This is a genomic window from Arthrobacter sp. PL16, assembly GCF_035985055.1.
Classification (GTDB): domain Bacteria; phylum Actinomycetota; class Actinomycetes; order Actinomycetales; family Micrococcaceae; genus Arthrobacter_D; species Arthrobacter_D cheniae.
Genome location: NZ_JAXCIC010000009.1, coordinates 1 through 84205 on the forward strand (window position 1 = coordinate 1; position 84205 = coordinate 84205).

Consider the following 84205-nt stretch of genomic DNA (forward strand, 5'->3'; position numbering starts at 1 on the left):
CGTCCCCGGATGCCCATTCCCCACCTTCTCCACCGCATCCGCGGCCAGAACACGAACCGTATCAACCGCCCTCTGATCAAGCTCGGTCCAGGTCAATTCCTGCTGTTGCGTCTGTGGCACGTTTCCGGGCCCCTCTCTGTCCGGAACGGCCATCTAGCTGTTGACGGGAAATGCCTCCAGGCACGCCGTCAGGCTGGCCGTTCACCATTGAATCCTGCAAAGTTCGGCTCCGACCGGAGACAGCACTGAGCCCGGGTGACTCATTCCGGGCATGCTTCCACAGCGGGCTTTCAAACCAGACTATCCCTTCGGGCCTGCGTTGGGCCGTGGGAGTCGAAGAATGTCGTTCCTCACACCAGGACATTGCGCGCGGGACGCGTAACGGCTCCCATTGTCGGTTCAGTGCCTTCCATCGCTACCGCCGCCATAGGGCGACGGTAGCGAACGGTAGCGATGGCGGGAACGTCGGCGCGGGCGATCACGACGGCGACGGCGGCGGAAGCGGAAAGGGCTCCGATTTCTACACGGCGTAAAAGGGTATGATGGGCACTGTCTTTTACTCCGGAAGAAACGAAAGTGTTGCCTTGTGAAGACCCAGCAGGTTCCTGCTCCGGCGCGTTCCCCGCAGGCCCGTCAGGGTTTCGGACGCAAAGCGAAGGCATACCTCGCTCTGACGAAGCCCCGCGTGATCGAGCTTCTCCTGGTGACCACTCTTCCCACCATGATCTTCGCCCAGGGCGGGTTCCCTCCGCTCGGCCTGATTCTCGCGACGATGGTCGGCGGAGCGCTTGCCGCCGGTAGCGCAGGAGCCTTCAACTGCTACATCGACCGTGACATCGACAAGCTGATGCACCGGACCGAGAACCGGCCGCTCGTCACGGGTGAGGTCACGCCACGTGAAGCCCTCGTCTTCTCCTGGATCCTCGGCATCGTCGCGATCGCGGTGCTCTGGTTCGGAGCGAACCCGCTGGCGGGCATGCTCGGGATCGCCGCCATCTTCCTGTACGTCGTGGTGTACACCGTGGTGCTCAAGCGCCGCACCTCCCAGAACATAGTCTGGGGCGGGGCCGCAGGGTGCATGCCCGTCCTCATCGCCTGGGCCTCGGTCACGAACTCGGTGGACTGGCCCGCCGTCGTGCTGTTCCTCATCATCTTCCTGTGGACACCGCCGCACTACTGGCCGCTTTCCATGAAGTACAGCGACGATTACAACGCGGCCAACGTACCGATGCTCGGCGCCATCGCCGGCGCGCGCGTCGTCTCGGTCCAGGTGGTCCTCTACGCGTGGGCGATGGCAGCATGCTCACTCCTGCTGATCCCCGCCGGGGCCGGCTGGGTCTACTCCGTTGCCGCCGTCATCGGTGGTGCGTGGTTCATCCGCGAGTCCCATCGCCTGTACTCCCTCGCGCAGCAGGGCGAGCTGACCAACAAGGCAGCCATGAAGGTCTTCCACGGGTCCATCAGTTACCTGACGGTCCTCTTCCTGGCCCTCGCCGTCGACCCGTTCGTCGGATCGGCAGTTCTGCCCTGATCCGGACGGCCGGGGCGGGTCCGACAGCGAGCGAGCGCCGGGGCACCGCTGTTCCCCTAGGCTGGCAGTCATGGACTTCACCGGCCTGATCGCCTACCCCGTCACACCCTTCCAGGAGGACGGTTCCGTTTCGCACGGGGACCTCCGCAACCACATCGAGGGTCTCGCGGCTGCGGACGTCGATGCGATCACGGTCCTCGGATCCTCGGGCAGCTTCGCCTACCTCGACCGGGGGGAACGCGCGGAGGTCGCGAGGACCGCGATCGACGCCGTCGCCGGCCGGGTGCCGGTTGCTGTGGGTATCAGCTCCGTCGGCACCCGTGAGGTACTCGAGGCGGCCGTCGACGCCGAAGCGGCGGGTGCTGCGGGACTCGTCCTCTCTCCTGTCTCCTACGTACCCCTCACGGATGACGAGGTGCTGGCCCAGGTGCGCGCGGTCTGCGCAGCGACGGACCTTCCGATCTGCCTGTACAACAATCCGGGTACCACCCAGTTCGACTATTCCCTGCAGGTGGTCGCCGAACTCGCCGCCATCCCACAGGTGGTCGCCTTCAAGGACACGGCGGCAGACGCGCGGACCTTCAACGCACGGCACCGCGAATTGGAGGCCCTCGTTCCCGGCCCCTTCAGCCACGGGGTAAGTGGTGACGTCCTCATGCTGACGGGCGAGGTGCCGGCTGATGCATGGCACAGCGGCCCGGCCGCGATCCTCCCGAAGTACTACGCGCGCCTGCGCCTTGCCGTCGTCGCCGGGGACCAGCGCGAGGTGGACCGCGTGCGGCACGTCCTCGGTCCGCTGGTGGACCACGTCACGGGCCTGAGGAAGATCAGCGGTCTCCATCTGCTGGCGCGGGCCTGCGGGATCGCTGCCGGTGATCCGAGGCCTCCGCTGCTGCCGAGCCCGGGGTCCGAGTTGCGCGAGCTGGGCCGCCTCCTCGATGTGCTCGAGACCGAGTTCGACGACGACTGAGCGGTTCGATTCGTCACCACCGGCCCTGCTGGCGCGAGTGGCGTGGGCGCCAAGAGCCTAGGCGACGGCCTGCGGGAGCCTTGACGGCGCGGTACTGCCGGGAAGGGTCCTCCGCGTGGTCCCCGTGTAGTGCGCGTGGATCGCCGCCGACATGAGCAGAGACGCCCCGAGCATGTGCAGCGCCACGAGGACGACCGGCAGGTGCAGGAAGTGCTGGGTATAGCCGATGGCTCCCTGGGCGAGCACGACGGCGGCCAGCAGGAGGAGCGCCCTGCGCAGCTTCCCCTCGACCTGGGCGCGGTAGGCGACGACGACGGCGAGCGCCACCGTGGCCACGAGCAGGTAGACCGGTAGCGCGTGGAGCCGTGTCATGAGGTCGGAGTCGAGCCCGTTCCGGGCGGCGCCCTGGTCTCCTGCGTGGGGCCCGGATCCCGTCACGATCACGCCGAGGACGACGGCGACCGACGTCAGCACGGTCGAGGTGACGAGGAGCTGCCGCAGCAGGGGAGGGGCGGCAGGTGCGCGGTGGAGCCGGTACTGCTCCGTGGAGAGGCGGGCGCGATCGACGAGGACGGTCGCGAGCGCCACGAGGATCATCGAGACGATGAAGTGGAGTCCCACGACCCACGGGTTCAGGCCGGTCCACACGGTGATGCCGCCGATGACGGCCTGCGCCGGGATGCCGAGGAAGAGTCCGACGGACAGGCGGAACAGGTCCTTGCGCTCCCGCCGGAGGCCCAGCACGGACACGATCATGGCGACCGCGATGATGACGAGCACGAAGGTCAGGAGCCGGTTGCCGAACTCGATCACGCCGTGGAAGCCCATCTCGGGCGTGGTCACGATCGACTCCGGCGTGCAGCGCGGCCATTCCGGGCACCCGAGCCCCGAGGCCGTGAGCCGGACCGCACCGCCGGTCACGACGATGGCGATCTGCGAGACCAGGGACGCTATGGCCAGGCGGCGCACGAGTGGCGTGGTTGTCCGGGGTAGAGCGTCCGTGAATCGGGAGAGCGCGGGAAGAGTCATGTCATCAGCTCCATTTGAACCAGCGGATGGCCGCCAGGCTAGCGAGGGAGGCCCAGGCGAGAAGCACCAGGCACGCGATGGGATCGAGGACGCCGTCCAGCAGGGCGCTCCGCAGTCCGTCACCGAGAGCAGCGGATGGCAGGACGGAGACGAGCGGCTCGACGGCGGTGGGAAGGCCGGATGCCGGGATGATGATTCCTCCGGCGGCGGCGAGGAGTATCCACACCAGGTTGGTGACGGCGAGTGTGGCCTCCGGCCGGAGGGTGCCGGCCACCAGAAGACCCAGGGCGGTGAAGGCAGCGGATCCGACGAGCAGCAGGAGTGCCGCCGGCAGAATACCCTCGGGCCGGGGGGACCATCCCAGCAGCACGGCCGCACCACCGATCACCACGAGCTGGACGGCCAGGACCGCGACGACGGCTACCGCCTTGCCGAGGATCAGTCCGGATCGGCCGAGTGGTGTCGTGGACAGGAAGCGGAGGACGCCGTATCGCCGGTCGAAGCCCGTGGCGATACCCTGGCCGGTGAAGGCCGTCGACATGGTGCACAGGGCGAGGACGCCGGGCGCCGCGATGTCGATGCGGCTCGGTCCATGAGCGTCCAGCAGCGGAGTAATCACCAGGGCGGCCAGTGCCAGGAGCGGCAGGACGATCGCGAGCACCAGTTGCTCCCCGTTGCGGAGCATCGCCAGGGATTCGTACGCGCCTTGGCGCAGGATGCGCGCAGGCAGGCCGGCAGCAGATCCACTCGTCGCCCTCGACGGCGACGTGGCCGCTGCGCCCTGCGTACCGGACGTCGCCCTCATCGGATGCTCCGTCCGGAGATGTCGAGGAAGACGTCCTCGAGGGAGCGGGGGGCCAGGGAGATGGTCGTGGGCATGACTCCGCATGCGGCCCACCACTGGGCGAGGTGTGCTACGTCGGAAGCGGTGAGTTCTCCGCGGAGGACGTACTGCCCGGGCTCCGATTCGAGTTGGCGCAGGTGGGGGAGGAGCTCGGGCGGGAGCGTGAGCCCGGGCACCGTGTCGAACCGCAGCTCGCGCACGCCGTCGGAGTCCTTGTCCGCCGTGAGCTCGGCGACCGTACCCTCCGCGACGGTCCGGCCACCCTCGACGATGTACACGTAGTCGGCAAGTCTCTGCGCGTCGTCGAGCAGGTGCGTCGTGAGGATCACAGCGAGTCCGTCGGCTCGGAGCTCACGGATGAGGTCGAACACGATGGTGCGGGACTGCGGGTCGAGTCCAGCGCTCGGCTCGTCGAGGAACACGACCTCCGGCCGACCCACGAGGGCGCAGGCGAGGGCCAGCCGCTGTTTCTGCCCGCCGGAGAGCCGCCGGATGGAGACGGCGCCGAATTCGTCGAGGCCGAGCCGTTCGGCGAGGGCGTCGACGGGCAGGGGGGCGCTGTACATGGACGCGACATGGCGGAGAAGTGCGAGAGGTCGCACCGACGGCGGGAGTCCGCCGTCCTGCAGCATGACTCCGACGCGCGCCCGGAGGGCCGGCGATGCCCGGTAAGGGTCCTCGCCGAGAAGGCGCACGAGCCCGCCGTTGGCACGCTGCAGGCCCTGTGCGCACTCGAGGGTCGTCGTCTTACCTGCTCCGTTCGCGCCCAGCAGCACGGTGACCGCTCCGTGCAGGGCGCGGAGGTTCACGCCGTCGAGCACACGTACCATCCGGCCGTCGAGGGCGCCGACAGGGCCGAAATCCTTGATCAGGCCATCGATCTCGAGGGCAGGGGCGGTAGTCGGCACGCCATGATTCTACGTCAGGTAGTAGTCCGTCGAAGGGTGCCTGATGGGTAGCCTCGCCTAAGTGGTGTGACGGAATACATTACGTCATGCTTATGTTGTGTATTTTGTCGCCAACGGAAGGATCGGACTGTGACCGCAACACCGCGTGCCGCCGTTGCGCCCTCCGGTGACGTCCTGGCCCACAGCGCGCCGGAACCTGAACTGACAGCGCAGATCGTCTCCCCCGATCCCGACGAGCGCACGCGTGACCGCGTGCTGTCGGCGGTCCTCGAGCGCGGTCCGGTGAGTGCTGCCGAGCTCGGCGACCGCCTCGGATTCACACCGGCCGCCATGCGCCGCCACCTGGATGCGTTGTCCCATGACGGGCTCATCGAGGTCAAGCGGGTCCGGAGTTCCGCGACCGGCGCCGGTCGCCCGGCCCGTCGCTACGTCCTCAGCCGACGCGGACAGACCAAAATGGGAAACGACTACCTCGATATCGCCATAGCCGCCCTGAGCCAGCTCGGCGAAGCTGCAGGTCCCGAGGCCATCGAGGAATTTGCCCGCATTCGCTTCTCCGGAATGGAGGAGCGCTACCGTCCCCTCGTCGAGGCCGCAGGCCCGGATGTGGAGGCGCGTGCACGTGCCCTTGCAGGGGCGCTGAGCACGGACGGCTTCGTCGGATCCACCAAGACCGTCGGGCTTCCCCAGGGACGCGGAGCCCGCACCGCCCCACATGCCATCCGATCCGCGATGCCCAGCGTGCAGCTCTGCCAGGGACACTGCCCCATCCAGGGACTGGCCTCCGCCTTCCCTGCGTTCTGCGAGCAGGAGACCGGCGTGTTCGCCCGCCTGCTCGGCGTCGACGTCCGCCGCCTCTCCACCTTGGCCGGTGGCGGCCACGTCTGCACGACCCACATACCCCTGGGACGGACGACGGCGGCTCATGCCGCACCGGCCAGCCCGGACGCTCCCGGGAACGCCGCTCAACCGGCCGCCCCTGAAGCCGCGCCGCCCAGCACACCAGCAACGTTATCCATCCATCAGCAAGGAAGGCCATGATGACGGATCAAGTAGACCGCAAGCCAGCCGCGTCGGCAGTGCCGGAGTCGGTGATCAGCGACATTCTGGAGAAGAACCCGGAGCTCGAGGGCATCGGCACCTACCAGTACGGCTGGGCTGATAAGAACGAGGTCAGCGACAACGCGCGCCGTGGCCTGAGCGAGGACGTCGTCCGCGACATCTCCGCGAAGAAGAACGAGCCCCAGTGGATGCTCGATCTCCGGCTCAAGGGCCTCAAGTACTTCGACCGCAAGCCCATGCCCGCCTGGGGTGCAGACCTCTCCGGCATCGACTTCGACAACATCAAGTACTTCGTGCGCTCCACGGAGAAGCAGGCCAACACGTGGGAGGACCTCCCCGAGGACATCCGCAACACGTACGAGAAGCTCGGCATCCCCGAGGCGGAGCGTGCGCGCCTCGTCTCAGGCGTCGCGGCGCAGTACGAGTCCGAGGTCGTGTATCACCAGCTCCGCGAGGACCTCGAGCGCCAGGGCGTCATCTTCCTCGACACGGATACCGCACTGCGTGAGCACCCGGAGATCTTCAAGGAGTACTTCGGCTCGATCATCCCCGTCGGCGACAACAAGTTCGCGTCGCTGAACACGGCCGTCTGGTCCGGCGGATCCTTCGTCTACGTCCCCAAGGGCGTCCACGTCGAGATCCCCCTGCAGGCCTACTTCCGCATCAACACCGAGAACATGGGCCAGTTCGAGCGCACGCTGATCATCGCGGACGAGGACTCCTACGTGCACTACATCGAGGGCTGCACCGCCCCGATCTACACGTCGGACTCCCTGCACTCGGCCGTCGTCGAGATCGTGGTCAAGAAGGGCGCCCGCGTCCGGTACACCACCATCCAGAACTGGTCGAACAACGTGTACAACCTCGTTACCAAGCGTGCGATCGCACACGAGGGCGCGACGATGGAGTGGATCGACGGCAACATCGGTTCGAAGGTCACCATGAAGTACCCGGCCGTCTACCTCGTGGGGGAGCACGCCAAGGGCGAAACCCTGTCCATCGCCTTCGCAGGCGAGGGACAGCACCAGGACACCGGATCGAAGATGGTGCACATCGCACCCAACACCAAGTCCTCGATCGTCTCGAAGTCTGTCGCTCGCGGCGGCGGTCGGGCCGCCTACCGCGGACTCGTCCAGATACGCGAGGGTGCGAAACACTCCGCGAACACGGTCCGTTGCGACGCGCTCCTGGTGGATACGATCTCGCGGTCGGACACGTACCCGTACGTGGACATCCGTGAGGACGACGTCACCATGGGCCATGAGGCCACCGTCTCGCGCGTCAGCGAGGAGCAGCTGTTCTACCTCATGTCCCGCGGGCTTCCCGAGGACGAAGCCATGGCCATGATCGTGCGCGGCTTCATCGAGCCGATCGCACGTGAACTGCCCATGGAGTACGCGCTCGAGCTGAACCGGCTGATCGAACTGCAGATGGAAGGGGCCGTAGGCTAGCGATGGCTGAAACCACCCACACGGAATTCACGCCCAACACCGCACCCGAGGGCGAGGTCACCGATCTCGGTGACCTCGACGAGAAGGCCCGCCTCGGTGCACCGTCAGGTGCCATCGACAGGTCGGCTGCGATCGACGGCTTCACGGAGCAGGGCGAAAGTCTCTCCGCGCAGAACGCCGGCAGCGAGCAGCTCGGCCTGAAGAAGCACAGCCACGGCAACGCGCCCGTAGTTCCCGAGGCGTCCCGGGGAGAGCGTCGCAGGTCCTTCGACCTCGCCGACTTCCCGACGCTCACGGGGCTCGAGGAGGACTGGCGTTTCACGCCGCTCAAGCGTCTCCGCGGCCTGCACACCGAGGAACTGAACGGCTCAGCCCCGTCGATCGAGGTCACGGGTGCGGGCAATGTCACCGTCGAGACCGTCGGTCGTGGTGACGCCCGCCTTGGAGCGTCGGCGACCCCCGAGGATCGCGTGTCCGCAGCAGCATGGCACACGTTCACCGAAGCCACGGTCATCACCGTTCCGAAGGAGACGGTGGCCGACGGCGAGGTCATGGTCAGCGTCACGGGCACGCACGCCGAGGCAGCTGCCCAGCACATCCTGATCACGGCCGAGGCATTCTCCAAGGCCGTGGTGGTCATCGACCACCACGGGTCTGCCACACTCGCGCAGAACGTCGAGATCGTCGTCGGTGACGGCGCGGATCTCACGGTCGTCAGCGTCCAGGAGTGGGACGACGACGCCGTACACGTCTCCTCGCAGCAGGCGAAGATCGGCCGCGACGCGCGCTACAAGCACGTCGTCGTCAGCCTCGGCGGTGATCTCGTGCGCCTCACGCCGTCGTCGATCTTCACCGCTCCCGGCGCCGAGGTCGAGATGTACGGACTGTATTTCGCCGACGCCGGCCAGCACCTCGAACAGCGCCTCCTGGTGGATCACGCCGTACCGAACTGCAAGTCCCGCGTGACCTATAAGGGAGCGTTGCAGGGTGCGGGTGCGCACACTGTCTGGGTGGGTGACGTCCTCATCCGCAAAGCGGCCGAAGGCACGGACACCTACGAGACCAACCGCAACCTCATCCTGACGGACGGCGCGCGCGCGGACTCCGTCCCGAACCTCGAGATCGAGACGGGTCTCATCGAAGGTGCGGGCCACGCCAGTGCCACCGGCCGGTTCGACGACGAGCACCTCTTCTACCTGATGGCCCGCGGCATCCCCGAGGTGACCGCACGGCGGCTCGTGGTGCGCGGGTTCCTCAACGAGGTCATCCAGCAGATCAAGGTGCCCTCCCTCGAGGAGCGGCTGTCCGAATCGGTGGAGCGCGAGCTCGCCGCAGGCAACCTCTGATGGCCGTGGAACCCCGCGGCGAGCTGATCTGCAACGTCGACGACATCGAGGTCAAGCAGGCTCTGCGCGTCCTCATCGACGACTATCCCGTTGTCGTCGTCCGCGACTCCGACGGGCAGATCCACGCGCTGGGAGACACCTGTTCCCACGCGGACATCTCGCTCTCGGAGGGCGACGTCGAGGGCTGTGCGATCGAATGCTGGGGCCATGGTTCCCAGTTCGACCTCCGCAGCGGTGCGCCGCTGCAGCTCCCGGCGTACGAGCCGGTCCCGGTATTCGCCCTAGAGATCCATGACGGCAACGTCTACGTCGATGTCTCGAATGTCACCAACGGAGCGCCGGCACCGCAGTTCGGCTGACCGCCGCCGCACACGCACTTCCTGCACACTTCCTGCACAGCAGGCGAAGGAGAAAGAACACGATGTCCACACTTGAAATCAAGGACCTGCACGTCAGCATCGACACCGAGCAGGGCAATGTCCCTATCCTCAAGGGCGTCACGCTGACGATCAACACCGGTGAGACGCACGCGATCATGGGCCCCAACGGCTCCGGCAAGTCGACCCTCGCCTCGACCATCGCCGGCCACCCCCGCTACAAGGTCGACGGCGGAACCATCACCCTCGACGGTGAGGACGTCCTGTCGATGAGCGTCGACGAGCGCGCACGGGCAGGCCTGTTCCTGGCCATGCAGTACCCCGTCGAGGTGCCCGGCGTGACCATGACGAACTTCCTCCGTACGGCCAAGACCGCGCTCGACGGCGAGGCGCCAAGCCTGCGTCACTGGACCAAGGACGTGAAGACGGCAATGGCGCAGCTGCGTATCGACGCCGACTTCGCCCAGCGCAACGTCAACGAGGGCTTCTCGGGCGGCGAGAAGAAGCGCGTCGAGATCCTGCAGCTGGAACTCTTCCGACCGCGCTTCGCCATTCTCGACGAGACCGACTCCGGGCTCGACGTCGACGCACTCAAGGTCGTCTCCGAGGGCGTCAACCGCGAGCACTCGAAGGGCGAGATGGGCACGCTGCTCATCACGCACTACACGCGTATCCTCCGCTACATCAAGCCTGACTTCGTCCACGTGTTCGTCGCCGGGCGGATCGCCGAGCAGGGCGGGCCCGAACTCGCAGACCAGCTCGAGGCAGAGGGCTACGATCGGTTCACGGCGCAGACTCCGGTCGAAGCCTAGGACCACTCCGATTTCCCGGTCTTCGCTGCCGGGACGCTCGAAAGGAACAGTTCGATGAGTGATGTGCAGCAGGCGCAAACCGCGCTTGACGACGTCGAGGAAGCGCTGCGGGACGTGATCGACCCGGAACTCGGCGTCAACATCGTCGACCTCGGCCTTCTGTACGGCCTGAAGTACGCCGACGACGGCGCCCTCCTGATCGACATGACGCTCACGACGGCAGCGTGCCCGCTGACCGACGTGATCGAGGAGCAGGTCGGTCAGGCTCTGGACGGCGTCGTCGATGAATGGCGTCTGAACTGGGTATGGATGCCGCCCTGGGGTCCCGAAAAGATCACCGAAGACGGCCGCGATCAGATGCGGGCCCTGGGCTTCAACATCTGAGCAGCATCACAGGCACCCCGCCTGTCGAGGGGCGGTTCCAGCGAAGGCTGGGGCCGCCTTTCGTCGTTTCCGAGGGAAGTGGCTGCCCGGGCCGGTGCCGTCAGGCGCCCGGGTCGTGGGGATCCATGCCCCTGTCCCGGTCGCCGTCGTGCTCGCCCAGACCCCGCGCGGCAAGGGCCTCACCTGTCCGGTGCGCGTACGCGACGGCGCCGATTACCAGGGGAGTGACGGCGACACGTGCATTCCTCTCGAGGCCGCGCGCCCGAGCCGCCTCGCGCACGTCCATGAACAGCCCGGCGAGGTAGGGGATGCTCCGAAGCATGATGGACAGGGCGAGGGCGAAGCGCTCCGGGTCGGCGCCGACCACGCGGAACGGCCGGACGAGCCTGACCACTCCGTCGAGCAGGGACTGCATCGGGGTGGTGAGCGTCACCGCTCGGGCCGCCAGGAGGCAGGCGGTGATGCCCCCGACCACGGTGAAGGCCCGGAGCCAGCCCTGTGCCAGGCCCTGGTACAGGGCCAGGATCGCCAGAACCGGCGCCGCCGGAGCGAGCATCCGCAGGATGCGCAGGGGCGAGAGATGCGCGCCGATCAGGAGTGCACACAGTGTCACCGTCAGGGTGATCGCCGTCGTCGACGGCGATCTCCAGGTGACGACGGCGACGGCGCAGGCGAGTGAGGCGACGGCCTTCAGGGACAGGGGCGTGCGGTAGAGGAACCCCTGACCGTGCTGGTAGAGGCCCAGCGTGCTGCCGTACCCCCTCATGGCCCGTTCGTCCGGTCCAGGCCCGGCGCGTCAGCGGATCGTCCTGCCAGTGCGCGATAGCGGGCGACGGCGTCCGGGGGCGGACCGTCGAACACGATTTGCCCGTCGTCGATGACGAGGGTCCTCTCGCTCTCGAGCGCGAAATCGAGATTGTGGGTCGTGAAGACGACCTGCTGATCGAGCCCTGCGATCAGCGCACGGACGAGGGCGTCGTTCCGCAGGTCCAGCAGCGTGGTCGGCTCGTCGGCCACGAGGACACGGGGTTCCACGGCGAGGACCACCGCGAGTGCGAGGATCTGCCGCTCGCCACCCGAGAGGTCGTAGATGCTGCGGTCGGCGAGGTGGTGTACACCGAAGCGCCCTAGGACCTCTTCGCCGCGGCGCCGGCGCTCGGCCGTCGGCAGCTTGCGGACCCTGAGCGAGAGCTCGACGTCCTCGCGTCCCGTGGGCATGACGAGTTGGGACAGGGGATCCGTGAAGACGAAGCCGACCGACTGCCGCACGGCGCGGGAGTCGGTCCGGGTATCCCTGCCGAAGACAGCGACGGATCCCGCCGAGGGTGTTCGGAGTCCGTTGATGAGACGCAGCAGGGTCGACTTGCCCGAGCCGTTGGCGCCGATGATCGATACGCGCCGCTCGGACAGCGTGAGCGTGAGCGGCTGCAGCAGCATCCGCTGGTCGTCGTCGGACCGGACCTCTGCGGCCCGGAACTCAATCACGCCTCGACCAGGATCTACTCACGGGCTGCTTCCACTACGCGCGCCGCGAGAGGAGGCGCGGGAATGCCCGGTGGACCGATACCGCGAGCAGGGCGGCGAGGATGTTCTTGAGGACGTCGCCAGGAAGATAGGCGGCATCGATGAGGATGGCGTCACGGAGGGGCAACCCGGCATTGACCATGAGTCCGGCCACGCCCAGGGGATGGATGGTCAGCAGGCTCGCTGCGAGGCACGCCAGGAACAGCAGTGCTGCCCGGAAGCGCGTGGCCCTGCGGATGATGACAACGGCGAGGAGCCCGGCGACGAGGGCCGCAAGAGGGAAGGCCACCAGGTATCCCGCCGAGGGTCCCGCGAGCACGCCGAACCCGCCACTGAAGCCGCTGAAGACCGGTAGGCCGATGAGTCCCGCGACGAGATAGAGCAGGACGGCGGCGGTCCCGCGGGCCGGACCGAGTACGACGCCGGCCAGCATCACCCCGAGTGTTTGCAGGGTGATGGGCACGCCGAGCGGACCCACCGGGATACCGGGTACGATTGCAAGGGCGGCGATGAGGGCGGCGAAGACCGCGACCAGCGAGAGATCGGTGGTGTCCCACCGCTTGCGGGATGACGATCGGCTGCTGCCGGCCGGTCCGGCGACGGTCTTCTCGGTCGGCTGCATGGCTCACGCTCCTTCAGCGGGCCGGAGTCGCACCGGTTGCTCCGGTGATATGTCGACTTCCTCCAGCCGTAACTGCTTCTGTACCGAGACTAGCGCCGGTCACCAGGGAATCCTTTGTGGGATTCCTACAACAAACGCCGTCTCTGGCACCATCGAAAGGCCTCATCGTGATCAACGTGTCGAACCTGGAGCTGCGGGCTGGCGCCCGCCTGCTCATGGACGAGGTGTCCTTCCGCGTGGACAAGGGTGACAAGATTGGACTCGTCGGCCGCAACGGCGCCGGCAAGACCACCCTCACCAAGGTGCTGGCCGGAGAGGCGCTGCCGGCCGGAGGCACGGTGACGCGTTCAGGTGAGATCGGCTACCTGCCCCAGGACCCGCGCACACCGAACATGGAGCAGCTCGCCCGGGACAGGATCCTCTCGGCGCGGAACCTCGACGCCGTCGTCACCGAACTCCGTCAGGCGCAGGAGGACATGGCCAGCGACAAGAACTCAGTGCGCAACAAGGCCATGGCACGCTACGACCGCATCGAGGCCGCCTTCCTCGCCGGTGGCGGTTACTCCGCGGAAGCAGAGGCAGCGGCGATCTCCTCGAACCTCTCACTGCCCGAGCGCATCCTGAACCAGCCCCTCAAGACGCTCTCCGGCGGTCAGCGCAGGCGTGTCGAACTGGCGCGCATCCTCTTCTCGGGTGCCGAGACCATGCTCCTCGACGAGCCCACCAACCACCTGGACGCCGACTCCATCACCTGGCTGCGGGACTTCCTGAAGAACCACCAGGGCGGCCTGATCGTGATCAGCCACGATGTCGAACTGCTCGAGGCGACCGTCAACAAGGTGTTCCAGCTGGACGCCAACAGGGGGACGATCGACATCTACAACATGGGGTGGAAGCGCTACCAGCTCCAGCGCGAGACGGATGAGCGAGCCCGGAAGCGCGAGCGCGCGAATGCTGAGAAGAAGGCGCAGGTCCTCATGGATCAGGCCAACAGGATGCGCGCCAAGGCCTCGAAGGCCGTAGCCGCGCAGAACATGGCGAAGCGTGCCGAACGCCTGCTCGGCGGGCTCGATGCGGTCCGCACCTCGGACCGCGTGGCAGCACTCCGGTTCCCCGAGCCCTCTCCCTGTGGCAAGACCCCCATGACGGCGGAGGGACTCAGCAAGTCGTACGGCTCACTGGAGATATTCACCGACGTCGACCTGGCGATCGATCGCGGATCGAAGGTCGTCATCCTCGGACTCAACGGCGCCGGCAAGACCACGCTGCTGCGGATGCTGGCCGGCGTAGACAAGCCCGACACCGGACAGGTCATCGCGGGCCATGGACTGAAGGTCGGGTACTACGCACAGGAGCACGAGACGCTGGACACGCAGCGCTCGGTCCTCGAGAACATGAAATCCTCCGCGCCCGACATGCAGGACGCCGAGGTGCGGGGCATCCTTGGATCGTTCCTCTTCTCGGGCGACGACGTCGACAAGCCCGCAGGCGTCCTCTCCGGTGGCGAGAAGACGCGCCTGGCTCTGGCCACGATCGTGGCGTCCTCGGCCAATGTCCTGCTGCTCGACGAGCCCACCAACAACCTCGACCCCGCGAGCCGCGCGGAGATCCTCGGTGCGCTGAAGAACTACAGCGGAGCCGTGGTGATGGTCAGCCATGATGAAGGCGCCGTGGATGCGCTCGATCCCGAGCGCGTGGTCCTGCTGCCCGACGGCATCGAGGACCTCTGGAACCAGGACTACCTGGAGCTCGTCACCCTCGCCTGACGGACCTGACGGACCTGACGGACCTGACGGACCTGACGGACCCGACGGACCCGACGGACCTGACGGACCCGACGGACCTGACGGGCCTCCGGAACGCGCCGGGGGGCCAGCGGGCCGAGCGCGCGTCCCGCGCTAGCGGATCCCCTGGGCATCGAGGATGGCGTCCTCGTCCTCCTCCGAGGAGGGACGACGGCGCCGTCGGACCGGTCGGTGGGTGGCTGTTCCGTCCTGTTCGGCGTTCGTCCTGCGCTGCAGCCGTGCGGCATAGCCCAGTCCCACGAACGCGAGGACGCCGAATGCGAACCATTGCAGGGAGTACGAGAGGTGTGGGCCCTCGTCGATCGAGGGTTTCGGAGCCGCGACCGGTGTCTGCGCGGCTCCCGGCCGCTCGAGTGCGAGGAGGCCGTAGGCGGCATCCTGGAGTGGATAGTCCAGCCGCTCGGACAGGGCGGCGAGGTCGATGGACGCCACCTGCCCCTCCGGTGCGCCGCGGTTGACCGAGGGCTCGCCCGGCTTCATCCTGGCGGTGACCTCGACCTGACCGGCCGGCGGTTCCGGTACCTCATCCGGGCGTCCTGCCTCGGCATTGCCGATCGGCAGCCATCCCCGGTCGATGATCACGGCCGTGCCGTCGTCGAGCTTCAGCGGCGTGAGCACCTCGTACCCCGGCTGCCCGTTGAGAGGGCGGTTGCGCGCGATGACCTGGTTGGCGACGTCATAGGTCCCGGTGAAGGTGATGGGGGTCCATTCCCGCGACGGTTGATACCGGTCGAACCCGTTCTCGCCCGGCACGTACCGCTCCGGGGTTGCGTCGTAGTTCGCCTCGATGCGCTGGATGTTCTCGACGACGGCCTCGCGCCGGTCAAGCTGCCAGCGACCCAGGCCGACGCAGCCCGCAGCGAGCACCATCACCATGACGAGCCACCCGAACCAGCGCACGGAGAAGAGGAAGCGGTACACCTAGCGGATCTCCGGCGGATGGTTGGCGGTCAGGGGGAGGGTCTCCTTCCACAGACCGCGCTCCCGGAGGTACTCCTCGAACCACTCCACATGGGTCGGGCAGGACGCCCAGGCCTTCCGGCGGTCGGGGGTGTGGATGCGCGGGTTGTTCCACAGGAGCTGCCAGGAGGCGTCGTCGCGGCACCCCTTGCGCGAGCAGACCGGGCTCGCTCCGGCCGCACGCTGGGGAGCCGCGAACAGACCGAGGCCCGCGGTCGAGGCGACTGCGGGTCCTTGTACCGGTGGCACCTCAGGCATCTGTACCCGGTTTGCCGTAGCCGGCGGAATGCGAACCGTGCTGCGCGGGGTGAGCCGCGTCGTCGATGATCTCCCCGCTCAGCACGTCATCATCACCGTCGTCGGGACCGGCGTCGACGACCCTGGCCTCGATCTCGCGGACCGGCGCACGATCGATCAGCGCATCGCTGTGCCTGATGTTGCTGGTGTCACCGCCGCCATTGGCGACGATGACGGCGAAATAGGGCAGGAAGACCGCACCGGCGATCATGACCCATTGCAGCCAGACGTAGGGAACCACGAAAACGAGGATGAAGCAGATGAGGCGGATGCTCATCGATATGGTGTAGCGGATCATTCGTGTTCGCATCTCATCGCTGTGCGATTCACGTGCGTCTGAAATGCTGTGGACGTCTGTGTTGTGCTTCGTTTGCTTACTCATCACACTCCAAAAAGACTGCCTCTATTATCTCACTTCGGGCCTGGTTCCCGAAGTCGAGGGATGCGCCGCTAGGATCGTCGGGATAGTTTGACGCGTCGCCGCAGGCAAGACCCGTGGAAGCTCGGAAGCTCCGCCGGCTCGTGCGCGCGATCGCCGATATGGACAACGTGGACCCCTTCCGGCCCGCAGACAGAGGAGTTCTCCCCGTGGCACCTGGTGCAGACAACACGACGACGGCCACCGGCCGCAGCGTCCTCATTACCGGAGGAAACCGCGGGATCGGTTTGGCTATCGCCAAGGTATTCGTAGCCAACGGCGACAAGGTTGCCATCACCTACCGAAGTGGTGACGTTCCTGAAGGGATGCTCGGCGTCAGGGCCGATGTCACCAGCGAGCAGCAGATCGATGCCGCTTTCACCCAGGTCGAGGCGGAGCATGGTCCGGTGGAGGTCCTCGTCGCCAACGCCGGAATCACGCGGGACACGCTGCTCATGCGCATGACCGAGAGCGACTTCACCGACGTCATCGACACCAACCTCACCGGTGCCTTCCGCGTGGTGAAGCGGGCGTCACGCGGAATGATCCGCCTCAGGCGCGGCCGCGTGATCCTCATCTCCAGCGTGACCGGACTGTACGGAGCGCCCGGCCAGATCAACTATTCCGCGTCGAAGGCCGGGCTGGTGGGCATGGCCCGGTCCCTCACCCGGGAACTCGGCTCGCGGGGTATCACGGCCAACGTCGTCGCGCCCGGATTCATCGACACCGACATGACGGCCGAGTTGCCCGAAGCCACGCGGAAGAGCTATCTCGCCACCATTCCCGCCGGACGCTTCGCCTCACCGGAGGAGGTCGCGGGCGTCGTGTCCTGGCTGGCCGGCGACGCCGCCGGCTACATCTCGGGTGCGGTCATCCCGGTCGACGGCGGCCTCGGCATGGGTCACTGAGGCACCGCCTCGCCATCCCGCGCGATCTTCTCCCAACACTGCAGCTCTCCACACCAACCCCCACCCCAAGGAGCACCATGGCCACCCTCGAGGGAACCACAGCAATCGTCACCGGATCATCCAGGGGCATCGGCGCCGATGTCGCGCAGCTGCTCGCAGCGCAGGGCGCCGCGGTCGTCGTCAACTACCGCCAGAAGGCGCCCCGCGCCAACAAGGTCGTAGCGGGCATCGAGGCTGCGGGTGGCAAGGCCGTCGCGGTCGGCGCGGACCTGACCACGCCGGAGGGTCCGGCCGCGCTTGTCGATGCGGCCGTCTCGACCTTCGGGGGGCTGAACCTGCTGGTGCTCAACGCCTCGGGCGGCATGGAGACGTCGATGGGCGAGGACTACGCCCTTCGCCTCAACCGCGACGCACAGGTCGCCATGCTCACGGCTGCCGCCGATGTCATGCCGTCCGGCTCACGCGTCGTGTTCATCACGAGCCACCAGGCGCACTTCATCGAGAAGGTCGAGACGATGGAGGCCTACGAGCCGGTCGCCCGCAGCAAGCGGGCCGGTGAGGACGCACTGCGGGACCTGATCCCCCGACTCGACGAGAAGGGCATCTCCCTCGTCGTCGTCTCCGGCGACATGATCGAGGGCACGGTCACGGCGACCCTGCTCGATCGCGCCACCCCCGGAGCCATCGAGGCCCGCCGCCAGGAGGCGGGGCGCCTCTACTCGGTGGCGGAATTCGCCACCGAGATCGTGAGGATGGCGACGGCCGACGTCCCGACCGGCCACACCGAGTACGTGGGCGGTGCCGAGGACTTCATCGCCAAGAGTTGATTCGGGCCGGAGACGCTGCGCTTCCCGCAGTCCTGCCTCGCGAACGGTCCAGGGCGGGACGATCCAGGGCGGGACGATCCGAGGCAGGAGGGCCTGCGCGACAGGTCAGAGACCGGCGAAATGGCGGACGACGTCGAGGTCCGGCAGGTCGAGCGCGGCGTCCGAGGCTGCCCGGACAGCGGGTTTGGCGTTGAAGGCCACGCCGAGCCCCGCCGCCGCCAGCATGTCGAGGTCGTTCGCGCCGTCGCCCACGGCGATCGTCGAGGACAGGTCCACACCGGCGCGATCAGCCTCGGCCCGGAGCACCCGCTCCTTCTCGCGGCGGTCGACGACGGCACCGGACACGCGACCGGTGAGGACGCCGTCCTCGATCTCGAGATCGTTCGCGCGTGCGAAGGACAGACGGAGCCGCGCCGCCAGCGGTCCCAGTACCTGCGAGAAACCGCCGGATACGACGCCGACGGTGTGCCCGGCATCAAGATAGGCCGCGACGAGCAGTTCCGCACCGTCGCTCAGCTCGATCCGGCCGACCACCTCGTCGATCACGGACGCCGGCAGGCCTTCGAGAGCGCGTACCCGGTGGTGCAGGGATTGGGTGAAGTCGAGTTCGCCGCGCATGGCCGCCTCCGTCACTGCGGCCACCTCCGCCTCCCGCCCGGCATGCGCGGCGAGCAGTTCGATGACCTCCTGCTTGATGAGCGTCGAGTCCACGTCCATGATCAGCAGCTTGGGGCCGGGCAGGTAGACCGGTGCCGGTACGACGGCAGCGTTGATCCCGCTGGAGGAACTCCAGGCCGTCAGGACCGAGCGCAGGACGTCGGGCCCGGTGGAGAGGCGCAGGTCCAGGGTCAGGGTGTCGTAGGTCGGCGATCGCTGAAAAGCCTCGTTCCTGATGGCGGCGCCGAACTCGTTCAGGGCGGTCACCAGCTGGTTCCGGTGGCCATCGTCGAGCTGCGGCGCGAATGCGACCACCCTCGTGTCTACCGACATGCGTATGCTCCCTGTCTGCGCCGCTGTCGGCGTCGTCTGCTGTGGTGATCGACGTAGAACGGTTCGTGACGTCGACGATGCCAACGCCCCTCGTCCGACACCCGCTGCTTCGGATCAACCCGGCGGGGGCGATCAACGGCATGGAAGACCGGCCTCGCAGGTTCGGCGGTTTCGCCACGGAGCCGCTCCTTAGCCTAGTGTCTAGAACCATGTGGAACGTTCTGGAACTGGCGGGCGTGAGCCTCATCAGGGGCGGCAAGACCCTTCTCGACGAGATCGACTGGCAGGTCGGCGCGGGGGAGCGCTGGGTGGTCATGGGACCCAACGGAGCGGGCAAGACCACCCTGCTCCAGCTCGCGGGTGCACGCCTGCATCCCACTCGCGGCGTCGTCGGAATCCTCGACGAGGTCATGGGCGCCGTGGACGTCTTCGAACTCCGCCCACGCATCGGGCTGGCCTCGGCGGCGCTCGCGTCGCAGGTACCGGACCACGAAACCGTCCTGAACGTCGTCGTCACCGCCTCCTACGGTGTCACCGGCCGATGGCGCGAGCAGTACGAGCGTCTCGACGAGCGCCGCGCCTTCCGGCTGCTGGACACGTGGGGCATGTCCCGGTTCATGAATCGCCCCTTCGGCTCGCTGAGCGAGGGTGAGCGCAAGCGCGTGCAGATCGCCCGGGCCCTCATGGCCGATCCGGAACTTCTTCTCCTGGATGAGCCCGCAGCCGGGCTCGACCTCGCGGGGCGGGAGGACCTCGTGAAGCGGCTGACGGAACTCGCCCGCGACGAGGATGCGCCCGCAATGGTGCTGGTTACCCATCACCTCGAGGAAGTGCCGCCCGGATTCACCCACGCCCTGCTGCTGCGTGACGGGAAGATGGTGTCCGCCGGTCCGATCGGCGTCGTCCTCACCGAAGAGAACCTGAGCGCTGCCTTCGACGTCGCCCTCAAGGTCACCGAGGAGAACGGTCGCTACAGCGCGGTCGCCCGGGCGTGATCTCCGCCCCTGACGGCCGCTCGGCAGCGGCAGGGGCGGCCTGATGCCGCTCGTACACCTCGACTCGGCCGATGATCCCCGCCTGTCGGACTACCGAAACCTGACGGACGTCCAGCTGCGGCTGGCCAAGGAGCCCGCCGAGGGGCTCTACATCGCAGAGAGTCCCAAAGTGCTGCGGCGTGCGATCGACGCCGGGCACGCGCCGCGATCCTTCCTGCTGGCGCCGAAATGGCTGCCCGACCTCGAGGACGTCATTGCACGGTTCCCTTCCGTCCCGGCCTTCGTGGCGCCGGAGGCCACCCTCGAAGTGATCACCGGCTTCCGCCTCCACCGTGGCGCTCTCGCCGCCATGCAGCGGCCGGGATCTCGCCCCCTGACGGAGGTCCTCGCCGGCGCACGCCGTGTTGCCGTGATCGAGGACATGGTGGACCACACCAACCTCGGAGCCGTCTTCCGCTCGGCGGCTGCGCTCGGTATCGACGCCGTCCTGGTCAGCCCGCGCAGTGCCGATCCGCTGTACCGACGGGCCGTCCGTGTCAGCATGGGCAGCGTCTTCCAGGTGCCCTGGGTGAGGCTCACGTCCTGGCCCGGCGAGCTCGCCACGGTCCGGGCAGCGGGCTTCACCCTTGCCGCCCTTGCGCTCGTCCCCGGAGCAGTTCCACTCGGAGCATTCCCCGCGCAACGGCACGAGCGGCTCGCCCTGCTGCTCGGCACCGAGGGCAACGGTCTCAGCTCCGGCGCCCTTGCCGAGGTGGACGTAGCCCTGACCATTCCCATGCACGGCGGCGTCGACTCGCTGAATGTCGCGGCAGCAGCCGCGGTCGCGTTCTGGGAGTGCCGGTACGACGCCGGCGCAGCTGCTATTTCGTGACGCAGGTGCGGCTGCGCTAGTATTGACAGCTGGCACAATTGCCAACCTTTCGTACCCCCCGTGCCTGGCAAAATCCAGGCAACCAGAGAAGGTAGTCCCGTGAAGTCTGATATCCACCCCAAGTACCAGCCCGTCGTGTTTCGCGACCTGGCCTCCGACCAGGCGTTCCTGACCAAGTCGACGGTCGGCTCAGCCAAGACCATCGAGTGGGAAGACGGAAACACCTACCCCCTCATCGAGGTCGAAATCTCCTCGGAGTCGCACCCGTTCTACACGGGCAAGCAGCGCATCATGGACTCCGCCGGGCGCGTCGAGCGCTTCAACGCCCGCTTCAAGGGCTTCGGCGGCAAGAAGTAGTCCCGTTCTTTCACACCACAGGACACACGGGCGCACGCGCTCCATCCTTCAGGAAAAGCCACGCCGCTCCGGCGTGGCTTTTCCCGCTTAACGCACCGAACACGCGCACAAGGCCGCAACCCGCAGCGGGTCAGCACCAAGGAGGTCCGCAGCATGGAACAGGAATCGGACACGGATCGCCTGCATGGCGAGTTCAAGACGCCCGGCGGGAAGCTCACTGCCGTGGACCTCTCCATACGGGACGGGCGCATGGTCGATGTCTCCGTCAACGGGGACTTCTTCCTCGAGCCGGACGAGGCCCTGCTCGACATCAATGACGCACTCGAGGGGCTGCCCGCCGATACTGCGCCGGGCGAGATCGCGGCTGCCGTCACGGCCCGCCTCGATCCCTCGGTCGTCCTGTTCGGCTTCTCCGCGGGAGCCATCGCGACGGCCGTCCGGCGGGCGCTCGGCAGGGCTACGGGCTTCGCGGACCACGAGTGGGAGATCATCCCTCCGACGCCGCTGTCCACTCCCATGCATGTCGCCATGGACGAGGTCCTCACGCACGACGTCGGAGCGGGTGCACGCAACCCGACGATCAGGTTCTGGGAGTGGCAGTCACCGTCCGTGGTGATCGGCAGCTTCCAGTCCGTGCGGAACGAGGTGGACCAGGGAGGCGTGGAGCGGCACGGCGTGACAGTCGTGCGGCGGATCAGCGGGGGAGGAGCCATGTTCATGGAGCACGGCAACGCCATCACCTACTCCATCTACGTCCCGCAGTCCCTCGTGGACGGCTTGAGCTTCGCCGAGTCCTACCCCTTCCTCGATGCCTGGGTCATGGAAGCGCTGGAGCGGCTCGGCATCAGGGCCTGGTACCAGCCACTCAACGACATCGCGACGGAGGTCGGGAAGATCGGCGGAGCCGCGCAGAAACGCCTCGCCAACGGCGGCATGCTGCACCACGTCACCATGAGCTACGACATCGACGCGGACAAGATGCTCGAGGTACTGCGGATCGGCAAGGAGAAGATGTCGGACAAGGGCACCAGGAGCGCCAAGAAGCGCGTGGACCCCCTGCGACGGCAGACCGGCAGGACGCGCGAGGAGATCATCGAGGTGATGATCTCGACCTTCCGGCAACGCTTCGGCGCCGTCGACGCCACCTTGTCGGAGGATGAGCTCCGCCGCGCCGAACATCTGGTGGAGCGGAAGTTCGGCACGGACGAGTGGCTCTACCGCGTGCCCTGAGCCTGAGCGGTCAGGGCTCGCACGAGGTGGTCCCGCTCCTCGAGGATGATGCGGCGGAGTGCGGCCGGGGCATCGGCGTTGGCGTGCAGCCAGTCATCCGTCCGCACGACGACGGGGTGGTCCGCGGGTTCTCCGTCGAGGTCCTGGCGACCCGGGTACAGGCCCCGGACGATCCTGCCGGCCATCTCTATGCCGCGGGTCGCCCATACGCCGCGGATCGCCCGGAAGTAGGGTTCCTCGTACTGGCCGATGAGGTTCCGCGAACCCAGCATGAAGCCCTCGATCGCAGCACTGAGGAGTTCGTTCGACAGGCGCGTACCGTGGACGGCCTCCTCCCAGGTGGCTTTCTTGATCCAGGCATCCGGTATCGCCGCGGACGCCAGCGTGAAACCGACCCTGCCGGACGCCGTAGCGTCCGCGGTCCTCTCCGCCTCGAGTTCACCCGGAAGTACACGCTGCTGGGCTGCGAGCCCCTGCAGGAAGAACCAGCGGAGTTCGGCGTCGAGCCGCAGCCCGCTGACGTTATCGTCGCCGTCGAGCAGAGCGCGCAGGTGGTCCGCGGGGCGCGGTGCGGTGCGCGCTGCGGCCGCCAGCGCCCTGGCCCAGGCGAGCTGGTGGTCGGACCCTTCGTCGGCGCCGCGGAGTCCGTCCCACAGGAAGTTCCCCACCCGCTCGCGCAGGGCGGCGCGTTCCACCGCAGGGGCGAAGCTCTCGACCGCGGTCCGCGCATTCGCCAGCAGGACCTGAAGGACGCCGACGCCCGTCTCCGCGGGTGCGGCGAGCATCACGGCATCGAGGTAGGCATGGACCGGCAGGGCGGCATCCCTGGTGCTCGACCACAGGGCGGTGAGGCAGGTGGCGCGAGCAAGCGGATCCTTCAGACGGTGGATAGAGGTCAGAAGCGTCGAGAGGGACCGGTCGTCGAAGGAGAGCTTGGCGTAGGTGAGATCGTCGTCATTGACGAGGAGCAGATCGGGCTGCCTCCTGCCCGTCAGCGCCGGTACGAGCGTGCGTCCGCCCGTGACGGTCACGGCCTCCGATGCGGATCGGACCAGCCAACCGTCGGCGTCGAACGTGTAGAGCCCGACACGGATCCGGTGGGGGCGGGGCTCGTCGAGGCCTGTCACCGGGTCGACAGCGTCCTGCACGAGTGCCACGCCACCGTACGCGCTCCCGTCGACCGTGACCTCTGCCCTCAGGGACGGCACGCCGGAGGTCTGCAGCCAGGACTGCGACCAGGCCGTGAGGTCCTGCCCTGTCGCGTCGGTCAGCACGTCGAGCAGGTCCATGAGGGTCGTATTGCCGTATTCGTGCTTTCGGAAGTACTGGCGTGCGGCAGCGGTGAAGGCATCACGGCCGACGAACGCCACGAGCTGCTTCAGCACCGAGGCGCCCTTGGCGTAGGTGATGCCGTCGAAGTTCTGCTTTGCCGCTTCGAGGTCCGGGATGTTCGCGACGATCGGGTGCGTCGTCGGAAGCTGGTCCTGCACGTAGGCCCATGCTTTCCGTCGATTGGCGAAGCTGACCCACGAGGTGCGCCAGCGGGTGGCTTCGGCGAGGGCGAGGGCGCCCATGTAGTCCGCGAAGGACTCCTTCAGCCAGAGGTCGTCCCACCACGTCATCGTCACGAGGTCGCCGAACCACATGTGCGCCATCTCGTGGAGGATCGTGTTCGCCCGGCCCTCGCGCTGGGCGTCCGTGGCGGCGGACTGGAACACGTAGTTCTCCGTAAAGGTCACGAGCCCCGGATTCTCCATGGCGCCGAGGTTGTACTCCGGCACGAAGGCCTGGTCGTACTTGCCGAAGGGGTAGGGGTAGTCGAAGACGCCATGGAAGAATTCGAGGCCGCGCTTCGTGGTGTCGAAGATCTCCGGTGCGTCGAAGGACGGGGCGAGTGAACGGCGGCAGTAGAGGGCCAGGGGCACCTCGAGGCCTTCGCCCGCGGTCCCGGCCCCGCCCGTCCAGGTGTCGGTCTCCCGGTGGTACGGCCCGGCGAGCACAGTGGTGATGTAGGTCGAGATCCGGCGCGTCGGTGCGAAGACCCACCGCGACGTGCGGGCACCCGGCTTTCCGACCGGTTCCACGCTGGTCTCGATCCCGTTCGAGGCAACAGTCCAGTCGCTGGGGGCGAGGACGCTGAAGGAGAACGAGGCCTTCAGGTCCGGCTGCTCGAAGTTCGCGAAGACACGGCGGGCATCGGCCGGCTCGTACTGCGTGTACAGGTAGGTCTCGTCGTCCGCGGGATCGACGAACCGGTGTAGCCCCTCCCCGCTGGAACTGTAGAGGGCCTGACCCGTCACCACCACGGTGTTCTCTGCGGCGAGGTCGTGCAGGTGGATCCGGGCGCCGTCGCTGACGGCGGAAGGGTCGAGGGTCCTGCCATTCAGCTCCACAGCGGTGACGTCACCGATGAAGTCGAGGAAGGTCCCACCGCCGGGCTGCCGGCAGGTGAAGACCACTGTGCTGGTGGTCCGGTAGCTGCGCGCACGGGCATCACGCGCCTGGGAAAGATCCAGTTCGACGGTGTAGCTCTCGGTCTCCAACAGCGCCGAACGGGCGGCCGCCTCGTCGCGGCGCAGGTTCTCGTTCTCCATCGGGCCATTCAACCACGCCCCCGGCAGCCGCCGATCCGGGTACCCGTCGCTTTGTTTCAGGCACGTCGACGCGACCTGTGTCCGCGTGACCGTCCATGTATCGGCAGGTTCTGCACGGGGCAGCACGTGCCGTCCTCGACTGGCTGAGGACGCAGATGGACTACGTGCAGGGCGCTACAGGAGTGTAGACCGACGCGCGCGACGGCGAGTGGCGCGGCTAGGATCCGACCAACAGCGGACCCGTCGGCGATTTCCATGTCTCGGTGGCCCACGGGCGCGACTACCGCGACGTGTCGCCCCTGAAAGGCATCCTGTCCGGCGGCGGAGGGTTGACGCTCAACGTCACGGTGGCCATCACCCGCCTGGCCCGAGTCGCTCGTGACGACAAAGGCCCCGGCACGTGCCGGGGCCTTTGTCGTGGATCGGATGCCGCCTCAGCCGGGCTCGATGACCTGGCCCTTGCTGATGATGGTCAGGCCTGACTCCGTGACGGCGAAGCCCCGCCGGCGGTCGAGCTCGGCGTCCACCCCGATGCGCGCCCCGGGCGGGATCCGGACGTTCTTGTCGACGATGGCCCGCCGGACCACGGCGCCCGCGCCGACGTTCACCTTGTCGAGCAGGACGGACCCGGTGACCTCGGCCGATTCCGCGATGAACACGTCCGTCGCCAGCACGGAGCTCTGGACGGCTCCACCGGACACGACTACACCGGCGGAGACGATCGAGTCGTGGGCCTCGCCCGACTTCCCGGAGGAGCTGCGCACGAACTTGGCCGGCGGCGAGACGCTCTGGCGCGTGTAGATGGGCCACTGCAGGTTGTACAGGTTGAACAGCGGCAGCGGCGAGATGAGGTCCATGTTCGCGTCGTAGTACGAGTCCATGGTGCCGACGTCGCGCCAGTACTGGCGGTCCCGGTCCGTGGCGCCAGGGATGTCGTTCTGCGTGAAGTCGTACACCGCCGCGTCGTTGCGCTCCACGAAGTAGGGGATGATGTCCCCGCCCATGTCGTGCTTCGTGTCCAGGCGCGCGGCGTCGTCCTCGAGGGCCTTCACGAGCGCGTCCGTCGTGAAGACGTAGTTGCCCATCGAGGCCAGGAAGCTGTTCGGGTCGTCGGGCAGGCCGGGCGTGGAGTCCGGCTTCTCGACGAACGCGGCGATGCGTCCCGGATCGCTCTGATCCACCTCGATCACGCCGAACTGGTCCACGAGGTTCATGGGCTGGCGGACGGCCGCGACGCTCACGGACGCACCGCTCTTCACGTGGGCGTCGACCATCTGCGCGAAGTCCATGCGGTACACGTGGTCGGCGCCGATCACGACGACGATGTCGGGCTGCGCGTCGTGAATGAGGTTCAGGGACTGGTAGATGGCGTTCGCGCTGCCGAGGAACCAGCTCTTGCCGCGGCGCTGCTGGGCCGGGACGGACGCGATGTAGTTGCGCAGCTGGGTTGACATGCGCCAGGTCTCGGAGATGTGCCGGTCGAGGCTGTGGGACTTGTACTGCGTCAGTACCACGATCTGAAGGTAGCCGGAGTTCACGAGGTTGGATAACGCGAAATCTATGAGCCGATAGCTCCCCGCGAAGGGTACGGCCGGTTTGGCCCTGTCCGCGGTCAGAGGCATGAGCCGCTTACCTTCTCCGCCTGCCAACACCACGGCAAGTACTTTCTTCGGTGCCACTTCTGACCCCCCGCTCTTCTTTGAGTGTTCTGCGTCCACGACCGGTGGTCGATCAAGCGTAGGTCTACCCGTCCCGGAACCCTTCCGGTCACTTCACACTAGAGGACTCCGACGCACTGCACTACGTTGGGTGAGTGCGAGTAGACATTGTGACCAAGGAGTTCCCGCCCGAGATCTATGGTGGCGCGGGGGTGCATGTAGCGGAGCTCAGCAGGGTCCTCGCGCCACAGGTGGACCTCCGGGTCCATGCGTTCGGCAAGCCCCGTCCGGAGGACTACCACGGCGCCTCGGTGCTCTCGTACGGAGTTCCCGAGGGCCTATCCGTAGCCAACGCCGCCGTGCAGACACTCGGGACCGACCTGCAGATGCTGTCGGCCATCGGGGGCGCCGACCTCGTGCACTCCCACACCTGGTATGCCAACATGGCCGGCCACCTCGCATCGCTCCTGCACGGCATCCCGCACGTACTGAGCGCCCACAGCCTGGAGCCCCTCCGCCCGTGGAAGGCCGAGCAGCTCGGCGGCGGATATGCGGTGTCCTCCTGGGTGGAGAAGACGTCCTACGAGGCCGCGGCCGCCGTCATCGCGGTGTCTGCCGGCATGCGGGCGGACATCCTCCGCAGCTACCCCGACGTCGACCCCGGCAGGGTGCACGTGGTGCACAACGGCATCGACGTCGCCCAGTGGTCCCGTGATGCGGGGGACGACGCCCTCCTCGCCCACGGGATCGACCCCGACCGGCCGAGCGTGGTGTTCGTCGGTCGCAATACCCGGCAGAAGGGCGTCCCCTACCTCCTGCGTGCAGCGGCCCACCTTCCGGCCGACGTGCAGCTCGTCCTCTGCCTCGGCGCCGCCGATACCCCGGAGCTGGCAGCTGAGACCGAGGTGCTCATCGCGAACCTGCGGGAGCGGCGCGGCTCCGTCATCCTCATCGAGAAGATGCTGCCCCGGCGTGAGGTCATCCAGATCCTGAGCCACGCGACCGTCTTCGCCTGCCCCTCCATCTACGAACCCCTCGGCATCGTCAACCTCGAAGCCATGGCGTGCGGGGCCGCCGTCGTCGCCTCGGCGACCGGCGGGATCCCGGAGGTCATCGACGACGGCGTGACCGGCACCCTCGTACCCCTCGAGCAGGTGCAGGACGGCACCGGGACTCCGCTCGACCCGGAGACGTTCGTCGCCGACTTCGCGGCCGCACTGAACGTGCTGCTCGGCGACCCCCAGCGGGCCGCGGCCATGGGTGCCGCCGGCCGCGAGCGGGCAGAGCGCCACTTCGACTGGGGATCCATCGCGGAGACGACCCTCGACGTGTATCGCAGCGTCCTCTGACGACCCTGCCGCTCCGACTACCCTGCCGCTCGGAACACCTCGACGCTTCGGCATCCTGTCCAGGCACTCCACCGGCTGCCGGTGTCAGCGCCTGGCACGGGCGGCTTTGTTCGCTTTCTTCTCCTTGGCGACGCGGGCCAGGAGTGTCTTCTCGTCGATGGGTGCGTCTCCACTGGCACGACGGCGGCGCATGTACTCGGCCGCTTCCTGCTGGCGCTGGTCCTCGACCCCGGTGGCAATTGTCGACCGCAAGTGCTCCTGGCCGTAGCCGAAGGCCTCCACGAGATCCAGGGCGTGGGGGCGGATCTTTGCGAGCAGCCGGTTGATGTAACCGTCGAGCGTCCGTGCGCGCTGCGAGGACAGGCGGCCGTTCATGAGGAACCAGGCCAGGTCCTTCTCGATCAGGCACAGGCCGAACAGGTCGCGGAGTCGCGTGACGACCTCACGTGTCCCCAGATCCTCGATCTTCTTCAGGCCGCGCGTGAATGCCTCCCACTGGAGGAGCTCAGCGTGGGCGTGCGCCACCTCGATGAGCTCGTTCTGGTGCTCATTGAAGAGCGCCGCTGACTTTTCCTGGGACTTGCCCCTGGCCCCGCGCAGCACGCCCGCGAGTTCGGCCACGCGCGTCTGCACCCGGTCGGTGAGCAGTTCGTGCTGGGTATCCTCGTCGCGCAGGGCGATCGCCGACTTCTTGCCGGATCCGGTGTCCGCGACGGTCTGGGCGACCCGCCGGAGTCCGGAGCGGTGCAGGGTCCTCCCCGCAGCCTGCGAGACGGCGTAGCGGGCGAGGACTCCGAAATCGACGCCCTTGAACTCCTTGGCGTAGTCGGTCAGGAGGCGCTTCGCCACGAGTTGCAGCAGGACGTTGTTGTCGCCCTCGAAGGTCACGTACACGTCGAGGTCGGCGCGCAGCGACGCGAAGCGGTTCTCGATGAGGAAGCCCTGGCCGCCGGTGGCCTCCCTGCACTCCTGCAGCGTGTCGAGCGCCAGCCAGGTGCTCAGTGGCTTGAGTGCCGCGGCAAGGGTCTCGAGGTCCTGGCGGTCCTCGTCGGTGTCGTGTCCGCCGGAGAACACGTCGTCGAACTTCTCGAGGAGTTCCTCGTGCGCGAAGGAGGCGGCGTAGGTCGCCGCGAGGCGGGGCAGGAGCCGGCGCTGGTGCCGCTGGTAGTCCATCAGCACCTCTTCCCTCAGATCCGAGGAGGCATTGAACTGGCGCCGCTGGGTCGAGTAGGTGATAGCCGCGGTCAGCGCGAGCTTGCTCGCGGCCACGGCGGCACCGTCGAGCGAGACGCGGCCCTGCACCAGGGTTCCGAGCATCGTGAAGAACCGGCGGCCGGGGGAGGCGATGGACGAGGTGTAGGTGCCGTCCTCGGCGACGTCGCCGTAGCGGTTGAGTAGGTTCGTCCGGGGGACCCGGACGTCCGTGAAATGCAGCCGACCGTTGTCGATGCCGTTGAGGCCACCCTTGATGCCGTCATCCTCGCCCCCCACGCCCGGAGTGAAGGAGCCGTCCTCGTTGCGGAGCTGGACATAGATCCCGTGCACGCCGTGGTTCACGCCGTTGGTGATCAGCTGCGCGAAGACGACGGCCGCGCGCCCGTCGATGGCTCCGTTGCCGATGTAGTCCTTCCACGCTGCGCGGAACGGCGTATTGATGACGAACTCGTCCGTAGCGGCGTCGTAGGTGGCGGTCGTGGCGATGCTCGCGACGTCGCTGCCATGACCGGTCTCGGTCATCGCGAAGCACCCGGGGATTTCCATGTTCATGATTCCGGGCAGCCATGCCTCGTGGTGCTTCTCGGTGCCGAGGTGCATGACGGCGGAGCCGAAGAGGCCCCACTGCACGCCTGCCTTGATCTGCAGCGAGGGATCGGCGACGACGAGCTCCTCGAAGCCTGCGACGTTGCCGCCGTGGTCGTCGTTGCCGCCGAAGGCCTTGGGGAAGGCTCGGTGCACGGCTTGCTGCTCCACGAGGTAGTGGAGCTGGTCCAGGCAGCGGAGGCGGTGATCGTGGTGCGTGAGGCCCTCGATCTTGTGGACCTCCGGGCGGCCGGCGAGCTCACGGGCGACACGGCGCACGTGCGCCCATCTGCCCAGGAGCAACTCGCCGAGTTCCGCGGTGTCGACCGTGGCCTGCTCGTCGTCCCTGATGTCTGCAGTGGCGGGGATCTGCTGCGGTCTGGAGATGATCTGGGTCATGGCGTGTCCTTCGCTGGTGGGCGGGTGTCGAGGGAGGAAGCGGGAGTGGAAGCCGGGACGACGGGTGGGTTTGCGGTGTCCAGCGGCACGAACGCCTCGTAGCTGCTGACGCCGTCGAAGAGCCAGCCCGTGATGTGGCGGGCCATCTGACCCTCGGTGGGTTTGTCGGGTCCATCGGCCGTCGAGAGCCAGTGCTCACCTGCTGCCCTCACCATGCCGATGGCTGCGGCAGGCCAGTACTCGGGAGCGGCGTCGTCGGGACCGCTCGGCCGATCGGGGGAGAGGAGGTAGGCGCGCATGGGTCGGGACACCATCTCGGTGACCGCGGCGAGGAAGTGGGCGAGGGTGTCCTGGCCACCGTCATCGTTCGTGGTCGACTCCGCGATGCCGACCCGGGTCACGAAGGCGTAGACGTTCGGTGAGGTCCGTGCCATCTGCAGGTAGGCGAGGACCATGGAGCACAGGCCCTCCCGAGGCGTGGTGGCTGCCCTCGCAGCTTCGAGGACCTTTTGCTGCATCTGGCTGATGACCACCTCGGCCACCGCGCGCTGCAGGCCCGTCTTGTCGCCGAAGTAGCGGTAGTAGACCGATTTCGACGTGTCGGCGGCTGCAGCGATGTCTTCCATCGACGCCCCGGGGCCGAGTGCGTCGATCGCCCTTCTCGCGGCCTTGATCAGCTCGCGGCGTCTCTGCGCGCGATGCTCCTCCCAGCGGCTGAACCGGCCGTCCGGAGCCGATGAAACGGCGTCGGACGCCTTGGCTGAGGCGCTCTTGAGAGCGGAGGCAAGCTTCATGATACCAACCGTATCAGGTACGCTAGGTATCGGTAATCCACCCACTCGCATCAGGAGCTTTTCCATGGCAGATCAGGCCGGGGCGCAGAACGCTGCCCAGTCATCCCGCACGGCAGTCGTCATCGGCGGTAACCGCATCCCCTTCGCCCGCGCCGGCGGTGCGTACGCCTACTCCTCCAACAAGGACATGCTCATCGCGGCGCTCGATGGGCTCGTGGCCCGGTTCGGTCTGCAGGGCGAGCGCATCGGGGAGGTTGCCGCAGGTGCCGTCCTGAAGCACTCCCGCGACTTCAACCTGACGCGCGAGGCCGTCCTCGGTTCGGCGCTCTCGCCGCAGACGCCCGCCTACGACCTGCAGCAGGCCTGCGCCACCGGACTCGAGACCGTGGTGGGACTGTCCAACAAGATCAAGCTCGGGCAGATCGAGTCCGGCATCGCCGGGGGTGTCGACTCCGCCTCCGACGCACCCATCGCCGTCAGCGAGGGCCTGCGCCGCGTGCTGCTCGACCTCTCGCGCGCGAAGACCACGCCACAGAAGCTCCGGATCCTCAGCACGCTCCGCCCGAAGGATCTCTCGCCGAACGCGCCAGGCACCGGTGAACCGCGGACCGGCCTCTCGATGGGTGAGCACCAGGCCATCACCACCGCGGCCTGGAAGATCACCCGTGAGGCCCAGGACGAACTCGCCTACCGCAGCCACCACAACCTCGCTGCTGCGTACGAGCGCGGTTTCTTCTCCGACCTCATGACTCCATACCGCGGCCTGACCAGGGATGCGAACCTCCGCGCGGACACCTCGCTGGAAAAGCTGGCAACGCTCAAGCCCGTCTTCGGCAAGGGACTCGACACCCCGGCGACGATGACCGCCGGCAACTCGACCCCCCTGACCGACGGCGCCGCCCTCGTCCTGCTCGGCAGTGAGGAATACGCGACGGCCAACAACCTGCCGATGCTTGCGAATATCGTCGACGCCGAAGCGGCGGCGGTGGACTTCGTCCATGGCGAGGAGGGACTGCTCATGGGAGGCGTGCACGCCGTGCCCCGCCTGCTGGAGCGCAACGGGCTCACCTTCGACGACTTCGACTTCTTCGAGATCCACGAGGCCTTCGCCGGGACGGTCCTCAGCGCCCTGGCCGCGTGGGAGGACGAGGACTACTGCAAGCGCGTCCTCGGACTCGACGGCGCGCTCGGCAGCATCGACCGCTCCAGGCTCAACGTCCACGGTTCCTCGCTCGCGGCCGGGCACCCCTTCGCCGCGACCGGCGGCCGCATCGTCGCGTCGCTCGCCAAGACACTCTCGGAGCAGGGCGGACGAGGCCTCATCTCCATCTGCGCCGCAGGCGGCCAGGGCGTCGTCGCGATCCTCGAGGCGAGGAACTGATGGCCGACACGTACCTGGATCTCGTCAACACACCCCTGCCGGCGAGGATCGCCAAGGCCCTCGGCCTGCCGCGTCCGTCGGTGCTGCGCAGGTACACCCCCGGCGAGGTGCTCGCCTCGAAGCCCGTGCTGGTAGCCGGCTCCGGCCCGGGAGCGGATGCGCTTGCCGAGGAGTTGCTGGGCTGGGACATCGAGGTCCGGCGCCACGTCCTGCCCGGTGAGAAGCTGAGCGCCGCCGTCGTCGTGCTCGATGGTGCCACCCGGCCGACCGACCTCGCGGCTCCCATGCTCGAACTCGGGCAGGCGGTACGGATGCTCGTGGCGGGAGGGCGGGTCGTCGGAGTCTTCCGCTCGTCCGCGGATGCGCCCGGTCCCACCGAGGCGGCCGCCCGACAGGGCATCGACGGCGCCATCCGATCCGTCGCACACGAGCTCCGAGGTGGTGCGACCGCGAATGGCATCATCCTTCGCGGAGACACGACGACAACCGATCCCACGACGCTCGGGGCCCTGCGCTTCCTCCTCTCCGGCAAGAGCGCCTACGTCGACGGCCAGTTCATCGAGGTGCGCTCCGCCCCGGCCGAGAGCATCGCCGATCTGGCGGCCTCGACGACGGCGGTCGGCGAAGGGGTGCCCGACCAGCCCCTGGCAGGGAAGACGGCGGTGGTCACCGGAGCCGCCCGCGGCATCGGCGCGAAGATCGCGGAGGTGCTGGCCCGGGACGGCGCACGCATCATCGCCGTCGACGTGCCGGCCGCCGGTGAGCAGCTCGTGGAGGTGGCGAATCGCGTCGGCGGAACCGCTCTCCAGCTCGACATCACCGAGCCCGATGCAGGAGCGCGCATCCTCGACCACGTGGGCCGGCGCTTCGGCCGCCTGGACATCCTGGTGCACAACGCCGGTATCACGCGTGACAAACTGCTCGCCAACATGGATGCGTCCCGCTGGGACTCCGTGATTGCGGTCAACATCGCCTCACAGCTGCGGATGAACGAGCAGGTGCTCGCTTCCCCGGTCTTCTCGGACACGGGGCGCATCGTCAGCCTGGCCTCGACGAGCGGCATCGCGGGAAACCGCGGCCAGAGCAACTACGCCGCATCCAAGGCAGGTGTGATCGGTATGGTCCGCGCGCAGGCAGCGGTGTTCGACGGTACCGGCCGCACGATCAACGCAGTGGCACCCGGGTTCATCGAAACCGATATGACAGCGAAGATCCCGGCGCTCACCCGTCAGGTGGCACGCCGCCTCAGCAGCCTGCAGCAGGGCGGCCTTCCCGTGGACGTCGCCGAGACGATCGCGTTCCTCGCCTCCGATGCGGCGGCGGGAGTCAACGGGCAGGTGGTCCGGGTGTGCGGACAGAACCTGGTGGGCGCGTGAACGGGGCGCTGCCCGCCCAGGTCGAGCTGACCACGGTCCCCGGCCTCGCGGGCCTCTACAGGCAGGCACTCGCGCTCGCGGTGCGGAGGAGGGTGAGGCTTTCACCGACGCCGTCCGTCCTCCCCGCCGTGAGGCACAGGGTCGGGGGCGTGGCGGTGGACCTCGGCGGACTGACGCGCTTCCAGCACCTGCTCGGCTCCGCAGCGCGAGATGTGCTGCCCTCCGCCTACCTCCACACGCTCGCGTTCCCGGTAGCCATGAGCGTCCTCACCCGGGCGGATTTCCCGCTGCCACTCCTGGGTATGGTGCACCTGAGCAATGAGGTGCACCAGGAGCGCCAGATCAGCGCCTTCGAGAAGCTCGACGTCGTGTCGTGGAGCGAGGACCTGCGCCCGCATCCGGCAGGACTGCAGGTGGACCTCGTGACGGAGATCGGCGTCGACGGCATCCGCGTCTGGTCGGGCCGCTCGGTCTACCTCGCCCGCGGCATGCGGCTCGAGACCCCGGATCCGGGTGAGCGGGGTCCGAAGGACCGGCCCGCCTTCAGCACGCCCGCGACGACGGGCCTCTGGCGGCTCGACGCCGACACGGGCAGGCGGTACGCCGCAGTATCGGGAGACTGGAATCCCATCCACCTCAGCGGCCTCACAGCGAGGGCGCTCGGTATGAAGACGGCGATCGCCCACGGCATGTACCTGGCGGCGCGGATGGTGGACGAGGCCGTGCCCGCACCCGCCGGCCCCCTGGCCTGGCGGATCGACTTCGCGAGCCCCGTTCTTCTTCCGGGTACCGTGACGACGTCGTTCCTCCACAGGGGCACACGGGACGACGAGCGCATCGACGTCGTCGGCTGGTCGGCCGCCCGGCAGCGATCGCACTTCACGGGATGGGTTCGCGCGGAATAGTTTCATGCCGGGACCACCCTGTCCAGACAAGCGATGATTTTTGGAGGAGAATCTTCCGAAGTCGTACTTTTCGCTGGGCGCGGCCTCCGTCGTCCGGGCAGACTCCAGACACCAGCCCACGAAGGCAGGCCCCACTGCATGGAAAGAGGAGTTCGTGAACTCTAAGAGCCTCAAAGCCGGCATGATCGCCGCTTCGGCCCTGATGGCATCAGCGTTGATGGCCGCAGGTCCGGTTCAGGCGGCACCTACGGCGCCCTCCGCAGGCACCGTGTCGCACACCCAGAACGAGAGCCAGGTATCCCTGGACGCCTACTGGACGACCGACAGGATGAAGAACGCGAAGCCGGCCAACACCATCAACTCCGGATGGGCTGCGGAGGGCCGGTCGATCATGCCCAAGGCAGGGCAGGAATCAGTGGCGAAGGCCCCGAAGGAGACCGTCGTCGAAGCCCGCGCCACCGCCCAGACGGCGGTTCCCCACATCGGCAAGGTCTTCTTCAGCCAGGGCGGCCAGAACTACGTCTGCTCGGGCAACTCCGTCCAGAGCGGGAACCAGAGCACCGTGGCGACGGCAGGCCACTGCACGTACGACCTCTCCACCGGCTTCGTCACGAACTTCGTCTTCGTCCCCGCGTACAACAACGGCGCGGCACCCTACGGCAAGTTCACGGCACGCTCTCTGCATGCAGCCAATGAATGGGTGTCCCGCAACGACATCAACTACGACGGCGCCTTCGCCGTCATGAACACCCTGAACGGCAGGACGCTCTCGGCCACCGTCGGCGCGTCGAGCATCGGCTTCAACATGGCGCGTAACTTCGGCTACACCGCGTACGGATACCCAGCCGCCTCGCCCTTCAACGGCGAGCGACTCTACAGCTGCTCCGGCACGGCCTCGGCCGACCGCGTCGGCGGTACCCAGTCGCAGGGCATCCCCTGCGACATGACCGGCGGATCCTCGGGCGGCCCGTGGTTCGTCGGATCGGGCGCGGGCGGCACCCAGAACTCCGTCAACAGCTTCGGCTACAACACGCAGAAGAACGTCATGTACGGGCCCTACTTCGGTAGCTCCATCCTGGCGGCCTACACAACGGCGGCCAGCCGGTAGCCCAGCGCCACCAGCGCAAACATCGGCATGAGCAGGGCGGTTCCCCTCGGGGAGCCGCCCTGACGCCTTCCCTCGACCCTGCGAGGACTCCGTATTCGCCACCCTAGACTGGAGCCATGACCGGCATCACCATCGCTGACAGGGCGGCCGAGCTCGACGCCGCCGACCCCCTCGCACACCACCGCGATCTCTTCATCGGTACTCAGGACGACGCCGTACGGGCCTATCTCGACGGCAACTCGCTGGGACGTCCGCTGGCGGTGACGGTGGACAACCTCACCTCGTTCATCAGGCAGCAGTGGGCCGGGCGCCTCATCCGGGGATGGGACGAAGGCTGGCTGGGGGTGCCCCAGCAAATCGGCGACCAGCTGGGCCGGGTGACCCTCGGCGCGGCCGCCGGCCAATCCATCGTCGCGGACTCGACGAGCGTCCTGCTGTACAAGCTTGCTCGGGCCGCGGTGGCTGCCCGCCCGGACCGCAGCGAGATCGTCATCGACCGCGACAACTTTCCCACCGACCGCTTCATCGTGGAGGGTATCGCCCGCGAGCGGAACCTCACCGTGCGGTGGATTGATGTCGCGTACGACGGCGGGGCGACAGCCGGGGACGTCGCCGCGGCCGTCGGGCCGCAGACTGCGCTGGTCCTGCTCAGCCACGTGGCGTACCGGTCCGGGCACATCGCCGACGTGCCGGGCATCACGAAGATCGCCCACGACGCCGGGGCCCTCGTCCTCTGGGACCTCAGCCACTCCGTCGGATCCGTGCCCGCCGAACTGGATGCGTGGGATGTCGATTTCGCGGCCGGCTGCAGCTACAAGTACCTCAACGGAGGACCGGGCGCTCCGGCATGGGCCTACGTGGCGCAACGGCACCTGCCGACACTCGACCAACCGATTCCCGGGTGGCTGGGCAGCGCCGATCCCTTCGCGATGGGCGCCGCGTACCAGCCGGCAGACGGCATCCGGAAGCTCGTCTCCGGTACACCTCCCATCTTCGGCATGCTCGCCATGCGCGACATGCTGAACCTCCTCGAGCAGGTCGGCATGCCCTCGGTCCGGAGGAAGTCCGAACTCCTGACGGCCTTCGCCATCGAGGCGGTTGAGGAGCTGCTCACCAAGCACGGGGTGGTCCTCGCCTCACCGCGGGCGGCGTCGGAACGCGGCGGACACATCACGATCGACCATCCGGCCTTCGCCACGATGGTGCCCGGGCTGTGGGAGGACGGGATCATTCCCGACTACCGCAACCCTGACGGCATCCGGCTGGGACTGTCGCCCCTGTCGACCTCGTTCCGTGAGGTCGCAGTGGCGATCGAGGCGATCGCCGGGCGCCTGGAGAGCTCTACCGGCGCGGCTGCCGTTGAGTAGCGGACCGGCGAGCGGCTCCCTCGTGGGTCCTGCCCCCGTGCTTCTGTGGGAACGCATTACCGACGGCTTCACCCAGGGTGCTCCGCCCGAGCTCGGCCTCGCCGCGATCATCGCCATCGTGCTCGCGGCCGCAGTCCTGTCGCTGCCTCGGCGGTCATGGCGCTACTTCGGCCTCTTCGTCACCGTCGTGCATGAGCTAGGGCACGCGACGGCCGCGCTGCTGACACTGCAGCGAGTCACCGGAATCATCCTTCGCCTCGACCACTCCGGCACGACCACGAGCATGGGACGCCGCGGCTGGCGCGCCGCCTTCACCACCTTCTGGGGCTATCCGGTACCCGCCATGGTCGGCGCCGCGCTCGTCTGGAGTGCCGCCCACGGCTGGGCCGGTGCCGCGCTGTCGGCCGGGGCGCTGGTGCTGGTCGCTGCGCTCGTCCTGATCAGGAACGGTCAGGGCGTTCTCATCCTGGGCGGCAGTGCGGCAGTAGCGCTGGCGCTCGTCTGGTTCGGGGGCGGGGCCTCCGCGGGCTATGCCTGCCTGGTCCTCGGTATCGCGCTGCTGGTCGGTTCCTGCCGCGACTGGGTGAAGGTGATGCGCGTGCATGCACGACGACGGGATCTCTCGTCGTCGGACGCCTACCTCTTGCGGGGGACCACTGGCGTGCCGTCGCCGCTGTGGCTCGGCCTGTTCGCGCTGGTCATCGGTGCCGCGCTGGTCCTGGCCCTCGGACCGATCGCGCTGATCGCCGGGAGCGCCGGCAGTAGTGGTGCTGGAGCCTGATCAATCAGTTGCCGCAGTTGCGAGCGCGTCCCGAACTATAGGGAGCACCTCGTTGCCGGCACAGGTCGTCGAAGAGTTCATTGACGGCCTGGGAGATGCAGTCCCGTTCGTGGTCGGGTAGGTCGATGAGGCCGTGGAGGTATGCATTGACCTCGTACTCGTCGACGCCTCCGCCCATGCTGAAGTAGTGGAGCCAGAGCTCACCCGTGGAGATGTTGGCGCGTTGCATCGCGTCATAGGTCAGGGCGAACTGCTCCTGGTCGGGATTCGTCTCGTTCACGTCATCCATTCCATGCACTCGGGCCGCCACGGGCACCACAGGCTCAGGCCAGTGGTGAGGACAGCATACGCAATCGGGGTGATCCTGCGCACGGTCCCGAAGCCGTTGCCGCCCCCCGACCGCGGGTGTACAGCGTTGCAGGTCCTCGATCGACGGCCGTACGACGTGCATCGGGTCCATGGCTGGGGGAGCCCCCGATTCAACTCCTGGGGCGAAGTCGTGTTAGAGTCTTTCTCGTTGCTTTCGCCGGTTTCGACCGCGAAAAAACCACCCGCGCGGGTGGCGGAATGGCAGACGCGCTAGCTTGAGGTGCTAGTCCTCTTCTGAGGGTGGGGGTTCAAGTCCCCCTCCGCGCACAAAGAAAACCCCGGTTCGCCGGGGTTTTTTTGTGCCCTCGACCACGTGGAGCGCCATGTCGACCACGCGTGTGCCGAAATCCGTCACTCGTGGGAGCACGACTCGCATAGTTCTTTGCATGGCGAACATAGAGGAGAGGCCCCGCAAGAACGGCCAGACGGCTTACATACTGCGATGGGCGGACAAGCGAACCCATGAGCGGAAGTCTCACCGGTTCGCTGACGAGCACGATGCACGGCGGATGCGCTTGGTTTTGGAGGCCCATGACCATGACACGGAGCGGGCCTTGGAGAATGTGCGAAAGCACTACCAGTCGGTTTATATCGTGAGCGACATGGTAAGTGACCACATCGAAATGCGAACCTGGGCAAACGGCTACACTGTGCGGCGGTACAAGGGCATACTTCGCAGGCACATAGATCCCATTTTGGGTAGCGTTGCTGCTACTGATGTCGACTATCGCGATGTTGTTCGCTGGATCAAAAGCCTGCAGGGAAACGGTCTCGCACCCAAATCAATCTCGAATGCTCATGGTCTTCTGTCAGCTTCTTTCAAGTCCGCTGTTCGGGAGAAAAAGAGGCCCGATAATCCATGCCAGGGCGTCGCTGTGCCCCGAGACAGAAGAACCGAAGAGCCCGTTTCCTTCCTCACATAGTTGGAGTGGAGGCTACTGCAGTGCCACATCGAAGATTACCTACCCCTGTTCGTTTTCTTAGCGGCAACGGGAACGAGATTCGGTGAAGCCACTGCCCTCTACGCTCGAGACTTCTCAGTCTCTTCGGAGGGGCACACGTTGATCACAATCACGTGCGCTTGGACCCGAGACGAACAGAACCGGCCCGTCATGGGACCGCCGAAGACGTCCAAGTCGAAGAGGACTATCAACCTCGAAACTGGTATCGCCCAGGGCTTCTCACAACTGCTATTAGAATCCGCACAAACAGGGCGTCACCTTTTCGCCAGCGCTAGCGGCGGTCCGATCGACCACAGGCGGGCGTGGGAGGTTTGGGATCGGGCTGTGAAAGCCGCACGACTAAGCGGTCTCACCAAGCAGCCGCGAATCCACGACCTGCGCCACTCGAATGCGTCTTGGCTTCTGCAAGCAGGTTTAGACATCTATAAGCTTCAGATCCATCTGGGCCATGAGTCGATCACAACTACTCTCGATAGATATTCCCATCTTCTCCCGGAAGGGACGGTCGAAACCGCTGTTGCTATGCAGCGCGCTTTCGGTGCTTGCGAGGATGGCCTGCTCGATACCGTCGATCTCGTCATCGTTGAGCTCGGGGATGACGCGGTAGAGCGACTCGTCGATCATCCACCAGAGGTCGTTGTCATTGGTTGCGCTGCTGAAGCAGGTCGCAGTCCACGCGTCGTGGTCAATTCTCCTGGCGAATCCGGGCTCACGGTGGTGGTTGAAGGAGATGCGCGTTCGGATGGGAAGGTCGCGGAACGCGTCCCCGGTCTGGGTGCGTGGATCTTGCGAGAAGCTCATGAGGGTTCCTCCTGGTTGGGGTTTCTGCCCATGTGTGCGGACTGGCGGTGGCATCTCACCGTGCCCGGACGGTTAGACTCTGCGGCGTGTACTCATCGGCCGATGGTGAAGCTGTCGACGAGCCGGCCCGACGGGTCGATCGCCCTGCCGACGAGGTGGTCCTCGTAGACCAGCAGATCGACGTAGTGCAGCGTCGAGCTGCTTACCGCGGTGAAGTCCCGGCGACCGGTCGAACGCAGTTTCGCACCCGCTCCCGAAACGACATAGGTCACGCCGTCCTGCGGAGTCGAGCGCTGGTAGTCGTGGTCATGCCCGGCCAGCACGAGCGGGACGCCCGCTGCCGCGAACAGGGGACTCCACGCGTCGCGAACCGCCTGGTCGGAGCCGTGATGGCCGGCGGAGTACGCCGGGTGGTGCATCGCGACCACTGTCCAGGCCCCCGGTGGTTGCGGTTCCGCCAGTGCCGTTCGCAGCCATCTCGTCTGTTCCTCGTCCTCCACACGTACGGAATCCATCACGAGTACCCGTACCGGACCCACCTGTTCCGTGTACCAGGGGCTCTGGCGGCCGAGGTGTTCGAGGATCTGTCGTTGTTCACCGCTGTCGTAGTCATGGTTTCCCAGCACCGGCAGCAGTTCGGCACCGCGGTCGATGATCGGGGCGAACGGCTCGGAGACGAAGCGCTCGGTCAGCTCGGCCTCTCCGTCCTCGTAGATCAGGTCACCGAGCAGGATCAGCGCATCGTAGGGATCCTCCCGGCTCTCAGCGCGCATGCGATCGGCCGTAGCGTATTCGGCGGCGTCTCCGGTCCCGGTGTCGCCGGCAATCGCCAGGCGTACGATCGGTGGCTCGGCGACCGGCGGCACCGGGCCGCCGGCGCTGGCCGCGGGCCGGTCCCGGGAGAAGAATGGCGTCGCAAAGGCCGGCGGGTACAGCACGACGAGAACGAGAGCAGCACACGCCAGCACCAGTCCCAAGATGAGTGCGGCTCGCCGGTGCGCCATGGACCCAGTGTGCGCGGTGGACGGGAGTACCGCCACGCCGGTTTGCCCCTCAGAGGATGGCAGCCGCACGGACCAGCGCGGCGGAAGGACCCCTGCCCGGTCTTCCGTGACCGTCACGGCTGGGACGGAGAACACGAGGTCGCCGTCGCGGGAGACCAGGACTACATGTGGACGATGCTCGAGCTCATCGAGGCTCCATGTCGGGGCCACCCGTCATTCAAGACAGAGTGGATGCAGTCCTAGTGGCGGGGTGACTTGTCTCGACTGCTAAACCGGGGGAGGACGGAGTTCACGACGTAGCCGCCAATGAAGACGAAGGGCATCAGGGCGAACGGGCTGATGCGCAGGCCGAGTCCGGTGAAGCCCAGGGATGCGAGCAACGTCACCAGGAAGCTTGTGACGTTCACGATATGGCGCAGACGGCGGTCCGTCATGCGCTCAACCTCGCCCTGAGTGCGCGACGTCATCCGCCACCACATCTACGGAATCACCGGCATCGAGTCCGGGACCCGCGCCCGCTACCGCCGACTGCACGAGAACCACATCGAGGCCCCGCTCGGCTCCACCCCCGTCGACAAGCTCTCCCTCGGGCAGGTGCTCACTTGGTTCGAGGGGATGGGCGTCGCGGACAAAACCAGAAGAACATTCACGCGCTGCTCTCGGCCGCGCTCGAGACTGCAGTCCGCCAGCGCCACCTCACCGAGAACGTGGCCAAGGGGATCCGCGCGCCCCGCTCGAGCGTGAGGACGCGCGAGGGCGTGGTCCTGACGAAGGCCGACGTCGAGCACATTGCCGAGACGATCGACTCCCAGTACGCCACCCTCGTCCGGATCTTCGCCGCGACAGGGTTGCGCTTTAGTGAGGCGCCGGCGCGACATTCGCAAGGACGCCTCCGGCCGGTACACCGTGCATGTCACGAGGGCGTGGAAGCTCAGTGACAGCGGCTGGGCGATCGGCGGACCCAAGGCCCCCAAAAGCCGGCGGCAGGTGTCAATGCAGCTATCCCTCACCGAAATGATCGACCAGCAGCTGGCACCGCTGCGCAACGACGAGCTGGTCTTCACCAACGCCAGCGGGGGAGCGCTGCGCAACACCCAGTTCTACCGCTTGTTCGGGGCCCGACCATCGCCGAACTCACCGACCCCGCCGCGTCGCCTCGACTTGACCAGGCACCCACGCCGCACGACCTCCGACACACACGCGCCAGCTGGGTCATCGTCAAGGGCGTGCCCCTGCCCGTCATCCAGGCGAGGCGCGGCCATGAGACGATCCAAAACACGGTCGACACATACGGCCACCTCGCCAACGACGCCGATAGCAACGCCGCGGATTTCCTCGACTAGGACGGACGGTCCTAAGGGACTTGAAAACTCTGCTCGGCTTACTCTGCGACCTAACTCAGAGGGCTGAGGCGCTTGATGTAGCGAACTCGGACACTCCCGGTTACATGCCCGGATTGCGTGCATGTTGACACTGTCAACGCGTCAGCCGGGGCAGCCCGGCGGGGTGCCGTGCCGACCCGGCCTCGGTGTTCCTCCCATACCGGACACGGCAACGCCTGCCTACGACCTCCACCAGGACAGGGTAGGACAGTGAGGCCAGAACGATGAAGTACGGGGCATACAGATACAGGAACCTTGCCCTGGCCTCGAACAGCATCAGAAAGACGATGAGTCCCAGCAGGGCAATGCGGATTGCTGACACTTCGGGCCGCATCAAACTACGGGTGCGCAGGAGAAGCGGCGCAGCGACAAGGGCGAGTACGACGAACCATGTTCCCTGCCAGATCGACATCATCCACTGGTGGTTGGGGCGCTTGTTCCCGAAGAGGTCTTGGATGGCTTGGTCGCTCGGCTGCTGGGAGATGAAGTTGTCCGAAGTGACTCTTCCTTCGCCCCAGGTGAAGAAGGATCCGTCGCCCATGACCCACGCGAGCTTGTTGTTGAGGAACGCGGTGTAACCGAGTGGCCCCATGTCGGAGACCCGGTCGGCGTAGACGGCGAGGCCGGCGCGGAGTTTCGCTTCCGATCCTTTGACCGTAACTGTGTCGAGGTAGTCGCGTTGGTTGTAGGCTCCGTAGAAACGCCCGTACGGGCCTTGCGTGGACTGCGATCCGACTTTGAGGAAGTGCCCAGGGTTCATGGCGACCGGGTTGGACTGCAGGTCGAAGTTCACCGCAGAGTTGTTCCGCTCCATGTGAGCGATGAGTTTGTGCCCTCCATAAAAGCTTCCGCCGACGATCATGATGCCTAGCAGGAGGGACGCGGCGCTCTTCCTCGCGGGCAGTAGGCAGAGCGCCGTGATGGCAGCCGCGACCAGGCAGATGATGACGGTGGGTTTGATCCCGTATCCGACTGCGGCCGCGAACCCGGCAAGGACCCACAACGGTATCCGGACCGTTGCTTTGTTCGTCCTCCGCGCCCTTACTAGGAGGCAAAGGATCAGGGATGTGAACAGGACGCTGGTCGTGTCCGAGTAGAAGGTAGTCGCCCAGGGAGAGAGCACGAGGAGCGCGGTGCATGGGATCAGAGAGAAGGCTGCTGCTTTCCTGCCGCCGAGCATCCGCGTCGCATAGTAGGTCAGGATCGTGCCGGCGAACAGGATGATCCCGTTGAGGAACGCTGTGGCCATACTGAGGTCAGAGAAGCCGAGCGAGAGAACGTACTCGAAGTAGCTTGTCAGCAGCAGGGTTAGGAGTAGGTTGTTCGGGTTGATCTGGAAGTACGGGCTGACATGCTCTATAGCACCGGTGGCAAGCCCCGAGGCGTCCCAGAAGATGGCGTAAGAATCCCAGTCAGGTGGGATCCGCACCGCGTAGGAGACTCTCATCTGCACGGCGAGAAGCACGGACCAAACTGCCACCCATGCGAGTATGGTCAGCCACCGGTTCCGCGTGGCCAGAGGCGCGACCTTTGACACGGCCGAGAAGGCGCCCCCCATGATCGCGAGCACTGCCGCGCTGGCAGCGAGGGCCCATCCGGTGTTGTACGTCGACGCACCATAGTGTGGTGCCACCAGGTTCACGATGAGTGACCACAGCACGATCGCGCAGAAGGCGAGTCCCGCGAGAGTTGGAAGCCTGGCCGCCCACTGGCCGCCCACCCTGTGCGACAAGTGGCGCGCCGGCGCCATCGCCGGGTATCCATCGGATGAACGTGACAGAGAGCTGCGTTCAGTTATGCTCATCGTTTCCCCTTGAGACCCCAGACGTCGCCCTCAAGCATACGCAGGTCCCGCGAGCATCCCGATAACGACGAAAGTGCCCCACCCTCACGGAGAGGGTGAGGCGCTGTTGCTCGCACTCGCCAATGAGCTCGGTGGCCTGTACCCGGCTGCGGAGTCCGCGACCGAGCTCGAAGCCTTCGCGGGCGGCGTCGACTACTACGGCGGACAGCAGATCTACGACGTCCTCGCCGAGGCATCCGTCAACGTGAACCCCGACTTCACCTGGGGTCCCACGATGACGCAGACCTACACCGACGTGTCGGACGGGTTCGGCACTGCCATCGGCGGTTCCGGCACCCCATGGATGCCCTCGAGAACGGACAGCAGAAGACCATCGACGCCCTGAAGTCGCAATCCAGTCGTGGCCTGTTCATGCAAAGGCCGTCATCCTGCTAATTCCTGCACCAGCGCGACGTCGGTGATCACGGGCCACTTGCCCTCTCCGGGCTGATCCGGTGGCGGCAGTCGGCGGGCCCAGGTGGTTCCATGCGCACCGCGCTGTGGACCGGTATGAAATAGCGGAGGCGGCTCAGGCTCAGATCTCCCAGCAGGTTCCAGGCTCGGAGTGCCTCGTGGTGCCACTGCACGTGGCCTGCGGCCGCCGATACGAATGATGAGGACATGACTCGGCCCAAGAGCACGGCAGATGTTGTTCTTCACTCCGTCTGAAGCGTTACGGATTAGGAGACAGGGTCGCAGGACAGCAGTGGAGCGCCAGTGCGGGGGAGTAGCGATGTCTCGTCCTGGTGTGCTGGAACCTAGAGATCCATAGACGAAACCAAGCCGCACTTCTTCTATACGTACCTTCTCTATGGGAATTTCGGCGCCCGAGTACGTGGAGGTGGGAGTGCCGTCCTGACTGAGGCTTAGGTGCAGTTCATCGCCTGACGATCGCCGTTCTCGTGGTCATGCCACCCCGCCGGCGAGTGCAGCGAGCGGCCGCGGCGCAGCGCTCGGAGGAGATGATTCAATCGCCGTGATCGTGAAGATGCTGTGATCGTTCACGATCGACCTGGCGCTCGAGCGCTTCCTGGTGGCCGGTCGCAAGCTGGCGGAGCGCCAGGGAGATCAGGTCCCGCTGTGGCGTGGGGAGCTGGCACTCTCCGGCTGCGTACAGCCTGAAGTCCTTCTCGTTCGCGCTACCCGAGATGCGAAAGTACCCCAGCCACACAAGGGATAGATCAAGGTTCTCCTCGAGCACGATCTGCGCGAGTTGCTTCCTCTGCTCGTCGGCGTTCATCACATCCCCGTTCCATTGCTCTTAGCCTCCGTCCCTTGATGATTTCAGCACGAGCGGGGGAGCGGTGAGCCAACTTGTAGTTGACGCCGGCTGCTCGAGCGCGTTGTGTCCGAAGCTTCGGGCAGAAGAAGCAGGACAAGGCCCGCATTGGCACCTACTCGAGGCCTACTCCGTCGCCGACTCGACCTTGCAACGAGCCTGATGGAAACCCACCGGTCATATTCCTCGATCCACCGACGATTCGGCTCGATCCCAGGCGCGCCCGGAGGTGTGGCACACCGTCGAACAACCGGCAAGCCGAGGCACCACGGTCCTGCTCACCGCGCGGTACCTCGACGGGGCCGAACACCTCGACGACCGCATCGCGATCCTGCTCGTTACGATCGCCTCAGGCATCGCCTACGCCGAATGCCGGCTGTTCCTCGACATGCCGCGCGAAATCTTCGAGCGTTCCGATCCATGCCCATCGCGACGTCCAGGGTGCTCTGGGCGCACGCGCTCACCCCACTGGCAGCAACCTCGTTTCGGTCGTGGTCGTCGTCGCAGTCGCGCTGATTCAGGTATCCCACATCCGAGCATCCGTGATTGCCGGGTCGCGAAATGAGCTGACGTTAGGTCCCGTGTGCGGAATCGCTGCGTACCACACGGTTCCGCCCTGTTCTGCCCTGACTGGTTGTCAGTACACTGAGGCACATGACCGGGCAGGACCCATCCCCGCCTCGGGCCGCTGCGTCTCCACTCATCGGTAGCGATCGTCCTGAGGATGAAGTTCCGAGCTCCACTGCCGACAGGGACAGCGGGGTTTCTCGACCGGTCGACGGCGAGACGGTCGACATGGTCCTGCGCACCCCGGCGGAGCGGTCCCGAACGTTCACCGGCATCCTGGTGAACACAGGTCTTGCCAATATAACGACCAGCTTCCTGTGGTTCGCCCTGACGTTCTGGGTATACCTGGAGACGCGCAACGTGATCGCTACCGGGGTGGTCGGCGGTGCGTACATGATGTTGATCGCACTTTCCAGCATCAGCTTCGGCACGTACGTCGATCGATACCGCAAGCTGGCAGTCATGCGTTTCGCAGGCGGCTTCACCCTGGTGATGTTCGTGCTTGCCGGAGCGATGTTCCTGCTGACACCCACCAACTGGTTGCTGGACCTGACGCAGCCCTGGTTCTGGGTGTTCACCCTGGTCATCCTGATCGGCGCAGTCGTCGAGAACATGCGTAATATCGCTCTTTCCACGACGGTGACCATCCTGATCGAACCGGACCGACGCGCTAATGCCAATGGGCTGGTGGGCATGGTGCAGGGGCTGATGTTCATCATCACCTCGGTGCTCTCCGGACTCTCTGTGGGCCTGTTGGGCATGGGCTGGACGGTCCTCATCGCCGTAGCGCTCACAGCGTTGGCTCTTGCCCACCTGCTCACACTGCGCATGCCCGAGGAGGTGCGCCCGGCAGCGACCGATGCACACGGAGGATTCGACCTTCGTGGCTCGCTTGCCGCAGTGCTGGCCATCGCCGGCCTGTTCGCGCTGATCCTGTTCTCCACCTTCAACAATTTCGTTGGTGGCGTGTATATGGCGCTGATGGACCCGTACGGATTGGAACTGTTTCCGGTCGAGCTATGGGGGATCTTCTTCGCGCTCGGTGCGACGGGTTTCATCGTGGGAGGGGCACTGATCGGCAAGTTCGGTCTCGGTTCCAATCCGCTGCGGACCATGCTCGTCGCCGTGATCGCGATGGGCGTCCTTGGAGCGCTTTTCACGGTGAGGGAGTGGGCGTGGTTGTACGTCGCCGGAATCTGGCTGTACCTCGCCCTGGTGCCCTTCGTGGAAGCTGCCGAACAGACGGTGATTCAGCGGACCGTACCCCTCGAGCGGCAGGGGCGGGTCTTCGGATTCGCCATGGCCTTCGAGTCGGCCGCGGCCCCGGTCACCGCGTTCCTCGTCGCACCGATCGCCCAGTTCTGGATCATTCCGTACGCACGATCCGCTGAAGGCTCAGTGCGCCTGGCACCACTTCTGGGGGAGGGTGTCTCCCGCGGGATCGCCCTGGTGTTCTTCATCGCTGGAATCATCATGATCCTGGCTGCTCTTCTGGCTTTCCTCAGCCCCGCCTACCGGCGTGTATCGAAGTCCTACTCACGCACAGTTGAGAACCCGTCAGAACAGTCACCTCCGACATCCGCGATCGGTGAGGACGTCGAACAACGTCAGATTTGAGGCTGCAAGCAACCGGGTGTTACTGCGGTCCCCGTGAGGATGACGGCGTCGGGTCCGAAGCGCGAAGGGCGTGGGCTGCGGGTCCACTCCAAGCCGGATGATGTACGACCATCGACCATGGGACGGAAACACCGGGTGCCGTCGGCTGCTCGCCGCGGAAGCCATGGCCGCCCCTGCAAGGCCGCGACGAAGGAGATCCTGCCGGCCCGCACTCTCGGTAAGCTGGGAGAGCAACCGCTACCCAGGAGGACCACGTGGGCATTACCCCCGAAGATGAAGTCGTCAGGATCTGTCAGGAACTGATCCGCTTCGATACCTCGAACTTCGGCGACAACGCAGGGCCGGGCGAGCGGCAGGCCGCCGAGTACACAGCGGCCCTCATCGAGGAGGTGGGCCTGTCCACGCAGCTGTTCGATGCAGCGCCCGGACGTACCTCCGTCGTCGCACGCATGGAGGGCTCCGATTCGTCGCTGCCCGCGCTCGTGGTCCATGGCCACCTCGACGTCGTCCCGGCGCAGAAGGAGGATTGGACGGTCGATCCCTTCGGCGGCGAGGAGAAGGACGGGCTGATCTGGGGCCGCGGCGCCGTCGACATGAAGGACATGGACGCCATGATCCTGTCCGTCCTCCGCTCTATGCAGCGCGACGGGATCAAGCCGCAGCGGGACCTGATCTTCGGGTTCTTCGCCGACGAGGAGGCCGGCGGCGCCTACGGCGCCTCCTGGCTGGTCGACAACAAGCCCGAGGTATTCGAGGGTGCCTCCGAGGCCATCTCCGAGGTCGGGGGGTTCTCCGCGACCATCGGCGGCCAGCGGACCTACCTGCTCCAGACGGCCGAGAAGGGCATTTCCTGGCTACGGCTGGTGGCGCACGGTCGGGCCGGTCATGGTTCACAGATCAACACCGATAACGCCGTGACCGCCCTCGCCCGAGCAGTCACGCGTATCGGCGACTACTCCTGGCCCATCGAGCTGACCCCCACCACGCGGCAGTTCCTCGACGGCGTCACCGAGCTCACGGGTGTGGAGTTCGACCCCGACAACCCTGACATCCTGCTTCGGGAGCTGGGAACGGTGGCACGCTTCGTCGGAGCGACCCTGCAGAACACCGCGAACCCGACGGTCCTCAAGAGCGGTTACAAGCACAACGTCATTCCGGGCACGGCCGAGGCGCTCATCGACGTACGGACGCTCCCGGGGCAGCAGGACCAGGTACTCGAGATCATCCGCGGGCTCGCAGGTGAAGGCGTCGACGTCACCTATGAGCACAAGGACACCTCCCTCGAGGTGCCGTTCGCCGGGAACCTGGTGGACTCGATGATCGACGCGCTGCATGCCGAGGACCCGGGAGCCAAGGTGCTGCCCTACACACTCTCCGGTGGCACGGACAACAAGTCGTTGAGCCGCCTCGGCATCACCGGCTACGGCTTCGCGCCCCTGCAGCTGCCCGACGAACTCGACTTCACGGGGATGTTCCACGGCGTGGACGAACGAGTACCCGCGGACTCGCTACGTTTCGGCTCCAGGGTGCTCGCCCGCCTGCTCACCACCTACTGATCGGGCGGGACGGGAAAAGACCGGCATGACGACGTACCCAGGTGCAGCGGCGCAGCTCTTGACGGAGGACCTGCTCGATCGTTTCCGGGGGAGGGCCGGCGCCTACGATGCAGCGAACACCTTTTTCACCGAGGACTTCGACGAGCTCACGGCCGCCGGGTACCTGCGCATGCTCGTGGATGTCCGGCCGGGTAGTGCGGGCGGGATGGCGCGGGTTGCGGAGGCTCAGCGCACCCTTGCGTCCGCAGCGCCGGCAACGGCCCTCGGCGTCAACATGCACCTGGTGTGGACGGCAGTGGCCGGTCTGCTCGCCGACCGCGGGGACGACTCGCTGGAATTCATCCTCGAGGAGGCCGCACGGGGAGAGGTGTTCGCCTTCGGAGTTTCCGAGCCCGGCAACGACGCCGTCCTGTTCGACTCGGTGACCCGCGTCGAGCGCCTGGCCGACGGCGATTTCAGCTATACCGGGACAAAGGTCTTCACGAGCCTCTCGCCCGTCTGGACCCGTCTCGGCATCTTCGGGAAGCTCGCGGGAGAGGACGGCGCGGACGACGCAATCCTCCACGCCTTCATCCCCAGGGACATTCCCGGCGTCGACACCCTGGCGGACTGGAACCCGCTCGGGATGCGCGCCACGCAGTCGAACACGACGCGCTTGACCGACGTACGCGTGCCGCCCGGAGCCGTGTTCCGGCGGCTGCCCGTCGGACCGAACGCCGATCTGCTGGTGTTCGGGATCTTCGCCGCGTTCGAGAGCCTCATCGCGTCGGTGTACCTCGGCATCGCCGACCGTGCACTGGAGCTGGCGACCGAGGCGCTCCTGAGTCGCAGGAGCCACGTCGCGGACCGCCCACTGTCCGACGACCCGGTGCTCCGCAACCTCCTCGCCGGCGCGGGGATGCGAAGGACGGGAGTGGAGGCGGAGCTCATCGGCGTCGTTCGTGATCTCGACGCGCAGTCCGACGTCGGCTCATCATGGTTCCCGCGCCTCGTCACGCTGAAGACGCATGCGGTCGAGGCGGCGGTGGAGGCAACGACGGTCGCCCTGCACGTAGGAGGAGGTTCAGGATTCTCGGCCGCGTCCGAGGTGGTCCGCCTGCATCGCGACGCGCTGGCGGGTCAGTTCCATCCTTCGACCGAGGAGTCGGCGCGGGCGACGGTTGCGACGTCGCTGCTTGGCCCGCCCTCCGCCTGAGCCTGCCCTGGCCCGCCACGTCGGGCGGCCGGAGCCTGGTTGCGAGCCCTACGAACCCTAGGCCGTGCGTTCGACGCGCAGGACCTTCCGCCTCAACCAGTACCGACGGCTGCCGCCCATGAAGATGCAGCTGCGCTCCAACTCCCACTTGCCGTACTCGGCGTGTTCGGTCACGAGTTTCCGGGCTGCAGGCAGCGATTCACCGGCGTGGACGGTGAGTACCAGATACTCGTACTGCCGTCCGTAGTCCCGCTCCCGGACAGCCGTCGCGTTCAGAAAATGTTCTCGCATATCCCTCCAATTCCGCTCACTTTACCGATAACGTCTAGGCCATGAGCATAGATCCGCGTGTCGCGCTCCAGTCCCTCGTGACAGCCCTCGAAGAGCATCTTGCAGCCTCGGCTTCGCGACGGCGGGAGGATGACCCCGCAGTGGAAGCGGCCTATCTCGGTATAGCCGATGCCTTCGAAGTCTATGAAGAAGCGCTCTACGACTCCTTCGGCGAAGTGACGCCGCTCGAAATCTACGAGGAGTCGGACGACGAGGGCGAGGACGACGATAATGAGGACGCCGACTACGCGCCGGACCTCGTCGATGCCGAGGTGGAGCCCTAGGTCCCGAGTGCCGAGTCCTGAGCCGACGAGGGGATCGGTCAGGACATCGAGATGTCCGGTGCTGACAGTTGCGGGGGAAGGCGTCAGGCCATGAGCGCCGAGACCTCGTCGAGTACCTGCGAGATCGGCTCGGCCACGGGCGCGCTGCTGGTCTGCAGGATCTCCTTGAGCTGCTGCGGGGTCCGCGCGCCGATGATGGCCGAGGCCACACCGGGCCGGTGTAGCAGCCACCGGAGCGCCAGTTCGTGGGGCTGCAGGTCGAGCCCACGGGAGGCGGTGCACAGCGCCTCCGTGATGCGCTGCGGTTTTCCAGCGAGGTAGGGCTCCACGTAGGGCGCCCAGACGTCCGACGCGCCACGGGACTCGGAAGGGATCCGGCCCCGGTACTTTCCGGTCAGGACGCCCCGGCCGAGTGGGCCCCAGGCGAGGATCGCGGCACCGAACGCCGTTGCTGCGGGAAGGACGTCCCGTTCGATGCCGCGATTGACGAGGGAATACTCCACGTCGTTGACGAGGAGCGGGAACGACGCCGTCGCCGCGGCCCGCGCGAACTCCCACCCCGCGTAGTTGGAGACACCCACGTAGCGGGCGCGGCCCGACGCGTAGGCGGTCTCCAGGGCGCTGAGCGTCTCGTGCAGCGGAACGGCGGGGTCGGGGGAGGGGGCGAGCCACAGGTCGGCGTGGTCGGTGCCGAGGAGGGAGAGGGAGGCATCGAGCGAATCGAGCATCCCCCGACGGGACGCATCGAGGCGTCGACTGCCGGATCGGGTGGTACCGCCCTGCACCACGAGGACGAGCTCCGAGCGGGCGACCGTGTCATTGATGAACCCGCCGAGCATCGCCTCGGCCTGGCCCTCGCCATAGCGGGCGGCGGTTTCCACGAGGGTGCCGCCGGCGTCGGCGAAGAGGCGGAGCTGCTCGCGGGCGCCCTCCTCGCTGACTTCCTGGCCCCAGTTCATGGTCCCGAGTCCCAGAGCCGAGACGGTCAGGCCGCTCGCTCCCACGTTTCGCCGTTGCATGCAGCCAAGCCTAGGGCCTGTGCCCGGCCTCATGGCTTAGGGTCGAAACCGTGCATTGGATAGAAGCGGTCATCCTGGGGTTCGTCCAGGGCCTTACGGAGTTCCTGCCCATCTCGTCGAGCGCCCACCTGCGGATCGTGGGTGAGCTCCTTCCCAACGCCCAGGACCCGGGGGCGGCGTTCACCGCCATCACGCAGCTCGGGACGGAGGCCGCCGTCGTCGTGTTCTTCTGGCGGGACATCGTGCGGATAGTGAAGGCCTGGTTCGGTGCACTGCGGGGCAGGGTGCCGCGGAATGACCCGGATGTCCGCATGGGCTGGCTCGTCATCCTCGGCAGCGTGCCCATCGTGCTGCTGGGCCTCCTGTTCCAGGACCAGATCGAGGGGTCGTTCCGCAGCATGTGGATCGTCGCGACGATGCTGATCGTCTTCGGCCTCATCCTGGCCGTGGCCGACCGCGTGGGACGCCAGACGCGGGACCTGCAAAGCCTCACCTACAAGCACGGCATCCTGTACGGGTTGGCGCAGGCACTGGCCCTCGTCCCGGGCGTGTCGCGCTCTGGCGGAACCATCACCGCCGGCCTGCTCATGGGGTACACCCGAGAGTCCGCCGCCCGCTACTCCTTCCTTCTTGCCATTCCGGCAGTCTTCGGCAGCGGAGTCTTCCAGCTCATCAAGAGCTACGACGAGGCCGGGCCGTATGCCCTGCCCGAGACGGCGCTGGCCACCGTGGTGGCGTTCGTCGTCGGGTTCGCGATCATCGGCTGGTTCCTGAAGTTCGTCACAACGCGCGGCTACGGGCTGTTCGTCTGGTACCGCATCCTGCTCGGTCTGGCCCTGTACGTCCTCCTCGGGTTCGGCGTCATCAGCGCCTGATGGCGGGCCGTAAGGTAGAACGTGTGATTGCGTGGAAATCGACTCCTGTCCCAGAACTCGACGGAACCCAGTCGGGCATCAGCCTGTTCGACACGGCGACGCAGGAACGGACTCCGCTGGAGGTGCATCCGGACCGCAGCCTGTATGTCTGCGGCATCACCCCCTACGACGCAACCCACATGGGCCATGCGTCCACTTACGTCGCCTTCGACCTCCTGAACCGCACCTGGCGTGACGCCGGCTCTGTCGTTTCCTACGTCCAGAACGTCACGGACGTCGACGATCCCCTGCTGGAGAGGGCCACCGCGACCGGCGTCGATTGGCAGGACCTCGCAGCGGATCAGATAGCCCTGTTCCGTGAGGACATGGAGGCGCTGAACGTCCTGCCGCCCGATCACTACATCGGTGCAGTCGAGGCGATCGACTGGATTATCCCCGCCGTCGAGGGACTCGTTGCCCGCGGCCTCGCCTATGCCGTCCCTGGCGTGGGCGGCGAACCCGACGGCGACATCTACTTCTCCCTGGACGCTGCCGCCGTCCTCGACGAGGACGACGCCGACCGCTGGTTCCTCGGTCAGGTCTCGCACCTCGACGTCGAAACGATGGTGGCACTGTCCGCGGAACGCGGAGGCGACCCGACGCGCCCCCACAAGCGCCATCCGCTCGATCCGCTCCTCTGGCGCACGGCCCGGACGGGGGAGCCGCAGTGGCCCGGCGCCACACTCGGAGACGGCAGGCCCGGATGGCACATCGAGTGCGCCGTGATCGCCCAACGGTTCCTTCCGGCGCCCTTCACGGTGCAGGGCGGCGGTTCGGACCTCGTGTTCCCGCACCATGAGATGAGCGCATCGCATGCGTGGGCGGCGGCCGGCACTCCGCTGGCGCAGCACTACTCCCACGCAGGCATGGTCGGCTACGACGGCGGGAAGATGAGCAAGTCGCGTGGCAACCTCGTGCTGGTCTCGAAGCTGCGGCGGTCCGGCGTCGACCCGGCGGCCATCCGCCTCGCCATCCTCGCCCACCACTACCGCTCGGACTGGTCATGGACGGATCGCGTCCTCGACGACGCCGTCGCCCGCCTCGGGACCTGGCGGGACGCCGCGCACCTCGCGTCCCCGTCCGACGTCGCCATGCTGCTCGACGGGGTCCGCGGTCACCTGGCCGACGATCTCGATGCGCCCTCCGCGCTCTCGGCCGTCGACGCCTGGGCTGTCACCGCCCTCGCAAGCTCCGGAGGCGGCTCAGGAAAGGGCTCCGGCCGGCAGGGGTTGGCCGACGTGCTGGACGCCCTGCTCGGGGTGCGCCTCTAGGAACAGGTCCTGCGAGGGGAACACGCATGGCGAGCAGTGGCCGAAGGGCTACTGCTCGCGGCGCCGCTTCTTGAGGTACCGCTCGAACTCGCGGGCGATCGACTCCCCGCTCGCTTCCGGCAGGTCGACGGTATCCTTGGCCTCCTCGAGCTGTCGCACGTAGGCGGCAACCTCGGGATCCTCGGTGGCGAGCTCGTCGACCCCGCGTTCCCAGGCCTCCGATTCCTCCGTCAGCAGGTGGGTGTCCACCGTGATCTGGAGGATCTCCTCGAGCTTGTTGAGCAGCGAGAGCTGGGCCTTGGGTGACGGCGACTGACCGACGTAGTGGGGTACGGCGGCCCAGAGGGACATGGTGGGGATGTCCGCGAGGAGCCCCATCTCGGCGAGGACGCCCACGATGCCGATGGGCCCCTCGTAGGTCGACGGCTCGACCTCGAGGCTTTCCCGGACGAGGTCGTCATCGGAGGTGACCGTCACGGGGATGGGACGGGAATGGGGCACATCGGCCAGGAGCGCGCCCACGAGGACGATGCAGTCGACGCTGAGCTCCTTGGCCAGCGCGACGAGCTCCGCGGTGTACGCCCGCCACTTGTAGGACGGCTCGACGCCGTTGACGAGGATGAGGTCGACGGCGGAGTCCGGGACGATGGCCTTGCTGATCCGTGTGTTGGGCCACTTGATGCGCCGCTGGCCCGAGGAGTTCCGCTTGATCATGGGGCGGGTGAACTGGAAGTCGTAGAACTCGTCGGCGTCGATGGTGGAGATCCGCTCGCTGCCGAAGAACCTGCCCATGTACTTCAGGGCATCGCTGGCCGCCTCGCCGGCGTCATTCCAGCCTTCGAAGGCCGCGAGCATGATGGTGATGCGCCGCTCGGGTTCGCCGGCATCCTGGAAGAGGTCCTGTACGCCGGTCGGCTGGTTTTCTTCGAAGCTGTCCACGTTCACACCCTAAGCCCCGGCGTGCAGCGATGTCAGGCGACGCTGGACGGCTACGCGGAGAGCTGACGCACGGGCCTGTCAAGGGGTCGCCGTAGACTTGGATACATGGCAAACCACCCCACCGGCAGCGTCCACACCCTTGCCCGCATCGAGCTCGACCCGGACGGGACCGGCTCGGTTAGGAACTTCCGCGGCCTGCAGGGCGTACTGTGGGACATGGACGGGACGATCGTCGACACCGAGCCCTACTGGATCCGCGCAGAGAGGGACCTGGTCGAATCCTACGGCGGAACGTGGACCATGGACCAGGCCACGGCTCTCGTGGGCCAGGCGCTGACGTTCTCGGCAGGCCAGCTCCAGCAGGCGGGCGTGGACCTCGGGATCCGGGCCATCATCGATCTCCTGACCGACCGTGTCGCCGACGATGTCCGGACCGAGGTCCCCTGGCGCCCTGGCGCACGGGAGCTGCTGGAAGCTCTCCGCCATGAAGGTATCCCTTGCGCGATGGTCACCATGTCCGAATCCCTCCTGGCGAACGCCGTCGCATCACGGTTGCCGGAGGGCACTTTTTCCCATCTCGTCACGGGTGACCGGGTGAGCGCGGGGAAGCCCGACCCGGAGGCCTACCAACTGGGCTTCGACCTCCTCGCCGCTGACCATCCCGGACTCACCAAGGATCGGGTCGTCGCCATCGAGGACTCACTGCCCGGAGTGACATCGGCCCTCGCTGCCGGCCTCGTCACCCTGGCCGTGCCCCATTTCGTGCCGCTGCCGCCCGACGACCGACGGACCGACTGGGACAGCCTCGAAGGACGCACGCCGGCCGACCTCGCGGGACTGCTCGTTCCCAACCCGGACACGGCCGCCCTGGGGGCGGAAGCATGACCAGCAGCCCCCCACCCGCGAAGGCGGAAGCGAGCCCGGGGCTGTCCCTCGGACGCATCGCGGGGATCCCGGTCGTGCTTGCGTGGTCATGGTTCGTCATCACGGCGTTCATCGTCCTCGTCTTCGGTCCGCGCGTCGCGAACGCCTTCCCCGGCATCGGCGCCGGAGCCTACGCCGTCGCCCTCGGGTATGCGCTGCTCCTCGCCGCGTCCGTCCTGCTCCACGAACTAGCCCACGCACTCACTGCCCGGGCCTTCGGCTGGCCCACGACGCGGATCGTGCTGAACCTCTGGGGCGGTCACACGCAGTTCGCCAGCTTCAACGCGTCGCCCGGGCGGTCCCTGCTCGTGGCACTGGCGGGTCCTGCGGCGAACTTCGTCCTCGCGGCTCTCGGCTGGGGCATCCTCCAGGCCATGACTCCCGGCTCGGTCGCCTATTTGCTGACGACCATCCTGATCTGGGCCAATCTCCTCGTGGCGGTGTTCAACGTGCTGCCCGGCCTGCCGCTGGACGGTGGACGCCTTGTCGAGAGCGCGGTCTGGAAGGCCACCGGCAGCCAGGAGAAGGGCACTGTCGCAGCGGGCTGGGGTGGCCGCATCCTCGTGGTGCTCCTGCTCGGCGTCGTCGTGGGGCTGCCGCTGCTGCAGGGCCGCTGGCCGGACCTCACCGTCATCATCATCGCCGTGGTGATGGGCGCCTTCCTATGGATGGGTGCCACCGCCGCCATCGAGAACGCTCGGATGCGACTGAGGCTGCCTGCGATCAGTGCAGGCAGGCTGCAGCAGCGCGCCCTGGGCCTTCCCGCCGGGACCACCGTCCTGGCAGCCCGCCGACTCCTGCGTGAGAACCCGGGCGCCGCCGTCGTGCTGACCGGCGCGACGGGGGTGCCGGAGGCGGTGGTCGACGAAGCCGCGCTGCTCGCGGTTCCCGAGGAGGCAGCGGGCACGACGGCGGTCAACGCCGCCGCACGGCGCCTCGCCACGGGCGCCTACGTTCCCGAGTGGGCCGAGGGCCAGGAGCTCGTGCAGTTCCTCGCCCGGCTCGAAGGCAACGAATACGCGGTGCTCGACCGCCAGGGCGCTGTCACCGGCCTGCTCCATCAGCGGACCGTCGTGCAGGCCATTACCGGCAAGGGCACGCCGGGCACCTGATGCGCGGCGCGGACCCTGCCGCTTTCCGGTGCCCTCCGGCCGACCTGATCAGCCGACGAGTCGCTGTTTCCCCGACCATACGTAGTACTGCCTCATCCATGCCGGTCAAGCCGGCACCTGTCGAAGGACCACCATGAACGACACTCCGACCACGAACCCGACCGCTTCGGGCCCACACGGAGCGGCAGTACGCCGCGGCCCGTTCCGTCCCGGCGAGCGCGTGCAGCTGACAGACGAGAAGGGCCGGATGAACACCATCACCCTCACTCCCGGCGGCGCATTCCATACGCACAAGGGGTTCCTCCAGCATGACGCGCTCATCGGCACCGTCGAAGGCACGATCCTCGAGAACACCAGCGGGCAGCTGTACCAGGCGCTCCGCCCGCTCCTGTCCGACTTCGTGCTGTCCATGCCGCGAGGCGCGGCCGTCGTCTACCCCAAGGACGCCGGCCAGATCGTGACGATGGCCGACATCTACCCCGGATCGCGCGTGGTCGAGGCCGGTGTGGGTTCGGGCGCCCTGTCCATCTCGCTCCTGCGTGCAGTCGGAGATTCGGGCTACCTCCACTCCTTCGAACGCCGCGAGGAATTCGCCGACATCGCCCGCGGCAACGTCGAAACCATCTTCGGCGGGCCCCACCCGGCGTGGCAGATCACCCTCGGGGACTTCCAGGAGCAGGTGGTGGAGCATGAGGCGCCCGGCTCCGTGGACCGCGTAGTGCTCGACATGCTCGCACCATGGGAGTGCCTTGAAGCCGTGGCCACCGTCCTCGCCGCAGGCGGCGTCTGGATCAGCTACGTCGCGACCGTCACCCAGCTCTCCCGCACGGCCGAGGCCATCCGCGCCGACGGGCGATTCACCGAGCCCGAGGGCTGGGAGTCCATGGTGCGCGGCTGGCACCTCGAGGGCCTCGCAGTCCGTCCCGACCACCGCATGGTCGCGCACACCGGCTTCCTCCTGACAACGCGCAGGTTGGCCGACGGCGCGGTCGGCTTCACGCCGAAGCGTCGCCCCTCCAAGACGGGGTTCAGCCAGGAGGACCTCAACGCCTGGACACCGCAGGCCGTAGGAGAGCGCGACGTCTCCGACAAGCGCCTCCGCCGGGTGGCCCGGGATGCCGCCTCCACCATCCAGCGCGGCTCCCTGTCCCCGGAGGAGGCGCAGGCACGCCGCGACGCCATCGCCGACGGCGGAACGGTCGAGTAGGCCCGACGACGGCAAACCGGGGTCGGGACGGACGCCGGGGGGAAAGGTTCGCGACCGTGGCCGACGTCGGAAAGCGCGGCAAGAGGCAGCATCACCAGCGCGTCGGCGGCGTCGAAGATACCGCACGGGATCGCAGGGTCGATGCGGGCGTTAACAGTGCACTGCGCGGAGGGGGGTCTGCGCTAAGGTCGAAAGACAGCTGACGGAAAGAACCTAAGGTGGCGAACCGAAATGCCGGAATCCGAAGACAACGCTCCCGCAGCTGATCTCGGGGGAGGGACGCCGCAGGTGGACGCAACCGTGGCGCAGCGCCAGTTGAATATTCTGCGGGACAAACTGCGCCATATCGATCGACAGCTCGCGGCTGCCACCCAGAACAACGGGAAGCTCGTCGGGGCCCTCGAGTCCGCCCGGACGGAGATCGTCAGGCTCAAAGCCGCCCTCGAGAAAGAGGGCGCTGCTCCCTTCAGCTTCGCCACCGTCATGCAGGTCAACCCGAGGCGACCCTCCGAGCCCGGCACCACCACCGAGGCCACGGTGCAGGACACCGCGGACATCCTGCAGTCCGGGCGTAAGCTCCGCGTCACGGTGAGCCCCCTCATCAACGTCCGACAGCTCGCTGCCGGTCAGGAGGTGCTGCTGAACGAGTCGCTCACGATCGTCGCCGCGCTCGGCTTCGAGCGGGCGGGTGAGCTGGTCACGGTCAAGGAGCTCCTGGGCGCGGACCGCGCGCTGGTGGTGGGCCGTACGGACGACGAGCGCGTCATCAAGCTCAGCGGACCCCTGCAGGCGGAGAAGATCCGTGTCGGTGATGCTCTCGCCGTCGATACCAAGTCCGGCTACGGCCTGGAGAAGGTGCCCCGGAGCGAGGTGGAGAATCTCGTCCTGGAGGAAGTACCGGACATCGCCTACGGCGACATCGGTGGCCTCGGCCCGCAGATCGAGCAGATTCGCGACGCCGTCGAACTGCCGTTCCTGCATCCGGACCTCTACCGGGAGCATGGGCTGAAGCCCCCCAAGGGAATCCTGCTCTACGGTCCTCCGGGCTGCGGCAAGACACTGATCGCGAAAGCCGTCGCGAACTCGCTGGCCGCCCGAGCCGCCGAGCGTGCCGGCGTCGAGCAGGTCCGCAGCTACTTCCTCAACATCAAGGGGCCGGAACTACTCGACAAGTACGTCGGCGAGACGGAGCGCCATATCCGGCTCATCTTCGCCCGGGCACGGGAGAAGGCGTCGGACGGAAGTCCGGTCGTCGTGTTCTTCGACGAGATGGAATCGCTCTTCCGCACGCGCGGCACAGGTGTGTCGTCCGACGTCGAGACCACGATCGTCCCGCAACTGCTGAGCGAGATCGACGGCGTGGAGAAGCTCGAGAACGTCATCGTCATCGGTGCATCCAACCGTGAGGACATGATCGATCCCGCGATCCTCCGCCCGGGTCGCCTCGATGTGAAGATCAAGATCCAAAGGCCCGATGCCGAGGGTGCGGCCGAGATCTTCGCGAAGTACATCACCCCCAATCTCCCGCTGCACGCGGACGACCTCGAGGAGAACGGTGGGGATCCTCAGACCACCATCGCCGAGATGATCCGCCGGACCGTCGAGCAGATGTACTCGACGGACAAGTCCAACGAGTACCTCGAGGTGACCTACGCCAACGGCGACACCGAGATGCTGTACTTCAAGGACTTCAACTCGGGCGCGGTCATCCAGAACGTCGTCGACCGCGCGAAGAAATACGCAATCAAGGACCTGCTCCTGGATGGCAGCAAGGGACTGCGCATCGAACACCTGATGCGTGCCGTGATCGACGAGTTCCGCGAACACGAGGACATGCCGAACACCACGAACCCGGACGACTGGGCGCGCATCTCCGGCAAGAAGGGGGAGCGGATCACCTACATCCGCACCATCGTGCAGGGCAAGGCGGGCCAGGAGCCGGGCAAGTCCATCGAGACGACGGCGAATACGGGTCAGTATCTGTGATGGACACGGGTGGACGGCGGGCCCGTTTTCCGGGAGGGCTACCGCCCGTCGGTCAGGGGATCTCGGTCCACCGGGTCATGGGGACAGAGACGGAGTACGGCATCATCGCGCCCGCGCTGCCGTCCGCCAATTCCACCCTGCTGTCCTCCCAGGTGGTCAACGCCTACGCTGCCACGCTGCGTGAGGGGCTCGGCAATCTCGCCGGAACGCGCTGGGACTATACGGACGAGACCCCGCTGACGGACGCGCGCGGCTACCGGATGGACCGCGCACGTGCACACCCCAGCCAGCTGACCGACGAATCGGAGGAGCTGACCGCAGAACAGATCGCCCTCGAGCGGGGCGAACCTGCCGAGGCCGCTGTCCTCATGAATCTCGTGCTCAACAACGGGGCTCGGCTCTACGTCGACCACGCGCACCCCGAGTACTCCTCGCCCGAGGTGACGAATCCGCTCGACGCCGTCCTCTGGGACAGGGCGGGGGACCTCGTCGCCATCACCGCGATGGAACGGATCGCTGCCACACCGGGCTTTTCGCCGGTCATCCTGTACAAGAACAACACGGACAACAAGAGCGTGTCCTACGGCTCCCACGAGAACTACCTCGTCCCGAGGAGCGTGCCCTTCTCGAGGCTGGCGGAGGCGCTGATCCCCTTCTTCGTCTCCCGGCAGGTCATCTGCGGTGCCGGGCGCGTGGGCCTCGGTCCGCTCAACCAGGAGCCGGGCTTCCAGATCAGCCAGCGCGCCGACTTCTTCGAGAACGAGATCGGACTGGAGACCACCGTCCGGCGCCCGATCATCAACACGCGGGACGAACCGCACGCCGTTGCGGAGAAGTACCGGCGCCTGCACGTCATCATCGGTGACGCGAACCTGCATGAGGTGTCGAACTACCTGAAGGTGGGGACGACGGCGTTGGTCCTCGCGCTCATCGAGCAGGGACTGGCGCCGGTTCCCGTCCTCGAGGACCCGGTCGAAGCCCTTCACGCCATCAGCCACGACGCGTCGCTGACGACCACGGTCCGACTGACGGACGGCCGGACGATGACAGGGGTAGAGCTGCAGGAGCTCTACTGCGAGGCGGTCCTCGCCGCCCTTCCCTCGGACGCTGACGAGCAGACGCGCGACGTCGTCGACCGCTGGCAGGCATTGCTCGTCACTCTGCGGCGGGACCCGATGGATGCTGCCCGGCACGTGGACTGGATCGCGAAGCTGAAGGTGCTCGAGGCCTACAGGGCGCGGGACGGGCTCGCCTGGACGGATCCGCGCCTGGCGCTCGTCGACCTGCAGTACGCGGACCTCCGACCCGAGCGGGGCATCTACCAGCGCCTGGCACGGCGCGGCGACGTCGAGCTGCTCGTCGATCCGGCGGACGTAGCCCGGGCCGCCGTGGAGCCGCCCCGGGACACGCGGGCCTACTTCCGGGGCCGCTGCATCGCCGAATATCCGGCGCAGGTCGTCGGTGCGAGCTGGGACTCGCTCATCTTCGAGCTCCCCGGCGAGCGACGGCTGCAGCGCGTGCAGACGAGGGAGCCGCTCCGGGGAAGTGCGGCGCTCACCGAGGAGTTGTTCGATGCTGCAGCCGACGCCGAGGACTTCCTTGCCCGATTGTTGAGCGGCCCTGATCGTCGCGTGTCACCATAGGAACCTGATCACCGAACCGATCACGACCACGACCACGAAAGGTCTGCCATCATGGCTTCACAGGACCGCATCACCACCGGCGGCTCGTCCTCGGAATCGGAGGAGGAGCTCCCCGAGCCCGTGCCCTCTGCTCCCGCCGCGCAGGAGTCCACCCAGACGCAGGGGGTCGACGACCTGCTCGACGAGATCGACGGTGTCCTCGAGTCCAACGCGGAGGAATTCGTGCGCGGATTCGTGCAGAAGGGCGGCCAGTAGCGGATGCTTCCGGATGATGCAGCAGCAGCGGTTCCGCGGGCCGCCTCGGCCTCCTTCGCCGACTACCTCGGAACGCATCATCCCGGGCTGCTGCCGTCCAACCGGACGCTCGGTCCGGGAACCGCTTCCACCGACGCCTCCCACCTCGCTCCGCACGCCACGACGATCGTCTCGCTGACGTTCCCCGGCGGCGTGCTGATGGCCGGTGACCGCCGTGCCACCATGGGCAACGTGATCGCGAGCCGTCATATCGAGAAGGTTTTCGCGGCCGATCGCTATTCCGTCCTCGGTATCGCGGGGAGCGCCGGTATCGGGCTGGACCTGACGCGACTGTTCCAGGTGGAGCTCGAGCACTACGAGAAGATCGAGGCCACCCTGATGAGCCTCGACGGCAAGGCCAACCGCCTCGCGGCCATGGTTCGTCAGAACCTCCCGATGGCGATGCAGGGTCTCGCCGTCGTCCCCCTCTTCGCCGGCTTCGACACCGACCGCCATGTGGGGCGGCTCTTCTCCTTCGACGTCACCGGCGGACGGTACGAGGAGCAGGAGCACCACTCGGTCGGCTCCGGATCGGTGTTCGCGCGGGGATCACTCAAGAAGCTGTGGAGCCCGCGCCTGGACGAGGCATCGGCCGTGCGCGTGGCCGTCGAAGCGCTGTACGACGCCGCCGACGACGACTCAGCGACCGGCGGACCGGACGCCGTGCGCGCACTGTGGCCGGTGGTCTACGTTGTGGACGGAGCCGGGACGCGTCGGATTCCCGACCGTGACCTCGAGACCGTTGCGCACACCATCATCGACGCCCGTTCTTCGGCGGGCCGGGAGGCATAGGTCATGACACAGCAGTTCTACGTCTCGCCCGAGCAGCTGATGAAGGACCGCGCGGACTTCGCGCGGAAGGGCATCGGCCGGGGCCGATCGGTGGTCGTGATGAGCTGCCGGGACGGCATAGCGCTCGTCGCCGAAAATCCTTCTCCCTCGCTGCACAAGCTGGGCGAGATCTACGACCGCATCGCCTTCGCTGCGGTGGGGAAGTACAACGAGTTCGAGAGCCTCAGGCAGGCAGGCGTGCGGTACGCCGACGTCCGGGGATACTCCTACGCGCGCGAGGACGTGACCGCGCGAGGGCTGGCCAGCGTCTACGCCCAGAGCCTCGGAGCCGTCTTCACCGCCGAGAGCAAGCCGTTCGAGGTGGAGCTCGTGGTCGCCGAGGTCGGCCATAGCCAGGACACGGACCACCTGTACCGCCTGACGTTCGACGGTTCCATCGCCGACGAGCCGGGCTTCGTGGTCATGGGCGGAGCCGCCGACTCCGTCGTGGATGCCCTGCGCAACTCCTGGTCCGCCGACCTCTCGCTCCCGGAGGCCGTCCGCGCGGCAGCGCAATCCCTGAGACGCGAAGGCGCGGGTACCGCTGTGCCGGCCGACGCGGAGCACCACGTTCCGCCTGCGCTGGATCCGTCGCTGATCGAGGTCGCCTTCCTCGAACGGGATCCGGACACCCTGCGCGGAAGCCGCCGCGCTTTCCGGCGCATCGGCGGTCCGGAACTCGAGAATCTGCTGCAGCATGGACAGGACACCTGATGGACCGTCGCATCTACGGAGTCGAGACCGAGTTCGGCATCTCCTACTCGGGGCCGACGTCACGGCCGCTCTCACCGGAAGAAGTAGCGCGCTACCTCTTCCGCAAGGTCGTCAGCTGGGGGAGGTCCTCCAACGTCTTCCTGACCAACGGCTCGCGCCTCTATCTCGACGTCGGATCACACCCGGAGTACGCCACAGCCGAGTGTGATGATCTCGCGCAGCTGGTCGCTCACGATCGCGCGGGAGAACTGATCCTCGAGGATCTCGTGGCGGAGGCACAGCGCAAGCTGGCCCATGAGGGGTACGACGGCCAGATCTATCTTTTCAAGAACAACACGGACTCCGCGGGCAACTCCTACGGAAGCCATGAGAACTACCTCATTCCCCGCAAGCTCGAGTTCGCCCGGCTCGCCGACATCCTCATCCCCTTCCTCGTCACGCGGCAGCTCCTGGTCGGCGCCGGCAAGGTTCTGAAGACGCAGACGGGTTCCCTCTACGCCTTCTCGCAGCGGGCTGACCACCTGTGGGAGGGCATTTCCTCGGCCACCACCCGTTCCCGACCGATCATCAATACGAGGGACGAGCCGCACGCGGACGCGGAGCACTACCGCCGGTTGCACGTCATCGCCGGTGATTCGAACATGTCCGAGACCACCACGCTGCTGAAGATCGGTTCCGTGGACCTGCTGCTGCGCATGGTCGAGGCCGGTGAGCTGATGCGGGACTTCCGGCTGGAGAATCCCATCCGCAGCATCCGTGAGATCTCGCACGACCTCACGGGCCGCCAGCTCCTGAAGCTCGCCAACGGCCGGCAGATGACGGCACTCGAGATGCAGCGCGAATACCTGGCGCGAATGACGGCGTTCGTCGGCGAGCACGGTGCGCACAATGACCACGTACCCACCATCCTCGACCTGTGGGAGCGGGTTCTGGATGCGGTCGAGACGGGCAATACCTCAGCGATCGACACGGAGATCGACTGGGCGATCAAGAAGAAACTCATCGACCGGTACCTCGCTCGTTCCGGAGGCGATCTCGACTCGGCCAGGGCAGCACAGCTGGACCTGACGTACCACGACATCTCGCGGTCCCGCGGCCTGTTCTTCCTGCTGCAGGCGCGGGGGGAGGCCGCGCGGGTCGTCGATGACACCGCCGTCAAGGAGGCGGTGGACCACCCGCCGCAGACCACCCGCGCCCGGCTGCGTGGCGAATTCGTCCGCCGGGCCAAGGAGGCGAACCGCGACTACACGGTCGACTGGGTACACCTCAAGCTCAATGACAGGGCACAGCAGACCATCCTCTGCAAGGACCCTTTCACCTCCGTCGACGAGCGGGTGGAGGCACTCCTTCAGCAGTTGTGACGTGTCGCACGGCCGGTATCGGGCACCGCGTGGTCCCGGGAAGCGGGCTGCCAGGGCTTTTCAAGGAGAAACTGCACAGCCGGAGCCGTTAGGCTTGTCAGGGCCCTTTGTTCTGCAGGCAGCCTGAACTGGACATCAATCTGAAAGTAGTTCTGTGCGAAAAGTACTAGCAACCCTCCTTCCGCTGCTGATGGTGGTCACGGCCTGTGGCGGCACGACGACGGGAAATTCGGCGGGCGCCGCCGAGGTCTTCGACACGATCAAGGTGAGCGGCGGGTCGGACGAGGAAGCGCCGAAGGTCGAATTCGAATCACCCCTCGACATCAGCGGCGTAGCGGCGAAGACCGTTACGGAAGGCGATGGCGACGCCGTCGAGGCCGGGGAGCAGATCCGTTACAAGCTGGTCGCACTCAATGCCACGGACGGCGAGATCCTCGGCGAGACCTACAGTCAGGGCGACCCCCAGGTCCTGCCGGTCGACGACACGCTCAAGGAGCAGGACGCCGAACTCTACGAGGTCCTGGTCGGAACGAAGATCGGCGCGCAGGTCGCCTATACCCGCCCTGCGCCTGAGCCCGCCGAGGGGCAGAGCGCGACGCCGGAGCAGCTGATCGTCCTCAAGGTCATCTCCGCCGAGCAGCCTCCGCCCGAGCCCGAGGTCCTCTCGCCCGAGGACGTCAAGAAGCTCGACGACGAGGGCCAACTGCCGACGTTCACCTTCGGAGACGATGGCGCTCCTGCGGTTAAGATCCCCGAGAACGAGCCCGCGGACGATCTGGTCGTCAAGGTGCTCGAGGAGGGCGACGGTGAAGTCCTGACGGACGCCGATACCATCTCCGCGAACTACACCGGCTGGACCTACGCGGACGGCGAGAAGTTCGACTCGAGCTTCGACCGCGGCGAAGCAGCCTCCTTCCCGCTGAACGGTGTCATCACCGGCTGGACGAAGGGCCTGGCCGGACAGAAGGTCGGCTCGAAGGTCATGCTCGTCATCCCTGAGCCCTGGGCCTACCCCAACGCCCAGGAGGGCCAGCCCTCCGGCACGCTCGTGTTCTACGTCGAGATCGTCAGCAAGGAAGCGGCGCAGTAGTCCTGCGCTCTCCGCAACCCACAGCTCCAGGAAAGGAATCCATGTCCTTCGGACAGCGCGACTTCGACCGGCAGAAGCCGGAGATCGACTTCCCCTCCCACGACGTCCCCGCCGACCTCGTGATCGAAGACATCATCGAAGGGAAGGGCGACGAGGCGAAGCCCGGCAACACCGTGTCCACCCACTATGTGGGCGTCGCGTTCTCGACGGGTGAGGAGTTCGACGCCTCGTGGAACCGCGGTGCGCCGCTCGACTTCAAGGTCGGCGTGGGCCAGGTCATCCAGGGTTGGGACCAGGGGCTCCTCGGCATGAAGGTCGGCGGTCGCCGTCGGCTCGAGATCCCGTCCCACCTCGCCTACGGTCCGAGCGGGGCCGGTTCGGCAATCGGTCCCAACGAGGCACTGATCTTCGTCGTGGACCTCCTGGCGGTCCGCTAACACCACGGGCCGGCCGTCCCGGCCCAGTAATACCGCAGCTCCGTCCGGAAGGGACGCAGGTCAACCCAGGTTGGCGTGCGTCCCTTCCGCCGCTTCCCCGAAGGTAGGGTTTCACCGTGTCCGCAAAACGTACCGAACGCCTCCTCACACTTGTGATCATGCTGCTCTCGAGCCGGCGTGGGTTCACGAAGGAGGAATTGTTCCAGGAGATCGATCTCTATCGGGAGGCGACGTCGGTCGCTGCACGCGAGAAACTCTTCGACCGGGACAAGGCCGCACTCCGCGAGCAGGGCATCCCCCTGGAATCATTCAGCGAGGACACCCTCTTCGACAACGACAACACGGTGCAGCGCTACCGCATCAACGCCGAGGACTACCGGCTCGGCGGAGTGACCTTCCTTCCGGAGGAGTACGCCGTCCTCAACCTGGCCGCCGGAGTATGGGACCAGGGATCGCTCGACTCCGCCGCGTCGCGCGCCCTCAGGAAGCTGAGCTCCCGCAGCGTCGACGGCGGTACCGCGCTGACTCCGCTCATCCAGCCGCGCATCACCACCGACGCCCCCTACTGGGACGTCGTCTGGCTGGCCCTGACCTCCCGAGCCCCCATCCGCTTCCCGTACCGGGCTGCAAGCACCGGGCGCGAGGAAGTCCGCACGGTGCACCCCTGGGGCATGGGAGCGAGGTTCGGCCACTGGTATGTGGTGGGCTACGACACCACACGCAGGGCCGAACGCTTCTTCCGCCTGTCCCGCATGACCGGAGAGCCGGTCCTGCTGAAGGGGACGTTCGACGTCCCAGCCTCCTTCGACATGAACCAGACGCTCTCCTCACTATCGCGCAGCGAGCCCGACCGGACAGCCGTCGTCGCCGTCCGGCCCGGATCCTGCCAGGTGCTGCGCGTCCGCAAGGATGCCGAGGTCCTGCAGACCGGGGAGGAGTGGGACATCCTCCGCGTGCCCTACGCGGCATCCAGCCCCATGGCGGCCATCATCGCCGGGCTGGGCGTCAATGCCAGAATCGAGGAACCACAGGAGTTGGCCGTCGAGGTGTCGCGCCTGCTCGGGAGCGCCTACGACGCCGCTCTCGCCGCGCCCGAGGACCTTGAGATGACCGAGGGGGTTCGTCCGGCTCCCAGGCGGAAGTCCTCGTCGCAGGACCACCTGCTTCGCCTCCTCGACCTGGTGCCCTACCTCCTCGCCCACCCGGGGTCCGAGATAGGGGAGACCGCCAGGAGGTTCGACGTCTCCGAGAATCAGCTCACTAAGGACCTCGACCTGCTCTTCGTCAGCGGACCGCGGCACTACCCGGACGGCCTCATGGACGTGAACATCGAGGACGGCAGGATCTACCTCACCAACGCGCGCGACCTCGCGGAACCCGTGAAGCTGAGCATGGACGAAGCATGCTCCCTGATCGTCGGACTGCAGGCACTGCGCGAGCTGCCCGGCATGCGCAACAACGAGGCGATCGTCAGCGCCCAGACCAAACTGACCGCCGCCGCAGGCGACGCCGCCCACATCGGCACGGCTGTCGCCACCAAGCTCACGGAGGACGACATCGATCCGACCCTCGAGGTGCTGCAGGCCGCCCTCCAGTCGGGCGTACGGGTGGAGGTGGACTACTTCGTGCCGACGCGTGACGAGATCACGCACCGCCTGCTCGAGCCCATCCGGATCTTCCTTCACCAGGACACCTGGTACCTCGAAGCGTGGAGCGTGGACTCCGACGGCCTGCGGAACTTCCGCCTCGACCGCATCCAGAGCGCGGCCCTGACCGACCAGCCCGCAACGGCCAGTGTGGACGAGGAGTCCCTCACCCGCGACAGGCGGACCGTGTCCCCCTATCGCTCCGGGGCGGAGGACCACACAGTGACGCTCGTCCTGGAACCCAGGGCCCGCTGGATCGCGACCCAGTACAACGCCGACGCCATCCTGGAGTTGGGTGAGGACCGCCTCGCCGCGCGTCTGAGGGTGGCATCGAGCTCATGGATTCCCGGCCTGGTCGCGGGACTCGGAGGGCTGGCCGCCGTCGTCGCCCCGGAGGAATTGCGCGATGAGACCCTCCGATGGCTGGAAGCAGCCCGCGCCCATCAGGCACTGGCCTAGACTGAAGCCATGCTGTGGTGGATGTGGATCGTGCTGTGGGTTGCGCTGGTGGCCGTCAGCGTGATCTTCCTCGTGGCGGTCGGCTTCCGCGTCTTCCGACGCGGGATGCGAACGCTGGGTGAATTCGGGGAAGCCATGGACCGGCTCGAGATGAACGTACCGCCCGACGACGGCGTCACGACGTCAGCCCTGGGAGTGCCAGGAATCGCCGTACCGGCCGTGTTCTCCGCCCCCAAGGATGTCCGGGCAGCCCGGGAGCAGGCGAAAACGGGTCGGTTGGACGATCGTCGCAGCAGGCGGGTCAGGAAGCGCGTACTGCGCGGACAGCCGCAGCTCCTGCAGGACATGCCCCACCTGTGACCTAAACTGTGGTGGGGATCAACGAGAGGAATTGGGCATGAGGCTCGAAGGCTGGCACATCGTCATCATCATCGTTCTTGCGATCGTTCTGTTCGGAGCGCCGAAACTCCCGGGCCTGGCCCGCAGCGTCGGTCAGTCCCTGCGGATCTTCAAGTCCGAGGTGAAGCAGATGAAGGACGAGAACAACACCGCCGAGTCCGATACGGCTCCCGTCGAGGGCAGGGTGGTCAACAACCCCGCGCCATCGACGTACGACCCCACGTTCCAGACGCCCAGGCAGCACCCCGGACAAGAGCCCCCGCACTACCAGGGCAAGGGGAGCGTCGACGGGCACCCCGATGGGCGCTCAGAGGGGCATACCCAGGCGGGACCGTCCCAGCAGAGCGGCACCTCGAACACCAAGCTGTAGGCGGAGCACTCTCCCGTGACACCCGCGAAGGTCCGTGCGCGCAGGAAGGGTAACCCCGAGGGGCGGATGGCCCTGAAGGAGCACCTGCGCGAGGCGCGGAACCGCCTTTTCAAGTCCGCTATCGCCGTCCTCGCCGCAACCGTGGGCGGCTTCTTCCTCTATGACCCGGTCCTGAAGGCGCTCGGCGCTCCGATCGTCGCGATCAACGACCAGGAGGGCCGGACCGCCTCCCTGAACTTCGACACCGCGGCATCCCCGTTCGACCTGATGATCCAGGTCGCGATCTTCCTGGGCGTGGTGATCTCGAGTCCGGTCTGGCTGTACCAGCTGTGGGCGTTCATCACTCCGGGGCTGAAGACCAAGGAACGCCGCATCGCTCTGGGTTTCATCGCCGTCGCCGTCCCGCTGTTCCTGATGGGCATCTACCTCGCGTGGCTGATCCTGCCGAATGCGGTGAGGGTGCTGACCGACTTCACACCCGACGAATTCTCCAACCTCATCAGTGTTTCCGTGTACTTCGCCTTCGTCCTGCGCCTGATGCTGGCGTTCGGGGTCGCGTTCCTGCTCCCCGTAATTTTGTTCGGGCTCAATGCGGTGGGACTGGTGTCCGGCAGGCAGATCCTGAAGGCATGGCGGATCACCGTGTTCCTCGTGTGCCTGTTCGCGGCGATGGCCGCTCCGGGTGGTGACGCGTTGAGCATGTTCTACCTCGCAGTGCCGCTGCTGCTGCTGTTCTTCGTCGCCATCGGGCTCTGCCTGCTCAACGACAAACGCCGGGCCCGGCGCGCCGCTGCACGCGAGGCGGAGGTCGAAGCGACGGTCGACACCGCAACACCCCTCGACAGCCTCTAGACGCCCTGTCCGAAGACACGGTGGGCACTCCTCCCGCAAGGATGATCCACCGCCGCACGCTCTGCGCGTATACGGGGCGCCCTATCCCACCGAACGTCTAGGGTGGAAAGATGAGCACCCCCGCGGAGAGATACGCAGCTGCAAAAGCCCGCACGGAACACTCACGGACCCAGCTGTCCCACTTCGAGCGAACGCTGGACTTCGAGCTCGATCCATTCCAGCGGGAGGCCTGCACCGCGCTCGAGGCGGGACGGGGCGTACTCGTCGCGGCGCCGACCGGAGCGGGCAAGACCGTCGTCGGCGAGTTCGCCGTCTTCATGGCGTTGCAGCGCGGACTCAAGGCCTTCTACACCACGCCGATCAAAGCCCTCAGCAACCAGAAGTACTCGGAACTCGCGGCCGTGCACGGCAACGACCGCGTGGGGCTGTTGACGGGTGACACGAGCATCAACCCCGACGCGGACGTCATCGTGATGACCACCGAGGTACTGCGGAACATGCTCTACGCCAATTCCGATGCCCTCGACAATCTCGGCTACGTGGTCATGGACGAGGTCCACTACCTCGCTGACCGCTTCCGTGGTGCTGTGTGGGAAGAGGTGATCATCCACCTCCCCACCGAGGTCAAGCTGGTGTCCCTCAGCGCAACGGTGTCCAACGCCGAGGAGTTCGGGGCCTGGCTCGATACCGTCCGCGGAGATACGGACGTCGTCGTGTCCGAACACCGACCGGTGCCGCTCTGGCAGCACGTCATGGTCGGACACAGCCTGATCGACCTGTTCGCGGGTGATATCGCCTTCGACGAAGCCGCGCCGGCCGGATCCGAGGTTGGAGCACGGGATCAGTACGAGGTGAATCCCGAACTGCTCGACCTCGCGAGCAACGAGATCCGGCTCAACCAGCGAGCGAACTGGGGCGACGGCGGGCGGCGCGGGAAGTCACGGAACGGGCGGGGCGGCCCGCCACAGCAGACTGCCGTTCGGAGGGCCACGAGGCCCCAGGTGATCAGCGCGCTGGATCGGGCGGACCTCCTGCCGGCGATCACGTTCATCTTCTCCCGGGCGGGCTGCGAGGCCGCCGTGACTCAGTGCCTGAACGCAGGCCGGTGGCTCACCACGGAGGACGAACGCGACGAGATCAGCGAGACCATCGACTCCGCCACGACGGACATCCCGCGGGACGATCTCGAGATCCTCGGGTTCTGGACCTGGCGCGAAGGGCTCATCCGGGGCTTCACGGCTCATCACGCCGGTATGCTTCCGACCTTCAAGGAGATCGTCGAGCGCCTGTTCGCCGCCGGTCTGGTCAAGGCCGTCTTCGCGACGGAGACCCTCGCGCTCGGCGTGAACATGCCGGCGCGGACCGTCGTGCTCGAGAAGCTCGACAAGTTCAATGGCGAGGCCCACGTGAATGTCACGGCGGGGGAGTACACGCAGCTCACGGGCCGCGCGGGACGTCGAGGGATCGACGTCGAGGGCCATGCCGTCGTGCTGTGGCAGCCCGGAACGGACCCCGGCGCCGTCGCGGGACTTGCTTCGCGCCGCACCTACCCCCTGAACTCGAGCTTCCGTCCCACCTACAACATGAGTATCAACCTCATGGCGCAGTTCGGCCAGGAGCGGTCGCGGGAGATCCTCGAGACGTCCTTCGCCCAGTTCCAGGCCGACCGGTCCGTCGTCGGCCTGGCGAAGCAGGTCCGTAGCCGCGAGGAGTCCCTGAAGGGTTACGAGAAGTCGATGACGTGCCACCTCGGCGACTTCCGCGAGTATGCGAACCTGCGGCGGGAGTTGTCGGAGCTCGAATCGAGCGCCTCACGCGACAGGTCCCGTACCCTGCGGTCTGCTGCTGAGTCATCCCTCGAATCGCTGCGGCCGGGAGACGTCATCGACGTACCCGGCGGCCGTACACAGGGTTTCGCCGTCGTGCTGGACAGCGACACCTCCCGGGAGCCTCGACCGACCGTGCTGACCCTCGAGACGCAGATCCGTCGCGTCGGCGTCCAGGACCTCGACGGACCGGTGGAGGTCCTCTCCCGGATCCGCATCCCGAAGCATTTCAGTGCGTGGAGCCCGAAGGATCGGCGCGACCTGACGTCATCGCTCCGGAACGCGCTCCAGGACAAGAGACCGCCGCGACAGGGGGCGGACCGTGTCGCGGCCGGGCACTCGGCATCGGCCGCAGCGGAGGAGCGAGCCATCACCGAACTCCGTCGTCGCCTGCGGGCCCATCCGTGCCACGGCTGCAGCGAGCGGGAGCAGCACGCCCGCTGGGCTGAACGATGGTGGAAGCTGCGCCGTGAGACGGACAAGCTCGCCGGTCAGATCCGCGGCCGCACCAACACGATCGCGAAGACGTTCGACCGCGTCTCGGAGGTCCTCGGTCACTACGGCTACCTGGAGTACACCGGCGACACCGTCATGGTGAGCGCCACCGGACAGAAGCTCCGGCGTATCTACGGGGAGAAGGATCTGCTGATCGCCCTGTGCATCGAGGCAGGTGCCTTCGACGACCTCGATGCCGCGGAGCTCGCGGCCATCACCACCGTGCTGGTGTATCAGGCCAAGCGGGAGGAGCGAGGGGTGCGTCCGGTGATGCCGAGCGTATCGCTGGAGGGTTCGGCCGAGACCATCATCCGCCAGTGGTCCCAACTGAACGACGTCGAGGAGCAGCACAGGCTGCCCGTCACGAGCGAGCCCGAGCTCTCGCTGGTCTGGCCCATGTTCAAGTGGGCCCAGGGCCGGTCCCTGCAGGCCGCCCTGAGCGGGACGGAGCTCGCGGCCGGTGACTTCGTGCGGTGGTCGAAACAGGTCATCGACCTGCTCGACCAGGTGGCGAAGGTACCGGACCTTCCCGGCGGACTGCAGCCGACCTGCGTGCGGGCCATCAGGCTGGTTCGTCGGGGCGTGGTGGCATACTCGAACATCAGTGAATAGGTACCTCTCCCGGTCAGGTCCGCCGACGTCCTGACCTCCTCCACAGAAAGTCTTCCAGCATAGCCATGCCCATGTCCCAGCGCCCCCTCCCCGTCCTCTACCGCAACGGCTCCGTCTACAGCCCCGCCGATCCCTTCGCCACGGCGATGCTCGTCGACGGCGGGACGGTGGCGTGGGTGGGAACGGAGCACGCAGCCGCGAACCTGACCGGGCCTGACGTCCGTACCGTCGATCTCGACGGTGCGCTGATCACCCCGGGGTTCGTCGATGCGCACACCCATACGACGGAGACGGGCATCGCGCTCGGATCGCTCGACCTCACCTCCTGCCGCTCGCTGCAGGAGCTCCTCCAGGCGGTGTCCACCGCCTCGGCAGCCGGGGCCTCGACGATCCTCGGGTTCGGCTGGGACGAGTCGCAGTGGCCCGAGAAGCGCGTGCCGACCGCCGCCGAGCTGGACCGGGCGGGCGACGGCGCGCTCGTCTACCTCGTGCGGGCAGACATCCATTCGGCCGTGGTATCAGGCACCCTGGCAGCCGGACTGGGCCTCTCGGCCGTCGACGGCTGGAGTGACGGGTTCGTGGTGCGTGCGGCCCACGAGGCGGCTCGGCAGGCTACCCGCAGCCTGACCGTGGACCAGCGCCGCAGCTACCAGCAGGCTGCACTCCTCCATGCGGCGTCCCGCGGGTATGTCGCGTTGACGGAGATGGCGGCCCCTCACATCGCCCCGCGAGAGGATCTCGAGACGCTGCTGTCCATCGACGGGCCGGACCACGAGCTACCGTTGCCGGAAGTGATCCCGTACTGGGCCGAGCTGACCCCCTCCCGCGCCGGCGTGCGCGACCTGATGCGGGGGTTCGGCGGAAGGCTTGCGGGCTTGGCCGGCGATCTCAACGCCGACGGATCGATCGGGTCGCGGACCGCAGCCCTGCGGGAGCCCTACAGCGACGATCCAGGCTCACAGGGGAGGCTCTACCTCAGTGCCGACGAGGTCGCGGCGCACCTGCTCGCGACAACCGAAGAGGGGGTCCAGGCAGGCTTCCACGTCATCGGCGATGCCGGGCTCGACCTCGTCCTCCGCGGTCTCGAGCGGACCGCCCAGCAACTCGGCGTGGAGGAGGTCCGACGGGCGCGTCACCGCCTCGAGCACGTCGAGCTGGCCGATGACGCCGCGATCGCCTCACTTGTCCACTTCGGCGTCGCGGTGAGCGGCCAGCCCGTCTTCGATGCCCTGTGGGGCGTGGACGGGGGCCTGTACCACCAGCGCCTGGGGGAGCGTAGCGGTGGAATGAATCGCTTCGCCTCGTTCCTGTCCGCGGGCGTCCTGGTGGCGCTCGGGTCGGACAGCCCTGTGACGCCCCTCGACCCCTGGGCCTCGGTCCGTGCCTGCCTCCGGCACAGCACTGCATCGGAGAATATCTCGGCCAGGGCTGCCTTCATCGCACACACCAGGGCCAGTTGGCGGCTGTCCGGCCGCAGTCCGATGATGGGTCAGCTCGCCCCGGGCACTCCGGCGTCGTTCGCCGTCTGGAAGGTCGACGAACTCATGGTCCAGACGCCGGACAACCGGGTCCAGTCCTGGAGCACGGATCCGCGTGCAGGTACGCCGCTGCTTCCCGCCCTGGACACGGAGAACGCACCCCTGTGCCTGGAGACCGTTCATGACGGGAAGCGATTGTACGCGGCGGACGGCTTTCAGAACGAGTAGCAGAAAGCACCCTGCACGAGGTTTTTTCGGCGGGCGAGCGACCATGGTCTGACCTGCAACGAAGCACGTTTTCGCAGGTCAGGGCTTCGTTGACACGTACTCCACAGCACGTAAGCTTTTGCCCTACGGGTTAGAAGAACTTCTGCGGAAGGGAACCTGGCCGGTCTCTACGAGCGCAACGCATCGGCCTTCTTCAATGGCGCGTGTTGCCACTCGGATGGAGCCGGCACTCACAGGGGCGGGTCCACGCATCATAGAGAACAGTGCCGTCATCAGGGTCGGTACCGGTACGAAGATGTGTGGATCTGCCCTGGACCCGGTTCGGTGGATCCTTCCGGCGCGATCATGGCAGTCGCCTATACTTACGAACTGGCTCCGCCTGCGGAGCAGTCCGTGCGCGATGCGCATCATCGATGGAAAGGCCCACCTGCGTGCGAGTCGTCACGATCATCCCCACCTTCAACGAGATCGAGTCACTCCCGCTGACCCTCGCGCGTCTGCGTGCCGCAGTACCGGCGTCGGACGTCCTCATCGTCGATGACAACAGCCCCGATGGAACCGGCGAGCTCGCCGATCGGGCTGCCGCAGCCGACGATCAGGTCCATGTACTGCACCGTCTCGGCAAGGCGGGCCTGGGCGCCGCCTACATCGCGGGGTTCCGCTGGGCACTCGAGCGCGATTACGACGTCCTGGTCGAGATGGACGCCGATGGTTCCCACAGGCCGGAGCAACTGCAGAGCCTCCTCGACGCCGTGGACCGCGCGGACCTGGTGATCGGGAGCCGGTGGGTGAGCGGCGGCAGCGTCGTGAACTGGCCCGCGCACAGGAAGCTCCTGTCCCGCGCAGGCAGCACGTATTCGCGCCTCCTGCTGGGACTGCCTGTCCGCGACGTCACCGCGGGCTTCCGGGCTTTCCGCCGCTCGACCCTCGAGGCGCTCGACCTTTCCGCCGTCGCGTCGGTCGGATACGGTTTCCAGGTCGACATGACCTTCCGGGTAGCCAGACTCGGCCTCACCATCGTCGAAGTGCCCATCACCTTCGTGGAGCGTGAACTGGGGGCGTCCAAGATGAGCGGCAACATCGTATTCGAAGCGATCGCCAACGTCACCCGCTGGGGTCTGGCAGCCCGCTGGAACAAGCTGATCGGGCGTCCCTGACCGTTCCCGAACCACGAAAAAGGCACCCGCTACCAGCGAGTGCCTTTTCCATGTCAGCTCATAATGCTAGGCGGAGCGGCGCTCTCCGCGGCGCTCGCGCAGGATCGTCAGGCGATCCTGCAGGATCTGCTCGAGTTCCTCGACCGAGCGACGCTCGAGGAGCATGTCCCAGTGTGTCCGGACGGGCTTGTCATTGGAGGTGTCGGGCTTCTCCCCGTCGACGAGGAGCGCTTCCTTGCCGGTCTTGGAGACCCAGGTAGCAGGGATGTCCGCCTCGGACGAGAAGGTTACGAAGACCCGCTCCCCGTCCTCGCAGCGGTATTCGACCCTCTGACGGGGTGCAGGCTCGACGCCGGATTCCGTCTCCATCGACTGCGCTCCGAGGCGCATGCCTCGCAGGCTGCGATCACTCATGTTGTTCTCCTTGTCACCGTGCCCCTCGTGAGGCGAGGAGTCGTTGCCGCTGTTTCTCGACGCCGATGCCGGTCCTTCGTACCTGCCGACATCTGCGATACCTCTCGCGCCCACGGGTGCGAGGGAAGTCCTTTGTATAACACCGCCTGCCCCCGGGATGTTCCTGAGGCCGGGCAAACACCTAAGTGTACAGGTCCGGTGTCGTAGGGCGGAGGTCAGGACCTCCGTGCGAGCACCTGGACGGTGAAGCGCGCCGCGACATCGAGCACGACGGACTCCTCGGTCCCGGGCCGGCCGCCGCCGCCGCCGCCGCCGTCAGCGTCTGCATGCCGCGCCGCCGGCCCCATCACGAGCGCAGAGCGGGCAAGTCCGTACGGCAGGGACATCGAGTAGTCGAGCTCCACCCGGTCCGCCTCGACGAGGCTCCCCTCGAATGAAGCGAGGACGTCGTCGGCCTTCTGTGCCGGCACGGACAGCAGGGGACCCACCGCGTGGAGTCCTGCGAGGTGGCCCGGCCTGGGCGTCACGACGACGACACACCCGCCCGGTGCGAGCACACGCACGAATTCGGCCGGATTCCGCGGTGCGAAGACGTTGAGGACAATATCCACGGTTCCGTCGGCGAGCGGAAGCGGACGCCACACATCCCAGACGATGCTGATCCCCTCGGGGAGCCGCCGGGCGGCGCGGCGAAGCGCGACCTTCGAGACGTCGAGCGCAATGGGAAACACACCGGGAAGAGCGCGTGCCAGCCCCTCGAGGTAGTAGCCCGTGCCTGCTCCTGCATCGAGGGCGACGGCGGCCGGCGGAGAGCGGCGCAGGACGGCCTCCACCACCGCATCACGCAGCGGGAGGTAATGGCCCGATCCGAGGAAGTCCTCCCTCGCGTCGACCATCTCTGCCGAGTCACCCTCGAACGGTGATCCCCGGCCGGTCAGCAGGTTCACATAGCCCTGACGGGCTGTGTCGAACCGATGCCCGCGTGCACAAGCGAGGGTACGGCCGTCCTGCTGGAGGTACTCGGAGCACACGGGGCAGGTGAGGATGCGGTGGGGCAGGGCGGGCATCGTCCCATCCTAGGGAGAATCGATCGGTCCTTCCTGCCCTGCACCGTTGACTCAGGCCACTATTTCGGGTCTGATCAGGAGGGTGAAACCAGACCAGATCGAACTCCTGACCACCACGGGCGCGCCAACCCTTCATCCGGACGGTTCCCGCCTGGTCGTCGCCGCCACCCGTCCCGATTTCCGCGCCGACGAATATGTCGGCCAGCTGTGGGAGATCACACTCGACGGCGGCCGACGCCGGCTGACCCGCGGCTTCCTCGACACCTCGCCCGAGTACTCGCCCGACGGCGAACTGCTCGTGTTCCTGCGCGCCGAACCGGGAGGCAAGCCCCAGCTCTTCGCGGTACGCTCTGCGGGCGGCGAGCCGGTTCAGCTGACGGACCAACCACTCGGCGTCGGCCGGTTCCACATCTCTCCGGATTCCACCACCGTCGTCTTCACGGCACGCGTTCCCGAGCACGGTCGCTACGGAACAGTCGACGGCGTGAGCGCCGGCCTCGAGGACCCACGCCTCGTCACGCAGTACAAGTACCGGATGAATGGCCTCGGTTACACGACGGACAAGCGATCGCAGCTCTTCACCGTAGCGATCCCCGACCCCGACGCCGAGCCCTACATCACGGCCGTCGGCAGGCTCGGCAAGAAGCCCGTCGACGGGCCCGGCGCGCTCGAGCAGCAGGGGGCGGTGCCATCCGCCACCCAGCTGACCACAGCGGATGCCGACCACCTCGACCCGGCCTTCTCGGCCGACGGCCGGCAGATCTTCTTCACCGCAGCACTCGCGGAGGACGCGGATTCGACGCTCGTGTCGGACATCCACTCGATCGGCCTCGACGGAGGTACCCCCCGGCAGCTGACCAACCTGGGTGGGGCTACCCTGCTCGGCTGCGGTACCGCGCGTCCCAGTGCCGACGGCACGTCGGTGTTCTTCCTGGCCTCGGACCTCTCGGCGTCAGGACTCGATTTCGTCGCGCGCAACACGGCCCTGTACGTCCTGCCGACGAACGACCCGGAAGCCTTCCGGCGCCTGACCGACCCGGAGACGGTCGACTTCGGCGATGTGCAGGAACTCATCGCGGGCGGTCCCGACTCGGTGCTCGCGTTCAACCGCACCAGGGGTATGGGTGAGCTGCTGCGGATCTCGTCAGTGGGCGAGATCGAGATCCTGGTCTCCGGTCCCACCGTCGTGACGGGCGCCGCCACTGCGGGCAACACCGTCATCGTGTCCATCACCGACCCCTCGACGTCGGGTGACGTCGCCGTCGTCGAAGGCGGTTCGGTCCGTACGCTGTCCGATTTCTCCGCCGCCCTGCGCACGGAGACGCGCATCGGGGAACTGCAGGAGCGCACCTATACCGCGCCGGACGGAACGCCCGTGCACGGCTGGGTCGTCATGCCGGAGGGTGAGGGACCGCACCCCGTCCTGCTCGTCATCCACGGCGGTCCCTTTGCCCAGTACGGGTGGGGCTACTTCGACGAGGCCCAGGTCTACGCCGCCGCAGGCTACGCGGTGCTATTGTGCAACCCGCGCGGCGCGGCCGGCTACGGCCAGGAGCACGGCAGGGTCATCAAGGAAGCGATGGGCACGGTGGACCTCGACGACGTCCTCGCGTACCTCGATGGCGCGCTCGCCGAGTTCGACGCGATGGACGACGAGCGACTGGGAGTGATGGGCGGGTCCTACGGCGGCTACCTGACGGCCTGGACGATCGCGCACGACCACCGCTTCCAGGCGGCGATCGTCGAGCGCGGATACCTTGATCCGCCGTCGTTCGTGGGATCGTCCGACATCGGCTGGTTCTTCTCGGAGCAGTACACCGGGACGGATCCGACGCACGTCGAGAGCCAGAATCCGTTCGCGAAGATCGGCAACGTGCGGACGCCGGCGTTCGTGATCCACTCCGAGGAGGACCTGCGCTGCCCCATCGAGCAGGCTCAGCGCTACTACACGGCCCTCAAGAAGCAGGGGGTGGAAACCGAGATGCTGGTGTTCCCGGGTGAGACCCACGAGCTCTCGCGGTCCGGTTCGCCCTGGCATCGCAGGCAGCGGTTCGACCATATCCTCCGGTGGTGGGCGAAGTACCTCCCGACGGCAGCCAACTCCTCGGATCCCGCGGCCCGATAGGGAGGCAGTAGCGGTGGGGACACCGGTCGATCATCGGCGTAGCGGGTCAGAAGTCCAGGCCCCGCCGTGCCTCGTCGATGGTCGGCTGGGCCCACCGCCCGTGTTCCTCGTTCGCAGTGAGTGAGCGGAGGATCGCCCGATCGAGATAGAGCTGCCCGTTCAGGTGGTCCGTCTCGTGCTGGACGATACGCGCCGGCCAGCCCTCGAAGCCGGCTGTCACCGTGATGCCGTTCGGCTGCAGGTACGTGGCCTTGATGCTGCGGTGGCGTTCGACCACGGCCTGGTAGCCCGGCACGGAGAGGCAGCCCTCGTAGAACGCGTCGACGGCGTCCCCGTCCGCTTCGTAGCGTGGATTGATGATCACCGTGAAGGGCAGGGGCGTGCGCAAGCGGGCCGCCGCAATCGCCTCGTCCTGGACGCCCTGGTCCTCGAGGACGGCGATCCGCAGGGGGATACCGATCTGCGGAGCAGCAAGACCCACGCCCGGGGCAGCGTGCATGACGCGCCGCATCGTGGAGATCAGGCGGCCGAGGAGCTCGTCGTCGAGCTGTCCCGCAAAGTCCTGTGCAGGATGGCGGAGGACCGGATGGCCTGCCGCCACGATCGGCGGGAGCTCTGCGTCGAGGACTGCCTCGACGTGTGCGACGAGCGCCCCGGGCGCGGTGAAGGACGACGTAACAGGCGACGGCGACGGGAACTGGTTGCTTGGAGCATCGGCACTCATGCCTCCAGATAAGCACAATCCCGGACAGGTCCGGGTCCCGGCGCCATTGCCGGTTCGCCGGTGGCGCAGGACAATCAGACGTGCCGGTCCTCGGGGTGAGGCTCGGTCCGGGATACCGGATCCGATGGCCGAGCGGCAGCACGGCGGATGGAGGCAGGATGAGCACGGCAACCGCGGACGACCAGCAGGCAGCGGAGCACACGGCGGACAGCCATGACCTGATCAGGGTGCAGGGCGCGCGGGAAAACAACCTGAAGGATGTCACGATCGACATCCCGAAACGGCGACTGTCGGTGTTCACCGGTGTCTCGGGCTCAGGCAAGAGCTCCCTCGTCTTCAACACCATCGCCGCCGAGTCGCAGCGCATGATCAACGAGACCTACAGTGCCTTCCTGCAGGGCTTCATGCCGACCCTGGCCAGACCCGATGTGGACGTCCTCGAGGGACTGACGACGGCGATCATCGTGGACCAGGAGCGCATGGGCGCAAATCCCAGATCCACCGTCGGTACGGCGACCGACGTCAACGCGATGTTGAGGATCGTGTTCTCGCGCCTAGGACAACCGCACATCGGGTCTCCACAGGCCTTTTCCTTCAACGTCGCCTCGATCAGCGGAGCCGGTGCCGTCACGATCGAGCGCGGCGGCTCCACCATCAAGGAGCGCCGCAGTTTCACCATCACGGGCGGCATGTGCCCGCGGTGCGAGGGTATGGGTTCCGTCACCGACATCGACCTGACGCAGCTCTATGACGAGACGAAGTCGCTGAACGCGGGGGCTATCACCATCCCCGGCTACAGCATGGAGGGCTGGTACGGCAGGATCTTCAGCGGCTGCGGTTTCTTCGACGCCGACAAGCCCGTCCGGCAGTTCACGAAGCGGGAGTTGCAGGACCTCCTCTACAAGGAACCGACGAAGATCAGGATCGACTCGATCAACCTGACCTACGAGGGCCTGGTGCCGAAGATCCAGAAGTCGATGCTGTCCAAGGACCGTGAGTCGATGCAACCGCACATCCGGGCCTTCGTGGACCGGGCGGTGACCTTCACCACCTGCCCCGCCTGTGACGGGACGCGGCTCAGCGAGGCTGCACGGTCATCGAGGATCGACGGTGTCAGCATCGCCGACGCGTGCGTGATGCAGATCAGCGATCTCGCCACCTGGGTGCGGGGGCTGAGCGAACCCTCCGTCGCACCGTTGCTGAAGGCGCTGGGGGAGACCCTCGACTCGTTCGTCGAGATCGGTCTCGGATACCTCAGCCTCGATCGCCCCTCGGGCACCCTGTCCGGCGGCGAATCGCAGCGGACCAAGATGATCCGCCACCTCGGGTCCTCCCTGACAGACATCACCTACGTCTTCGACGAGCCGACCATCGGCCTGCATCCGCACGACATCGAGCGCATGAACGGTCTGCTGTTACGCCTGCGCGACAAGGGCAACACCGTGCTGGTGGTCGAGCACAAACCGGAGATGATCGCCATTGCCGATCACGTCGTCGACCTCGGTCCGGGAGCCGGTACCTCGGGTGGAACGGTGTGTTTCGAGGGCACGGTGGTGGGGCTCCGGGGCAGCGGAACAGTCACCGGACGACACCTCGACGACCGTGCAATGCTCAAGAAGACGGTCCGCCCGCGTCGGGGCGTCCTGGAGGTCAGGGGCGCCACCTCGCACAACGTGCAGGATGTCGACGTCGACATTCCGCTAGGCGTGCTGTGCGTGGTGACGGGCGTAGCGGGTTCCGGGAAGAGTTCGCTCATCCACGGCTCGGTGTCGGGGAGGGACGGCGTGGTCGCGGTCGATCAGACGGCCATCAAGGGTTCGCGCCGCAGCAACCCCGCAACCTACACCGGCATGCTGGAGCCCATCCGCAAAGCCTTCGCCAAGGTCAACGGCGTCAAACCGGCTCTGTTCAGCGCGAACTCCGAGGGCGCATGCCCCACCTGCAACGGAGCCGGAGTCATCTTCACGGACCTCGCCATGATGGCGGGCGTGGCCACCACCTGCGAGGTCTGCGGTGGCAAGCGATTCATGGCCGAGGTGCTCGAGTACAAGCTGGGAGGCAGGGACATCAGCGAGGTCCTGGCGATGCCGGTCACGGAAGCAACCGGGTTCTTCGCGGTGGGCGAAGCGAAGGTACCTGCTGCACATGCCATCCTCAGCAGGCTGTCCGACGTCGGCCTCGGGTACTTGAGCCTCGGGCAACCCCTGACAACGCTGTCCGGCGGTGAGCGCCAGCGTCTCAAGTTGGCCACCCATATGGGCGAGAAGGGGGGCATGCTGGTGCTGGACGAACCGACGGCCGGCCTGCATCTCGCCGATGTCGAGAACCTGCTGGGACTGCTGGACCGGCTGGTCGACGCCGGCAAGTCCGTCATCGTCATCGAGCACCACCAGGCGGTCATGGCGCACGCGGACTGGATCATCGACATCGGTCCGGGCGCCGGCCACGACGGCGGAAAGGTCGTGTTCGAGGGGACACCGGAAGAGCTCGTGGCCGCACGGCCGACGCTCACGGGACGTCATCTGGCAACGTACGTAAGCGCCTGAGCGGACGGGCGCCTGAGCGGACGGTTGCCTTACCGCCGCCCGCCAGGAGGCCACTACGTTTGGCCCAACCGTTGAGGAACCGCGAGGGGTCGACCGTAGTTCCGCGAGGCGTCGACCGTAGTCCATAGCTGGGCACCGACGCAGCCGCCACCCAGGAAGCGGCGCAGGACCTCACCGCGGCCCACTAGCGCAGGCGCCCGCTCTTCGGTCGAGCGGCCGAAGCCGGCCACGGCGGTCATCGTGGATCCGACGGCCGGCTCCTCGCAGTGAGGAAGGTCTACGTAGCGGTCCCCGCCTCGCCCGCCAGCACTTCTCTCACGGTCGCCAGGAAGCGGCGCCGCTTGTAGGTCAGCAAGCCGCCGGCAACCACGAGTGCCCCTGTGGTGAGTGTGAGGAGGCCGGCACCAGGATTGGCGGAGAAGTGCTTCGCCAGGGCGGCCATCGTGATCGTCGCCGGCGGACCGAAGACACGCCCGGCAGGTGCAGCGGCGCTCGCGGGTGCGCGTGGGTCATTCGCGCCTCCTCCTGCTGCCGACGGCACGCCCGCGTCGTGGTGCAGCGTGTCCCGCTCGTCCTCGATGACCGGTGTCACGGGAACGCTCTGCTCGGAGAACAGGGGATCGGTGCCACTGCCGAACGGGGCGACCTGGGTCTGGTAGGTCTCACCGTCCTCCAAGCCGTCCACCACCACGGGTCCGGCACCTCCCACCGTGTCAACAGCCGTACCCTCCGGTGTGGGGTTCACGGGTGCGGGGTTCACGGGTGCGGGGTTCACGGGTGCGGGGTTCACGGGTGCGGGGTTCACGGGTGCGGGGTTCACGGGTGCGGGGTTCACGGGTGCGGGGT

At 66.9% G+C, this 84205-nt stretch carries 79 protein-coding genes, 1 tRNA gene and 2 pseudogenes; 55 read left to right on the top strand and 27 right to left on the bottom strand.

The genetic code is table 11. The annotated features are described in order from the left end of the window. Positions 1 to 153: hypothetical protein (locus RCH21_RS15060; protein ID WP_326965129.1), on the bottom strand; the 153-nt coding region annotated here is incomplete at its 3' end. A gap of 433 nt (positions 154 to 586) precedes the next feature. Between RCH21_RS15060 and RCH21_RS15065 the strand changes: the two genes are divergently transcribed. Continuing rightward, on the top strand, positions 587 to 1531 hold the full coding sequence (locus RCH21_RS15065) for a heme o synthase (protein ID WP_326965074.1): 945 nt from the start codon (positions 587 to 589) through the stop codon (positions 1529 to 1531). 70 nt (positions 1532 to 1601) lie between these two features. Further along, complete coding sequence (locus tag RCH21_RS15070; protein WP_326965075.1) at positions 1602 to 2501, top strand: dihydrodipicolinate synthase family protein; 900 nt, start codon at positions 1602 to 1604, stop codon at positions 2499 to 2501. A 57-nt stretch (positions 2502 to 2558) separates the two neighbouring features. Here RCH21_RS15070 and RCH21_RS15075 read toward each other — a convergent pair whose 3' ends face one another. Genes RCH21_RS15075 through RCH21_RS15085 form a run of 3 tightly spaced genes read right to left on the bottom strand, consistent with a single transcriptional unit; the run spans position 2559 to position 5282 of the window. Beyond that, entirely contained in the window at positions 2559 to 3530 is a 972-nt protein-coding gene (locus RCH21_RS15075; protein ID WP_326965076.1) for a COX15/CtaA family protein, read from the bottom strand. 4 nt (positions 3531 to 3534) lie between these two features. After that, positions 3535 to 4335: an ABC transporter permease gene (locus RCH21_RS15080; protein ID WP_326965077.1), complete on the bottom strand. Its 801-nt coding sequence runs from the start codon at positions 4333 to 4335 to the stop codon at positions 3535 to 3537. Beyond that, positions 4332 to 5282, bottom strand: a complete 951-nt coding sequence (locus tag RCH21_RS15085; protein ID WP_326965078.1) for an ABC transporter ATP-binding protein — start codon at positions 5280 to 5282, stop codon at positions 4332 to 4334. Before RCH21_RS15085 ends, RCH21_RS15080 begins: the two co-directional genes overlap by 4 nt. Before the next feature lie 174 nt (positions 5283 to 5456). Between RCH21_RS15085 and RCH21_RS15090 the strand changes: the two genes are divergently transcribed. The 6 genes from RCH21_RS15090 to RCH21_RS15115 all read left to right on the top strand — a co-directional run bounded on the left by RCH21_RS15090 (position 5457) and on the right by RCH21_RS15115 (position 10714). Further along, entirely contained in the window at positions 5457 to 6323 is an 867-nt protein-coding gene (locus tag RCH21_RS15090; protein ID WP_120150152.1) for a helix-turn-helix transcriptional regulator, read from the top strand. Then, complete coding sequence (gene sufB, locus RCH21_RS15095) at positions 6323 to 7795, top strand: Fe-S cluster assembly protein SufB (RefSeq protein ID WP_120150137.1); 1473 nt, start codon at positions 6323 to 6325, stop codon at positions 7793 to 7795. The genes RCH21_RS15090 and sufB overlap by 1 nt, the downstream gene beginning before the upstream one ends. 2 nt (positions 7796 to 7797) lie before the next feature. Continuing rightward, the gene (gene sufD / locus RCH21_RS15100; protein ID WP_326965079.1) at positions 7798 to 9141 is read left to right on the top strand and encodes a Fe-S cluster assembly protein SufD; all 1344 of its coding nucleotides are present in this window, start codon (positions 7798 to 7800) and stop codon (positions 9139 to 9141) included. Continuing rightward, positions 9141 to 9500 (top strand): non-heme iron oxygenase ferredoxin subunit, encoded by a 360-nt coding sequence (locus RCH21_RS15105; RefSeq protein WP_326965080.1) that lies wholly within the window; start codon positions 9141 to 9143, stop codon positions 9498 to 9500. The genes sufD and RCH21_RS15105 overlap by 1 nt, the downstream gene beginning before the upstream one ends. A 62-nt stretch (positions 9501 to 9562) precedes the next feature. After that, positions 9563 to 10330, top strand: a complete 768-nt coding sequence (gene sufC, locus RCH21_RS15110) for a Fe-S cluster assembly ATPase SufC (RefSeq protein WP_120150134.1) — start codon at positions 9563 to 9565, stop codon at positions 10328 to 10330. Positions 10331 to 10384: 54 nt separating this feature from the next. Beyond that, the gene (locus RCH21_RS15115) at positions 10385 to 10714 is read left to right on the top strand and encodes a metal-sulfur cluster assembly factor (RefSeq protein WP_120150133.1); all 330 of its coding nucleotides are present in this window, start codon (positions 10385 to 10387) and stop codon (positions 10712 to 10714) included. A 100-nt stretch (positions 10715 to 10814) separates the two neighbouring features. On the opposite strand, the gene RCH21_RS15120 is transcribed toward RCH21_RS15115, so the two are convergent. From RCH21_RS15120 to RCH21_RS15130, 3 genes are all read right to left on the bottom strand, one after another. Further along, complete coding sequence (locus RCH21_RS15120) at positions 10815 to 11480, bottom strand: energy-coupling factor transporter transmembrane component T family protein (protein WP_326965081.1); 666 nt, start codon at positions 11478 to 11480, stop codon at positions 10815 to 10817. Then, the gene (locus RCH21_RS15125) at positions 11477 to 12151 is read right to left on the bottom strand and encodes an energy-coupling factor ABC transporter ATP-binding protein (protein WP_326965130.1); all 675 of its coding nucleotides are present in this window, start codon (positions 12149 to 12151) and stop codon (positions 11477 to 11479) included. Before RCH21_RS15125 ends, RCH21_RS15120 begins: the two co-directional genes overlap by 4 nt. 82 nt (positions 12152 to 12233) lie before the next feature. Beyond that, on the bottom strand, positions 12234 to 12860 hold the full coding sequence (locus tag RCH21_RS15130) for a biotin transporter BioY (RefSeq protein ID WP_326965082.1): 627 nt from the start codon (positions 12858 to 12860) through the stop codon (positions 12234 to 12236). A gap of 167 nt (positions 12861 to 13027) precedes the next feature. Between RCH21_RS15130 and RCH21_RS15135 the strand changes: the two genes are divergently transcribed. Beyond that, positions 13028 to 14626, top strand: a complete 1599-nt coding sequence (locus RCH21_RS15135; protein ID WP_120150130.1) for an ABC-F family ATP-binding cassette domain-containing protein — start codon at positions 13028 to 13030, stop codon at positions 14624 to 14626. Positions 14627 to 14758: 132 nt separating this feature from the next. Here RCH21_RS15135 and RCH21_RS15140 read toward each other — a convergent pair whose 3' ends face one another. The 3 genes from RCH21_RS15140 to RCH21_RS15150 are packed head-to-tail and all read right to left on the bottom strand — an operon-like array spanning position 14759 to position 16304. Beyond that, complete coding sequence (locus tag RCH21_RS15140) at positions 14759 to 15586, bottom strand: SURF1 family cytochrome oxidase biogenesis protein (protein WP_326965083.1); 828 nt, start codon at positions 15584 to 15586, stop codon at positions 14759 to 14761. Then, positions 15587 to 15883 (bottom strand): hypothetical protein, encoded by a 297-nt coding sequence (locus RCH21_RS15145; RefSeq protein ID WP_326965084.1) that lies wholly within the window; start codon positions 15881 to 15883, stop codon positions 15587 to 15589. After that, the gene (locus RCH21_RS15150) at positions 15876 to 16304 is read right to left on the bottom strand and encodes a DUF3099 domain-containing protein (protein WP_120150128.1); all 429 of its coding nucleotides are present in this window, start codon (positions 16302 to 16304) and stop codon (positions 15876 to 15878) included. The genes RCH21_RS15145 and RCH21_RS15150 overlap by 8 nt, the downstream gene beginning before the upstream one ends. Before the next feature lie 113 nt (positions 16305 to 16417). On the opposite strand from RCH21_RS15150, the gene RCH21_RS15155 reads away from it, so the two are divergent. Both RCH21_RS15155 and RCH21_RS15160 read left to right on the top strand, forming a co-directional pair. After that, positions 16418 to 17248 carry a beta-ketoacyl-ACP reductase gene (locus RCH21_RS15155; protein WP_326965085.1) on the top strand — a complete coding sequence of 277 codons (831 nt, stop codon included), beginning with the start codon at positions 16418 to 16420 and terminating at the stop codon, positions 17246 to 17248. 77 nt (positions 17249 to 17325) lie between these two features. Then, positions 17326 to 18075, top strand: a complete 750-nt coding sequence (locus RCH21_RS15160) for an SDR family oxidoreductase (RefSeq protein ID WP_326965086.1) — start codon at positions 17326 to 17328, stop codon at positions 18073 to 18075. A gap of 105 nt (positions 18076 to 18180) precedes the next feature. On the opposite strand, the gene serB is transcribed toward RCH21_RS15160, so the two are convergent. Further along, complete coding sequence (gene serB, locus RCH21_RS15165; protein WP_326965087.1) at positions 18181 to 19065, bottom strand: phosphoserine phosphatase SerB; 885 nt, start codon at positions 19063 to 19065, stop codon at positions 18181 to 18183. Positions 19066 to 19274: 209 nt separating this feature from the next. On the opposite strand from serB, the gene RCH21_RS15170 reads away from it, so the two are divergent. The 4 genes from RCH21_RS15170 (at position 19275) to RCH21_RS15185 (ending at position 22518) form a co-directional block, all read left to right on the top strand. After that, positions 19275 to 20060 (top strand): ABC transporter ATP-binding protein, encoded by a 786-nt coding sequence (locus tag RCH21_RS15170; protein ID WP_120150125.1) that lies wholly within the window; start codon positions 19275 to 19277, stop codon positions 20058 to 20060. Positions 20061 to 20103: 43 nt separating this feature from the next. After that, a complete protein-coding gene (locus tag RCH21_RS15175; protein WP_326965088.1) occupies positions 20104 to 20931 on the top strand; it encodes a TrmH family RNA methyltransferase in 828 nt (275 codons plus the stop codon). Positions 20932 to 21030: 99 nt separating this feature from the next. Beyond that, complete coding sequence (locus RCH21_RS15180) at positions 21031 to 21288, top strand: type B 50S ribosomal protein L31 (protein WP_120150123.1); 258 nt, start codon at positions 21031 to 21033, stop codon at positions 21286 to 21288. A gap of 153 nt (positions 21289 to 21441) precedes the next feature. Further along, the gene (locus RCH21_RS15185; RefSeq protein WP_326965089.1) at positions 21442 to 22518 is read left to right on the top strand and encodes a lipoate--protein ligase family protein; all 1077 of its coding nucleotides are present in this window, start codon (positions 21442 to 21444) and stop codon (positions 22516 to 22518) included. Here RCH21_RS15185 and pepN read toward each other — a convergent pair. Next, positions 22503 to 25112: an aminopeptidase N gene (gene pepN / locus RCH21_RS15190; RefSeq protein WP_326965090.1), complete on the bottom strand. Its 2610-nt coding sequence runs from the start codon at positions 25110 to 25112 to the stop codon at positions 22503 to 22505. The genes RCH21_RS15185 and pepN overlap by 16 nt on opposite strands. 200 nt (positions 25113 to 25312) lie before the next feature. Here pepN and RCH21_RS15195 point away from each other — a divergent pair. Next, positions 25313 to 25480 (top strand): annotated as a pseudogene (locus tag RCH21_RS15195) (transglutaminase family protein); the annotation flags it as partial. Between the two features lie 66 nt (positions 25481 to 25546). Here RCH21_RS15195 and glgC read toward each other — a convergent pair. After that, positions 25547 to 26791: a glucose-1-phosphate adenylyltransferase gene (glgC, locus tag RCH21_RS15200; protein ID WP_120150120.1), complete on the bottom strand. Its 1245-nt coding sequence runs from the start codon at positions 26789 to 26791 to the stop codon at positions 25547 to 25549. Between the two features lie 134 nt (positions 26792 to 26925). Between glgC and glgA the strand changes: the two genes are divergently transcribed. Then, positions 26926 to 28119: a glycogen synthase gene (gene glgA / locus RCH21_RS15205; protein ID WP_326965091.1), complete on the top strand. Its 1194-nt coding sequence runs from the start codon at positions 26926 to 26928 to the stop codon at positions 28117 to 28119. Between the two features lie 84 nt (positions 28120 to 28203). On the opposite strand, the gene RCH21_RS15210 is transcribed toward glgA, so the two are convergent. Together RCH21_RS15210 and RCH21_RS15215 are read right to left on the bottom strand one after the other, a co-directional pair. Further along, on the bottom strand, positions 28204 to 30318 hold the full coding sequence (locus RCH21_RS15210) for an acyl-CoA dehydrogenase family protein (RefSeq protein ID WP_326965092.1): 2115 nt from the start codon (positions 30316 to 30318) through the stop codon (positions 28204 to 28206). Then, complete coding sequence (locus RCH21_RS15215) at positions 30315 to 31112, bottom strand: TetR/AcrR family transcriptional regulator (protein WP_326965093.1); 798 nt, start codon at positions 31110 to 31112, stop codon at positions 30315 to 30317. Before RCH21_RS15215 ends, RCH21_RS15210 begins: the two co-directional genes overlap by 4 nt. A gap of 64 nt (positions 31113 to 31176) precedes the next feature. Between RCH21_RS15215 and RCH21_RS15220 the strand changes: the two genes are divergently transcribed. From RCH21_RS15220 to RCH21_RS15245, 6 genes are all read left to right on the top strand, one after another. Then, entirely contained in the window at positions 31177 to 32493 is a 1317-nt protein-coding gene (locus RCH21_RS15220; RefSeq protein WP_326965094.1) for an acetyl-CoA C-acetyltransferase, read from the top strand. Then, entirely contained in the window at positions 32493 to 33869 is a 1377-nt protein-coding gene (locus tag RCH21_RS15225; RefSeq protein ID WP_326965095.1) for a 3-oxoacyl-ACP reductase, read from the top strand. The genes RCH21_RS15220 and RCH21_RS15225 overlap by 1 nt, the downstream gene beginning before the upstream one ends. Further along, positions 33842 to 34774, top strand: a complete 933-nt coding sequence (locus RCH21_RS15230) for a MaoC/PaaZ C-terminal domain-containing protein (RefSeq protein WP_326965096.1) — start codon at positions 33842 to 33844, stop codon at positions 34772 to 34774. The genes RCH21_RS15225 and RCH21_RS15230 overlap by 28 nt, the downstream gene beginning before the upstream one ends. Before the next feature lie 154 nt (positions 34775 to 34928). Continuing rightward, complete coding sequence (locus tag RCH21_RS15235) at positions 34929 to 35882, top strand: trypsin-like serine peptidase (protein WP_326965097.1); 954 nt, start codon at positions 34929 to 34931, stop codon at positions 35880 to 35882. Between the two features lie 116 nt (positions 35883 to 35998). After that, positions 35999 to 37249 carry a kynureninase gene (locus RCH21_RS15240; RefSeq protein ID WP_326965098.1) on the top strand — a complete coding sequence of 417 codons (1251 nt, stop codon included), beginning with the start codon at positions 35999 to 36001 and terminating at the stop codon, positions 37247 to 37249. Then, positions 37242 to 38030 (top strand): M50 family metallopeptidase, encoded by a 789-nt coding sequence (locus tag RCH21_RS15245; protein WP_326965099.1) that lies wholly within the window; start codon positions 37242 to 37244, stop codon positions 38028 to 38030. Before RCH21_RS15240 ends, RCH21_RS15245 begins: the two co-directional genes overlap by 8 nt. Positions 38031 to 38034: 4 nt before the next feature. Here RCH21_RS15245 and RCH21_RS15250 read toward each other — a convergent pair whose 3' ends face one another. After that, positions 38035 to 38310 carry a hypothetical protein gene (locus RCH21_RS15250; protein ID WP_326965100.1) on the bottom strand — a complete coding sequence of 92 codons (276 nt, stop codon included), beginning with the start codon at positions 38308 to 38310 and terminating at the stop codon, positions 38035 to 38037. 273 nt (positions 38311 to 38583) lie between these two features. Here RCH21_RS15250 and RCH21_RS15255 point away from each other — a divergent pair. The 3 genes from RCH21_RS15255 (at position 38584) to RCH21_RS17205 (ending at position 40330) form a co-directional block, all read left to right on the top strand. Beyond that, positions 38584 to 38666: transfer RNA gene (locus RCH21_RS15255), tRNA-Leu, on the top strand. A gap of 119 nt (positions 38667 to 38785) precedes the next feature. Then, complete coding sequence (locus tag RCH21_RS15260; RefSeq protein ID WP_326965101.1) at positions 38786 to 39322, top strand: hypothetical protein; 537 nt, start codon at positions 38786 to 38788, stop codon at positions 39320 to 39322. Further along, positions 39323 to 40330 (top strand): site-specific integrase, encoded by a 1008-nt coding sequence (locus RCH21_RS17205; protein WP_442784726.1) that lies wholly within the window; start codon positions 39323 to 39325, stop codon positions 40328 to 40330. On the opposite strand, the gene RCH21_RS15270 is transcribed toward RCH21_RS17205, so the two are convergent. Both RCH21_RS15270 and RCH21_RS15275 read right to left on the bottom strand, forming a co-directional pair. Continuing rightward, positions 40255 to 41376 (bottom strand): metallophosphoesterase family protein, encoded by a 1122-nt coding sequence (locus RCH21_RS15270; RefSeq protein WP_326965103.1) that lies wholly within the window; start codon positions 41374 to 41376, stop codon positions 40255 to 40257. The genes RCH21_RS17205 and RCH21_RS15270 overlap by 76 nt on opposite strands. Positions 41377 to 41405: 29 nt before the next feature. Then, positions 41406 to 41600, bottom strand: a complete 195-nt coding sequence (locus RCH21_RS15275; protein WP_326965104.1) for a hypothetical protein — start codon at positions 41598 to 41600, stop codon at positions 41406 to 41408. Between the two features lie 168 nt (positions 41601 to 41768). On the opposite strand from RCH21_RS15275, the gene RCH21_RS15280 reads away from it, so the two are divergent. After that, complete coding sequence (locus RCH21_RS15280) at positions 41769 to 42104, top strand: hypothetical protein (RefSeq protein WP_326965105.1); 336 nt, start codon at positions 41769 to 41771, stop codon at positions 42102 to 42104. A gap of 186 nt (positions 42105 to 42290) precedes the next feature. Further along, entirely contained in the window at positions 42291 to 42509 is a 219-nt protein-coding gene (locus tag RCH21_RS15285; RefSeq protein ID WP_326965131.1) for a tyrosine-type recombinase/integrase, read from the top strand. A 133-nt stretch (positions 42510 to 42642) separates the two neighbouring features. Here the strand turns inward: RCH21_RS15285 and RCH21_RS15290 are convergent, their stop codons facing one another. Next, positions 42643 to 44298: an ArnT family glycosyltransferase gene (locus RCH21_RS15290; RefSeq protein ID WP_326965106.1), complete on the bottom strand. Its 1656-nt coding sequence runs from the start codon at positions 44296 to 44298 to the stop codon at positions 42643 to 42645. 127 nt (positions 44299 to 44425) lie between these two features. Here RCH21_RS15290 and RCH21_RS15295 point away from each other — a divergent pair, with 127 nt between their 5' ends. After that, positions 44426 to 44737 carry a hypothetical protein gene (locus RCH21_RS15295; protein WP_442784727.1) on the top strand — a complete coding sequence of 104 codons (312 nt, stop codon included), beginning with the start codon at positions 44426 to 44428 and terminating at the stop codon, positions 44735 to 44737. 621 nt (positions 44738 to 45358) lie between these two features. On the opposite strand, the gene RCH21_RS15300 is transcribed toward RCH21_RS15295, so the two are convergent. Then, the gene (locus RCH21_RS15300) at positions 45359 to 45631 is read right to left on the bottom strand and encodes a hypothetical protein (protein ID WP_326965107.1); all 273 of its coding nucleotides are present in this window, start codon (positions 45629 to 45631) and stop codon (positions 45359 to 45361) included. Between the two features lie 834 nt (positions 45632 to 46465). On the opposite strand from RCH21_RS15300, the gene RCH21_RS15305 reads away from it, so the two are divergent. From RCH21_RS15305 to RCH21_RS15315, 3 genes are all read left to right on the top strand, one after another. Continuing rightward, positions 46466 to 47854 (top strand): MFS transporter, encoded by a 1389-nt coding sequence (locus tag RCH21_RS15305; RefSeq protein ID WP_326965132.1) that lies wholly within the window; start codon positions 46466 to 46468, stop codon positions 47852 to 47854. A 254-nt stretch (positions 47855 to 48108) separates the two neighbouring features. Beyond that, positions 48109 to 49410 (top strand): M20/M25/M40 family metallo-hydrolase, encoded by a 1302-nt coding sequence (locus RCH21_RS15310; RefSeq protein ID WP_326965108.1) that lies wholly within the window; start codon positions 48109 to 48111, stop codon positions 49408 to 49410. Positions 49411 to 49435: 25 nt separating this feature from the next. Beyond that, positions 49436 to 50605 (top strand): acyl-CoA dehydrogenase family protein, encoded by a 1170-nt coding sequence (locus tag RCH21_RS15315; protein ID WP_326965109.1) that lies wholly within the window; start codon positions 49436 to 49438, stop codon positions 50603 to 50605. A gap of 57 nt (positions 50606 to 50662) precedes the next feature. Here RCH21_RS15315 and RCH21_RS15320 read toward each other — a convergent pair whose 3' ends face one another. Continuing rightward, the gene (locus tag RCH21_RS15320) at positions 50663 to 50896 is read right to left on the bottom strand and encodes a DUF5703 family protein (protein ID WP_120150100.1); all 234 of its coding nucleotides are present in this window, start codon (positions 50894 to 50896) and stop codon (positions 50663 to 50665) included. Positions 50897 to 50937: 41 nt separating this feature from the next. On the opposite strand from RCH21_RS15320, the gene RCH21_RS15325 reads away from it, so the two are divergent. Continuing rightward, positions 50938 to 51219: a hypothetical protein gene (locus RCH21_RS15325; RefSeq protein ID WP_326965110.1), complete on the top strand. Its 282-nt coding sequence runs from the start codon at positions 50938 to 50940 to the stop codon at positions 51217 to 51219. A gap of 83 nt (positions 51220 to 51302) precedes the next feature. Here the strand turns inward: RCH21_RS15325 and RCH21_RS15330 are convergent, their stop codons facing one another. Next, a complete protein-coding gene (locus tag RCH21_RS15330) occupies positions 51303 to 52238 on the bottom strand; it encodes an aldo/keto reductase (protein ID WP_326965111.1) in 936 nt (311 codons plus the stop codon). A gap of 50 nt (positions 52239 to 52288) precedes the next feature. On the opposite strand from RCH21_RS15330, the gene RCH21_RS15335 reads away from it, so the two are divergent. Next, positions 52289 to 53113, top strand: a complete 825-nt coding sequence (locus tag RCH21_RS15335) for an undecaprenyl-diphosphate phosphatase (RefSeq protein ID WP_326965112.1) — start codon at positions 52289 to 52291, stop codon at positions 53111 to 53113. 23 nt (positions 53114 to 53136) lie between these two features. Then, positions 53137 to 54423 (top strand): cysteine--1-D-myo-inosityl 2-amino-2-deoxy-alpha-D-glucopyranoside ligase, encoded by a 1287-nt coding sequence (mshC, locus tag RCH21_RS15340; RefSeq protein ID WP_326965113.1) that lies wholly within the window; start codon positions 53137 to 53139, stop codon positions 54421 to 54423. A gap of 48 nt (positions 54424 to 54471) precedes the next feature. On the opposite strand, the gene RCH21_RS15345 is transcribed toward mshC, so the two are convergent. Beyond that, a complete protein-coding gene (locus RCH21_RS15345) occupies positions 54472 to 55362 on the bottom strand; it encodes a PAC2 family protein (RefSeq protein ID WP_235830806.1) in 891 nt (296 codons plus the stop codon). A gap of 105 nt (positions 55363 to 55467) precedes the next feature. Here RCH21_RS15345 and RCH21_RS15350 point away from each other — a divergent pair, with 105 nt between their 5' ends. The 18 genes from RCH21_RS15350 (at position 55468) to RCH21_RS15435 (ending at position 76483) form a co-directional block, all read left to right on the top strand. Then, positions 55468 to 56247, top strand: a complete 780-nt coding sequence (locus tag RCH21_RS15350; RefSeq protein ID WP_326965114.1) for an HAD family hydrolase — start codon at positions 55468 to 55470, stop codon at positions 56245 to 56247. Then, positions 56244 to 57398 carry a site-2 protease family protein gene (locus tag RCH21_RS15355; RefSeq protein WP_326965115.1) on the top strand — a complete coding sequence of 385 codons (1155 nt, stop codon included), beginning with the start codon at positions 56244 to 56246 and terminating at the stop codon, positions 57396 to 57398. The genes RCH21_RS15350 and RCH21_RS15355 overlap by 4 nt, the downstream gene beginning before the upstream one ends. A 133-nt stretch (positions 57399 to 57531) precedes the next feature. Then, complete coding sequence (locus tag RCH21_RS15360) at positions 57532 to 58605, top strand: tRNA (adenine-N1)-methyltransferase (RefSeq protein WP_326965116.1); 1074 nt, start codon at positions 57532 to 57534, stop codon at positions 58603 to 58605. 231 nt (positions 58606 to 58836) lie between these two features. Beyond that, positions 58837 to 60591: a proteasome ATPase gene (arc, locus tag RCH21_RS15365; RefSeq protein WP_120150092.1), complete on the top strand. Its 1755-nt coding sequence runs from the start codon at positions 58837 to 58839 to the stop codon at positions 60589 to 60591. 77 nt (positions 60592 to 60668) lie between these two features. Further along, on the top strand, positions 60669 to 62234 hold the full coding sequence (gene dop, locus RCH21_RS15370) for a depupylase/deamidase Dop (protein WP_326965117.1): 1566 nt from the start codon (positions 60669 to 60671) through the stop codon (positions 62232 to 62234). 51 nt (positions 62235 to 62285) lie between these two features. Continuing rightward, a complete protein-coding gene (locus RCH21_RS15375) occupies positions 62286 to 62489 on the top strand; it encodes a ubiquitin-like protein Pup (RefSeq protein WP_120150090.1) in 204 nt (67 codons plus the stop codon). A gap of 3 nt (positions 62490 to 62492) precedes the next feature. After that, positions 62493 to 63320 (top strand): proteasome subunit beta, encoded by an 828-nt coding sequence (prcB, locus tag RCH21_RS15380; RefSeq protein WP_120150089.1) that lies wholly within the window; start codon positions 62493 to 62495, stop codon positions 63318 to 63320. Positions 63321 to 63323: 3 nt separating this feature from the next. Continuing rightward, complete coding sequence (gene prcA / locus RCH21_RS15385; RefSeq protein ID WP_326965118.1) at positions 63324 to 64073, top strand: proteasome subunit alpha; 750 nt, start codon at positions 63324 to 63326, stop codon at positions 64071 to 64073. Continuing rightward, positions 64073 to 65434, top strand: coding sequence for a Pup--protein ligase (gene pafA / locus RCH21_RS15390; RefSeq protein WP_326965119.1), 1362 nt, complete (start codon positions 64073 to 64075; stop codon positions 65432 to 65434). The genes prcA and pafA overlap by 1 nt, the downstream gene beginning before the upstream one ends. A gap of 154 nt (positions 65435 to 65588) precedes the next feature. Beyond that, entirely contained in the window at positions 65589 to 66524 is a 936-nt protein-coding gene (locus RCH21_RS15395; protein ID WP_147394412.1) for an FKBP-type peptidyl-prolyl cis-trans isomerase, read from the top strand. 41 nt (positions 66525 to 66565) lie between these two features. Beyond that, the gene (locus RCH21_RS15400) at positions 66566 to 66961 is read left to right on the top strand and encodes an FKBP-type peptidyl-prolyl cis-trans isomerase (protein ID WP_120150085.1); all 396 of its coding nucleotides are present in this window, start codon (positions 66566 to 66568) and stop codon (positions 66959 to 66961) included. 116 nt (positions 66962 to 67077) lie between these two features. Then, positions 67078 to 69066, top strand: a complete 1989-nt coding sequence (locus RCH21_RS15405) for a helix-turn-helix transcriptional regulator (protein ID WP_326965120.1) — start codon at positions 67078 to 67080, stop codon at positions 69064 to 69066. Positions 69067 to 69075: 9 nt separating this feature from the next. Then, positions 69076 to 69426, top strand: a complete 351-nt coding sequence (locus RCH21_RS15410) for a hypothetical protein (protein ID WP_326965121.1) — start codon at positions 69076 to 69078, stop codon at positions 69424 to 69426. A 37-nt stretch (positions 69427 to 69463) separates the two neighbouring features. Further along, positions 69464 to 69835, top strand: coding sequence for a Sec-independent protein translocase subunit TatA (tatA, locus tag RCH21_RS15415; RefSeq protein WP_326965122.1), 372 nt, complete (start codon positions 69464 to 69466; stop codon positions 69833 to 69835). 66 nt (positions 69836 to 69901) lie between these two features. Next, positions 69902 to 70687, top strand: coding sequence for a twin-arginine translocase subunit TatC (gene tatC, locus RCH21_RS15420; RefSeq protein WP_120150081.1), 786 nt, complete (start codon positions 69902 to 69904; stop codon positions 70685 to 70687). 110 nt (positions 70688 to 70797) lie between these two features. Further along, positions 70798 to 73620 carry a DEAD/DEAH box helicase gene (locus RCH21_RS15425; protein ID WP_326965123.1) on the top strand — a complete coding sequence of 941 codons (2823 nt, stop codon included), beginning with the start codon at positions 70798 to 70800 and terminating at the stop codon, positions 73618 to 73620. Between the two features lie 71 nt (positions 73621 to 73691). Then, positions 73692 to 75326 (top strand): amidohydrolase, encoded by a 1635-nt coding sequence (locus tag RCH21_RS15430; RefSeq protein WP_326965124.1) that lies wholly within the window; start codon positions 73692 to 73694, stop codon positions 75324 to 75326. A 431-nt stretch (positions 75327 to 75757) separates the two neighbouring features. Further along, positions 75758 to 76483: a polyprenol monophosphomannose synthase gene (locus tag RCH21_RS15435; protein WP_120150078.1), complete on the top strand. Its 726-nt coding sequence runs from the start codon at positions 75758 to 75760 to the stop codon at positions 76481 to 76483. Positions 76484 to 76549: 66 nt separating this feature from the next. Here the strand turns inward: RCH21_RS15435 and RCH21_RS15440 are convergent, their stop codons facing one another. Next, on the bottom strand, positions 76550 to 76897 hold the full coding sequence (locus RCH21_RS15440) for an RNA polymerase-binding protein RbpA (RefSeq protein ID WP_043445375.1): 348 nt from the start codon (positions 76895 to 76897) through the stop codon (positions 76550 to 76552). Between the two features lie 215 nt (positions 76898 to 77112). After that, positions 77113 to 77964 carry a putative RNA methyltransferase gene (locus RCH21_RS15445; RefSeq protein WP_326965125.1) on the bottom strand — a complete coding sequence of 284 codons (852 nt, stop codon included), beginning with the start codon at positions 77962 to 77964 and terminating at the stop codon, positions 77113 to 77115. Between the two features lie 82 nt (positions 77965 to 78046). Between RCH21_RS15445 and RCH21_RS15450 the strand changes: the two genes are divergently transcribed. After that, complete coding sequence (locus RCH21_RS15450; RefSeq protein ID WP_326965126.1) at positions 78047 to 80089, top strand: S9 family peptidase; 2043 nt, start codon at positions 78047 to 78049, stop codon at positions 80087 to 80089. Positions 80090 to 80135: 46 nt separating this feature from the next. On the opposite strand, the gene RCH21_RS15455 is transcribed toward RCH21_RS15450, so the two are convergent. After that, entirely contained in the window at positions 80136 to 80813 is a 678-nt protein-coding gene (locus RCH21_RS15455; protein ID WP_326965127.1) for a peptide deformylase, read from the bottom strand. A gap of 158 nt (positions 80814 to 80971) precedes the next feature. On the opposite strand from RCH21_RS15455, the gene RCH21_RS15460 reads away from it, so the two are divergent. Continuing rightward, positions 80972 to 83359: an excinuclease ABC subunit UvrA gene (locus RCH21_RS15460; RefSeq protein WP_326965128.1), complete on the top strand. Its 2388-nt coding sequence runs from the start codon at positions 80972 to 80974 to the stop codon at positions 83357 to 83359. 277 nt (positions 83360 to 83636) lie between these two features. Here RCH21_RS15460 and RCH21_RS15465 read toward each other — a convergent pair. Then, positions 83637 to 84205: pseudogene (locus RCH21_RS15465) on the bottom strand (hypothetical protein); the annotation flags it as partial.

Excerpts from the sequence above, each read along its gene's own strand:
- RCH21_RS15070 (WP_326965075.1), top strand. The coding sequence starts at position 1,602 with ATGGACTTCACCGGCCTGATCGCCTACCCCGTCACACCCTTCCAGGAG.
- RCH21_RS15075 (WP_326965076.1), bottom strand. The coding sequence starts at position 3,530 with ATGACTCTTCCCGCGCTCTCCCGATTCACGGACGCTCTACCCCGGACA.
- RCH21_RS15080 (WP_326965077.1), bottom strand. The coding sequence starts at position 4,335 with ATGAGGGCGACGTCCGGTACGCAGGGCGCAGCGGCCACGTCGCCGTCG.
- sufB (WP_120150137.1), top strand. The coding sequence starts at position 6,323 with ATGACGGATCAAGTAGACCGCAAGCCAGCCGCGTCGGCAGTGCCGGAG.
- sufD (WP_326965079.1), top strand. The coding sequence starts at position 7,798 with ATGGCTGAAACCACCCACACGGAATTCACGCCCAACACCGCACCCGAG.
- RCH21_RS15105 (WP_326965080.1), top strand. The coding sequence starts at position 9,141 with ATGGCCGTGGAACCCCGCGGCGAGCTGATCTGCAACGTCGACGACATC.
- sufC (WP_120150134.1), top strand. The coding sequence starts at position 9,563 with ATGTCCACACTTGAAATCAAGGACCTGCACGTCAGCATCGACACCGAG.
- RCH21_RS15115 (WP_120150133.1), top strand. The coding sequence starts at position 10,385 with ATGAGTGATGTGCAGCAGGCGCAAACCGCGCTTGACGACGTCGAGGAA.
- RCH21_RS15120 (WP_326965081.1), bottom strand. The coding sequence starts at position 11,480 with ATGAGGGGGTACGGCAGCACGCTGGGCCTCTACCAGCACGGTCAGGGG.
- RCH21_RS15125 (WP_326965130.1), bottom strand. The coding sequence starts at position 12,151 with ATGCTGCTGCAGCCGCTCACGCTCACGCTGTCCGAGCGGCGCGTATCG.
- RCH21_RS15130 (WP_326965082.1), bottom strand. The coding sequence starts at position 12,860 with ATGCAGCCGACCGAGAAGACCGTCGCCGGACCGGCCGGCAGCAGCCGA.
- RCH21_RS15145 (WP_326965084.1), bottom strand. The coding sequence starts at position 15,883 with ATGCCTGAGGTGCCACCGGTACAAGGACCCGCAGTCGCCTCGACCGCG.
- RCH21_RS15150 (WP_120150128.1), bottom strand. The coding sequence starts at position 16,304 with ATGAGTAAGCAAACGAAGCACAACACAGACGTCCACAGCATTTCAGAC.
- RCH21_RS15160 (WP_326965086.1), top strand. The coding sequence starts at position 17,326 with ATGGCCACCCTCGAGGGAACCACAGCAATCGTCACCGGATCATCCAGG.
- serB (WP_326965087.1), bottom strand. The coding sequence starts at position 19,065 with ATGTCGGTAGACACGAGGGTGGTCGCATTCGCGCCGCAGCTCGACGAT.
- RCH21_RS15170 (WP_120150125.1), top strand. The coding sequence starts at position 19,275 with ATGTGGAACGTTCTGGAACTGGCGGGCGTGAGCCTCATCAGGGGCGGC.
- RCH21_RS15175 (WP_326965088.1), top strand. The coding sequence starts at position 20,104 with ATGCCGCTCGTACACCTCGACTCGGCCGATGATCCCCGCCTGTCGGAC.
- RCH21_RS15185 (WP_326965089.1), top strand. The coding sequence starts at position 21,442 with ATGGAACAGGAATCGGACACGGATCGCCTGCATGGCGAGTTCAAGACG.
- pepN (WP_326965090.1), bottom strand. The coding sequence starts at position 25,112 with ATGGAGAACGAGAACCTGCGCCGCGACGAGGCGGCCGCCCGTTCGGCG.
- RCH21_RS15210 (WP_326965092.1), bottom strand. The coding sequence starts at position 30,318 with ATGACCCAGATCATCTCCAGACCGCAGCAGATCCCCGCCACTGCAGAC.
- RCH21_RS15215 (WP_326965093.1), bottom strand. The coding sequence starts at position 31,112 with ATGAAGCTTGCCTCCGCTCTCAAGAGCGCCTCAGCCAAGGCGTCCGAC.
- RCH21_RS15220 (WP_326965094.1), top strand. The coding sequence starts at position 31,177 with ATGGCAGATCAGGCCGGGGCGCAGAACGCTGCCCAGTCATCCCGCACG.
- RCH21_RS15225 (WP_326965095.1), top strand. The coding sequence starts at position 32,493 with ATGGCCGACACGTACCTGGATCTCGTCAACACACCCCTGCCGGCGAGG.
- RCH21_RS15240 (WP_326965098.1), top strand. The coding sequence starts at position 35,999 with ATGACCGGCATCACCATCGCTGACAGGGCGGCCGAGCTCGACGCCGCC.
- RCH21_RS15260 (WP_326965101.1), top strand. The coding sequence starts at position 38,786 with ATGGCGAACATAGAGGAGAGGCCCCGCAAGAACGGCCAGACGGCTTAC.
- RCH21_RS15275 (WP_326965104.1), bottom strand. The coding sequence starts at position 41,600 with ATGACGGACCGCCGTCTGCGCCATATCGTGAACGTCACAAGCTTCCTG.
- RCH21_RS15290 (WP_326965106.1), bottom strand. The coding sequence starts at position 44,298 with ATGGCGCCGGCGCGCCACTTGTCGCACAGGGTGGGCGGCCAGTGGGCG.
- RCH21_RS15300 (WP_326965107.1), bottom strand. The coding sequence starts at position 45,631 with ATGAACGCCGACGAGCAGAGGAAGCAACTCGCGCAGATCGTGCTCGAG.
- RCH21_RS15305 (WP_326965132.1), top strand. The coding sequence starts at position 46,466 with ATGGTCCTGCGCACCCCGGCGGAGCGGTCCCGAACGTTCACCGGCATC.
- RCH21_RS15315 (WP_326965109.1), top strand. The coding sequence starts at position 49,436 with ATGACGACGTACCCAGGTGCAGCGGCGCAGCTCTTGACGGAGGACCTG.
- RCH21_RS15320 (WP_120150100.1), bottom strand. The coding sequence starts at position 50,896 with ATGCGAGAACATTTTCTGAACGCGACGGCTGTCCGGGAGCGGGACTAC.
- RCH21_RS15325 (WP_326965110.1), top strand. The coding sequence starts at position 50,938 with ATGAGCATAGATCCGCGTGTCGCGCTCCAGTCCCTCGTGACAGCCCTC.
- RCH21_RS15330 (WP_326965111.1), bottom strand. The coding sequence starts at position 52,238 with ATGCAACGGCGAAACGTGGGAGCGAGCGGCCTGACCGTCTCGGCTCTG.
- RCH21_RS15350 (WP_326965114.1), top strand. The coding sequence starts at position 55,468 with ATGGCAAACCACCCCACCGGCAGCGTCCACACCCTTGCCCGCATCGAG.
- RCH21_RS15355 (WP_326965115.1), top strand. The coding sequence starts at position 56,244 with ATGACCAGCAGCCCCCCACCCGCGAAGGCGGAAGCGAGCCCGGGGCTG.
- RCH21_RS15360 (WP_326965116.1), top strand. The coding sequence starts at position 57,532 with ATGAACGACACTCCGACCACGAACCCGACCGCTTCGGGCCCACACGGA.
- arc (WP_120150092.1), top strand. The coding sequence starts at position 58,837 with ATGCCGGAATCCGAAGACAACGCTCCCGCAGCTGATCTCGGGGGAGGG.
- dop (WP_326965117.1), top strand. The coding sequence starts at position 60,669 with ATGGGGACAGAGACGGAGTACGGCATCATCGCGCCCGCGCTGCCGTCC.
- RCH21_RS15375 (WP_120150090.1), top strand. The coding sequence starts at position 62,286 with ATGGCTTCACAGGACCGCATCACCACCGGCGGCTCGTCCTCGGAATCG.
- prcB (WP_120150089.1), top strand. The coding sequence starts at position 62,493 with ATGCTTCCGGATGATGCAGCAGCAGCGGTTCCGCGGGCCGCCTCGGCC.
- prcA (WP_326965118.1), top strand. The coding sequence starts at position 63,324 with ATGACACAGCAGTTCTACGTCTCGCCCGAGCAGCTGATGAAGGACCGC.
- pafA (WP_326965119.1), top strand. The coding sequence starts at position 64,073 with ATGGACCGTCGCATCTACGGAGTCGAGACCGAGTTCGGCATCTCCTAC.
- RCH21_RS15400 (WP_120150085.1), top strand. The coding sequence starts at position 66,566 with ATGTCCTTCGGACAGCGCGACTTCGACCGGCAGAAGCCGGAGATCGAC.
- RCH21_RS15410 (WP_326965121.1), top strand. The coding sequence starts at position 69,076 with ATGCTGTGGTGGATGTGGATCGTGCTGTGGGTTGCGCTGGTGGCCGTC.
- tatA (WP_326965122.1), top strand. The coding sequence starts at position 69,464 with ATGAGGCTCGAAGGCTGGCACATCGTCATCATCATCGTTCTTGCGATC.
- tatC (WP_120150081.1), top strand. The coding sequence starts at position 69,902 with ATGGCCCTGAAGGAGCACCTGCGCGAGGCGCGGAACCGCCTTTTCAAG.
- RCH21_RS15425 (WP_326965123.1), top strand. The coding sequence starts at position 70,798 with ATGAGCACCCCCGCGGAGAGATACGCAGCTGCAAAAGCCCGCACGGAA.
- RCH21_RS15430 (WP_326965124.1), top strand. The coding sequence starts at position 73,692 with ATGTCCCAGCGCCCCCTCCCCGTCCTCTACCGCAACGGCTCCGTCTAC.
- RCH21_RS15440 (WP_043445375.1), bottom strand. The coding sequence starts at position 76,897 with ATGAGTGATCGCAGCCTGCGAGGCATGCGCCTCGGAGCGCAGTCGATG.
- RCH21_RS15445 (WP_326965125.1), bottom strand. The coding sequence starts at position 77,964 with ATGCCCGCCCTGCCCCACCGCATCCTCACCTGCCCCGTGTGCTCCGAG.
- RCH21_RS15455 (WP_326965127.1), bottom strand. The coding sequence starts at position 80,813 with ATGAGTGCCGATGCTCCAAGCAACCAGTTCCCGTCGCCGTCGCCTGTT.
- RCH21_RS15460 (WP_326965128.1), top strand. The coding sequence starts at position 80,972 with ATGAGCACGGCAACCGCGGACGACCAGCAGGCAGCGGAGCACACGGCG.